Below are 111,565 nucleotides of genomic sequence, written 5' to 3'. Positions count from 1 at the left end.
TCGCCACGCAGGGCCGGGATAGGCAGCGCGTGCTTGTGCACATCGCCCATATGGAACGACCACTGGTTGTCCATGCGCGTAATGCCGAAGTCGCGCCCTACCAGCTTGAGGTCCGCCCCCAGCTGTGCAGCATGGTCCAGCAGGCTTTGCGGCGGGTTAGGGTCGGCGCAGATGGCCACTTTGCCAGCGCGGAAAATGCCGGCCTTTTCGAAACCCACCAGCTCGCGCGTGTCGCCCAGGTAGGCTTGGTGGTCCAGGTCCACACTCACCACCACCGACACCGCCGGCTCGAAAATATTCACGGCGTCCAGGCGGCCGCCCAGCCCTACTTCCAGCACGGCCACGTCAACGCCTTCTGCCATAAAGGTATGCATGGCGGCCAGGGTGCCGAACTCGAAATAGCTTAGCGAGGTGTCGCCACGGGCGTCGTTGATGGCCGCAAAGCTATCCACAATGCGCTGGTCGCTCACCGGCTGCATATCGATGGCAATGCGCTCGTTGTAGCGGATGATGTGCGGCGAGGTATACGTGCCCACCTTGAAGCCGCCACGACTCAGCATGGTAGACAGCATGGCGCACACCGAGCCCTTGCCGTTGGTGCCGCCCACGATAATGACGGGAAAGCCCGGCTGTAGGCCCATGGCATCCCGCACGGCGGCCACGCGGGCCAGGCCCATATCGATTGCCGTTACGTGCAGGCCTTCCTGATACTGCAGCCAGTCTTGCAGGCTGCTGTCGCGATGTGGTGGGGTGTTCGTACTCATTCTCTAATTTTCTTCTGCAAGGTTGGCCGCTGCCGTGCGGCACCACTGCACGTAGACACGCAGCGCCCGGTGCGTCTGGGCCGGCACGGCGTCGCGCCACACCAGCAGGGTCAGGTCTTTTTTATCGGCCGTGCGGCCACGCAGCACCACCAGCCAGGGCAGCGCCACACTGGCGGGCAACACCGCCACCCGCAGCAGCTGCAGATGGCAGGCGCCGCGGGCGTCTACGGTAAAACTGCCCGCGCGCCCTGCCATACCGCTACTGCGCAGCAAGGACACGCTAGCCAGGCCACCGCACAGCAGCAGCACCAACTGCGATTGCGTATCCAGTACGCTGGCCGCAGCCAGCAAAGCCAGCCACATCAGCAATAGCACCCCGCAAGCCAGCCGGCTGGTCGCCAGGTTGGCCGCAAAAGGCGGGATGGCTGTCTGATGCACGGCGGGCTACCAATCAGGCGGGGTCAACCGGCGAGTTGATGATGTCGGCGTCCACGGTATCCAGCAGCGTGGAGTGAATCTCGACATCAAACCATTCCCAGAAGGTTTTCAGCGAGCGGTCTTGCGGCCACAGCGACTCGTCTTCGTACCACGATGCCAGCTCCAGGCGGAATAGCTGCTCGAAAATCTCGTCGATGTGAGCTACTGCCTCTTCCGGCTCGTCGAACTCCGGCAGCAGGATCACGGTACTGTCTGCGCGCAGTGTATCCAGCGTCAGCTCGATCATGTCGTTGTCCGGCACGGCGTTGAGCCACGTCAGAAACGGGGCTTTGGGTTTGATTACGGCTACCGATCGGTCAACAAAATACATGGCGAATCCTTTCACAGATACCCGCCGGCAGGCAGGCTTCGAGTTGGCGCGCATTGTAGCAGCCACAGGGCGGCAGGCGAAGGGCAAACACGCGCTCATGCTACAATCGCCGCCATTGCAATTGCCCCGTACACCCACAATACATTATGGCCCTGATTACCGTAGATAACGCTTGCCTTGCCTTCGGGCACCATGCCCTGCTGGACAAAGTGGACTTTTCGCTGGAAAGCGGCGAGGTCGTCGGCCTGATCGGCCGCAATGGCGCCGGCAAATCCTCTTTACTGAAAGCCATCGCCGGCTCGGTAAAGCTGGACGATGGCCGCATCATCCAGCAAAGCGATATCAAGGTAGCCTACGTACCGCAAGAGCCAGTATTTACCGACGGGCACACCGTCTTCGAAGCCGTTGCCGAAGGCCTGGGCGCGCTTAAAGCCCTGCTGACCGACTACCACCACCTGACACAGCAGCTGGCCGACCCTGCGGCCAACCATGAAGCCGTGCTGGCGCGCATGACCGATATCCAGCACGCACTGGAAGCGCACGACGGCTGGCAGTTCGACGCCCTGATCAGCACCACCCTGTCCCACCTGGGCCTGAATGCAGACACCCTGGTCAGCGAGCTGTCCGGCGGCTGGAAAAAACGCGTTGCCCTGGCGCGCGCACTGGCGTCCCGCCCCGACGTACTGCTGCTGGACGAACCCACCAACCACCTGGATATGAGCGCCATCGAGTGGCTGGAAGGCCTGATCAAGAACTTTGCCGGCAGCGTGCTGCTAATCACCCACGACCGCCGCTTCCTGGACAATATCGCCACCCGCATCATCGAGCTGGACCGCGGCCTGCTGCGCAGCTACCCCGGCAGCTTTGGTGCCTACCAGATCCGCAAAGCCGAAGAACTGGCTGTAGAAGAAGAACAAAACCGCATCTTCGATAAATTCCACGCTCAGGAAGAAGTGTGGATCCGTAAAGGCGTAGAAGCACGCCGCACCCGCAACGAAGGCCGCGTGCGCCGCCTGGAAGAAATCCGCCGCCAGCGCGCCGCCCGCCGCGAGCGCGTAGGCCAGGTCAACTTCCAGCTGGACGCCGGCGAGCGCTCCGGCAAGCTGGTGGCCGAGCTGGAACACGTCAGCAAAGGCTTTGAAGGCCGCACGCTGATCAAGAACTTTACCAGCCGCATTCTGCGCGGCGACAAAATCGGCCTGATCGGCCCCAACGGCGCCGGCAAAACTACCCTGCTGAAACTGATTCTGGGCGAGCTGGAAGCCGACAGCGGCAGCATCAAGCGCGGCAGCAAGCTGGAAGTGGCCTACTTTGACCAGTTCCGCACCCAGCTGGACGAAGAAACCAGCGTGGCCGACATCATCAGCCAGGGTAACGACTTTGTGGAAATCTGCGGCCAGAAAAAGCACGTGATGAGCTACCTGGAAGACTTCCTGTTCTCGCCACAGCGTGCGCGCAGCCCGGTGCGCTCGCTATCCGGTGGCGAGCGCAACCGCCTGCTGCTGGCGCGGCTGTTTACCCGCCCGGCCAACGTACTGGTGCTGGACGAACCCACCAACGACCTGGACATCGACACCCTGGAGCTGCTGGAAGAGCTGATCGAGCAATACAACGGCACCGTCTTTGTGGTCAGCCACGATCGCGCCTTTCTCGATAACGTTGTCACTCAAGTGATTGCATTTGAAGGCGAAGGCCGGCTGGAAGAATACCCTGGCGGCTACCAGGACTGGGTAGACACCAAAGCCCGCATGGCAGCCATGAAGCAGGAAGCCCCGGCGCGCAAAGACAACCATGCGGCCAACGTTGACGCCAAGCCGGAACGCGACCGCAGCGCCCGCACGCAGAAACTCAGCTTTAACGAAAAGCGCGAGCTGGAGCGCCTGCCGCAAGAGATCGCCGACCTGGAAAGCGAACAAGCCCAGCTGAACGAGAAACTGCTGGACCCTAACGCCTACCGCAGCGCCCCGCTGGAAGCACGCGGCTGGCAAGCGCGCATCGAAGAAATCGACCTGCTGCTACTGGAAAAACTGGAGCGCTGGGAAGCACTGGAGGCAAAACAGGCATGACGAAACGCACCACCCTCGCGCAGCTGGCCAGCCGCCAAGGGCTGGTGCTATGGGCCACGGCGCTGGCACTGGCGGGCTGCGCCAGCGCCCCGCCTGCGCCGAAAAAGCCGGCCACCAAACCCGCCAGCCGCCCCGGCATTAGCCTGGCGGGCTTGCAAGCCGAAGGCGCTGGCCGCGAAATCCTGATGTACAGCCTGAGCCTGCTGGATATCGATTACAAATTTGGCGGCAGCAACCCGGAAGCCGGGCTGGACTGCAGCGGCATGGTGGCCTACATCTACCAGAACGCCGCCAAGGTAAAACTGCCGCACAACGCTGCGCAGATCGCCAGCCTGGCCCGCCCCATCGACAATAGCCGCATGCGCGTGGGCGACCTGGTGTTCTTCAACACGCTGGGCAAACCGTTTTCGCACATGGGTATCTATATAGGTGACGGCAAATTCGTGCATGCGCCGCGCAGCAATAGCGTGATTCGCGTCGACCGCCTGGACAACAGCTACTTCGCCGCCCGCTACGAGGGTGCGCGCACCCTGTTCGACTAAGATGGACACGTCACGCTGGCACCGTTGGCAAACCCTGCGCCCGCGCCTGCACCGCGACGGCATCAGCCTGCCCGCCGCGCTCCTGCTCAAACAGCTGAAAAGCTGGCTGGACAATGACGAGCTCACCCTGGAAGACCTGCTACTGGACGAACACGGTGCGGTTTTCTGGCTACACCTGCACCACCCCGCCGCCACCATCCTGCAGCTACACTGCCAGCCCGAGCCCGCCACACCAGCCGACGACAGCCTGCGCCTGCGCTACCACCTGCAAGCCGACGACATGCAGCCCGGCCTGCGTGGCCACCTGCTGGGCAAGGCTGCCAGCCTGGCGGCCAATAGCGGCATGGCCACACGCCTGCTGCAAAGGTTGGCCGCACCCCTGCCCTGGCTGGCCATAGACCAACAACACCTCACCCTGCACTGGCGCGACATACCCGCCGTACAGCGCTGGCTGCACGCCACCGTACTGGGCCACCAGCCACTGCAAGGCTGGCGCATCGCGGCCATGCACACCCGCCACGACAGCCTGCGCCTGCAGCTGACACGCAGCCAGCCCGGCAACCAAGGGTAATCCCCTACCCGCATGTACTTTGCAAGTATCACGCCCTGTGTTTCTATAGCAGCAACCGAAAACGGTAGCAGCCTTGGAGAAGGCTGATAAAAAGCAGCTACAGCTGTAAAAACACTACACAGGAGAAAACCAGTGCATTCACTGCTTGCCTTGTCGCGTCTGATCGACGCGATCAACGCACGCGTGGGCCGGGCTGCGTCATGGCTCGTGCTTGTCGTCGTGCTCATCAGCGCCGGAAACGCTGTCGTGCGCAAAGCGTTCGATATCAGTTCCAACGCCTTCCTTGAAATCCAGTGGTATCTGTTCTCGGCTGTGTTCCTGCTGGCCGCGGCGTACACCCTGCAAAAGAACGAACACATCCGCATCGACCTGCTGGCCAGCAAGCTGTCCAAACGTGGCCAGGCCATCATCGACATCATCGGCACCCTGCTGTTCCTGTCGCCGGTCTGCGTGATCATCATCATGTACGGCTGGCCCATGTTCATGGACGCCTGGGTAAGCGGTGAAATGTCGTCCGACGCTGGCGGCCTGATTCGCTGGCCGGTGTTCCTGCTGATTCCGGTGGGGTTCTCGCTACTGCTGGCGCAGGGCCTGTCCGAAGTCATCAAGCGCGTGGCTTTCCTGCAAGGCCTGGCTGCCGACCCTTCCGAAAAAAACACTGACGTTCACAAGGAGCCGGTATGAGCCTCGACATGCTAGCCCCCATCATGTTCTGTTCGCTGATCGCCTTTTTGCTGATCGGCTATCCGGTAGCCTTTGCCCTGGGTGCCGTCGGCCTGCTGTTCAGCTGGATCGGCATCCACTTTGAACTGCTGCGCCCCGAGCTGCTGCAAGCCCTGCCCAACCAGGTATACGACATCATGCGTAACGATACGCTGCTGGCGATACCGTTCTTTACCTTCATGGGCTTGATACTGGAACGTTCCGGCATGGCAGAAGACATGCTGGATACCATCGGCCAACTGTTTGGCTCGGTGCGCGGCGGCCTGGCCTACGCGGTGATCTTTGTCGGCGCCCTGCTGGCCGCCACCACCGGCGTAGTGGCCGCATCGGTGATTTCGATGGGCCTGATCTCGCTGCCCATCATGCTGCGCTACGGCTACGACACGCGTATTGCTACCGGCGTCATCGCCGCATCCGGCACCCTGGCACAGATCATCCCGCCATCGCTGGTGCTGATTGTGCTGGCCGACCAGCTGGGTACTTCGGTAGGCGATATGTACGCTGGCGCCATGGCACCCGGCCTGCTGCTGTGCCTGTTCTACGCCATGTTCGTCTTCATGATCACAGTGTTCAAGCCACAGTGGGCCCCCGCCCTGCCACCCGAGGCGCGCACCCTGCGCGGCGCACAGCTGGCCAAGCGCGTAGTACTGGTGATGATTCCGCCACTGCTGCTGATCTTCCTGGTACTGGGTACCATCTTCCTGGGTATTGCCACGCCAACCGAAGGCGGCGCCATGGGCGCAGTGGGTGCCATCATCCTGGCGCTGATGAACAAACGCCTCGACATTAAGCTGCTGCAACAAGCCATGGACTCCACCGTGAAGCTGTCCACCTTCGTGGTGTTCATCCTGATCGGCGCCCGCGTGTTCCGCATTGCCTTCCTGGGTGTAAACGGCGACCAGTGGGTAGAGCACCTGCTGACCGGCCTGCCCGGCGGCGCCACCGGCTTCCTGATTGTTGTGAACATCATGGTGTTCTTCCTGGCGTTCTTCCTGGACTTCTTCGAGATCGCCTTCATCCTGGTGCCGTTGCTGGCGCCGGTAGCGCAAAGCCTGGACATCAACCTGATCTGGTTCGGCGTGATTCTGGCCGTGAACATGCAAACCTCGTTCTTGCACCCGCCATTCGGCTTCGCCCTGTTCTACCTGCGCAGCGTGGCACCGAAAGAAGTGAAGAGCACGCAGATCTACTGGGGCGCCGTACCGTACGTGTTGATGCAAATCATCATGGTGGGCCTGTTGATTGCCTTCCCCAAGCTGGTGACCGGCTCGCTGCATGACGAGGTAAAAACCAACGCCGAAGACGCCGCCGCCATCATGCAACAGATGGATAACGCCCCGTCCGCCGAGCTGCCAGCAGAGATTCCGGCAGCCGATGCATCGGGCAGTGAAGCCTCTGCACCGGATAGCAGCCAGTCCGACGACCTGCTCAAAGAGCTGACAGGCAAATAAACCACACAAAACGAGGCGGCAGATGTCATGCCGCCTCTATCGAAACAAGCTGCTGGACATCGCATCCAGCAACAAATAGATTTTCAGGCAAACCACAAAGCCTGAGAGCACAGCAGTAAACAACACAAGGAGATCACTGTGGAAAGACGCTCGTTTCTGAAAAAAGCCGGTGCAGCCGGCCTAGCTACCGCAGCGGTGGCCGCCCCGGCCCTCGCCAATGACGGCCCCACCGTACGCTGGCGCCTGGCATCCAGCTTCCCGAAAAGCCTGGATACCATTTATGGCGCAGCAGAGCAGCTGGGCAAGCGCGTTGCCGAGCTGACCGGCGGCAAGTTCCAGATCCGCTCCTTCCCGGGCGGCGAGATCGTACCGGGCACCCAGGTACTGGACGCCGTACAGAACGGCACCGTGGAATGCGGCCACACCGCCAGCTACTACTACGTGGGCAAGAACAAGGCGTTTGCGTTTGATACCTCGCTGCCGTTCGGCCTGACCTCGCGCCAGCAAAATGCCTGGCTGTACTATGGTGGTGGCATGGCGCTGATGCGCGAGTTCTTTGCCAAGTACAACGTGGTGAACTTCCCAGGCGGCAACACCGGCACCCAGATGGGCGGCTGGTTCCGCAAGGAAGTGAAAACCCTGGCCGACCTGAAAGGCCTGAAAATGCGTATTCCGGGCTTTGGCGGCGAGATCATGGCGGCCCTGGGCGCGGTACCACAAACGCTGGCCGGTGGCGACATCTACCCGGCGCTGGAAAAAGGCACCATCGACGCTACCGAATGGGTAGGCCCGTACGATGACGAGAAGCTGGGCTTCTACAAAGTCGCCAAGCACTACTACTACCCTGGCTTCTGGGAACCGGGCCCGAACCTGTCTTTCTATGTTTCCAAGAAAGAATGGGACAAGCTGCCACCCGCGTACAAGGCTGCGTTTGAAGTGGCCGCCGCCGAGGCCAACATCAGCATGCAGGCCGAGTACGACGCCAAAAACCCGGTAGCACTGGTTAGCCTGCTGCAAAAAGGCACCAAACTGCACCAGTACCCGGCCGACATCATGAAAGCCGCGCAGAAAGCCGCCTTCGCGCTGTACGAAAAAGAAGCCACCACCAACCCGGATTTCAAGAAAATCTATACCGAGTGGAAGAAGTTCCGCACCTTGCAGCACGGCTGGTTCAACCTGGCCGAAAACAAGATGGAAAACTTCATGTATGCCAACAAAGTGAAGTAAGCCTTACAACAAAAGCCGCGCAGTGCGCGGCTTTTGAGATGGATAACAAACCCTGTTCGCAATGCAAACAGGGTTTGTTTTGTACACAGGAAGGCTGCCGATTCAAGTACTTATTTGGCGCGGCCCGGCTTTGCCGGGACCGCTACAAGCTAGACTGGCACTTTGGCAGCAGCCTGAAAAGCCGCGCTCAGCGCGGCTTTTTTCGTTTGCCCTATACTGAATGGCATACTCGGGCAAACAAAGGAGCAACCCATGCGCAAGCTTATCCTGGTTTTATGGCCATCGTTCTTGACCGCACTGCTGGCCACCACCTGCTTTTTCTCGGTATTCGACCCCTACGAGCTGGCACTGCATGGCAAGCAGCTTTTCCGCGACGAGCTCAGCGCTTACTCGGTTTTCTTTCTGCTAGCGTGGTTTTTTGGCGGGCTCAATGGCTTGATATTGCTACAGCTGAACAAACCCGCCAGAGACATCAACGGCTTTGACACCCCGCCCGTGGACCCGGACGCCTACCAGCGCGACTAAACCACAGGCGCCGCCGCCGTTACGATCACGTAGTACTTGCTTACCGGCGCCAGCACGCGAAACTCGCCGCGAAAGCCCGCCGGAATCACCGCCGCCTCACCCGGGCCGAATGTCTCGGCGTGCCCTGCTTCGTCGGTCAGGCACACCTGGCCGCTGATCACGGCAAAAAATTCGTGCTTGTTATCGGCAAAAGCAATACGCCAGGCACCGGTTTCGCACGACCAGATACCGGCAGCACACACGCCATCTGCCGTGTCATAGGCCGGCCAGGTATGCCGCAGCGGGTTACCCGCCACCAGGCGCTGCGGGTTGGGCCGGTCTTGTTGCGGCACGATATTGTGCTGGCTGATACGAACAATCTTCATGACTTCCCCCGGAATAAACAAAAAGGTTGGCCGCACGCTGCGGCCAACCTTGCTTCACTGACAACCCACCTGCGTTACAGCAAGCCCAAACCCTTGAGCATCACCAGCAAGATCAGCAGCGGGGTCACAAATTTCAGCAACACATACAAACCTGCCACCACCTTGCTATTGGCCAGACGGCCTTCGTTACTCAGCGCGGCAGCCATATTGCCCTTGCCCCACACCCAGGACACAAACAGGCAGATGAAAATACCGCCCAGCGGCATCAGGATATACGACGAGATATAGTCAAACAGGTCGAAGAAGGTCATGCCGAACGGTTTCACATCGGCCAGCAGGCTGTTGGACAGCGCGCAGGTCGCACCAATCAGCGCCAACAACAGCAGGTTGATCAGCGTGGCTTTCTTGCGCGACACACCCAGGCGGCCCGCCATCACCGATACCGGCACCTCTAGAATGGACAGCATGGCACCGGTAGCGGCCACCGCTGCCAGCACAAAGAACAGCACCATGAACAGGTGGCCCATGGGCATGCTGGCAAACACCGCTGGAATGGTGATAAACAGCAGCGACGGGCCCGCCTCCGGCTTGAAGCCGAAGCTGAACACCGCCGGGAAGATGGCAATACCCGCCAGCATGGACACAAACAGGTCAGCACTCATCACGCGCAGCGTGGTGGTGGGAATGTTTTGGTCATCACGGAAATAGCTGCCATAAGTCATCATGGTGCCCATACCGATAGACAGCTTGAAGAACGCCAGCCCCATGGCCACCAGTACCACCTCGCCGGTGATCTTGCTCCAGTCCGGGGTAAACAGGAACGACAAGCCATCCATGGCGCCCGGCAGCATCAGGCTACGCGCACAAATCACCAGCAGCAGCAAGAACAGCACCGGCATCAGCTTTTTGGTGACCGCCTCGATACCTTTGGCTACGCCCATCAGCAAAATGCCGCCAATCATCAGCAGCACGGCCCACTGCCACAGCAGCGACTGCACCGGGTCGCTAATCAGTGCGCCAAACGCTGCCGACGTCACCGCCGGGTCGCTGGACAGGATATCGCCACGCAGCGCCTTGAAGACGTAGGCAAATACCCAGGCGGCCACTTCGGAATAAAACGACATGATCAGAAAAGCCGCGATCACCCCAAAGCCACCAATCAGCCACCACGGCTGGCCGGCGGGGGCCAGGGTACGCAAGGTGGTCACCGCATCGGCCTTGGCCTTACGGCCCAGCATGATTTCGGCAATCATCACCGGCAGACCTACTAGTAGCGTAGCCAGTACATACACCACCAGAAAGCTGGCACCACCGTTAGCGCCGGTAACGTAGGGAAACTTCCAGATATTGCCCAGCCCCACGGCTGAGCCCAGCGTTGCGGCCAACACGCCAAAACTGGAGGTAAAGGCGTCCCGGCTATTGCCCGCAGTCTGTTGTGCTGCGGGTCTTGTTTCGTTTTTCATATGCGGTCCAACGTCAAAACCAATAACAAACCCGCCCTGCTTGTGACAGGGCGGGTACTCGGCCCCTTATTCGGGAGCCGCGATTCTGAGGCTGGACGCGTCGGGCGTAAAGTAGTTTACCGCCGCTTTATGCCTGTTTCAGGCGCACAAACAGCTGATCCAGCCAGGCATCGCAGGCCGCCAGCTGCGCCTGGCTAACAAACTCATCCGGGCGGTGAGCCTGCTCGATAGACCCTGGCCCGCATACCACGCAAGGGATGCCGGCCTCGTGAAAACGGCCGGCCTCGGTGGTGTACGCCACAGCATCGTGGCTGCAGCCCTGGCATAAGGCCTCCACATGGCGGGTAATTTCGCTACCCGGCGTGTATTCGAATGGCGGGCAATTCACCAGGGCTTCAAACTGGATATCCGCCTCTGGCGCCACCTGCTGCATCTCGGCCAGCAAGACCTGGGCGTAATCTTTGACGGATGCCACAAAGCGCTCATGCTGATCACCCGGCAACCAGCGCATCTCGAACACAAACTCGCAGTCCTTGGGCACGATGTTGGCCGCATTGCCACCTTTTATCAGCCCGGTTTGCAGCGTGGCAAATGGCACATCGTATAGCGGGTGACGGCTACCGAATGACTGCTCGGTATCGGCCAGTTTGCGGATATGCGTCACCAGCCGTGCCGCGTACTCGATTGCATTCACCCCCTGCGGCGTTAGCGAAGAATGCGCTGCACGGCCACGCACGTGTACGCGGTAGTGAGCGATGCCCTTGTGCGCAATCACCGGGCGCATCATGGTAGGTTCCCCGATAATGCAACCCGCCACCGGCACTTGGCGGGCAGCAAGATCATCAATGAGCCGCCCCACCCCCAGGCAGCCGACCTCTTCATCATACGACAGCGCAATACCCAGGCTGCGCGTCATGCACCCGCCCGCCTGCAGCTGCTGCCAGCGCGGTACGGCGGCCAGCACGCAGGCAATAAAACCCTTCATGTCCGCGCTGCCCCGGCCATATACCTGGCCATCGCGAACTGTCATCTCGAAAGGCGGAAAGTGCCATTGCTGGCCATCTACCGGCACCACGTCGGTATGCCCCGACAGCACCACGGCAGGCAGCGCCGGGTCGCCCAGATGCGCAAACAGGTTAGCCTTGGTTTTTTCATCATTAAATGTGAGCGTACTGGCCACGCCATACTGCTCAAGCCAGCTCGCCACCCACTGGATCAGTGCCAGGTTAGAGTCGCGGCTGGTGGTATCAAAGGATAACAATCGGGACAGGATCGCTTCGGTATGGGGCAGACAGGTCATGGCGGGCGCCTTTCAACAGGTGGTGTGCTATGGGCAGCATACCCAATTGCCAGCAGCATGCAAACCACGGCAAGCTGGCTTTTGCGGCCAAAAAACCCGCGTCAGGCTTGGCAGACGGGCATAAGCCATGTATTATGCGCTCTCTCTATGGCGGGCCCCCCCGCATTGTACGGTAGCCAACCTGGTCAGGTCCGGAAGGAAGCAGCCACAGCTATTTAGTGCAAGTGCCGGGGTTCAGGCTCGCCACCCCTCCCCCCTCGTTTCACCCGTTCCTCTGCTTCACAAATTTTGATTGAACTAAATTTGTTGATCAAAATCTATTGACAATCCCTAGAGCATTTTTCTTTTGATCGCTTAAAAATACTGCTATCATATGCAGTACATAAAGGGACTCGGCAACGACCTTGTTCCATAGTTTCATCTTGAAAACGTCACCCGGATAGCATCCGGATCCCTGAATTGAACAGAAGCGAGGAACGCTATGAAACTGTTTGACAAAATCGCCAATCCACGTGAAATCCGCCGCAAACTGGGCCTGAACCAGCAAGAATTCTGGAGCCGCATCGGCGTTACCCAGTCTGGCGGCAGCCGCTACGAAAGCGGCCGCAACATGCCTAAACCAGTACGCGAACTGCTGCGCCTGGTACATGTTGAACAAATCGACCTGACAAAAGTACGTCGCGAAGATTTCGAAATCGTGGAATACCTGAAAGAAACCCACCCTGACCTGTACAAGAGCCTGCGCAAAGCCGTACGTGCCCGTATGGATGCCCAGACCGAAGGCAGCGCAGATACTGCCGAAGCCTGATCGTCAGCGTGCAAAAACCCCGGCCAGTTGGCCGGGGTTTTTTTATGGCGAACAAGCAAATCTATCAGTCTTCGCCCGGGTTGCGCACCAGCAACACAGGCACATCAGCTTGCTTCAGCACCCCCTCTGCCACACTGCCCATCAGCAAGTGCAGCAAGCCCCCCAGGCCGTGCGTCCCCATCACCATCAGGTCGGCACCCCAGCTATTGGCATCTTCCACAATCACGCTGGCAATACGGTCGCCCCAGCTTTCCAGAATATGCGATTCTGCCGTGAGCCCCTGCGCCAGCACCTTGGCATGGCATGCGGCCAACACCTGCTCGCCAGCCTGCTTGATGGCCCCCTGCAGCTCGGCCGCATCCAGAAACTCGGCACCACCCCAGCCAAATTGCGCCAGATCGACCACGTGCACTAGGCGCACTGCCGCCCCTACCTCTTTCGCCAGCTTGCATGCCTCTGCCAGCGCCAGCGCGGATGTGGTGCTGTCGTCTACCGGAATATAAATTCGCTGATACATATGCCCTCCTGTCTCACGTGTTATTCAAGTCTAGCGCAAGCCATCACACAGGCATTGATAAAGATTAACAGCAAGCGCAGTATTACATCATTGGAATAAGGACAAGCGCATGGCTCGCATCGTAATAGATCTACCGCAAAGCATAGTGTTCCGCACCGAACTGCAAGTCGCCATTGCCGATATCAACTACGGCGGCCACATGGGCAATGACGCTGCGTTGCGCCTGGCACACGAAGTACGCTTGCGCTGGCTCAAATCACTCGATTACACCGAGCTAAATATCGAAGGCTTCGGTATTATCGTTAGTGACGCTGCGGTAATGTACAAGGCAGAAGTGTTTCATGGCGATGTGATGCATTTCGAGCTAGGCTTGGCAGACCACAACCGGTACGGCTTTGATATCGTCTACACCGCCAGCAACACCCGGACTCAACAAGAAACACTACGCATCAAGACAGGTGTGGTGTTTTTTGACTATCAACAACGAAAAGTCGCCCCAGCGCCCATGGCATTCACTGCCCGGCTGGCGGCACACGAAAAAGGAAACGCGCCATGAAAAAATACGCGCCAAACAGCCCGGAAGCCCTGGCACGCATTCTTGCCATGTTCATGATTACCGATGGCAATATGGACCCGCGCGAGATCGAAACCCTGGAAAACCTGCACGTCTACGAGCTGCTGAATCTGGGCCGCAAAGACTTCATCAAAGTGCTGGTAGATTACTGCGACGATATTTCTGATGAGGCCGAAGAAGACGGCACCATCCACCTGCTGGCTTCCGAGCGCACCAATATCATTCTGGACGGCGTGACCGAGCGCAACAAGCGCGTGATCTGCTGCGCACTGGCGCTGGACATTTGCAAATCGGACAATACAATCAGTGATCCGGAAATGCTGCTGTTGCGCCACATGATGCACTACTGGCACATTACCCTGGACGACCTCCAGGCCGAGCTGGCAAAAAACTAAGCCAGCCACCGACAGCAGCCGCCGCCAGGCGGCTGTTTGCATTTATGCATAACAACACACAGGCTAAACCATGAAAACCCGCTTTAACGGCACCGACAACTACATTGCCACCGATGACCTGATGATGGCCGTCAACGCCGCCATCACCCTGCAGCGCCCGCTACTGGTAAAAGGCGAACCCGGCACCGGCAAGACCATGCTGGCCGAGGAAATTGCCCGCGCGCTGGGCAAACAGCTGATCGTGTGGCCGATCAAATCCACCACCAAGGCGCAGCACGGCCTGTACGAGTACGACGCCGTGTCGCGCCTGCGCGACTCGCAGCTGGGCAATGACAAAGTGCACGATATTCGCCACTACATCCGCCAGGGCAAGCTGTGGCAAGCCTTTGCCAGCGACGAGCAGGCCATCTTACTGATCGACGAAATCGACAAAGCCGATATCGAATTCCCCAACGACCTGCTGCGCGAGCTGGACCAGATGGAGTTCTTTGTGCACGAAACACAAGAATTCATCAAAGCACGCCATCGCCCCATCATCATCATTACCTCCAACAATGAAAAAGAGCTGCCGGACGCCTTCCTGCGTCGCTGCTTCTTTCACTACATCCGCTTTCCGGACCGCGACACCTTGCAGCAGATCATCCAGGTGCACTACCCCGATATCCGCCAGCAGCTGGTACGCGAGGCGCTGGAAGTATTCACCGGCATTCGCGACATGAACGGCCTGAAAAAGAAGCCCACCACCTCCGAGTTGCTGGACTGGCTGAAGCTGCTGGACAGCGAAGGCATTAGCGAACAACAGCTGCAACAGCACCGCGACAGCAACACCCCGCCGCCCATGGCCGGTGCATTGCTGAAAAACGAGCAGGACATGCACTTCTTCGAGCGCCTGATGCAGATGGCCAAAATGCGGCGCGGCTAATGGACGCACACTGGCAAGCCCTGATTGACGCCTACGACGACCAGCTCAGGTTGGCCGCACGCAGCGAGCACACGCGCATCGCCTACCGTCGCGACCTCACCAAGCTGGCCGCGCTGCTAGGCAGCAGCCAGCCCGAGCACACAGACGGCCCGGCCATCCAGCGCGCCCTGGGCCAGCTGCGCCGCCACGGCCTGTCGCCGCGCACGCTGGCGCGCATGCTGTCTACCTGGCGCAGCCTGTTTGAATGGATGATCCGCCGCGAATGGCTGGCGGCCAACCCCTGCGCCGGCGTGCGTGCACCACGCGCCGGGCAGCGCCTACCCAAGACGCTGAGTGTGGACAGCGCCATGCAGCTGCTGGACGCCCCCGCCGAGGACGAGCGCGAAATACGTGACGCCGCCATTTTCGAGCTGATGTACTCATCCGGCCTGCGGCTATCCGAAACCGTGTCCATCAACCTGGCCGACATCGACCTGCGCGAAGCCCTGCTGAAAGTACAAGGCAAAGGCAACCGCGAGCGCATCCTGCCCATCGGCAAGCAGGCGGTCGCCGCCCTGCAGCGCTGGCTACCGCTACGCCAGGCCGCCGACGGCGAGGAAGCGCTATTTGTCTCTAGCAAAGGCGTACGCATCAGCAGCCGCCAGCTGGCCCGCCGGCTGGAGCGCTGGGCCCTGCACAGTGGCAGCGAACAGCACGTGCACCCGCACATGCTGCGCCACTCCTTTGCCAGCCACATGCTGCAGTCCTCCGGCGACCTGCGCGCCGTGCAAGAGCTGCTGGGCCACGCCAACCTGGCCACCACGCAGATCTACACCAGCCTGGATTTCCAGCACCTGGCCAAGGTGTACGACACCGCCCACCCGCGCGCCAAGCTGGGCGACAAAGACAAACAGTAAAACCGAACAAGCGCTACCGCTTGGCACAGCGCCCAAAGAAAAACCCCCTGCCAGTGGCAGGGGGTTTTGTCATGGCTTGCGGCCAACTTAGCGTGATTTTACAAACGGTACGCCAATGGCTTTCGGTGCCACGGCACGGCCCATGAAGCCCGCCAGCAATACCACGGTCAGCACGTACGGCAGCGCCTGGATGAAAGCATCCGGAATACTGCCGATCAACGGCAGCTCCACGCCCTGCAGGCGAATCTGGATCGCATCGGTAAAGGCAAAAATCAGGCAGCCCAGCACGGCAGCCCATGGGCGCCATTTACCAAAGATCAGCGCCGCCAGCGCCAGATAGCCTTTACCGGCCGTCATGTCCTGGATAAAGGCGCCGGTTTGCGCCAGCACCAGGTAGGCACCCGCCACACCGCACAAGGCACCGCCAACAGCCTGAGCCATATAACGCACGCCCTTCACGCTGATACCCGCCGCATCCGCCGCATGCGGGTTTTCACCCACGGCACGCAAACGCAGGCCAAAGCGGCTCTTGTACACCACCCAGCTCACCACAAAAATCAGCAGCAGGGCCAGGTACACCAGGATGTTATGGCCAAAGAAGGTTTTCAGCGCCGGGCTGTGGGCAATGGCATCGGCAAACGGCAGGTCGATGGCGGTAAAGCGCGCCTCGTCCGACAGCGTAGGCGTGCGCCCCCCCTGCTGGAACCAGGCCAGCGCCAGCACCGGGGTAACACCCGACACCATCATGTTGATGGCCACGCCGGAAATCAGCTGGTTGCCGTTATAGGTAATCGACACCATGCCGTGCAGCATGGCCACCGCCATACCGGCGGCAATACCGGCACCCAGACCCACCCATGGGGACTGCGCAATATATGCCACGCAGGCGGCAGCAAACGCTGCGGCCAACATCTTGCCTTCCAGCGCCAGGTCCACCACACCGGAGCGCTCGGAAAACAAACCGGCCAGCGCCGCCAGTACCAGCGGGGTACTCACACGCAGCGTGGCATCCAGCACACTAAAAATCATGTCCATGCTGTGCTCCTTACTGGTTCTTCAGCATGCGCTTGAACGCAGCCGATAGCGGGGTCTGGAAGAGGTTTTCCAGCGCACCACAGAACAGGATGATCAAGCCCTGGGTAAAGATGATCATCTCGCGTGTAATGGCCGGCTTCTCGAACGACAAGTCCAGGCCGCCCTGCGTCAGCGCGCCAAACAGCAGCGCCGACAGCAGAATACCTACCGGGTGGTTACGCCCCATCAGCGCCACCGCGATACCGACAAAGCCGATACCGTTGGTAAAGCCCATATTCATGCGGTGGGTAGAGCCCAGCAGCTCGTTGATGGCCGCCAGGCCCGCCAAGGCACCCGATACGCACATCACGGCGATAATCACCTTATCCACCGGAATACCGGCATAACGGGCGGCTTTTTCGTTCAGACCCACGGTGCGGGTCACAAAGCCTTTCGGGCTATGCCACACCACCAGGTAGAACAGCACCAGGGCGATCAGCGCCAGGAAGAAGCTGGCATTCAGCGGGGTATTGGGCAGCTCGACACCCAGCGGCGCAAACCACTCGTGCAGCATGGGCACCCAGGCGTTCTGGGCAAACTCGCGGGTAGCCGGTGTTTGCGAGCCTTCCATGCGCAGCTTGTCCACCAGCAGCCAGGTCATCAGCGAGCTGGCAATAAAGTTGAACATGATGGTGGTGACCACAATGTGGCTGCCACGCTTGGCCTGTAGATAGCCCGGCACCAGCGCCCACGCCCCGCCAAACAGGATGGCGGCCAACATGGCCAGCGGAATCACCACATACGCCGGCAAGTAATCAAACTGCAAGCACACCAGGGTCACGCCCAGGCCGGCCAGATACATCTGGCCTTCGCCGCCGATATTGAACAGGCCGGCATGAAACGCCGCCGCCACGGCCAGGCCGGTAAAGATAAAGCTAGTGGTGTAAAACAGCGTGTAGCCGATGCCTTCGGGGTAACCGAATGCACCGTTAATCATCAGTTTCAGGCACTCCACCGGGTCTTCACCGATCAGTGCAATCACCAGGCCCGATACAAACAGTGCCGCAAACAGGTTCAGCAGCGGCATCAGCCACAGGCTGGCCCAGCGCGGCATATTGGCTGGCTGACTCATTTATGTCCCCCCATCAACAAACCCAGCGAAGTGGCGGTGGCTTCAGCCGCCGGCAGCTCGCCGGAAATGGCACCACCGTTCATCACGATAATGCGGTCACTCAAGGCCATGATCTCGTCCAGCTCTACCGACACCAGCAGCAGGGCCTTGCCCTCGTCACGCAGCTGCATCAGGCGCTTGTGAATGAACTCGATCGCGCCGATATCCACGCCACGCGTAGGCTGGCCGATCAGCAGCAGGTCCGGGTTGGCGTGAATTTCACGCGCCAGAATCACTTTTTGCTGGTTACCACCCGAGAACAGGCCGATACGGCGGTGCGTCAGCGCCGGACGCACGTCGAACTCGTCGATGAAACGACGGCAACGCTCGATGATGGCCTTGCGGTTAAACAGGAAGCCACGGCGCACGCTCGGGTCATCGTGGTAGCCCAGGATGGCGTTTTCGAAGGTCATGAAGTCCTTCACCATGCCCTCGCGCGAACGGTCTTCCGGAATATGGGCAATACCCAGCTTGCGATAGGCAGCCGCCTTCGGCTCGCGGGTTTTCAGCGTCGCCAGCTCCGTGCCTTTGAACTGCACCGAGCCAGACGTGGCCTCGCGCATACCGGACAGCACCTCCAGCAGTTCGGACTGGCCATTACCGGACACACCGGCAATACCCACGATCTCGCCAGCGTGCAGGTCAAAGCCGATATCCTTCAGCAGCGCTACACCACGGCTGTCTACCAGGTTCAGGCCGGAGACACTCAGCACCTTTTTGCCTGGCACGGCGGCGGCCTTGTCCAGGTGCATGTTCACCTTGCGGCCAACCATCAGGTCGGCCAGGTCTTCCTTGGTGACATCCGCAGTACGCACCTGCCCCACGATTTCGCCGGCACGCATTACCGTGACATCGTCGGTAATATCCAGCACCTCGCGCAGCTTGTGCGTAATCAGGATCACCGTCTTGCCCTGGTCGCGCAGCAGACGCAGGATGCGGAACAGGTCGTCCGCCTCTTGCGGTGTCAGCACTGCGGTGGGCTCGTCCAGAATCAGCACGTCGGCACCGCGATACAGCGTTTTCAGGATTTCCACACGCTGCTGCGTGCCCACCCCCAGCTCGCCCACAATCGCATCCGGGTCCACTTGCAGACCGTAGTCCTGGTTCAGCTTTTGCAGATGGGTACGCGCGGCAGCCAGGCTGCCATCCAGCGTTATGCCACCTTCGGCACCCAGCACAATGTTTTCCAGCACGGTAAACGGGTCTACCAGCATGAAATGCTGATGCACCATGCCAATACCCAGGCCAATGGCCGCATGCGACGAACGAATGCGCTCGGCCTTGCCGTTAATCTTGATGGTTCCGGAATCCGCCTGATAGTAGCCATAGATAATGCTCATCAGTGTGGATTTGCCAGCACCGTTCTCGCCAATAATGCCGTGAACGGTACCTTTGCGAACTCCGAAAGTAATGTTCTTATTGGCGTGCACTTCACCGAAGTGTTTGTTCACGCCAATGAGCTCGATGGCTAATTCGGCCATAGTGATCTCGCTCTCGGTTAAAATGCCGTTTCCATATGGCGCCCCGCATACAGCAGGCACAACAAAGCGCGGCAAGCAGGTATTGCTTGCCGCACGCGCCAAACGAAACTCGATAATCAGACGGTAGCCAGCCAGGCCGGCCACCTTTCCCCCTGCGGGCCGCATGGCAAACCTGCCACGCGCCACGCCTGGGGCTACCCCTCCCGTGCCAAGCTGCAGCCGGGCTGTGCAGCAGCAACAGGCTTCACTATACCGCCACTGCAGACACAATAAAGTGCGGCAAGCAGAATGAACTGCTTGCCGCACAAGTCGTCTGGATCAGACAGACGATTACAACATTATTTTACCGGGCAGCTATTGCCAGCGCGGTAGTCAACCACTTTTACCTTGCCAGAAATAATGTCTTTCTTGGCCTGGTTTACTTTGGTTTCGATATCTTTGCTGATCAGCTTGCGGTTGTTCGCATCCAGCGCCCAATCCACACCGCCTTCTTTCAGACCCATGGTCACCACGCCTGGCTTCCAGGTGCCTTTCTGGCCATCCAGCATCAGCTGGTAAACAGCATTGTCTACGCGCTTGAGCATGGAGGTCAGCACAAAGCCCGGGAACAGGTGGTTCTGGTTGGAATCCACACCGATACCCAGCTTGTTTTTGTCTTTGGCCGCTTGCAGCACGCCCATGCCGGTACCGCCAGCAGCGTGGAATACCACGTCTACGCCACGGTCAAACTGGCTACGCGCCAGCTCGCCACCGCGTGCCGGGTCGTTAAACGCTTGCGGGGTGGTGCCGGTCATATTGGATACCACTTCGACCTTGGCATCTGCTGCCTTGGCACCCTGGGTATAGCCGCAGCCGAAAGCACGAATCAGCGGTACATCCATACCACCGATGAAACCCACTTTTTTGGATTTGGACGCCAGGGTAGCCGCCATGCCTACCAGGTAGGAGCCTTCCTGTTCCTTGAAGATCACAGACTGTACGTTTGCGCCCTTGGCCACGTCATCCACGATGGCGAATTTCACTTTAGGGAATTCGGCAGCCACGGTCTGAACAGCCTGGGTAAAGGAGAAACCAACAGCAATGACCAGATCGACATTCTTGCGCGCCAGGTTACGCAGCACTTGCTCTTTTTGCGCTTCGTTGGCGATCTGCGCTTCGCGGTAAGCGATGCCAGTAGACTTCTTGAAGCGCTCGGCGCCGGTATAGGCCGCTTCGTTAAAGCTCTTGTCGAATTTGCCAGCCTGGTCGTAGACCACGGCAGGGGTGAAAGCAAAACTGGATGAAGCCGCAGCCATCAGGGTTGCAGCAGCAACAGCCAGGCTCTTTTTCTTGGTAATTTGCATGAGATGTCTCTCCCAACGTCGTGTCTGTAAAGTGGCTGGCTCATAGTAGCGATAATCTTGCCGCTACACACGGCCAACATATTAGTAAGGCAGGCTTACCGTCGCATTGGCGCCAACAAACCTGCCTCAATTATGCGAGCAGGGGCGTGATTATACGCACAGCCGCACAGTGCGACACCTGCGTTTTTGCATAAATATCACGCAAAATTCACATAAAAGGCATTTTTTATCGCTATTACGCCGCAGCCTGCCCGGAAAGACAGCTCTGCAAAAAGCCCAGTACCCACACCACCGCCTGGGCTCGCACCTGGTCACGGTCGCCCGCAAAATGACAACTGCGCGCCTCTGTGCCAGTGGCATGCGCCACGGCAAAACATACGGTCCCGACAGGCTTTTCTGCCGAGCCGCCACCAGGGCCCGCAATGCCAGTGACAGACATAGCCCAATCAGCCCCGGCCAGCTCACGTGCACCTTCGGCCATGGCAGCAGCCACCGGCAAGCTGACGGCGCCATGCGCCTGCAATATCGCCTGCGGCACGCCAAGCAGGCGCTGCTTGGCTTCGTTGCTGTAGGTCACTACCGAAAGATCGAACCACGCCGAGCTACCGGGAACGGCGGTCAGCGCTGCTGCCACACCACCACCGGTGCAGGATTCGGCTACCGTCACGCGCTGCCCTGCTGCGGCCAACTGTTGGCCCAGCTGCACCGCCAGCTCATGCAGATTCATGGCGGCGCTCCATATAGTGACGCATCAAGCCGCAGGTAGAGGCATCGTGGGCAGCCACCTGCCCCGCTTCCAGCTCGGTCAGCAAGCGGCTGGCCAGCTGTTTGCCATACTCCACGCCCCACTGGTCGAACGAGTTCACCCCCCAGATCACGCCCTGTACAAACACCTTGTGTTCGTACATGGCCAGCAGCATGCCCAGGTTATAAGGCGTTACCTTATCCAGTGCGATGGTATTGCTAGGCTGGTTACCCGGGAACAGCTTTTGCGGCAACAGCATATCCAGCTCGTCACCGCTCATATGGCTCAGCTCCTGCAACACCTCCGCCTCGGTCTTGCCACGCATCAGCGCCTCGGTCTGGGCAAAGCAGTTGGCCACCAGCACGCGGTGCTGCTCACCCACCGGATAATGAGTATTCATGGCAATAATGAAATCGCACGGCACCAGACGCGTGCCTTGGTGCAAGAGCTGGAAGAAGGCATGCTGGCTGTTCACCCCCTCCTCACCCCAGATCACCGGGCCGGTGTCGAAATCCAGCCGCTCGCCATAGCGCCCTACCCGCTTGCCGTTGGACTCCATATCCATCTGCTGGATATGCGCCGGCAAGCGGCGCAGGCCGTGGTCGTAAGGCATGATGGCGTGCGTGTGGGCACCATAAAAGGTGTTGTACCAGATACCAATCAAGCCCAGCAGCACAGGGATGTTGCGCTCGAACGGGGTATTGAAGAAGTGCTCGTCCATCCGCGCGCCGCCGGCCAGAAACTCGGCAAAGCGCTCCGGGCCGATCTGCAGCATCACCGGCAAACCAATCGCCGACCAGACAGAATAGCGCCCGCCCACCCAGTCCCAAAAGCCGAACATATTGTCCGTATCGATACCAAAGGCCTGCACCGCGGGCGCATTGGTGGATACCGCTACAAAATGGCGGGCGATATCCGCCTCGCCCGCATGCTGCAAAAACCAGCGCCGCGCCGCCTGGGCGTTCAGCAGTGTTTCCGGCGTGGCAAACGATTTCGATGCCACGATAAACAGCGTGGTAGCCGCATCGCACTGCTGCAGCACCTGCGCCAGATGCTGCCCGTCCACATTGGACACATAATGAAAAGTCAGCGCCGGGTCGGCATAGGGCTTGAGCGCCTCGGCCACCATCAGCGGGCCCAAGTCGGAGCCGCCGATACCGATGTTAACTACCTGGCGTACACGTTGGCCGCTAAAGCCCAGCCACGCCCCCGCACGCACCCGCTGCGAAAAAGCTGCCATGCGCTGCAGCACCGCATGGACCGGCGGCACGATGTCTTCGCCATCCAGCAGCAAGCTGGCCTGCGCCGGCAAACGCAAGGCGCTATGCAGCACCGCGCGCTTTTCACTGATATTGATGCGCTCACCCGCGCGCATCTTGCGCATCCAGCCTGGCAGGTCTGCCGCCTGGGCCAGCTCCTGCAGCAGCTCCAGCGTGCGGTCGGTAATGCGGTTCTTGGCGTAGTCCAGCATCAGGCCATCAAGCTGCAGGGAATAGCGGTCAAAACGCTGTGCGTCCTGGGCAAACAGCTCTTTCATGTGCAGGTGGCGTGTGGCGCGCTGGTGCTGGTGCAGCCGCGCCCAGACGGGCTGCTCGTTAATGCAGGTACGGTCGGTAGACATGTGCAGGCGTTACACTTTCAGGAAATGTTCGCGGTAGTAGCGCAGCTCTTCGATGGATTCCAGAATATCGGCCAGCGCCTCGTGCTTGCCTTTCTTTACCACGCCCTTGGCCAGCTCTGGCCGCCAGCGCTTGCATAGCTCTTTCAGCGTGGACACATCCAGATTGCGGTAGTGAAAGTAATCTTCCAGCTTTGGCATCCAGCGCGCCATGAAGCGGCGATCCTGACAAATGGAGTTGCCGCACATAGGGGACTTGCCCGCCGGCACGTGCAGCTGCAGGAAATCCAGCAATACCTGCTCGGCCTGCGCCTCGCTAACCGCAGATGCCTTGACGCGGGCTACCAGGCCAGATTTGCCGTGGGTGTTCTTGTTCCAGTCGTCCATGGCATCCAGCACGCTATCGGACTGATGCACGGCAATCACGGGAGACTCGGCTACAACATTCAGCTGGCTATCGGTGATGATCATGGCCACTTCGATAATACGGTCGCCATCCGGGTTCAAGCCGGTCATTTCCATGTCCAGCCAGATGAGGTGTGTCGGTTCTTGCGGCATAATAAGGCTCTTTCAAAATTCAGCTATTTTCTGACATTTACCCCATACAGGGCAAACGCACTTGATGAACGCATTTTCATGGGCCACCCTGCTGGCCCTGCTAAGCAGCCTGGCGGTACAAGCCTGGCTAACACGCCGCCAGATCAAGCACGTGCGCCGCCACCGGCAGCAGGTACCACCCGGCTTTGCCCACAGCATTACGCTGGAAGCCCACCAGAAAGCGGCCGACTACACCTGCGCCCGCAGCAAGCTGCACATGGCCAGCCTGCTGCTAGACACGGTCACCGTACTGCTACTCACCTTTGGCGGCGGCATCAGCCTGGCCGCACAGCTTGGCGCCAGTTGGTTTGACAGTACACTACTGACGGGCATGGCCACCCTGGGTCTGTGCCTGTTTGCCAGCAGCTGCGCCGGGCTGCCGCTATCCCTGTATCGCACTTTTGTGCTGGAGCGGCGTTTTGGCTTCAACCGCACCACGCCCGCGCTGTTTGCGGTCGACCTTCTGCGCGGCGTGCTACTGGGCATCGTGATCGGTGCCCCTGTACTCGCCGCCGTGCTGTGGCTGCTAGCGCACGGCGGCCCGCACTTCTGGCTATGGACATGGCTGGCGTGGTGCAGCTTTATATTACTGCTGAGCTGGGCCTACCCCACGCTGATTGCGCCACGTTTCAACCGCTTTACGCCATTACAAGACACCACACTGCAAAGCCGCATCCAGGCACTGCTGCAGCGCTGCGGTTTTACCAGCAACGGCTTGTTTGTCATGGATGGCTCGCGCCGCTCTGCCCACGGCAATGCCTACTTTACCGGCTTGGGCAAAAACAAACGCATCGTGTTTTTTGACACCCTGCTGGCGCAGCTGGATGCTGACGAGATTGAAGCCGTACTGGCACACGAGCTGGGCCACTTCCACCACGGCCACATCCGCACCCGACTGGCGCTTACCTTTGTCAGCACCCTGGTTTTTCTAGCCGTTTTCGCCATGCTGCTGCACAACAGCGATTTCCATACCGGCCTGAATGTCAGCCAGGGTAACCCGGCCAACTCGCTGCTGTTATTCATGCTGTGCGCGCCCGCCTTTACCTTTTTGCTGGCGCCGCTGGGCAGCCTGCTATCGCGCTATCAGGAATACCAAGCAGACAGCTACGCCGTGGCCCACAGCCCGGCCGGCGCCCTGCAAAGCGCCCTGATAAAACTCTATCGTGACAATGCAAGCACGCTCACGCCAGACCCGCTACACTCCGCGTTTTACGACTCCCACCCACCGGCGAGCCTGCGTATCGCCCACCTGCAAGGAACCACAACATGAATCTGCTCGAGCTTCACTGCGAAGCGCAACACGGCGCCCACCCGCTAAGCCAGCAAACCGTTAGCGAACTGCTGGGCCACCTGCCGCAATGGCAAGTGGAAGGCATCGAACTGGTCAAAACCTTCATGTTTGACGACTACTACAAAACCATGGCGTTCGTGAATGCACTCGCCTGGATAGCCCATGCAGAAGACCACCACCCGGACATGTCGGTACACTACAACCGCGCCGTGGTGCGTTTTAGCACCCACGACGCCGGCGGCCTGACGCTGAACGACTTTATCTGCGCCGCCAAAGCAGAAGCCCTGCTGCCTGCCGCATGAAACAGCAAGGCCAGATTATCCGCAGCTACGGTCGCCGTTTCATTGTAGAAACCGCCGGCCGCACCTATGACTGCACCAGCCGCGGCAAACGCGTGGATTTTGCCTGCGGCGACCACGTCCAGCTCAGCATCATTAACGATGAACAAGCCGTCATCGAATCGGTAGACGAACGCAGCAGCCTGCTATACCGCCAGGACGACTGGCGCACCAAACTGATTGCGGCCAACGTGAGCCGCATCATCTTTGTTACCGCCGCCGTACCCAGCCCCAACGAAGAGCTGCTGAACCGCTGCCTGCTCGCCGCAGAAGCCGCCGATATCGAGCCGGTTATTCTGGTCAACAAGCGCGACCTGCCAGAAACAGCCGCGTGGCTAAGCAAGCTGCAGGCTTATGAAAAGCTGGGTTACAAACTGGCGGTGGTCAGCGCACTGGATGGTGCCGCCGAACTGCGCCCACTGCTACAAGGCCACACCAGTGTACTTGTCGGACAATCCGGCATGGGCAAGTCTACCCTTACCAACGCCCTGCTGCCCGAGGCCGCCGCACGCGTAGGGGATATTTCCGTGGCACTGGACTCCGGCAAGCACACCACCACCCACGCCGCGCTTTACCACCTCGATAGCGAAAGCCACCTGATCGACTCGCCAGGCCTGCAAGAATTTGGCCTGGGTCACATTGGCGCCACCGAGCTGCCAGCGCTATTTCCGGAAATTCGCCCGTTTATTGGCCAGTGCCGCTTTCACAACTGCTCGCACCGCATGGAGCCCTCCTGCGCCATCAAGCAGGCCTGTGATGATGGCCAGATCTCCCCAGCCAGGCTGACCTTACTGCAAAAACTGGTCACGCACGCCCAAAATGCGAAATAAATAATATCTATAAGGGAAAACACCATTTACATTTCATGGCACTGACTCTAATCTGTCACCCAGAAGAAAAATTTCAACGGTAATGTGTGTACCCACATTACATACAGACAAGGAGTCAGCACCATGACAAAACGTATCGCACTGGTTACCGGTGGCATGGGTGGTATCGGTACCGCCATTTGCAAAGCCCTGGCGCAAACCGGCCATACCGTCGTCACCACCTACAGCCGCCCAGGCAAAGAGCAAGCCTGGACCGCCGACATGAAAGGCCTGGGCTTTGAGGTACACGCCGTACAATGCGACGTGAGCGATTTCGACTCCTGCCAGGCAGCCATCGCCAAAATCACGGCCGACATCGGCCCGGTAGACGTACTGGTAAACAACGCCGGCATTACCCGCGACAGCAGCTTCCGCAAACTGGGCAAGGCCGACTGGGATGCGGTGATCAGCACCAACCTGGATTCCCTGTTCAACGTGTGCAAACCGGTAGTGGACAGCATGCTGGAACGTGGCTTTGGCCGCGTGATCAACATCTCGTCCATCAATGGCCAGAAAGGCCAGTTTGGCCAGACCAACTACTCGGCCGCCAAGGCCGGCATGCACGGCTTCAGCATGGCGCTGGCGCAAGAAGTAGCGCGCAAAGGCATTACCGTGAACACCATCAGCCCGGGCTATATCGGCACCGACATGGTGATGGCGGTACCGGAAGACGTACGCAACAAGATCATCGCCCAGATTCCGGTAGGCCGCTTGGGCCAGCCGGAAGAGATTGCCGGCTTGGTAAACTACCTGGCCAGCGATATCGCTGGTTTCATCACAGGTGCCGACTTTGCCATCAACGGCGGCCAACACATGATGTAAGCCTGCACGGGCAAGACATCAAAAAGCCGGAGGCACCGCCCCGGCTTTTTTGCGGGCCGCACACCAGAACAGACACCCTTGGCAGCGGACCCGGCAAAGCTGGGCCGCATCACCAAACCATCCGCATCGGCGGCCCTCCCATTACAAAGCCAGTGCACTTGCGCGCACCGGCCAGTCTCACCACAAAAAAGCCGGGGGCACAGCCGCCGGCTTTTTTGTTATGCTGCCGCCCCGCCCTGCTTTCAACAAGGATTCGCCAAGTGGCTGAAAACCTGATCATCGACGGCCAGACCAAGGCCGAACGCTACGCCACCCTGCTACCGCAGGCCTTCGCCCTGATTGATGGCGAAGACGACCTGATCGCCGCCATGGCCAACACCGCCGCCGCCATACATCACACTTTCGGCTGGCTGTGGACCGGCTTTTATCTGGTGAAAAACGACGAGCTGGTACTCGGCCCCTTCCAGGGCCCCATCGCCTGCACGCGCATTCGCAAAGGCAAAGGCGTGTGCGGTAGCGCCTGGCAGCAAGCCACTACGCTAGTGGTACCGGACGTGGATGCCTTCCCCGGCCACATTGCCTGCTCGTCGCTGTCGCGCTCGGAAATCGTGGTGCCACTGCTGGACCAGGCCGGTATCGTGCGTGCCGTACTGGATGTCGATTCCATCGAGCTGGCGTCATTCGACGACAGTGACCGCGCCGCGCTGGAGCAAATCTGCGCCCGCTTTAGCCGCCTATTCGGCTGACAGGCCCAGCCACCCCGCCAGCTGCGCTGCCGCCTCGTCCGCTGGCAGTGCGGCCAACTGTTCGCGATGCAGCAACAGCCATTGCTGCAACTGCGGCATGCGCTGCTCGCGCACGATCTGCAGCTCGGTGCGCAAAGCCGACGCTTCGCCAGCCAGCGCCATCAGCTGCTGCTGCCGCACCACATCGGCCTGCTGCCACTGCTGGCAAGCTTGCTGCAGCTGCGCTTCGCGCTGCGCGGCCGCCTCTTGCATAGCCGCCGCCTTACCGAGCTCGCGCGCGCTATCGGCTTGCCATTGCTGCTGCTGCTTGCGCTGCGCCTCCAGCTGCTGCTGCGCCGCTGCCAGCTGCTGCTCCAGCAGCTGCGTGCGCTGCTTCATTTGCGTACGCTCTTCTTCTACCTGCTCGTACAAGCGCACGCGCATACCCTCAAAGCGCTCGTACGCCAGCGCCTCGCGCTGCGCCGCCTCCACAGCCAGCTGCTGCACACGCGCCTCCTGGCGCGCCTCTAGCGCCGCCACGCGCTCATCGGCCTCTTTTTGTTGCAGCAATGTTTGCGCACGCGCCTCATCCAGGGACGCCGCCAGGCCGGACACGCTTTCTTCCAGCGCCTGCCGCCGCCTTTGTTCTTCGGCCAATTGCTGCCGGGCCTGCTGGCCCTGCTCGCGCTGCTGCGCTAGCTCGCCGGAAAGGCTGGTCAGCTGATCGGCCCGCGCATCCAGCTCGCGCTGCGCTGCGGCCAACTCTGCCACGACTTGCTCCAGCTTGAGGCTGACTTCTTCACGCAGTGTGGCCAGGTTTTCCTCCGCCACATCGCAAGCCTTTTGCCACAGCTGGCCAAATGCATCAGCCAGTGCTGGCGGCCAGTCCGGCCGGCGCACACTGGTGGCCATGCGCGACAGAAACTCCTGCCGCCACTGCTTTAGCGTGTTGTTGATGGTGGTGTTCGAGCCGGTACCCAGCCGGGCCCGCACTTCTACCACGGTAGGCCACTCCCCCTCAGACACCATATCAAATGCCACCTGGCGGATGCGCGCATAGATATCCATAAATACCTCCTGATTTTTACGCATTATACCCTTTTTTGTTCATTATTTTTATTACGTATTACATGTATTTTTTAATGATTTGCCAATTACTTTTCCGATAATTATACTTATCGGAAGTTTTTACCAAAGAAAGCCGCAAAATTGCTGCCCGCACCCACCCCCACCTCGCAAAACAGCCTGATCAGCGCACACAGCGACACCGAAGCAGTACTGGTCTGGCTGGCGGAATACGCCCAGCGCCCCGCCACCCTGCGCAGCTACCGCAAAGAAGCCGAGCGCTTTTTGCTCTGGCTGAATAGCCGGCAGCAAGGCCTGGCCGAGGTAAAACGGGAGGACGTACACGATTACCGGCGTTTTCTGGCCCACCCCCACCCTGCGGAGCAATGGATAGGCCCCTCCGTACCGCGTAGCCACCCGCAGTGGCGCCCCCTCACCGGCCCGCTCTCCGCCAGCAGTATCGACCACGCCTTTACCATCCTGGGCGGGCTGTACAGCTATCTGAACCATGCTGGCCACCTGAATGGCAACCCGTTCCGGCTACACAAAGCCCCCCGGCAGCGCCGCACCGTGGAAAATGGCCGCTTTTTTGACGCCGACTGCTGGGCGCACATCTGCCACACCCTGCAAGCACTCCCAGCAGACTCGCCGCGCCAGGTCGCTCACCGCGAGCGCGCCATCTGGGCGTTCAGCCTGCTGTACTACAGCGGCGCACGCCGCAGCGAGGCCAGCACAGCACGCATGGGGGATATGCATCAGAAACGCGGCAACTGGTGGTGGCGCGTGCACGGCAAAACCGGCACCGGCGACATTCCCGTCAGCCCGCCCCTGCTGGCCGCACTGCAGCGCTACCGCCTACACCTGGGCCTGAGCCCGCTACCCGCCAGCGGGGAAGACACACCGCTGCTGTGCCGGCTGGGCGATGGCCGCGGCGCGCAGCAAGGCATTAGCGACAAGGCGCTGTATCTATTGATCAAGGAAATCCTGCAACGCGCCGCCGAGCAGGCACCCGACGCCATGCGGCCAACCTTGCAGCAAGCCAGCACGCACTGGCTGCGCCACACCGCCGCCACGCACCAGCTGGATGCCGGCATCAGCCTGCTGATGGTGAGCCAGAACCTGCGCCATGGCAGCATACAAACCACGCGGCGCTACCTGCACAGCGAAGACGATGCCCGCCACGCCGCCATGCAGAGCCTGCCCGCCATCACCACAGATAGCCCGGCAAAGAAAAGCGATTAAGACGCACTGAGCAGCAGTAAAAATGGCAATAAAAAAAGCCAGTCATGGTCGACTGGCTTTTTTGATAACACACGGCTTATTCGGCTTTTTTGCGGCTACGCTTTTTTACCGGCTGCGGTAGCAGGAACTCGGCGTCAAACTCGAACAGCGTACCCGTGCGCCCGGTTTGCGACTGGCAAGCAATCAGCATGGCGCGGTTGATGGCTTCTTTTTTGCTCACCCCCCACCACTCGATCATTTTATCCAGCGCTTTTTGCGCGTCCCGCGACAGCTCTACCGTTACCGATAGCTCCTGCAAACGGTTGCGGCGCAGCTCGCGGCTACGGCGCTTGCGCTCGGCCGGCGTCATGGCGCGCTCGCCCAGCGGCTTGCGCCCGGGCTTGGCGCGGGTGCCGCCAATCAGGTCGATAGTGTAGTGATCGCAGGGGTCTCGCATGTAACGGTGACGGGTCACTGTGCAAAAAAGGGGCGCAAGGATACCACGAAGGCGGCGCATCACCCAGCACCGCACCGGCAAAAAGCGCGCTGGGCGCAAAATAAACCGCTGGCAAGTGCCGATTGACTATCCAAATGATAATACTTATCATCAGTACTACTTTTTACAACCAATAAAGAGACTTACTTTCATGCGCCAAACCCTGCTTGCACTCGCCCTTGGTTCTGCCCTGCTCGCCCCGGCCGCCTTTGCTGCCGACGTAAACCGCGCCAGTGTAGTAGAAACCTATAGCCAGATCGTTTTTGCCAGCTACGAAGATTCGCTGCAGGGCGCGCGTGAATTGAAAACCGCGGTAGATGCCTTTGTCGCTGCCCCCTCCGAAGACACCCTGGCCAAAGCACGCAAAGCCTGGCTGGCAGCACGCGAGCCGTACGGCCAGACCGAAGCCTTCCGCTTTTACGGCGGCCCGATCGACGACGCCAAAGGCCCGGAAGGCCAGATCAACGCCTGGCCACTGGATGAGGCCTATATTGATGGCGTAAAAGGCAAACCAAACGCCGGCATCGTCAATAACCGCAAAGTCGCCATTACCAAAGAAAAGCTGTCGTCGCTGAACGAGCGCGGCGGTGAAGAAAACGTCTCCACCGGCTACCACGCTATCGAATTCTTGCTGTGGGGCCAGGATTTCGACGTAGCCGGCCCGGGCAAACGCAGCTTTACCGACTTTGTCGACGGCAAAGCCCCCAATGCCGACCGCCGCCGCGAATACCTGAAAGTGGCCGCCGAACTGCTGGTAGACGACCTGGCCAGCGTTGCCAGCCAGTGGAAGCCAGGCAGCAACAACTACCGCGCCAAGTTTGCCAAAAACCCGGACGCTATCCGCCAGATCATGGTGGGCATTGGCGTACTGTCGCGTGCCGAGCTGGCTGGCGAGCGCATGGAAGTGGCACTGGATAGCCGCAACCAGGAAGACGAGCACAGCTGCTTCTCCGACAACACCCACCGCGACGTAATCACCAACGCCAAGGGCATCCAGAACGTGTGGCTGGGTGAATACAAACGCGTAGATGGCAGCGTGGTAAAAGGTGCCAGCCTGCGCGACCTGGTTGCCGCCAGCAACAGCAAGGCCGCCGAGCGCGTGACCGCCGACATGGACGCCACCATGAAAGCCGCAGAAGGCATTCAGGCGCCATTCGACCAGGAGATCGTGAAAAAAGAAGGCCGCAGCCGCGTACAAGCCACGGTTGCCGCGCTGAAAAAGCAGGCCGGCAGCCTGGTAGAAGCCGCCAAGGCACTGGGTATCAAGAAACTGAACGTTAACGGCTAAGCCGTACTCACCACCACCCACCACCCCGCCTGCAGCCGCAGGCGGGTATTTGCATTGACCGGAAAACACCATGCAAAAGAAATATCTCTCCCTTGCAGCCACGCTGGGTGGCACGGCTGCAATCCTCGGCACGCTGGGTTTTACTGCCGCACAAGAAGTTGCCCCCTATCAGGACGGTGACGAAAAACTGGGTGGCAACACTACCGTCTACGAAGTTGGCCGCAATGCTTTCTCGCTGCCTGCGGCCAACATGGCCAGCGACCGCCAGACGCAGTTTTTCATCGGTAACTCTTTCTTCAAGAAAGCCTGGGTAGAAGCGCCATCGTCCACCACGGCGCGCGACGGCCTGGGGCCACACTTCATCGCCCGCTCCTGCGGTGCCTGTCATGCACTGGACGGCCGCGGCGCCACCCCCAATTTTGAAAACGGCCTGCAAGCCGAACAACCGCTGGCCTTGCTGTTCCGCCTGTCCATCCCCGGCAAAAACGGCAGCACCCTGCCAGAGCCCAACTACGGCGGCCAGTTCAATAACGACGCCATCCCCGGGGTAAACCCGGAAGGTAAAGTGGCCGTCAGTTACACCGAACAAGCCGGGCGCTTTGCCGATGGCGAAAGCTACAGCCTGCGCCAGCCCACCTACCAGCTCACCGAACTGGGCTATGGCCCGCTGCACCCGCAAGTACAGATCTCGCCGCGCATCGCCCCCCAAATGATCGGCCTGGGCCTACTGGAAGCCATTAGCGAAAAAGACATCCTGGCCAACGCCAAAGCCCAGGCCGCAGCAGGCCAGGGCATCAGCGGCAAGCCAAACTACGTGCACGACGCCTACGCAAACAAAACCCTGCTGGGCCGCTTTGGCTGGAAAGCCAACGTAGCGACCATCGCCCACCAGTCTGCCGGTGCGTTCAATGGCGATATCGGCATTACCTCGCCCAAATTCCCCAAAGAAGAATGCATGCCATCGCAGCGCGACTGCCTGAAAGCCCCACACGGTGGCAAGCCAGAAATCAACGCCAGCAAGATGGACGCCGTCATCTTTTACAGCCGCACGCTGGCCGTACCAGCGCAGCGCGATGCCGATACCCTGGCAGTACGCCGCGGCAAGCTGCTGTTCAACCAGGCACAGTGCACCACCTGCCACACGCCAAGCTACACCACCGGCAAGCTGGCTGGCCTGCCAGAAGTATCCGGCCAGAAAATCAGCCCCTACACCGACCTGCTGCTACACGATATGGGCCCGGGCCTGGCGGATAATCGCCCGGATGGTCTGGCCGACGGCCGCGAATGGAAAACGCCGCCACTATGGGGCATTGGCCAGTTCGTGGATGTCAACGGCCACACCCAGTACCTGCACGATGGCCGCGCACGCAACCTGACCGAAGCCATCATGTGGCACGGCGGTGAAGCCGAAGCCGCCAAACAGCGCTTTGCCAGCTTCAGCAAAGCCGACCGTGACGCCGTGCTGCGCTTCCTGAACTCGTTGTAAGGCAGCCAAGCACCGCACCAGCCGGGCCCCGCGCGCGGGCCCGGCACACACAAAGGAAACCGCATGTCCCGCACCCTGCTGGCCACCCTGCTACTGGCCGCGCCGCTCGCCCACGCCGCCAGTGCCGAGCAAACCTTTATCGACAGCCTGGCCCGCCACACCCTACTACCCCGTTACACCGCCCTCAGCCAGCAAAGCCAGGCGCTAAACCGCAGCCTGACACAGCTGTGCCAGGACAATAGTGCGGCCAACCTGGCCAGCGCCCGCGAGCAATGGCGACAAAGCTACCGCAGCTGGATGGCCGTCGCCCCGCTCAACTGGGGCCCCACCGCCGAGCTGCGCAGCCAGCGCGTGATTGCCTTCAAACCCGCACGCCCCGCGCTGATCGAACAAGCCGTCAGCGAAAACCTGGGCCGTAGCAAAGACAGCTACGAAGAAGCCGGCGCCGCCGCCAAAGGCTTTGCCGCCATCGAATACCAGCTGTTTGCACAGCAGAAAAACCTGGGCGATGCCGCACGCTGCGCCTGGCTACAACAAAACGGCCAGGAAATCGCCAGCCACACCCCACCCCTGGCACAAGCCTGGCAAGACTTTGCGGCCAACCTGAGCCGTAGCGGCCAAGCCGGCGCCCAATACGCCAACGCCAGCCAGCCGCTGGAAGAAGTCATCAACCTGACCCTGGCGGGCGTCAACGAGATGCACAAAGAAATCTCGCGCCTGCCGCAGCAAAAGCCCGAGCTGGTCAACGCACAGCGCAGCGGCGAAGGCCGCGCCCTGCTGAAAGCCCAGTTCAGCCTACTGCAAGCCGTGCTCACCGGCAGCCCGGATCAGCCCGGCATCAACAGCCTGCTGCAAGCCAAAGGCCAGCCTGCCCAAGCCAAAGCCCTGCAAGACGCCACCGTAGCCGTAGCGGCCGCGCTGGACAAGCTGCCGGAAAACCTGGCCAAAAACGGCAATAGCGGCCGCGAAAAGCCTGCTGCACAAGCACTGGAAAAATTGCTGGCCCAGATAGAAGGCCCGGTAGCGCACACCCTGGACATCACCCTCAGCTTTAATGAATCCGATGGCGACTAAGCTAACCCGCCGCCAGCTGCTGCAAGCCGGCGCCCTCACCCTGGCGGCGCTGCCGCTGCGCAGCTGGGCCGGCGAACCCGACCAGCCGGCCATCATCTCGGCCTGCGACGTTGGCCGCAACCAGCACCGCGCAGGCCTGGCCGGTGCCAGCGGCCAGCTCACCCTGCCCGAGCGCGGCCACCACCTGGCGCTGGACCCGGCCCGACCCGGCGAATGCCTGGTATTCGCCCGCCGCCCCGGCTACCAGATCGCCCGCTTCAACTGGCGCAGCGGCCAACAGCTGGCATGGTACGACTACCCGGACAACCGCCACGGCTTTGGCCACGGCATCCTGGCGCACGGCAAGCTGTACACCACCGACAACGACATTGACAGCGGCAACGGCCTGCTGACCGTACGCGATGCGCAAACGCTACAGCCACTGCGCGAAATGCCCAGCGGCGGCATCGGCCCGCACGAGCTCAAGGCGCTGGACGACGGCAGCATTCTGGTCGCCAACGGCGGCATCCTCACCCTGCCGGAAAGCGGCCGCATCAAGCTCAACCGCAACAATATGAAGCCGCAGATCGACATCGTGGACCCGGCACAAGGCCGCAGCATCGCCAGCTACGTGCTGGACGACAAGCGCCTGTCGCTACGCCACCTCGCCCGCATCAACGCACGCGACTTTGCGGTAGCGCTGCAGTACGAAGGCGACGGCGCCGCCCCGCTGGCCGCCATCTGGAATGCCGAACAAGGCCTGCGCCTGCTGGACACACCCGACGCGCTGGCGCTAGCCAGCAACGGCTACGCCGCCAGCGTAGCCGCCGGCGCCAACCGCATCGCCTGCACCGCCACCAAAGGCGACGCCGTGGTGTTCTGGGACGGCAGCGGCAGCTACCTGGGCCACGTAGCGCTCAGCAAGCCGGCCGGCATCGCCCTTAGCCGCGACCAACGCCACTTCATTACCAGCAACGAGCTGGGCGACATCGTGTGGATAGACAGCCAGACCCTGCAAATCGACCCGCGCCGCAGCCAGCGCTTCCCGGTGAAGTGGGACAACCACCTGAGCCTGGCGTACAGCTAGGCCTGCCCGTTATTGCCACGAAAAACCCCAGCCGGCTGGCTGGGGTTTGTTTTGGCTGCCGGCAACACGTATATCATGTGCGTGCCTATTGCTTATGGCACAGCCCTGCGGCCAACTGTTTCCGGGCAAGCGCAGCGCAAATGGGTGAAGCGAAACGCAAGCCATCATCCTTATCACTCGGCCAAGCGATGGGTTATGGCGTAAAAGCCTGCAGTCTGAATCGCCACCATCCTGAAACAACATACCGGTGTGCAAGCTGCCGCTTCAATAGCGTGGCACGCCTTGCGCCCATGATGCCCCCATGCTTTCGGGCTGCACGGGGGCGCACTGCCACTATGGCTTACCAGCTATCGTCCACCTGCAGCCGTGGCAGGCCGTGGCGGGCGCGGGCGCGATTGCAGGCTGCTTCGTAGATGCCGACGCTAGCCAGCGCGCCGAATTCGCGACAGGGTGACGGGCGCTGGTCGTAGATGCTGCAGCTCACCGCTTTACCTACGGTGCCGCATAGCGCCACGCAGCGCGGTGGCTGGCCGTCGGCGGCGCTGTCGTCGGTGCCTACCATGCGCCAGGTATTGCCTACCTCGTGTACGGCCATGTCGGCGGGTACGCCGGGGCGGCCATCTGCGGCCAACTCGCTGCGGTGGAAAGACACACGAAACGCCGAACAACAGGCGCCGCACTCGGTACAGCTCACACGCAAATCACTCATGATGCTTACAAAACCTGCCAGACAAGGTAAAACCCACACTATAAACACATGCACGAAAGCACAACAGTGAGCCCCTTGCCCGACAGCCTGCTGGCGCAGTGCCAGCTACCCGATTACCAGCACAGCCTGGCCAACCTGGCTGCGCGCCTGCATGGCCATGCCGGCTGCCCGCCGCTGCAGCACCCTGCCCTGAACGATCTGGATGACTGCAATACGGTCATCCTGCTGCTGATAGACGGCATGGGCTGCGCCCAGCTGAACGCCCTGGCACCCGGCGGCTGGCTGCAACAGCAGCAGTGCGCCACGCTGTCGTCGGTCTTCCCCAGCACCACCACGGCGGCCATTACCACGCTGATGACCGGCCTGCCGCCCAGCCAGCACAGCCTGCTGGCGTGGCACGTCTGGGCACCGGAGGCCGGCTGCATTGCCACCCCGCTGCCGCTGCGCAGCCACTGGGCCCGCGGCGAGGTGCCCGATAGCGACACCCTGGCCGCGCGGCTGTACAGCCAGCCATCCGCGCTGCAGTGCCGTGGCCGGCAGCAGTATGTACTGCAGCCGCAGTACATTGCCGACTCGCACTACAGCCGCCACCACGGCGGGCAGGCGCAGCACCTGCCGTGGCGCAGTTACGCCGAGCTGTTTGCCAGCCTGGCCACCCTGGCGGCCACGCCGCAGCGCAAATTTGTCTACGCCTACATCCCGGACCTGGATTCGCTGATGCACGGCAAAGGCACCACCCACCCCAAAGCCCAGGCGCTGCTGGCACGCCTGCAGCAGCACTGCGCCGAGCTGGCCGCCACGCTGCCGGCCAGCTGCAAACTGGTCATTACCGCCGACCATGGCCAGATGGATATTCCGCCAGAGCGCCTGCTGTTTCTGAACGACTACCCCGCGCTGGCAGCGCTGCTGCGCCAGCCACTCAGCGGCGAGCCGCGGGCGGCGATCTGCCATGTCAAACCCGGCATGGCGCAGGCCTTTCGCACCGCGTTCGAACACACGCTGGGCCATATTGCGTGGTGCCTGCCCGCCGCCGATGTCATCGCACACGGCTGGTTTGGCCCAGCGCCGCACCACCCGCTGCTAGCCGAGCGCGCCGGTGATTTTGTCTTGCTGATGAAGGACAACTGGGGGCTGCTGCACATGGTAAACAACGATGAAAAACGCCCGCCGTTGCTGGGCAACCATGGCGGGCTGTCGGCGGCAGAGATGCAGGTGCCGCTGATTGTGTGCGGTAGCTAGCACCGCGTGCGCTGTCAGTTTTCCAGCGCGGGCCAGCGCTGCTGCCATTCGCGCAGGTCGCTACGGCTAAGGTTGGCCGCAAATACCACGCGGCGGCGCTTCTGCAGATAGCCCATGTCGATATTGGCATAGTCCAGCTGCTGCCCACCCTCGGCGGGCGACAGCACCACGCCCATGCGGTCTACCCAGGCGGTTTGCAGGCTGGCGTGTACAAAATCATCCGGCGACTCGATCACCTGCCGTATCAGCTTGAGCTTGCCCTGCAACGACGCCACCAGCTGCGATGCCGCCAGCGCCTGCTCCACCTGCGCCAGGCGTTCTGCCATTTGCGCCGGGGTCATGCTGCCGTGCAGGTTTAGCGCCTCGGCGTTCAGCACATTGGTTTTATGCTGCAGCTGCAATTGCAAGGCACGGCGCTCTACTTCCAGCAGGCGGCGCTCGCTTTCAGCCTGGTTTATGCCATACCCCAGGTTGCGGCACAGCAGGCTATACGCTTGCTGGCGTGATACGCGCAGCAGCTCGTCGTGCTGGGCGCTGGCGGCAATAAAACGGTGCCGCTCAAAGCTCAGCACACGCTGCGGTACGTCGCTACGCACGCTGCCATCCGGCAACAGCTGGCTGCCCAGCCGCGTTTCTTCGTTCAGCTGCATCACCAGCATCACCTGCAGCTGCTCGGGCGACTGCGGGCTGGCCAGGTGTGCACGGATGGCATCGCTAGCACGCAGGCTGTCGCACAGGCTTTGCGGCGAGGCAAACAGCAAACCCACACGCCGGTCGCTGCTATAGCCTGCGGGGCTCAGGTCCAGCGGCACGGGCAGTAAGCGGCCAACCTCTTGCAGCTGCGCCAGCAGGTGCCGCACACCGCGGCGCAACTGGCGCTGACCGCCGGGCAGCAGTTTTACCTTGGGCTCTACTTCGGCGATGAGCAGGTCTACTGCCTCTTGCACTTCACGGCTGGCAAAGCGGTCGCCCACCCCGCGCATCATCCAGTGAAAAAACTTCTGCATTATTAAAATTCCTGCTGAATTGCTTTCAAAACCCTACATGTACAGGGGTATACTTTGCGCATAGTCACGTGTCACATTCGTCAAACAGTGTTGCCTTACACTGGCAGTACAACTATGGCATCAGCCATACCGAGAAGAACATGAAAGCTACGCTGATTCGTCTGATTGCTCCCGCACTTATCCCGCTGCTCCTGATTCCTGCACTCTGTCTGCTGTTACCGGAAACCGGCATGGCCGGCCTGCTGGGTGGCCTGCTTACCGGGCTGGCCGTGATGGCCACGCTGGCATGGCGCATCCAGAAGCACTTTATCCAGCCTGCCCGCACGTTCCGCCGGCACCTGCAGTCACTTAAACAAGAACCTATCGACTTTAGCAAGACACTGGACCTGGCCACCAGCCCGGACTGGGAAGGCTGCAGCCGCCACTTCAACCAGCTACTAGAAGAGCTGGACGATATCTTTACCCAGGTGCTGAGCTCCAGCGCGCGGCTGATACCCATGTCGCAAGAGCTTACCGACACCTACAGCGCCATCTTGCAAAAAAACCTGCTGCAATCCAGCCATGGCCAAGTGTTGATTGGCGCCATTTCCCGCATGATAGAGCAAGCAGAACGCCTGCGCGTGGACCTGGAGCAAATTACCGCTGCGGCGCAGCATGCCGAACAGGATATGGGCGAAAGCCGCGAGGCCACGCTGATCGTGATCAATGGCGTGACCGACGTCGCCAGCATGCTGGAGGAGGCCACCCGCGATGTACGCGCCCTGGCACAGGCGTCCGGCAATATCGGCGGCATTCTCTCCTCCATCAAGGACATTGCCGACCAGACCAACCTGCTGGCGCTGAATGCTGCGATTGAAGCCGCGCGCGCCGGCGAATCCGGCCGTGGTTTTGCCGTGGTGGCCGACGAGGTACGCAAACTGGCGCACCGCACGCAGGAGGCCACCCAGCAGGTACAGCACATCATGGGCGATGTGCAGCGCGGCACCGAAAAGGTTGTGGGCGCCATGACCACCTCGCTGGAGCGTGCCGGTTTTGCCGCCACCCACGCCGATACCTCGCGCGAAAAGCTGAACAACATCACCCGCTCCATCAGCGAGATCAATGCCTCTGCCAGCGAAATCGGCAACGCGGTCAGCATGCAGGCACAAGCGGTGCACGATTCCAAATCGTCTGGCGACATCCTGATCCAGCTGAACCAGGATGCGCTGGACTGCAGCCGCATTCACGCGGTATCGCCGGACGACCTGCGCAACCTGGCGGCCAAGCTGCGCAGCTCGCTGGCACGGCTGCACATGCATGAAAAACAATGGAACGACCAGCGCCGCACCCGCGCACGCCCCAGCGAAATGCAGCTGGCCGGTGGTAGCAGCAGCGGCAGCGACACCGGTGATATCGAGCTGTTCTAAGCGCCACGTCACCCGGGCCCGCTACGGCGGGCTTTTTTCATGCAACAAGGCCTGTCTGCGTTGGCAGACAGGCCTTGTTGCATGCTGAGCTGTGTAACGCAGGCGCTTAATGAGCCTCGCCCACCTGCGGGCCGGCTGCCAGCTGCTGCGGCGGCACGGCCAGTGCGGCCACCCGGGCTGCAGCAGCGGCAAAGCCGGCACTGGCCACAACATGTTCCCATGCTGCCTGCTCGCCCTGCCCGGCCATGCCTTGCAGGCGCTGCGCCAGCTGCGGCTGCGCCGGTGCTGCCAACCTGGCCAGCAGATCGTCCACCAGGTCTGGCCGGTTGCACACCAGGGCCATGTCGCAGCCAGCAGCAAACGCACGCTCGCTACGCGCCACGATATCACCCGCGCCGGCGGCGCCTTCCATGGTCAGATCATCACTGAAAATGGTGCCGTCAAAGCCCAGCTCGCCGCGCAAAATGTCTTGTAGCCAGATGCGTGAAAAACCGGCCGAGGTATTGTCTACCTGCGGGTAGATCACATGCGCCGGCATCACCGCCTTCATGCCGCTGGCTGCCAGGGCAGCAAATGGCTGCAGGTCGGCGGCGCGAATCTCGTCCAGGCTGCGGCTATCCTGCGGCATGGCCACGTGGGTATCGCCCTCGACAAAGCCGTGGCCGGGAAAGTGCTTGCCACAGCTGCCCATGCCGCCACGCGCCAGGCCGCGCTGCAGCGCGCTGGCCAGCGCGGTCACCACTGCCGGGTCGCCGTGAAAGCTGCGGTTGCCGATCACGGCGCACTGCTGCCAGTCCAGGTCCAGCACAGGGGTAAAGCTCAGGTCGACGCCGCAGGCGCGCAGCTCGGCGGCCAGCACGTAGCCGGTTTCCTCGGCAGCGGTTTCTGCCACCGTCTGGCCCTGCGCATCCCACAGCTCGCCCAATACACGCATGGGCGGCAGGCGGGTAAAGCCGGCCAGAAAACGCTGTACGCGGCCGCCTTCGTGGTCCACGGCAATCAGTAGCTCGGGCTGGCGCAGCGCGCGGATCTCGGCAGTCAGCGCTTTGAGCTGCGCCACGCTGTCGAAATTGCGGCGGAACAGGATAACGCCGCCCACCAGCGGGTGGCACAGGCGCTGCTTTTCGGCGTCGCTCAGGCTAAAACCGGCAACGTCGGCCATTACCGGGCCGCGCCGCAGAGTAAGTGTGCTCATGTTCAAGCTCAAAGGTTGGCCGCAAGGCCGGTTTCACACACCACAAAGGCCAGCGCGTGCTCGGCCTCGTCGGTGATGGACAAATGCACGCGGGCAATGCCGCGCTCGGCCAGAAAGGCGTGCAAGGCGTCGTCGTAGGCAAACATCGGCTTGCCCAGCGTATCGTGCGTAATGGCGATGGCGGTAAGCAGCACCGGGGCGCGCACGCCGGTGCCCAGCGCCTTGGCCAGCGCCTCTTTGGCGGCAAAGCGTTTGGCCAGCAGCCGCGCCGGGTTGGCCGCGGCGGCCAGCTCATCCTGCTCCACCGGGGCCAGCAGGCGGCGGCCCGCCTTCAGCCCCCAGCGGTCCAGCAGCGCTTGAAAGCGGTCGATGCGCGCCATATCGGTGCCGATGCCGTAGATCATTACAGCCCCTGACGGCCTTCGATCATCAGCGCCTTCATTTCACGCACCGCAGCCGCAAAGCCCACCATCAGCGCGTGGCTCACCAGCGCGTGGCCGATATTGAGCTCGGCAATTTCCTGAATGGCGGCGATCGGCTTCACATTGTGATAGTTCAGGCCGTGGCCGGCGTTCACCACCATGCCCAGATGGTCGCCAAATACGGCGGCTTCGCGGATGCGTGCCAGCTCGGCCTGCTGGGCGTCGTGCTGGAAATCGGCGTGGGCGTAGGCGCCCGTATGCAGCTCGATCACGCGGGCGCCAGCGTCCCAGGCGGCCTGGATTTGTTTCACGTCCGGGTCGATGAAGATGGACACGCGGATGCCGGCCTCGGTGAGCTGGCGGGTGAACTCGCGCACTTCGTCAAAGTAGCGGATCACGTCCAAGCCGCCTTCAGTGGTGACTTCCTCGCGCTTTTCCGGCACCAGGCACACGTCTTCCGGCTTCACGCGCAGCGCGTTGGCCAGCATTTCGTCGGTCAGCGCCATTTCCAGGTTCATGCGTGTCTTGATGGTGGCGCGCATGGCGTCCACGTCGTGATCCTGGATATGGCGGCGGTCTTCGCGCAGGTGCAGGGTAATCAGGTCGGCACCGCTGGTTTCGGCCACCAGCGCGGCTTCGATCGGGCTGGGGAAACGGGTACCACGCGCCTGGCGCAGGGTGGCAACGTGGTCGATATTGACGCCTAGCAGAATCATGATGGTCTCCGGCTGGGGGCGCTGTCTTCTTGCAGCGCGTAAAGCGTGGTTAACAGTTCGCGGGTGGCCAGCGGTTCCGGCCCCAGCAGTTCATCCAGATACAGGCGCAGCAGGCCGCGTACGTCGCGGCGGCTGTGCGGCTGCGTAAAATCGGCGCTGGCCAGCGCCAGCAGGCTGTCGCCACCCACCACCAGCTGGCGCGGGCTGGCATCTGGCGCGGCCACGCGTTGCGGCAGCTCGCCAAAGCGGCACAGGTAGTAGCTGCCCGCCTGCACCGGCTGGCCGGCAGCGTCTTCGCTGCACGGTGGCGCGTAGCCCAGCACGGCCAGCAGGTTCAGCTCGAAACGGCGCAAGATATCGGCCAGGTTATCGGCGCGCGCCATGCTGCGCACGGTGCGGTCGTATAGCTGGAACAGCTCGGGGGACGGGTCGTCGCGCGGCGACAGGCGCAGCAGCAGCTCGTTGAGGTAAAAGCCGCATACCAGGCGCTGGCCGGCAAACTGCGGCACGCCGCCGCGCCAGTCTACCGTGTGCAGGGTGCGCAGCTCGCCTTTGCCAAACCAGGCCAGCTGCAAGGGCTGGAATGGCAGCAGTTGGCCGCGCAGGTCGGAGCGCGGGCGGCGTGCCCCGCGCGCCACCAGGGTGAAGCGGCCATGGTCGCGGCTGAGCACCTCTACCAGCAGGCTGGTTTCGCGATAGGGCTGGGTGTGCAGCACGTAGGCCGGCTGGCGATCAACCTTGACCTGGCGCATCGGCTTGTGGCTTGTCCCACAGGTGGTCGCGGCCAACGTAGGCTACGCGGGTGGCAAAGCAGGTGTACCAGCGGTCGAAACCGGCGGCGATGGCCACACGGTGTTCGGCGTGGGCACGCCAGGCGGCAATATCGGCCTCGCTCTGCCAGTACGATACGGTAATGCCGAAGCCATCGGCACCGCGTGCGCTCTCTGCCCCCAGAAAGCCGGGCTGGTCGGCCGCCAGCGCCACCATCTGCTCGGCGGTGACACCGTAGCCGGCCGCGTCGGCGGCGCTGCGCTGGTTGCTGAAGACTACCGCCCAGTACGGCGGTGCGGGGGTGCGTGCTAGCATGCGGCCAACCTTTGGCGAGGGGTTAGTTCAGGCCGAAATCGCGCAGGAAGCGCACGTCGTCGGCCCAGCCGGATTTCACTTTCACCCAGACTTCCAGGTACACCTTGCAGTCGAACAGCTGCTCCATGTCCAGGCGCGCTTCGGTAGAGATCTTTTTCAGTTTCTCGCCGCCACGGCCAATCACGATGGGCTTCTGCCCTTCTTTGTCTACCAGCACGGCCACGTGGATGCGGAACATGCTGCCGTCCACTTCGAACGATTCCACTTCGACGTTCATTTCGTACGGCAGCTCTTCGCCCAGGTAGCGGAACAGCTTTTCGCGCACGATTTCGCCGGCCAGGAAGCGCTGGCTCTTGTCGGTGACCATTTCTTCCGGGTACAGCGGTACCGAGTCAGGCAGGTGCGGGCGCACTTTGTCCAGCAGCTCGGCCAGGCGTTGGCCGTGCTTGGCGCTAACCACTTCCACGTCGGCAAATTCAAACTCGGCGCGCACTTCTTCGATGAACGCCGACAGCAGCAGGCGGTCTTTGGCTTTATCCAGCTTGTTGATGACCAGCATCACCGGGGTATTTTTGGGCAGCAGCGCCATCACTTCGCGGTCGGCACCGGTAAAGCGCATGGCTTCCAGTACAAACAGCACGCAGTCCACGCTACCGAGCGTGTCTTTCACGCTCTTGTTCAGCGTTTCGTTGAGCGCGCCTTTGTGAAAGGTCTGGAAACCGGGGGTGTCGACAAACACAAACTGCGCCGCCGGCTCGGTGTAGATACCGTTTACGCGGTGGCGGGTGGTTTGCGCTTTTTTGGAGGTGATGCTGATCTTCTGGCCAATCAGGTGGTTCATCAGGGTGGATTTGCCCACGTTCGGGCGCCCTACGATGGCCACAAAGCCGCAGCGGTGTGTGATATCGGTCATGGTTTATTTCTTGCCAGCGGCAAAATGTTGTTCAAGCAGCAGCAAGGCCGCCTCGGCCGCCTGCTGTTCTGCACCGCGGCGGCTGTTGCCGTCGCCGGTGGTCATGATGGACAGCTCGGCCAGGTCGCACTGCACGCGAAAGCTCTGCTCGTGCGCCTCGCCGCTTTGCTGCAGGATGGTATAGCGCGGCAAGGTGTGGCGGCGTGCTTGCAGGGCTTCTTGCAGGCGGGTTTTGGCGTCTTTGGCGTGTTTGGTGGGGTCGATGGCGGCCACGCGGCTGGCGTACAGCTGGCGCACCACTTGCTCGGCCCGCATGAAGTCGGCGTCGAAGCTGATGGCGGCAAAGGTGGCTTCCAGCGCGTCGGCCAGGATGGACGGGCGGTTGTAACCGCCGCTTTTCAGCTCGCCCTCGCCCAGGTACAGGTAGTCGCCCAGCTTCAGCTCGTGTGCCAGCTCGGCCAGGGTGTTCTGGTTGACCAGGTTGGCACGCAGGCGCGACAGCTCGCCTTCGCTCAGCTGCGGAAAGCGGTCGAACAGCATGCGCGCTACGGTGTAGTTCAGGATGCTGTCACCGATAAACTCGAAACGCTCGTTATTGGGCGTGCCGAAGCTGCGGTGCGTCAGCGCCTGGCGCAAAAGCGCAGGCTGCGTAAAAAAATAATCCAGCGCCTGGGTCAGGCGCCGGAAACGGTTGTCTTGGTTGCTCACAGTTTATTTTGCGTCTTTCAGTACAGGTGCCCCTGCCTGGTATTCAAAATCAAAGACCAGTTTCACATGGTCGCGTAACGGTACTTCGCGGCTATAGCGGGCACCCACGCCAATAATGGTGGGGCTGCTGACGATAACCAGGTCGCCGGCGCGCAGCGATACGATGTCTTGCACCGCCGCACGGTTGGCAAAATCGCGGCGCAGCTCGTCGTCTGTCTTGCCCGGGGTTTGTGCCATGGTGTCCAGCGTTTCCTTGACGGCATAGTATTCGGAATACACCGGCACGATCTTGAGAAACATCAGTACCACGGTGGCGGCCACGATGCCCATGGCCATCACCACCAGTAAAGAAAACCCCTGCTGCTTGCGCATAGTGCCTCGCTTAATGAATGCGGCTGCCGATACGGCTGAGGTCGCCAAAGTTCATCCACACCAGGAAGGCCTTGCCTACCAGCAGGCGGTCTTCCACAAACCCCCAGTAGCGGCTGTCTTCGCTATTATCGCGGTTGTCGCCCATCATGAAATACTGGCCGGCGGGTACCTTGCAGGTAAAGCCGTTTTCCACATACTCGCAGTTTTCGCGGCCGGCAAACTGGCGCACGGCTTGCGGCATGTAGGACGGCGCCTCCGGCACCACCAGGGTACGGAAGGTTTTACCCTCGATGCTTTCCTGGTACTGCTGGGTTTGCACCATCATCAGGCCTTTTTCAAGGTACTGGTGCTCGCCCTGGCTGACATGCTCAACCGGTTTGCCATTGAGGGTGAGCTGCTTGTCGCGGTAGCTCACCACGTCACCCGGCAGGCCGATAACGCGCTTGATGAAGTTCACTTTTTCGTCTTCGGGGTAGTTGAACACCACCACGTCGCCGTGCGCTACCTTGCCTACTGGCACCAGTACGTTGTTCAGTACCGGTACGCGCAGGCCGTAGCTGAATTTGTTCACCAGGATGAAGTCGCCCACGATCAGGCCGGGGCGCATGGAGCTGGAAGGAATCTGGAATGGCTCTACCAGGAAGGAGCGCAATACAAACACCACCGCGATGATGGGGAAAAACCCGCGCGGAAAATCGATGTAGTGCGGCACCATGGCGCCCGGCTCGCGGCGGCGTGCCAGCATGAACTTGTCCAGTGCCCAGATGCTACCGGTCACCAGCACAATGATCAGCATCACGGCGGAAAAGGTCATGTAGCCGGACAGCAAGCCAAAGCAGCCACCCAGCACGGCCAGGTAGCCCCACTCGGTAGACGCAGACTTGCCGTCGGCATCCTTGCCGGAAAACAGGATCAGCATCACGCCGACAATGGCCAGCACCGACCAGATCCACACCAGATTCGAACCCATTATTTGTCCCCGACTTGCAGAATGGCCAGGAAGGCTTCTTGTGGAATCTCCACATTACCCACCTGTTTCATACGCTTCTTACCGGCTTTCTGTTTTTCCAGCAGCTTTTTCTTACGCGTGATGTCACCACCGTAGCACTTGGCCAGTACGTTTTTGCGCAAGGCCTTGACGGTTTCGCGGGCGATGATGTGGCCACCGATGGCCGCCTGCACTGCGATATCGAACATCTGGCGCGGAATCAGCTCGCGCATTTTGGACACCAGCTCGCGGCCACGGTACACGCTGGAGGCACGGTGCACGATGAGGCTCAGCGCATCCACTTTTTCGCCGTTTACCAGCACGTCCAGTTTGACCAGGTCGGCGCTCTGGAACTCTTTGAACTCGTAGTCCAGCGAGGCATAGCCACGGCTGGTGGACTTGAGCTTGTCAAAGAAGTCCATCACCACTTCGTTCATCGGCAGATCGTATGTCAGCATGACCTGGCGGCCCATGTACTGCATATTGCGCTGTACGCCACGCTTGTTATTGCACAGCGTCATCACCGAGCCCACGTAGTCTTGCGGCACCAGAATGGTGGCGGTGATGATGGGTTCGCGCAGGTCTTCGTACTTGCCGGCATCCGGCATGCGCGACGGGTTGGATACCACCTCCACGATGCCGTCTTTCATCACCACTTCGTAGTTCACCGTTGGGGCGGTGGTGATGAGGTCCATGTCGAACTCGCGCTCCAGGCGCTCTTGCACGATTTCCAGGTGCAACAAGCCCAGGAAGCCGCAGCGGAAGCCAAAGCCCAGCGCCTGCGACACTTCTGGTTCGTATTTCAGCGACGCATCATTCAGCTGCAGTTTTTCCAGCGCATCGCGCAGGGCTTCGTAGTCATGGCTTTCCACCGGGTACAAGCCGGCAAACACCTGCGACTGCACCTCTTTAAAGCCTGGCAGTGCCTCGCTGGCCGGTTTGGCGGCCAAGGTGATGGTGTCACCCACCTTGGCGGATTTCAGCTCCTTGATGCCGGCAATGACAAAACCTACTTCGCCCGCATTCAGGGTTGGCCGCTGTACCGATTTCGGCGTAAACACACCGACCTGTTCGCACAGATGCTCGGCCTGCGTGGCCATGAACTTGATCTTGTCTTTGGGCTTGAGCTTGCCGTCGATCACGCGCACCAGCATCACTACGCCAACGTAGTTATCAAACCACGAGTCGATGATCAAGGCTTTCAGCGGTGCTTCCGGGTCGCCTTCCGGTGCCGGAATCTTGCTGACCACGGTTTCCAGGATGTCTTCGATGCCAATGCCGGACTTGGCCGAGGCGCGCACGGCGTCGATGGCTTCAATACCGATGATGTCTTCGATTTCCTGGCTCACGCGCTCCGGGTCGGCCGCAGGCAGGTCGATCTTGTTCAGCACCGGCACCACTTCTACGCCCAGCTCGATGGCGGTGTAGCAGTTGGCCACGGTTTGCGCTTCTACGCCCTGGGAGGCATCCACCACCAGCAGTGCGCCTTCGCAGGCAGACAGCGAGCGCGATACTTCGTAGGAGAAATCCACGTGACCCGGGGTGTCGATCAGGTTCAGGTTGTACACCTGGCCATCGCGCGCTTTGTATTGCAAGGCGGCGGTTTGCGCCTTGATGGTAATGCCGCGTTCTTTCTCGATATCCATCGAGTCGAGTACCTGGGCACTCATTTCACGCATTTCCAGACCGCCGCAATACTGGATAAAACGGTCTGCAAGGGTCGATTTGCCATGGTCAATATGGGCAATAATCGAAAAATTTCGGATATGTTTCATCGGAATCCAGCAAAAATTAAGGGCACCGAGATGTGCCCTTGCTAACTCAACACTGGCGCGGATTTTAGCCGATTTCGCCCGTGTGTGCAGCCAAACGTGCGGCCAACCTGGCCTCGTCCAGGTGCCAATGGCAGATTTCGGTGTCGCCATCTACCAGAACCGGCACCAGCTCGTTGTAGCGCTCTTCCAGCACCGGGTCGGCATCCACATCGACCACATCAATGTCAAAGCCGTACTGCGCGCGTAGCGGCTGCAGCTGCGCCAGCATCTGGTGGCACAGGCTGCAGTACTCGCGAAAATATAAGGTCAGCGTTTTCAACGGGTTTTCTTCTCGGGTTTCAGGGCAACAAACAGCGGTGCGCCATCACGCAGTACACGCAAGGCCAAGGCGTCGCCAGCGGGTACCGCCTGGATAGCCTGCACCAGCTGGCGCGCATTTTGCAGCTCTTCGCCGCCCACGCCAACAATCACGTCACCTTGCTGCAGACCGGCCTTCAATGCCGGGCCGGTGGCACTGCGTACCGCCAGGCCGAACTTCACACCCAGCTTTTGCAGCAATGCTGGTGCTACCGCCTGCAGTGCCAGGCCAGTAGTGGTGCCAACTTCGTCCTGGGCACCTTCCTGCTTGCCTTTGTAGGCACGCTCGGCGGTGCGCGGGTCTTCGTCCTGCATTTCAGCGGTGATCACAGTGGCTTTGACCAACGCACGGCCACGCCACACGCCCAGCTCTACCTTGCTGCCGGGCTGTACGCTGCCCAGCAGGCGTGGCAGGTCTTCGCTGCTTTCCACTGTTTTGCCCGCCACCTGCAGCACCACATCACCGGCGCGCACACCGGCCTTGGCCGCAGGCCCGTCTTTCTCTACCAGGGTAATCAGCGCGCCCTGCGCACCTTGCAGGCCAAAGGATGCGGCCAACTCCTGGGATACATCCTGAATGGAAACACCAATACGGCTACGATTCACCTTGCCGTGTTTCTTGAGCTGCTCGGCCACGTCCAGCGCCACATCTACCGGGATGGCAAACGAGATGCCCATGAACCCGCCAGAACGGCTGTAAATTTGCGAGTTGATCCCGACTACCTCGCCCTTCAGGTTGAACAGCGGGCCGCCCGAGTTACCCGGGTTCACGGCGGCGTCGGTCTGGATGAACGGCACGTAGGATTCGTCCGGCAGGTGGCGGCCCTTGGCCGACACGATGCCGGAGGTAACGGTATTGTCAAAACCGAACGGCGAGCCGATAGCCAGCACCCACTCGCCTACCTTCAGCTGGTCTACCTTGCCCAGCTTCACAAAGGGCAGGCCGGTGGCGTCGATTTTCAGCAAGGCCACGTCGGTGCGGGCGTCCGAGCCCACGACTTTGGCCTTGTACTCACGCTTGTCGTTTAGCGTGACGATCATTTCGTCGGCATCGGCAATGACGTGCGCATTGGTCAGCACGTAACCATCGGCAGACAGGATAAAGCCGGAGCCCATACCACCGGTGCGGTATTCGCGCAGCTGCGGCGGGGCAAAGCGGCGGAAGAATTCGGCAAACGGGTCGTTTTCCATGCCTTCCGGCACATTACGTACTACTTCGCGCACGGTTTGCACGGTGCGGATATTGACCACGGCGCGGCCCTGGTTTTCCACCAGCTGGGTGAAATCCGGCAAGGCCAGCTGCGGGGCGGCCATGAGTGGTGCGGAGCCACCCAGCAGGCCGGCTACCATCATGGAAGAGACAATCAGCTTCTTGATCGGCATGTTTTGACAAACTCCATGGAAACAGTCTGAACATCGACAAGGCTGGCAATATGCGGCTGATAGCGGGCATCCCCCGCCAATCGCCGTGCATACACATGCACACAGCCCAAAGTGAACAACAGGCAAGCCAGCGCCAGCAGCGCGGCAATGGCATCACCATAACGGCTACCCAGCATGGCACCGGCTATCAGCGCCAGCACCGGCAGGCCATACAATAAGCCGGCACTGCGCAACATGCCGGATTCCGGTACGGCAATATTGACCTGCTGGCCAGGCGATACGCCCAGCGGGTCCAGCACACGAAAGCGCGGCTCGCGCAGGGCAAACAGGCGCGCCATCTGCAAAGAGCGGCAGCCATGTACCGGGTGGCACTGCCCACAGGGGGAGTGCGGGCGCGGTGCAACCCAGGCAAAACCAGGCTCCACAGATAGCACGCGCGCTTCGGTTTCTATCATTTACTTGGCAGTCAGGCGGATATTTTTCAGCACAGCCTGCAAGCCAGCCTCGGGCAAATCACCTACCACGGTCAGCAGCATGTCGCCACTCTGGCGCGAGGCCACGCCAATACCGTTGGCCGCAGTGGCAGCCGTCTGGTTCACGCCATCACCGCTGGCCGCCTCGACAAACAGCGATACTTTGGCAAAGCCATCGGAGAACACGTAGTGCTGCACGGCTTTTTCATGGCCCGGCAGCGGGCGATTCACAAAGCGCACCATGCGAAAGCCACTGGGCAGGCCTTTAATATCGTGCATGGGTTGCATACCTTGCTGCACGCCACCCACCTTGCCCAGCACCAAGCTTTGCTTGTAGCGCGGCTTGAGCTGGGTTTTGTCCTTGGGTGGCTGCAGCTGCAGCTCGGTAAAGGCAAACTGCTCTACCACCTCGCCCTTGGCTGTGGCCGTAACGACTTTCAGTGGCAGCGCACTTTGCGGGTCGATGCAGAAGCGCTGGGTATAGCGCGATGCGGCATCTCGCGGCTTGAGCGTAAACCACTGGCAGTCTTTCTGCGCCACGCGATCCATACCGCCACGCACCAGCTGGTAGCCTTGCGTCAGCTCTTCAGTCTGATCCGGCAGCAAGGCAGGAAACAGCTTGATGGCACTGAGCTTGGCCGCATTGAGCGCCTTGGCATCGGGCGCATAACAGGCAAGCTCGTTGCCTACCCGCACAATCTCGCGCGGCATGCCATCCAGCGATTCGCGCCGCTCGCGCACCACGCCACCTTCCATCGCCCGCTGCAGGCGGAAGGTTTCCAGCTCGCCACCCAGCTGATGCATATACGTGGCACTTAGCGGCAGGTTAACTGCCGCCTCGGCGGCTTTGTCCAGCAAGGCCCAGTCGTCATCCGCCAGGGAGACCAAGGGCAAGGCTGCTACAACACAGGCTGCTATTACACGCATCAATGCAGACCTTTCGCCGCAGGTTCCACCAGGCTGGCGCGGGCCAGGCCATCGCTCAGGCTGATATCCTGATGTGCATCCAGGTAAGACTGGTTGGCCACATTGACCGTATTCGCCACCTGCACCTGGGCACCAGGCGTCGGTACGGCTTGCGCCATCAGTGCGGGGTCGCTGGCTTGCTGGCCTTGCCAGCCATACCAGCCCACCACCCCGGCCATGGCCACCGACGCCGCCAACGCAAAGCGCGCCACCGGGCGGCTGCGTTTTTGCGCCAGGTTACGCGGGGCCAGTACCGTAGGCTCGGCCTGCAGTGCCTGCGACACCTGTTCGCGCACGTCCACCTGCAACAAGGCATTGCCGCGCAGGGCGTCGCCGATCAGGTGGTATTCCTGCCAGGCGGCTTTCAGCTGGTCATCGTTACCCAGCATTTGCATGGCCTGAGCGGCGTCCTTGTCGCTCAGCTCGCCATCCATCAGGGAAGAAAGGGTTTCTTTCATAATCTGCTCACCATCTTTTGTTCTTGGCTGTATCCAGCAAAGGACGCAACTCGGTCGCGATTGCTTCACGCGCACGGAAAATCCGTGAACGCACCGTGCCTATCGGGCAATTCATTGCGCTGGCAATTTCCTCATAGCTCAGCCCTTCCATTTCACGCAGGCTGATGGCCGTGCGCAGCTCCTCAGGCAAACGCTCTACCGCCGCATTCACGGCAGAGAGTATCTGCTGATTCATCATCTCGGCTTCCGGGGTGTGGTGGTCCGGTATCTGGCTTGCCATGTCCAGACTCTCGCCATCCTCATCCTCGAATTCCGCACTAACCACTGGCCGGCGGCCAGCAGAGGTCAGGAAATTCTTGGCCGTATTGATGCCAATACGGTAAAGCCATGTATAAAAAGCACTCTCGCCACGAAACGAAGGCAGTGCGCGGTAAGCTTTGACAAAAGCTTCTTGCGTTACGTCTTCGATATCGGCCGAGTCACGAATAAAGCGCGACAACAGGCGCGACAATCGCCGCTGATACTTCGACACCAGCAAGTCGAAAGCACGCTTTTCACCACGCTGCGCCCTCTCCACCAGCTGCTGGTCGAGCTCACGATCACTCATCGTTATCAAATTCTCCCTGATTCGCCCTGCTTGATTTTGTTTAGTACCGGCTCACGCCGATGCAAGGCACTGCTATGACCGGCCCACGTCAAAATAAGTTCACCCGCCAGTAAACAGGCACACGCAAGCAGCAGGCCTTATAGCAGATGCGCCCTGTCTGCCGTGTTTCAAGATGTGGCAGGCAAAGGTGCCACACTATCGATGCCGCTGCACTTGCCGGATAAAAAACGCTTATCAAAAAACCAAGCACTTGCTAGAATGCCACGCAAGTACACCAGAACACAGGCAGGAGACGCCAGATGACGACACCCGGTCAACGCTTCCGCGACGCGGTAGCCCAAGAAAAACCCCTGCAAGTAGTCGGCGCGGTTAACGCCTACGCCGCACGCCTGGCCGAACATAGCGGCTTCAAGGCACTGTACCTGTCCGGCGGCGGCGTGGCCGCCTGCTCCTGCGGCATTCCTGACCTGGGCATTACCACACTGGAAGACGTGCTGATCGACGTGCGCCGCATTACCGACGCCACCGAGCTGCCGCTGCTGGTCGATATCGACACCGGCTGGGGCGGCGCTTTCAACATCGCCCGCGCCGTGCGCCACCTGGAAAAAGCCGGCGCCGCCGCTGTGCACATCGAAGACCAGGTACAGCAAAAGCGCTGCGGCCACCGCCCTAACAAAGCCATCGTCAGCCAGGAAGAAATGGTCGACCGCATCAAGGCCGCTACCGACGCCCGCAAAAACGGCATGGTGATCATGGCCCGTACCGACGCGCTGGCGGTAGAAGGCCTGGAGGCCGCCATCGAACGCGCCGTAGCCTGCGTAGAAGCCGGCGCCGACATGATCTTCCCCGAAGCCATTACCGACCTGGCCATGTACAAACAGTTTGCCGAGGCGGTGAAGGTGCCCATTCTGGCCAACATCACCGAGTTTGGCGCCACCCCGCTCTACACCACCGAAGAACTGGGCGCCAATGGCGTAGGCCTGGTGCTGTACCCGCTGTCGGCCTTCCGCGCCATGAGCCAGGCAGCGCTAAACGTCTACGGCGCCATCCGCCGCGACGGTAGCCAGAAAAACGTGGTGGACACCATGCAGACCCGCATGGACCTGTACGAGCACCTGGGCTACCACAGCTACGAACAAAAGCTGGACGCGCTGTTTGCCGAAGGCAAAAACAAGTAAATCACGTTTTGCAGGGTTGGCCGCACGCCACACATAGCACAGAGAGCCTGGCCAGCCCCACCCCCTATTCACGTTCGCGGCCGCGCCGCAATGACACAGCAGGCCCCCCGCACGCGGGTACGGCAGCACAAAGGAGAAGTGGCATGAGTGAAGTAGTGATTGGCAAACCGAAAAAATCCGTCGCCCTGTCCGGCGTAGCGGCCGGCAATACCGCCCTGTGCACCGTTGGCCGCAGCGGCAACGACCTGCACTACCGTGGCTACGACATTCTGGACCTGGCCGCCCAGGCCGAATTCGAAGAGGTCGCCTACCTGCTGGTGCACGGCAAGCTGCCCAACCGTGCCGAGCTGGCCGGCTACAAGAAAAAGCTCAAAAGCCTGCGCGGCCTGCCTGCTTCGGTCAAAGCCGTGCTGGAAGCCCTGCCCGCCAACGCCCACCCCATGGACGTAATGCGCAGTGGCGTATCGGCCCTGGGCTGCGCCCTGCCGGAAAAAGACGACCACAACATCGCCGGCGCACGCGACATTGCCGACCGTCTGATGGCCAGCCTGGGTTCCATGCTGCTGTACTGGTACCAGTTCAGCCACAACGGCAAGCGTATCGAGGTGGAAACCGACGACGACAGCATCGGCGGCCACTTCCTGCACCTGCTGCACGGTGAAAAGCCGTCCGAGCAATGGGTACGCGCCATGCATACCTCGCTGAACCTGTACGCCGAACACGAATTCAACGCCTCCACCTTTACCGCCCGTGTCATCGCCGGCACCGGCTCCGACATGCACAGCGCCATTACCGGTGCCATCGGCGCGCTGCGCGGCCCGAAACACGGCGGCGCCAATGAAGTGGCGTTCGAAGTACAAAAGCGCTACGAAAGCCCGGACGAAGCCGAGGCCGACATTCGTGCCCGCGTGGAGCGCAAAGAAGTAGTAATCGGCTTTGGCCACCCGGTATACACCATCAGCGACCCGCGCAACAAAGTCATCAAGGAAGTGGCGCACGAGCTGTCCAAAGCTGCCGGCGACACCAAGATGTACGATATTGCCGAGCGCCTGGAGTCGGTAATGTGGGACATCAAGAAAATGTTCCCCAACCTGGACTGGTTTTCGGCCGTGAGCTACCACATGATGGGCGTGCCTACCGCCATGTTCACGCCGCTATTCGTCATCGCCCGCACCAGCGGCTGGAGCGCCCACGTGATCGAGCAGCGCATCGACGGCAAGATCATCCGCCCGTCGGCCAACTACAACGGCCCGGAAGACCAGGCCTTCGTACCGCTGGCCCAGCGTTAACGACTGCCCGCCACGGAAACCACGGAAAATCTGGCCACGAAAGCCACTAAACAACACGAAACGAAGCCTGAATATCTGGCGGTCAGCACCTCTATTCTCGTCTCGGCCATCTGGATATTTGGGCATGACGCTTCTGTGTTTTTGCGTGGGGTTCGTGGCCAGAAGTAGCATGCATCACCACCAAACGGATAAGCACCCAACGTTAGTTTTTGTTTTCGTGCTTTTCGTGGTTTTCGTGGTTTTCGTGGCAAAAAAGCTTTTGAATTTTCGTGGCTGCGGTAAATGCTGCAGCCACGAAACACACCCTCCAAAACATTGCCGGTAAACACCGCCATGAATAGCCAATACCGCAAACCACTGCCCGGCAGCCCGGCCGACTACTTCGACACCCGTGCTGCCGTAGACGCCATCGCCCCCGGCGCCTACGCCACCCTGCCCTATGTTTCCCGCGTACTGGCCGAACAGCTGGTGCGCCGCTGCGAACCCGCCCTGCTGACCGACGCCCTTACCCAATTGATCGAACGCCGCCAGGACCTGGACTTCCCCTGGTACCCGGCGCGCGTGGTGTGCCACGACATCCTGGGCCAGACCGCGCTGGTAGACCTGGCCGGCCTGCGCGACGCCATCGCTGACCAAGGCGGCGACCCGTCACAGGTGAACCCGGTGGTACCCACCCAGCTCATCGTGGACCATTCGCTGGCGGTGGAATGCGGCGGCTTTGACCCGCAGGCCTTCGAGAAAAACCGCGCTATCGAAGAGCGCCGTAACGAAGACCGCTTCCACTTTATCAACTGGACGCGCACCGCCTTCAAGAACGTGGACGTGATCCCGGCCGGCAACGGCATCATGCACCAGATCAACCTGGAAAAAATGTCGCCGGTGATTCAGCTGCGCGACGGCGTGGCCTTCCCCGATACCTGTGTCGGCACCGACAGCCACACCCCGCATGTGGACGCGCTGGGCGTAATCGCCATCGGCGTCGGCGGCCTGGAAGCCGAAACCGTGATGCTGGGCCACCCGTCCATGATGCGCCTGCCCGATATCGTGGGCGTAGAGCTCACCGGCCAGCGCCAGCCTGGCATTACCGCCACCGACATCGTACTGGCGCTCACCGAGTTCCTGCGCAAAGAGCGCGTGGTGGGTGCCTGGGTAGAGTTCTTTGGCGAAGGCGCCGACAGCCTGTCCATTGGCGACCGCGCCACCATCTCCAATATGTGCCCGGAGTACGGCGCCACCGCCGCCATGTTCTACATCGACGAGCAGACCCTCACCTACCTGAAGCTCACCGGCCGCGAGCCGGAGCAAGTAGCGCTGGTAGAAAACTACGCCCGCCACACCGGGCTATGGGCGGACGACCTGAAAACCGCGCAATACCCGCGCGTGCTGCGCTTTGACCTGTCCAGCGTAGTGCGCAATATGGCCGGCCCGTCCAACCCGCACAAACGCCTGCCTACCTCGGCACTGGCCGAGCGCGGCATCGCCGACGCTGCCAAGCTGGCCACCGCGCGCGACGAAGAAGCCCGCGGCCAACTGCCGGACGGCGCGGTGATCATTGCCGCCATCACCAGCTGTACCAACACCAGCAACCCGCGCAACGTGGTCGCCGCCGCCCTGCTGGCCAAGAAAGCCAACGCGCTGGGCATTACGCGCAAACCGTGGGTGAAAACCTCGTTTGCGCCAGGCTCCAAGGTAGCCAAGCTGTACCTGGAAGACGCCGGCCTGCTGCCGGAGCTGGAACAGCTGGGCTTCGGCATTGTGGCTTACGCCTGCACCACCTGTAACGGCATGTCCGGCGCGCTGGACCCGGCCATCCAGCAAGAGATTATCGACCGCGACCTGTACGCCACCGCCGTGCTGTCCGGCAACCGCAATTTCGACGGCCGCATCCACCCCTACGCCAAGCAAGCCTTCCTGGCCTCGCCGCCGCTGGTGGTGGCCTACGCGCTAGCCGGCACCGTGCGCTTTGATATCGAGCAGGACGTGCTGGCCGTAGTAGATGGCCGCGAGATCCGCCTGCAAGACCTGTGGCCATCGGACGAGGAAATCGACGCCATCGTGGCCGCCAGCGTGAAGCCCGAGCAGTTCAAACAGGTGTACATACCGATGTTCGACCTGGGCGAAGCACAGCAAGCCGACAGCCCGCTGTACCAGTGGCGCCCGATGTCCACCTATATCCGCCGCCCGCCGTACTGGGATACCGAAGGCATGGGCGCACTGGCGGCCAACCCGCGCACGCTCAAGGGCATGCGCCCGCTGGCCGTGCTGCCGGACAACATCACCACCGACCACCTGTCGCCGTCCAACGCCATTCTGGCCAGCTCTGCCGCCGGCGAATACCTGACCAAAATGGGCCTGCCGGAAGAAGACTTCAACAGCTACGCCACCCACCGCGGCGACCACCTCACCGCCATGCGCGCCACCTTTGCCAACCCGCAACTGGTGAACGAAATGGCCGTGGTAGACGGCGCAGTGAAAAAAGGCTCGCTGGCCCGCGTCGAGCCAGACGGCCAGGTAATGCGCATGTGGGAAGCCATCGAAACCTATATGGCACGCAAACAGCCGCTGATCATCGTGGCCGGTGCCGACTACGGCCAGGGTAGCTCGCGCGACTGGGCGGCCAAGGGCGTACGCCTGGCAGGGGTAGAAGTGATCGTGGCCGAAGGCTTCGAGCGCATCCACCGCACCAACCTGATCGGCATGGGCGTGTTGCCGGTAGAGTTCAAACCCGGCACCACGCGGCTGACACTGGGCCTGGACGGCACGGAAACCTACGACATCCAGGGCGAGCTGGCACCACGCTGCGACCTGACGCTGGTGGTACACCGCCGTGACGGTAGCTGCGTAGAGGTACCCGTCACCTGCCGCCTCGACACCGCCGCCGAAGTGCGCGTCTACCAGGCAGGCGGCGTGCTGCAGCGCTTTGCCCAGGACTTCCTGGCGGGCGCGGCCTAGCGCACCCTCACCCCCGGCCCCTCTCCCGCCCGCGGGCGAGGGGTGACCGGGCGAAAGGTTGGCCGCAGTAGCAGCAGGCAGCACCGCTACCTGCTACCTGCTACCAACAAGGTACCGATGTCGCTAAGCCCCTCATCCCATTGGAACGGGGAATCGGAACGAACAAGGCATCTTTGGTCAAGCAGGCCAATGGCAAAGCGTGGCCTGAACCATACCCCAGCCCCGCGGGCGAGGGGTGACAGGATGCAAGGTTGGCCGCAGCCGCACAAAATGCCCCGGCAGGTGGCGCACAAGATTAGAAACGGGAATCCAGCTGCTACAACAAAGGAAACAACCGTACCACCTGCCTGCGGCCAACATCGCACCAGCACCAAAAAACCCCGCGCCACACCGGGGAGTGGGCTGAGTGCGCGGCGGGAGGGCGGCAGCAGAAACGGGAAACAAGCAGCCACAACAAAGGAAACAAGCGCACCACTTGCCTGCGGCCAACTCCGAACCCACGCCACAAAAGCCCCTCGCCCCGCTGGGGAGAGGGGTTGGGGTGAGGGGCAAGCAGCACAAGGTAACAAACGAAGGGAGCAGCGCATGCCGGCCAGCCAACACGCAAGGCAACTTCGCCAGCGCATGACCGATGCCGAGCTACTGCTGTGGCGCCACCTGCGTAGCCGGCGGCTGGATGGCCACAAGTTTCGCCGCCAGCACCCTATCGGCCCCTACATTGTGGACTTCGTCCACCTGCAGGCCCGGCTAATTATCGAAGCAGACGGCAGCCAGCACCTGGGCAACGCGCACGACCGCCAGCGCGACGCCTGGCTGCAAGCACAGGGCTACCGTGTGCTGCGCTTCTGGAATAACGACATACTGCAGCACCCCGATACCGTACTGGCCGCCATCTGGCAGGCGCTGCCAGACCAGACCAGAAAGGACGCATCCTCATGAGCCACCCGGCACAAATCCGCATCCCCGCCACCTATATCCGTGGCGGCACCAGTAAAGGCGTGTTTTTCCGCCTGCAAGACCTGCCAGCAGCCTGCCAGCAGCCTGGCGCGGCGCGTGATGCGCTGTTCATGCGCGTAATAGGTAGTCCTGACCCGTACAGCGCCCACATCGACGGCATGGGTGGCGCCACCTCCAGCACCAGCAAGTGCGTGATCCTGAGCAAAAGCAGCGTGCCCGGCCACGACGTGGACTACTTGTACGGCCAGGTCTCCATCGACAAACCGTTTGTGGACTGGAGCGGCAACTGCGGCAACCTGTCCACCGCCGCCGGTGCCTTTGCCATCCACGCCGGCCTGGTGGCACCAGAGCGCGTGCCGCAGGACGGCATGTGCACGGTGCGCATCTGGCAAGCCAATATCCGTAAAACCATTATTGCCCACGTGCCGGTCAGCCACGGCCAGGTGCAGGAAACCGGCGATTTCGAGCTGGATGGCGTTACCTTCCCTGCCGCCGAAATCGTGCTGGAGTTCCTCGAGCCGTCCGACGATGGCGACGACGGCGGCGCGATGTTCCCCACTGGCAACCTTATCGACCAGCTGGACGTACCCGGCATCGGCACCCTGCCCGCCACCATGATCAGCGCTGGCATCCCCACCGTGTTCGTCAACGCGGCCGATATCGGCTACAGCGGCACCGAGCTGCGCGAGCACATTAATAGCGACGCCGCAGCACTGCAGCGCTTCGAGGCTATCCGCGTGGCCGGCGCGCTGCGCATGGGGCTGATCAAGACGCCAGAAGAAGCCGCTACCCGCCAGCACACGCCCAAGATTGCCTTTGTGGCACCGCCGCGCGACTACACCGCGTCCAGCGGCAAAACCATTGCCGCCGGCGATGTGGACCTGCTGGTGCGGGCGCTGTCCATGGGCAAGCTGCACCACGCCATGATGGGTACCTGCGCGGTAGCTATCGGCACGGCCGCGGCCATCCCCGGTACGCTGGTGAACCAGGCGGCCGGTGGCGGCGCGCGCGAGGCGGTGCGCTTTGGCCACCCGTCCGGCACGCTGCGCGTGGGCGCGGAAGCGGTGCAGGAAAACGGCCAATGGAAAGTGACCAAGGCCATCATGAGCCGCAGTGCACGCATCCTGATGGAAGGCTGGGTACGCGTACCGGGCGATACGTTCTAAAACTGCTTGCCTGCAATGTGATGCGGCCAACCTTGTGTGACAAGGTTGGCCGCATCATTTATCTGTAATCACTATCTGCCAACAGACCTTACTGCCCGGCCACCTCGGCCAGCAGCGCCTGCGCGGCCAGCTTGCCCAGGTTGTTCGCCGCCAGCGGGCTGTCGCCGGTAATCAGCTTGCGGTCCTGGTAGCACTGGCCGCTGATGCCCTCGTTCAGCACCTCCACACCCAGATCCCCCAAGCGCGCCGCCAATGGCCAGCGCAGCTGGCCAGGCATATAGCCGATATCCACGTTGGCGCCCTGGTCCAGCGCGTCGGGGAATACGCAGATCTTGTAGCCTTTATAGATATAGTTGTCGGCGCTTTCGCCCAGCGCTGGTGCCAGCAGGCAGGCGGGGCCATGGCACAGCGTAATGACGTACTTGTCTTTGGCCATCGCCCACTGCAGCAGTGCTTTTACTTCCAGGCTGTCCGGAATGCCCACCAGCGCACCGTGCCCGCCCGGCACAAACACTGCGATATAAGGCGAATCGTCGTGCAGGTTTTCTGCCATCACATCAGACAGTTTGCGCGGCTGTTTGAACTGGGCGCGGTACTTCTGGTACGTGGCTTGCACCGTCTCGTCTTCTGCCGGCATGGCCCACATCTCGAATTTCACCGGGTTGCCGGACAAGGTGGCCACCTCGATATCGAAACCGGCGCTATCCAGGTGGTACATCGGCAGCAGGGTTTCTACCGGGTGGTTGCCGGTAGAAAACATGGTGCCGTTTTGCATCAGCACGTAGCGCTCGTCGGTAGCCACCATCAGCACTTTCCACTTTTTGCCAGTGTAGGGCTGCGGGTAAACCGTGCCGTCAAAGTCGGTCTTGGGGGCGGTATACAGGCTGAGCGAGTACGGTGACGGAAAGAAGGCGTTTTCCTCGGCACGGTCGGGTGCGGGTGCTTTGCTCAGTTCATTGACTACGGTTGTCATGTCAGGCCCTTTGTGTTGGATTGATCTGCGCCATGCCGCTCGCAGCTGCAATCGTGGCAAGCCAGATGCCCCGTCCGGCTGCTTGGCGGCATAGAGAAGCTACACCGCACACTGCTTGCAATAATAGTTAAAAATTGCAATGTAGCGTTTCACTGGTGCAACAGCGGCAGCACCTGACACCAGGCTAGCGGATACGGTAAGTTAAGGTCCTGTTTCCGATACTTCGCTACCCACACCATGCTGGATCTGAATGCGCTTTATTACTTTGTGCAGGTTGTCGACCATGGCGGCTACCACGCCGCCAGCCGTGCCACCGGGGTGCCCACCTCTCGGCTTAGCCGCAGTATTCGCCAGCTGGAAACCCACCTGTCCGCCCGCCTGCTCAACCGCAGCCCGCGCCACTTTGCACTGACCGAGGCCGGGCAGGCGTTTTACACGCACTGCCAGCAAGTCGTGCTCGCCAGCGATGCGGCACAGGCTGCCATTGCCCAGCAGCACATCGAGCCGCAAGGCACGATACGGCTCAGCTGCCCCACCGCCCTGCTCAATTTTGTGGTGGGCGGCATGATCTCGCGCTACATGGCGCGCTACCCGCTGGTAAAGGTGCAGATAGACAGCACCAACCGCGAGGTAGATGTGGTGCGCGAGGGGCTGGACATCGCACTGGTGGCCAAAACCCCGCCAATAGAAGACAGCAACCTGGTGATGAAGCGGCTATCGCGCAGCCCGCAGGAGCTGGTAGCCAGCCCGGCGTTGCTGGCGCGCTACGGCCACCCGGGCCACATGGACAACGTGGCAGGCTTGCCCAGCCTGCACTGGGGGCCACAGGCACGCAGCTATCAGTGGCAGCTACAAGGGCCTGCAGGGCAAAGCGCCACGGTCTGCCATCAGCCGCGGCTGGTCACCGACGATGTCATTACCATCCGCCGCTGCGCACTGGAACACGGCGGCATCGCCCAGCTGCCTTTGCTGGTGTGCTTCAAAGACCTGCAGCAAGGCTTGCTAGTGCCCGTGCTGGACGGCTGGCAGCCACCGGAGGCAGTGGTGTTTGCGCTCTTCCCCTCGCGCCAGGGCATGCCACTTTCGGTACGCAGCCTGCTGGACTTCCTCACTGACAGCTTTGGCGACATGGATTTTTCCAATCTGCAAGCAGGCTACGCGGCAAGGGGCGACGAAGACGCCTGTTTCATGCGCTAAGGTTGGCCGCAAGGCGGTTCAGGCCTGCCCCAGCAGCAGCGCCTGCTCCGGTGCAGCAAACCACTGCTGCAGAAAGGCCACCAGCGCCCGTACCCGCGCCGGCTGCGGCAGGCGTTGCGGGTAGACCAGATACAGGCTCTGGCCACGGCCGTGCCACTGCGGCAGCAGGCGCTGCAGCCGCCCGGCGGCCACGTCTGGCGCCACCAGATAGCTGGGCAGGCGGGCAATACCGGCGCCCTGCAGTGCGAAGTTGCGCAGCAGGTTGTAATCGTTGGCCAGTAGCGGCGCACTTACTGCCACGCTGGCCAGCTCGCCATCGCGGTGAAACGCCCAATCGCTGCTGTGGCTGATATGGCTGTTGCACAGGCAGATGTGGGCCGCCAGGTCGGCCGGCACGTGCGGCAGCGCCCTACCCGCCAGGTAGGCTGGCGCCGCCACCAGCCAGTCGGCCACCTCGGCCAGCGGGCGCGCAATCAGCCGCTCTGGCGGCGTGATATTGCTGCGTATGGCCAGATCAAAGCCTTCGGCTTCCAGGTCGTGCGGTCGCGCCGACAGGTCCAGCTCCACCTCCAGCGCCGGGTACTGCTGGCGCAAAGCCAGCATGGCCTGTGCCATGAACACGCCGCCAAAGCTGGTGGGCACGGTAAGCCGCAGGCGGCCGGCCACCTCCTCGCGCAGCTCGGCCAGCGCCTGCCGCGCCGACTGCACCCGCAGCAGCCAGTCGCGGCAATGGCCCAGGTATAGCTCGCCCGCATCAGTAAGCAGCAAGCGCCGCGTAGTGCGGTATAGCAGCTGCGCGTCCAGCGCCTGCTCCAGCTGACGCACCTGGCGGCTCAGCAGCGCCTTACTCACCCCCATGCGCTGCGCCGCGGCGGTAAAGCTGCCCTCTTCCACCACCGCGGTAAACGCCATAGCCCATTGCAGCTGCTGCGCCTCGCTGACCAGGTCGATTGTTTTCTTAAGGTTGACAGTCATTCTACTTTTACCCTGCTTATCGCCATGCAAAAGCAAGATAACATGCTGATACGTAAACAAACACAAGGAAATGACCATGCGTATCCTGCTGATTGGTGCCCACGGCACCCTGGGCCAGGCGGTAGCTGCCGAGCTGAGCCAACGCCATGAAATCATCACCGCCGGCCGCAACAGCGGCACCCTGCGCGTGAACCTGGCCGACATGGCCAGCGTAGAGGCGATGTACGATGCCGCCGGCCCGCTGGACGCGGTGGTCAGCGCCGCCGGTAATGTGCACTTTGCCCCGTTGGCCGATTTCAGCGCCGCGCACTACCGCATCGGCCTGGACGACAAGCTGATGGGCCAGGTGAACCTGGTGCTGGCCGGCCAAGGCCGGCTGAATGACGGTGGCAGCTTTACCCTTACCAGCGGCGTGCTGGCCGACGAGCCCATCGTGGCCGGCAGCAGTGCCAGCATGGTGAATGCCGCGCTGGAAGGCTTTGCCCGCGCTGCCGCCATCGAGCTGCCACGCGGCCTGCGCATCAATGTGGTAAGCCCCGGCGTGCTGCTGGAAGCCATGGCGGTATACGGGCCGTTTTTCCGCGGTTTCGAGCCGGTACCCGCCGCCCGCGCCGCGCTGGCTTTCAGCAAAAGCGTGGAAGGCGCGCACAGCGGCCAGGTGTACCGCGTTAAATAAGCACCAAAGCACAGCCCGCCAGGCCGGATAGCGGGCAAGGCGGGCTGTATCCACAGACAGGGCTGGCTTATACCGCGTACTGCAGCAGCGTGCCGTAGTGCTCTACGCGGCGGTCGCGGAATACCCCCCAGGCGCGGCGCTTGGCCGCCAGCGCATCCAGATCAAAGGTGGCGGTAAGGATGGTGCCGTCTTCGTTACCTGCCTCGGCGCGCAGCTCGCCGTCTTCTGCAGCAATGAACGAGCCGCCATAGAAGGTGATATGCGTACCGGCCTCGCCGTGTTCTACCCCCACGCGGTTACTGGCCAGTAGCGGCATCACGTTGGCCGCAGCGTGGCCGCGCTGGGTGTTTTGCCAGTGGCGTAGCGACTGTATGCCCGGGTCGTGCGGCTCACTACCGATGGCGGTGGGAAACAGCAACAGCTCGGCGCCCATCAGTGCCATGCTGCGCGCGGTTTCGGGGAACCACTGGTCCCAGCAGATACCCACGCCCAGCCGCCCGTAGCGAGTGTCCCACACCTTGAAACCCATATCGCCGGGCGCAAAGTAGAACTTCTCGCTGTAACCCGGGCCGTCCGGTATGTGCATCTTGCGGTAGTGGCCCAGCACGCTGCCGTCGGCGTCGATCATGGCCAGGCTGTTGAACTGGGTGTTACCCGCCTGCTCGAAAAAGCTTACCGGCAGCACCACCTGCAGCTCGCGCGCCAGCGCGGCAAAGCGCCCCAGCCACGGGTGGCCGTCGAACGGTGCCGCCAGCGCGTTGTGGTGATGGCGCTGGTCGATGCAGAAATACGGCGTTTCGAACAGCTCTTGCAGCAGGATCACCTGCGCCCCTTGCGCCGCCGCAGCGCGCACCAGGGCTTCGGCACGGTCCAGGTTGGCCGCACGGTCCCAGCTGCAGGCCATCTGGGTGGTGGCCACCGTCACGTTACGCATCTTGCTCTCCTTGCAGTGCCCAGTGCTGAGCCTGGGCGTCTCGGGCGCGGGCGACGGCAGCTGCCTCGCCACTGCTCAGTGGCCGGTCCGGCACCCAGTGCGGATCGTCAAAATCCACCTGTTGGCCGCTGAGGCCCTCAATCACACCTAGGGTGGCGATCGGCAGGTACGGCAGGCTGTAGCCGCCTTCCTGCAGCATCACGATGCGGCCCTGGCACAGCTCACCCGCCGCAGCGGTGAGGCTGGCCGCCAGCGCGCGGTAGCCAGGGCGGGTCAGGCGCATGCGGCCCAGCGGGTCGTAGGCGTTGGCGTCCTGCCCGGCCGATACCAGAATCAGCTCGGGGGCAAAACGGCGCAGCACCGGCAACAGCACTTGCTCGAACGCCAGCGCGTAGGCGGCGTAGCCACTGCCGGCTGGCAGCGGAATGTTCAGCGTGTAGCCGGTGCCCGCTCCCTGGCCTTGGTCCCGCTCGCTACCGCCTTCCAGCGGGTAGTTGCCTTCCTCATGCAGCGAGCAGAACAGTACCTGCGCGTCGGCCTCGAACACGTGCTGGGTACCGTTGCCGTGGTGTACGTCCCAGTCGATGATGGCGATGCGCTGCAGGCCGTACTGTGCCTGAGCGTGGCGCGCGGCGACGGCCACGTTGTTGTAGTAGCAGTAGCCCATGGCGTAGTCGGGCCCGGCGTGGTGGCCGGAGGGGCGGATCAGCGCGTAGACGCGGCCAACCTGGCCCTGCAGTACCGCGTCTACCGCGGCACAAGCCGCACCGGCAGCAGCGCGGGCGATGCGCTCGGTGGCCGGGCCGCCGCGTGCATCGGGGCCAAGCTCGACACCATCGCCATCTGCAGCGGCACAGTTGGCCGCCAGCTGCGCCAGGTAGGCCGGGGTGTGCACCCGCAGCAGTGCCGCGTCGTCGGCTGGCTGGTAGGCCAGCGGCTGCAGGCGCGCCGTCATGCCGGTGGCGTCCAGCAGCGCCTTGGTATAGGCCAGGCGCTCGGAGCAGTCGAACTCGGCGCCGGCGTCGGCTGCGCCATGTACACCGTGGTAGGTCTGGCGGCCGGCGTTATGTTGCAGAAACAGCTCGTCGTACAGAAAACCGGTGGGGGTGGTCATGGTGTGCTCCTAGCGGCCGGTCTTGAATTTTTGCCACAGCCGGGTCTGGATGCGCTGCACGGCGGGCTCTAGCGGGCGCTGTACCCAGAAGGTTTTCATGCGGGCGGCGTCGGGGTAGATCATGGGGTCGCCTGTCAGGTCTTTGCTCATCAGCTTGGCGGCCTGGGCATTGGGGCTGGGGTACATCACCGCGTTGCTGATATTGGCGATCACGTCCGGGCGTAGCAGGTAGTTGATGAACAGGTGGGCGTTATCAACGTTCTTGGCGTCTTTGGGGATCACCATACTGTCAAACCACATGGGCGCGCCCTGCTGCGGAATGGTGTAGGCGATGTTCTGGCCGTTTTTGTTCTGCTTGGCGCGCAGCTTGGCCACCAATACCGCGCCGGAGTAACCGGTGCTGACGCACACCTCGCCATTAGCCAGGTCGTTCATCACCGGGGTGGCGATCAGGCGCTTCACGTAGGGGCGGGCTTTGGCCAGCACGGCGTAGGCGGCGTCGTAGTCCTTGGCGCTGGTGCTGTTGGGGTCCAGCCCCAGGTAGCGCATGGCCATGGGCAGCATCACGCTGCCGGCGTCGTTATAGGCCACATTGCAGCCTTGCAGCTTGGCCAGCACCTCGGGCTTGAACAGCAGGTCGTAGCTATTGGCCGGCAGCTGGCCGCCCAGCGCTTTCTTCACTTTGTCCACGTTGTAGCCAATGGCCGTGGTGCCCCACATATACGGCACGCTGTACTGCATGCCGGGGTCCACGCTGCTGACTTTGGGCACAAAGGCCGGGTCCAGGTTTTTCAGGTTGGGCAGCTTGCGCTTGTCCAGCTTCTGGTACACCCCGCTCTGGATCTGGCGCGTCAGGAAATCGTTGGACGGAAACACCAGGTCGTAGCCACTGCCGCCGGCCAGCAGTTTGGTCTGGAGCACTTCGTTGCTGTCGTACACATCCAGCCGCACTTTGATGCCGGTTTCTTTTTCGAATCCGGCAACAGTGTCGGGGGCAAAGTATTCGCCCCAGTTGTAGATGTTCAAGGTACCGGCTGCCTGGGCCAACGGTGGCACACAAGCAGCCGCAATACAGATGGCAAGGGCTTTCACGGTGATTTTCATGGCACTCTCCCTGGTGTGGTAAGCACAAATGCGTGCGTCGGTGAAAACATCATGAGCGCAAGTGCGCGGCAGGATAAAGTACGTGGCAGGCAGTTCTTTTTTTCCCGAATGGAAAAACTGATGGATACATTTCAGGCGATACAAGCCTTTATCGCGGTGGCAGAAACCGGCAGCCTGTCACGCGCCGCACTAAAACTGGGCAAAAGCCCGTCGGCCATGACCAAAGCGCTCAACGCGCTGGAGGCGTCGCTGGGCACCCGGCTGCTGACGCGCAGCACGCGCCAGGTGGCGCTGACCGAAGCTGGCCGCATTTATCTGGAAACCGCCAGCGAAGCCATGCAGCAGCTGGGGCGGGTGGGCCAGCGCCTGCGCGAGCTGGATGGCGAGCCACGCGGCGTGCTGCGCATTACCGCGCCGCTATCGTTTGGCCGCGCCGTGCTATCGGGCTTTTGCCCTGCATTCATGCAGCGCTACCCCGAGGTGGAGCTGGATATCAGCCTGGCAGACCGCTACGTAGACCTGGTGGCCGAAAACTACGACCTGGCACTACGCCTGGGCCACCACGACCTGCCAGGCCAGATTGCCAAGGTCATCGGCGACAACCGCGTGATGGTGTGCGCCTCGCCGGCCTACCTGGCCAGCGCGCCACCCCTGCACAGCCCGGCCGACCTGGCAGCACACCGCTGCCTGGTGTACCGCCACCCGCTGCTGAACCCGGCATGGTTTTTTGCCCGCGATGGCCACAGCCTGCGGGTGGAACCACAGGGGCGTATCCGTTCGGATAACTTCGATCTGCTGCTGGACGCGGCCTGCGCCGGCCAGGGTATCTTGCCCTGCCCGCGCTGGAGCGCTTTGCACCACATCAGGGCCGGAAAACTGCTGCAGGTTTTTGCCGATTACCACTGCACGGGCGAGAGCTTCGGGCGCGACCACGTGTACGCGGTGTACCCGGCGGCACGGCGCAACGCGCTGAAGGTGAGGCTGTTTGTGGAAGAGATACAACAATGGATGGCGTGTCATTTTAGCGACAGCGCCAGCCCGGCCGCATAAAGCGCCTGGCGGCGGCAGCCGGCACCCAGGCAGGCTGACAGGCGCTGACACGCCTAGGGCAGCAAGGCCTGAAAACTGAAACGGTAACGCTGGATAGCGGGATTCTTCACCTTGCTGTAGCTGGCAAAATCCACCCGGCTGAAATCGGCATCGCTGTACGCCTTCAGGTAGCGCTGCGCCATGGCGGCGTCAAAGCGGACAAACAGCGGCCGCTGCAGCTCCAGCCCCTCGTTGGCAAAATCCTTGCCGTGCTCGTAGTCGTACAGCATCACCAGCGCCCACGCACCGGTCACAAAATGGCCGCCGGCCAGTGTGGCCAGGCTGCCATCGCTCAGGTTTTGCAGTGCCTCTGGCGAGGTATTGATGCCGCTGAAAAACGCGTCCCGGCCTGGCTGGCCACCGCGGGCGCGCCACTGGGCCATCGCCCCCATGGCCATCTGGTCGCTACCGGCCCACACCATGCGGGCTTGCGGGTGGCGGCGGTACAGCCAGCTGGCCTGGCGCGCTGCACGCTGGCGGTCCCATGCGGCCATCACTTCCTGCACCACCACCACATCGCCCGCGTCGCGCACCGCCTGGTACAAACCCTGCAAACGGAAAACCGACGTAGGCGTACTGCGGTCGCCGCCAATTACCAGCATGGGCATTTTGCCGCCTATGCGTGGCACCTGTGCCTGGCGTGCCTGGGCAATCAAGGCCTGGCCGGTAAGGTAGCCCGCATCTTGCGCACGCGGCTCCAGCGAGCCCAGCCATAGGGGGTACTTTTGCCGTGGCTTGCCCAGCTCGGCACCCGCCGCCCCCGTGCCACGGCCACTAAAGGCCAGAAAAGTCTTGATGCCGGCGGCACTCAGCGTGCGAACCATCTCCGCCGCCGTGCCAAATTCATTACTCAGCACTACATAATCCGGCCGCTGCCCTGCAGGCAGGCTAGCCAGCGTACGGGTGTGCTCTAGCGCCAGCTTGTAGTTGCGCGCGGCGTACTCTACGCGCAGCGAAATACCCAGGTCCTCTGCCGCAGCCTGCATGCAGCGGCTAGCGGTGAACCAATAGGTTTCATTAGCATGCCCAGGGTTGATAAACACCACAGACATGGCCCATGCGGGGTGAGCAACGCACAGGCAGCACCAGAGCAATACAGCGCGCAGCATAGGGGCCATTCCTACGAATCGATAAATAACATTGTAGGTACTAACATAAAAAGCTCATGGTTAATATCGAATAGCAGCGATCGCTGCGGTAGCAAGCCACCCGCCATGCACAAAGCATGCATATCTGTGTCTATAAAACACACACATGCCCGATGGCATGAGAAAATTCCACACAAGCCCATACTGCTCTGCCTACCAACGCCAAGCCCGCCATGCCCAACACACCCGAACAACACGCGCCCAAGCTGTGGCACTTTTTTTCCAGCCTGCTGGGGCAAGGCAGCAAGGAAATTCTGGGCCAGCAAGAGCGCCGGGATAACGTACTGACCATCGCCCCCATCGGCTTTGTGGTAGCGATTCTCTTTGCGCTGTTCAATACCCTGCTAGCCCCCTACCCGCTACTGGGCGCCATAGAAGCAGCCAGCGCCGTGCTGCTGTTGCTGCCTGCCATCCGCCTGGCGCGGCGCGGCCAACATTTGCGCTGGGCAGAAAACCTGCTGATGCTGTGCGGCATCGTGGTATTTGGCGCACTGGTGGTGGTAGGCGGCGTGGGCGGCACCGGCCTGTTCTGGGCGTACAGCTTTCCTTTCATGGCATTTTTCATCAAAGGCCAGCGCAAGGGCTGGCTATGGAGCAGCCTGTTTTTGCTGGAGGTCGGCGTGCTGCTGCTGGCGCTGCGTGGCACCGCGCTGGCCTACCCCTACGACCCGGTGCAGATACCGCACTATCTGTCGTCGCTGCTGTTTGTATCGGTGATTGCCGCCTGCTTCAACCTGCTGCGCAGCCGTTTTCAGGAAAAACTGCACGAAGGCGTACTGGCCAATACCGCCACCGCCCAGCACTACCTGGACCAGCTGCAGTTTCTGGCGCTGCATGACCCGGTTACCAAGCTGCCCAACCGCACCCGCATCCTGCCGGTACTGCAAGAAGAAATCGGCCAGGCCCAGGCCCGCCAGGGTGGCTTGCTGGTGATTGCCATGCGGCTGTCCCGCCTGCCCGAGATCAGCAACATCATCGGCAACGATGCCACCAACGAGCTGATGCAGGCCATCAGCGCCACCTTGCAACAGCTACTCGGTGAAGGCGGCAAGCTGGGGCGCATCGCCCGCGAGGAAATGCTGCTGGTTTTCCCCATGCGCAAACCGCAATTCAACCTGGACAACACCACGCGCATGGTAGGCAGCTACAACCTGGATTTTGAAATACGCGGCTTCCCGGTACACATCGACTACACCGCCGGCATTGCCACCTACCCGCACCACGGCAGCAGCGCCGAAGTGCTGCTGCACAAAGCCGAGCAGTCCATGCTGCAAGCCCTGCAACATGGCGTACCGGCCACCATGTACGACGCCAGCCAGGACGAAGCCTTTGTACGCTACCACTACCGCTTTGGCCGCCTGCGCGACGCCATGGCGCAAAACCAGCTGACCCAGCACTTTCAGCCGCTGATCAATATCCGTACCGGCAAACTGGTGGCAGCCGAAGCGCTGGCACGCTGGTTCGACCCGGAAGAAGGCTTTATCTCGCCGCTGGAATTCATCCCCATTGCCGAAAGCTCCGGCCTGATCAAGCCGCTGACCCGCTGGACCATCCGCGAAGCGCTGCGCCAGTGCGCCTTATGGCAGGCAGACTTCCCCGGCGTGGCGGTATCGGTAAACCTGTCGGTACGCAGCCTGTTCGACCCCGAGCTGCTGCCCATGCTGCGCCAGCTGCTGCAGGAAACCGGCATCAACCCGGCACTGGTACGGCTGGAGGTCACCGAAAGCCTGATGCTGACGGCGCCGGAAAAAGGCCTGGCCATCCTGCGCGACATCGTGGCGCTGGGCATACGGCTGGCCATAGACGACTACGGCACCGGTTTCTCCTCGCTGGGCTACCTGAAGCTGCTGCCGGTGCAAGAGCTGAAAATCGACCAGCGCTTTATCCGCCACCTGGTAGAAGACCGCGGCGACATGGCCATTGTGGAATCCACCATCGACCTGGCGCACCACCTGGGCCTGAGCGTGGTGGCAGAAGGCATAGAAGACCAGGAAACCATGCAGCAGCTGTGGCTGCTGGGCTGCGATATCGGCCAGGGCTACTACTACAGCAAACCCATGCCGATAGACGACTACCTGAGCTGGTGTGACCACTACCAGCGCCGCCAGGCGGCCAACCCGCAGCTGCTGGACAGCGAGCCGGACAACACCCCGCTGCTGTAAGCCTGCTGCTGCGCTGTTGTCGGAGGGCTAGTACGGATAAAGCGCGTTTGGATCTGCGTAAATAGCGGGGCCGCTAGCCTCGCTGGTTTTTTGGCCAAGGCAGGTGTGGGGTGGCGGGAAAGAGGCATTGCTGCTGGCCTTGCTTGGCCAACACGTAGCTTGAGTTGAGCGCAGCGACGCCCAACATTTACCATGTATCTCGCTGCAAGCCCTGTCACTTGCCTGGAGAACGCGGTAAGCGTTGGGTTTCATTTCATTCAGCACACAGGGTGGGCAAAGCGCAGCGTGCCCACCCTACTTGCTGTCGTACCAATTCAATCGATGTTCTGGCCAATCCGCCAAAGAACACCGGATGGGTCGTAAAGACAGAAATCACGCATCTGCCAAGGCTGATCTTCCAGCTCGGTAAGCTTGACCCCGTACTTTTCAAGGACACCACTTTCGTGGACCTGCTGCCACCAGGCACCCACATCTTCTACCAGGATGTGCATCATGAAGTTTTCAGCGAACGATTCAGCACAGAAATCCTGCAGTAAAAAGCTCACGCCCCCAAAGTGGAAATAAGCCACACCGCCCCCCTCGGAAGCCATCGTAAAACCAAGGTCCTGGTAGAACTGTTTGGAAAGGGCAAAGTCCTTCGACGGGACGAATGCCTTGATTTCCGAGATCTTGAGATTTGACATGGTGTGTTAGCCCTATGACGCCAGACGTTTGACAAGAGAAGCTGGGCCGGCTTGCCAGCGCGTAAGTTGGGCTGAGCGCAGCGAAGCCCAATGTTTACTAAGTATCTCACTAGAAACCATACGGATTCTCTTGAAGCGCGATACTTGACGAATAAGACAGCATCCACTTGCTACCGATGAAAGTTAGCATCTTTGAAATTATTCTCTGTATCAAAAGTAACGCCTTGCCGAATGAGACCAAAAAGCTCTTCACCCAATCGAGTTTTCTCTCGAGATGGCACTACATGGCACTTCTCATCAGGAACGGCCTTAACCAAAATCTCAACAGGGACATTTAAAAAAATTGGACTCTCACTTAAGCAAGCAACATCCACATGCAAATCAACATCAGAAGTTAGTGCGTGCTTCAACAAACACGCCTGAAAATATGGACATAGCAATTTCGAAAATAACACATCCAATTTCTCGTAGAAAAAAGAATTCTCTTTACTTATGACAACTTGCGGCATCAGATCAACCCTTGGAATAACATATCTAAAGGAATTGAATACCTGCATAGCTATAACTACAGCTTGCATTACATCGACTTGATTGGCAAAAAATGGATTGCCACTAAACGATGTTTTGTGAAATACGAGTGATTTATCGTTCGTCCGATCGTGAAACAATTCGTTTCTATACATTTTAAAATCTGCCAACATCTGCAGAGGACCGGAATAAAATGGAATTTTATCAACACCCAGCATGTCAAATAAGATTTTTATACGCGCATCCAATTCTTTCTTTTTTATTTCATCAAACGACACATCTTTAACTAAGCAGGATATCCTTAAAATAGAATTAATATAAGACTCAATTGCCATAAACCACAACCCAACAGTCGCCTGCACAGCATTACCCTGATTTATCTGGTCGATTGACATTTCAAGCTGTTCCAGCTGTTGCGCACTGTAATAGAATGCAAGCTGAGAGAACTGCATATATGTCAAGCAAGTCATGGCATTAGGACCTAACGAAGGTATCCAAGCCACAGTATTACCAATATCGTTCTCCCTAAGCTGCTCAAGTAGCATAAAAATCCCAATCGTAAAACGATAAAATTTGTCGAATCATATTTTATTTTTATCATGATGTGATAAAAAATGTTACTGCTTTAACATGCCATTAACGCTGCGAATGTTTGAAAGTGCGCACACAGCCAGGACTGCCGCCCCAGACTAGCTTAATGCGCTACCCCAACACGTAGGATGGGCACGGCCTATTGGCCTTAACTCACCCCACTTGCATATCCCAGCAAGTCACCCGCATCCACAACCGCCGCCCCCTAAACCAGCCCCCGCAGCGACCTGCTTTGCCATACCGTCTGCAGCCGCGTCTCGGTAAAGTCGTCCGGCGTGACCGTTAGCCGGCGTGGCCACAGGCCCAGAAAGCCGTGCCGGCGCGGGTGCATGTCCAGCCACTGCGCCACGCCGCGGTAGCAATAGAACACCAGCTCGGCGCAGCTAAAGCTCTGGAAGGCTTTCACGTCGTTGCAGGCAAAGTCGTACTCGGCGCCCAGTTTGCCCAGTGCGGCGGCGCAGGCCAGCCGGGTGGCTTCGTGGCGCTGCAGGGTGTGGTCGGCCAGTAGCTGGCTGGCCAGGCGCTGCTCGGCGCTGCCTGGCTGCAGCGCAAAAACCGGTGCGACATCGGTGTGCGGTACGCCCTGAAAGGTATCGGGCAGGCGCAGCACCTGCAGGTAGTCGCAGCGGCAAAAGCTGAGGATGTCTTCCATCTGTACGCCTTCCGCCATGGCGTGAATCACCATGGCGTTATCGGGCCAGCTGCCATCGCTGTGCGGCTGCAGCACGCTATCAAAAAAGCGTTCCCGCATGGCCTCGCGGTGTGCCGGCAGTGCGGCGGCGGGGATGCGGCGGTCCTGGTCCCAGGCGTAGCCGCTGATATCGGCGGCGGCGTGCTGGCGGTCTGGCTGCGCGATGCGGCCAACGTACAGCGCGGCATGGGTAAAGCGCCCTTTGCGGCGCTGGCCGGTGCCTAGCGGCCAGCTGCTACGGATAAACCAGCTGTCCAGGTAGCCATCGTAGGCGCGCAGCAGGATATCGCCCGGCTGCAGCACGCCCAGCAGCTCGCGCACGTCGGCACCTTTGACACGGTAGGTAGACGGGTCGAACACGATGACTGGCGGGGCGCGAAAGTATTTCAGGCGCCCCAGCAGGGTCATGGCGGCTTTTTGCAGTGGGCGGAACATATCAAATACCATAAGCATTCAATATGTCCACTATGACAATTGAACACCATGGCGGCAAGCGCCTGCCACCGTTGCCTGGCTGTATGGCCAGCAAGCTGTGTTGCTTACGACACGCCCTGCCCCAGCGCCAGCAGCGCGCCCACATTACCCGCCACGCGCGCCAGGTTGGCCGCAGCGTTGCCCAGCGCGGCATCCAGCGTGGTGATGCGGTCCACGCAGGCAAACACGGCGCGGATGTGGTGCTGCTGCAGCGCCTCTACACCGTCGCCCAGCGCGCCACCAATGGCAATAGTGGGTACGCCATGGCGTGCTGCCAGCGTGGCCACGCCCACCGGCGTTTTGCCAAAGGCGCTCTGCCCGTCCAGCCGGCCTTCGCCGGTAATGACCAGGTCGGCGCCCTGCAGCGCAGCGGCCAGCCCTGCCGCCTCCAGCACCAGCTCGATGCCCGCCTGCATGCGCCCGCCCAGCACCGCCAGCGCGGCCGCGCCCATGCCGCCGGCGGCACCGCTGCCGGGCAAGTTAGCCGCATCGCAGCCGGTGGTGGCGTGCAGCACGGTGGCGTAGCGCGCCAGCGCGGCGTCCAGCTGCGCCACCATGGCAGGCGTGGCGCCTTTTTGCGGGCCGAATACCGCGCTGGCGCCGTGCTCGCCCAGCAAGGGGTTGCGCACGTCGCAGGCAATATCGATGCGGCACTGCGCCAGCCGTGGGTCCTGCGCGGACAGGTCTAGCGTGGCCAGCTTGGCCAGCGCCGCGCCGCCCGGCGGCAGCGCTTGCCCCGCGGCGTCTAGCAGCCGCGCGCCCAATGCGGCCAACATGCCGGCGCCGCCGTCGTTGGTGGCCGAGCCGCCTATGGCCAGGATCAGCCGCCGCGCGCCGTGGTCCAGCGCGGCGCGGATGAGCTGGCCGGTACCGTAGCTGCAAGCGCGTAGCGGGTCGCGCTGCTCGCGCGGCACCAGCGCAATGCCGCTGGCGGCGGCCATCTCTACCACGGCGGTTTCGCCGTCGCCCAGCATGCCCCAGGCGGCCTGTACCGGCGCACCCAGCGGGCCGCTCGCTTGCAGATAGTGATAGCGGCCACCCGTGGCGGCCAGCAGGGCATCCAGCGTGCCTTCGCCGCCGTCGGCCACCGGCACTGTGTGCAGCTGGGTATGCGGCAGGTGCGGCGCCAGCGCGGCGGCGATGATGTCGGCCACCTGCTGCGCGCTAAGGGTCTCTTTGAACGAATCGGGGGCGATGACGATCTTGCGCATGGTGTCTCCCGCTGGCGGCACGCAGCCGCCGCATGATAAGGGTTGGCCGCTACTGTGCGGCCAAGCTGATATGGATGGCAAAGCCTGCTGGCCACGCAAACGGGCTTTGCCTTGCAAACAGAAACTTTGCTGATGCAAAGGCTTACGTGGCGCAACCCGGCCTGGCCGGGTACCGCACACCTTGATGCGTACGGTGTCAGCCGCCTGCGGCCCGCCGCTACAGTGCGGCCAACCTTTGCTGCAGGCTGGCAGCCTCTTGCTGCAGCAGGTCGATAAAGGTATCGGTCAGCGGCGCTGGCGGGCGGTACAGCGGCTGCACCAGGCTCACACGGTACGGCACCGACACCGCAAAGCGGCGCAGCTGCAGGCCGCTACCGGCCATGGCCAGCGCGGTAAGCGGGTTGACAATGGCCACGCCCAACCCTTCGCGCACCAGCGCGCACACCGACACCGCGCTGTGCGTTTCCCACAGTAGCTGGCGGCCCACGCCGGCCTGCTCGAATACCGCATCCAGCAGCCGGCGGTAGCGGTCGTCCGGCGACAGGCTGACAAAGGGCTGGCCGGCAAAATGCTGCGGGCTGAGCACGCTGTGCGCCAATAAGGGGTGACCCTCGGGCAGCACGCACAGCTCGTCGGCCTCCAGCACTGCCTGCAGGCGGGTGCCGGGCGGCGCTTCGCTGTGCTCGGTCAGGCCGATATCAAAGCGCTGCGCGCTGAGCCATTCTTCCAGCAGCGGCGATTCCTGCGGCGTAATGGCTACCCGCGCCTGCCCGGCTACGGCGTGCAGGCGGCGGCACACCGCCGGCAACAGCGCATGGGCAAAGGCTGGCAGGCACACCAGCGCCAGCTGTGCCTGGTCCAGCCGCGCCAGGTTGGCCGCGGTTTCGCTTACCCTGGCCAGGCCGACATAGGCGCGCTGCACCTCGTCGTACAGTGCCAGCGCCCGCGCCGTGGCCTGCAGGCGGCCTTTGTCGCGCTGGAACAGCGCATAGCCCAGCAGCTGCTCCAACCGCGCCAGCTCGCGGCTGACGGTGGGCTGCGAGGTGCGCAGCAGCGTGGCGGCACCGGTAACGCTGCCGCTGAGCATGATGGCGCGGAATACCTCGATGTGACGGTGACTGATTTCCAAGCCCCACCTCATATCAAAAATGAATCGATTAGCAAAATAATAGCATTTTACCGCATACACGGCAGCGGGCATGATGCAGGGCAACACGCCGCACCACGGCACACATAACAGGACAAAGCGATGCAAACACCCGACACTTCCCGCCTGGCCGGCCTGGCCGCCCGCTACGGCACCCCGCTGTGGACGTACGACGCCGCCACCATCCGCCAGCGCATTGCCGAGCTGGCCGCGTTTGACACCATCCGCTTTGCGCAAAAAGCCTGCAGCAACACCCACATCCTGCGCCTGATGCGCGAACAGGGCGTGAAGGTAGACGCGGTATCGCGTGGCGAGATCCTGCGTGCGCTGGCCGCCGGCTACGACGCCCAGGGCGAGCCGTCCGGCATCGTGTTTACTGCCGACCTGCTGGACCGCGACACGCTGGCGCTGGTGGTGGAACACAATATTCCGGTGAACGCCGGCTCCATCGACATGCTGCAGCAGCTGGGCGCCGCCCACCCCGGCCACCGCGTATGGCTGCGCATCAACCCCGGCTTTGGCCACGGCCACAGCAACAAGACCAATACCGGCGGCGAGCACAGCAAGCACGGCATCTGGCATAGCGACCTGCCGGCAGCGCTAGCGGTGATTCGCCAGCACCGCCTGCAGCTGGTGGGCCTGCACATGCACATTGGCTCTGGCGTGGATTACGGCCACCTGCAAGAAGTCTGCGGCGCCATGGTGAACCTGGTGCGCCAGGTAAAAGACGCCGGCCACGACCTGCACGCCATTTCCGCCGGCGGCGGCTTGTCCATCCCCTACCGTGATGGCGACGCCACCGTGGATACCGCGCACTACTTTGGCCTATGGGACGCCGCCCGCCACGAAGCCGCCGCGCTGCTGGGCCACCCGCTGGCACTGGAAATCGAGCCAGGCCGCTACCTGGTGGCCGAGTCCGGCAACCTGCTGGCCGAAGTGCGCGCCACCAAGGACGCTGGCCGCAACCACTTTGTGCTGGTAGACGCGGGCTTTAACGAGCTGATGCGCCCGTCCATGTACGGCAGCTATCACCACATCACCGTGGTGCCGCAAGACGGCGTAGCGCGTAGCGAAAAACCCAGCGTGGTAGCCGGGCCGCTGTGCGAATCGGGCGACGTGTTCACCCAGGGCGACGGCGGCGTGGTACTGCCGCGCAGCCTGCCTGCGGCCAACGTGGGCGACTTGCTGGTGTTCCACGACACCGGGGCCTACGGCGCGTCGATGTCCAGCAACTACAACAGCCGCCCGCTGATTGCCGAAGTGCTGGTAGATGGCGATAGCGACCGCCTGATCCGCCGCCGCCAGACGGTAGAAGAACTGCTGGCACTGGAAGCGCTGTAAAACACAGCACCCGCAAGATTAACGCCCTGCCGGCAGCCGCTAGCAGGGCGTTGTTGCGCCAATAGCCGCCAAAACAGCGTGTTCCGCCCCGTTTGATGTATGGCCAGGGCGATAGCTGCTACAGTGTTTCGTCATACCCGCACACGGCCACACCCATGCTGCCCACCCTGCCGCGCCACCTGCTGACCCCGCTGATTATTGCTACCGCGCTGTTCATGGAAAACCTGGACGCCACGGTGATTTCCACCTCGCTACCGGCCATTGCGCAAGACTTGGGGGTGAACCCGATTGCGCTGAAGCTGGCGCTAACGTCTTATCTGGTGAGCCTGGCGGTGTTTATCCCCATCAGCGGCTGGATGGCCGAGCGCTTTGGCACGCGGCGTGTATTTCGCGCGGCGATCGTGGTGTTTGCCACCGGCTCGCTGCTGTGTGCCTTGAGCAGCAGCCTGGTGGGCTTTGTGGCGGCGCGCTTTATTCAGGGTATGGGCGGGGCGATGATGGTGCCGGTGGGCAAACTGGTGATCCTGCGCAGCACGGCCAAAGCAGACCTGGTGCGCGCCATGGGCTATGTCACCATGCCGGCGCTGGTGGGCCCGGTGCTGGGGCCGCTACTGGGTGGTTTTATCAGCACTTATTTTCACTGGCGCTGGATTTTCCTGATTAACCTGCCCATTGCCGCGCTGGGGCTGATACTGGCGGGCCGCTATATTGCCAACCTGCGCGACGAACACGTGCCGCCGCTAGACTGGGCAGGCTTTGCCCTCACGGGCCTGGGGCTGTCTTTGGCCATGCTGGGGCTGGCTACCGAGGGCAAGCATATGCTGTCGGTAGCGTGGTCTACCGCACTGGTGCTGACCGGCGCGCTGCTGCTGGCCATCTACCCCGCCTACGCGCGCCGCCACAGCCACCCGGTGCTGAAACTGAGCCTGCTGCGCATCCCCACCTTTAACGCCAGCGTGCTGGGGGGCTTTCTGTTTCGTGCCGGCATGGGTTCTACGCCGTTTTTGCTGCCGCTGATGTTGCAGCTGGGCTTCGGGCTCACCCCGTTCCAGTCCGGCATGCTGACCTGCAGCACCGCCATTGGCGCCATTTTCATGAAGACCATGGTGAGCCGGGTGCTGGCACGCTTTGGTTTTCGCCGCGTGCTACTGATCAACAGCGTGCTATGCGGTGCATCGTTTGCCGCTTACGGCCTGTTTGACGCCCACAGCCCGCACTGGCTGATGCTGCTCACCTTTCTGCTGGGTGGCTGCTTGCGCTCGCTGCAGTTCACCAGCCTTAACACGCTGGCCTTTGCCGATATCCGCCAACAGGACATGAGCCACGCGTCCACGCTATCCAGCGTGGGCATGCAGCTAGCCTCTGGCCTGGGCGTGACACTGGCGGCGTTTGCCCTGCAAGGCATCGCCAGCTGGCAGGGGCATAGCGTGCTGCAAAGCAGTGATTTCTCGTGGGCTTTTCTGGTCATGGGCGTGCTGGCCATGCTGTCCACGCTGCAATTCCGCCGCCTGTCACCGCAGGCCGGCGCCGCGCTGGCGCAAACAGCTGGCTAGGGCTTGGCCGCCCCAGCGTACCTAGGTGCTCTGGGCAACTGCAGTGGCGCGCCGCCGTGCGCTGCGCTGCGCCGTAGCAGCCTGTGCGGGTGCCGGGCGCATCAGCGCCGGGTTTTCGGCCAGTAGCCGCTCCATCAGCCGCCCGCGGGCATCGATATGGTGCTGGCCATGCCAGTCGGCCAGCAGCTGCTGGGCCAGCTGAAAGTGGCTGGCATCCAGCTGCGCCAACGCGGCCAACTCGAATGGCAGCTTTAATTCCAGCGCCAGGGCCAGCTGCTTCAATACCGCCAACTGCCTGCACTGGCCAGACTCGTCCATCATTTTCTTGATACGCTTGGCTGCGTTCATGCTTGTTCCCTAGCTGGCGCGTCATGCGGGGCTTGTATGACACGTCATCAAATCATCAAGTTCTATAAGAACACAGCCACAATGAAAAGTTAAATACCTTTTTATAAAATAAACAGCCAACTATTGGCATAAACAAGGCACAAGCCACCTGAAAGATTGTCACCATGAAAGCACTACGCTGTTTGATCCTGCTCCCCCTGCTCCCCCTGCCAGCGCTGGCGGCTACCACATCACCCTCTTTCCCCTGCCACCAGGCCGCCAGCAGTGCGGCAAAACAGGTATGCAGCACCCCCGCGCTGGCAGCGCTGGATCGCCAGCTGGCCCAGGTTTATCGCCAGGCACGGGGCAAGGCGGGCAAAACGCTGCAAGCCACGCTGAAAGCCGAACAGCGCGGCTGGGTGAAAGGGCGTGACGATTGCTGGAAAGCCAGCGATCTGGCCGCCTGCGTGCACGATAGCTACACGCTGCGCATTGCCGAGCTGCAAGCGCGCTACCAGCTGCTACCGATACAGGCCAGCGCACGCTACCAGTGCGGCGCCCAAGCGGCCAACGATATGCAGGTACGCTTTTACGCCACGCAGCCAGCCACGCTCATTGCCGAGCGCGGCGACCGCAGCGAGCTGATGTACCAGCAAGCCGCCGCCAGCGGCACGCGCTACGCCGGCCGCAATAGCTGGCTATGGGAACACCAGGGCGAAGCCACCGTGGTGTGGGAATGGCAAGGCGCCGAAGAGGTATGCCGTGTACAGCCCTGAGCCCGCAGGCCGCCTGCTGCGGCCAACCCTGCAGCATCTAGCCGGCAAAGCTGCGCCGCCAGTCGCCTGGCGACACGCCAAAGCGGCGGCGAAAGTGCTGCCGTAGCGACAGCGCGCTGCCAAAGCCGGCCTGCTGCGCGATGGCCTCTACCGTAAGCGGCGTGGTTTCCAGCAGCTGCTGCGCCCGCGCCAGGCGCTCGGCCAGCAGCCATTGCTGCACCGTACTGCCGGTGAGCTGGCGAAAATGGCGGGTAAAGGTACGGCGGCTCATCAGCGCCCGCTCAGCCAGGCTGTCCAGTGTATGCGGCTGCTGCAGGCTGGCGCGCACCGCGTCCAGCAGGCCAGCCAGCCGGCTATCGCGGGCATTATCCGGCAGCGGCTGGGCAATATACTGCGCCTGCCCGCCCTGGCGGTGCGGTGGGGTCACCAGATAACGCGCCACCTGCCCTGCTGCCACAGCACCGCACTGCTGGCGCAGCAAGTGCAGGCAGCAATCCAGCGCCGCCGCCGTACCTGCCGAGGTCAGCACCCTGCCATCGTCCAGATACAGGCTATCCGGCGCCACCTGCACCGCGGGGAAGCGCGCGGCAAAGTCATCGGCAAAGGCCCAGTGCGTGGTGGCCGCCAGGCCATCCAGCAGCCCGGCCTGCGCCAGCACGTAGGCGCCCAGGCACAAGCCCATCACCACCGCACCGCGGGCGTGGGCGTCGCGCAGCGCCTGCAGCAGCGCGGGTGCGGCCAACTCGTCCACGTTGCGCCAGCTGGGCACGATCACCACATCGGCCTGTGCCAGCCCATCCAGCCCCGCCAGGCCCAGCAGCTGGAAACCTACGCTACTGGCCAGCGGCCCGGCTTCCCAGCTGCACACCTGCAGCCGGTAGCCCAGCGCCGCACCGTGGGCCTCGCCAAACACCGCACACGGCACCGCCAGATGAAACGGGCTGATACCGTCAAACGCCACCACTGCCACCTGCCTGCTCATGCCGCGCCTCCGCCATACCATATGGCCCGATATTAACGCATATTGTCATACGGGCCACTCACGCTACAGCAGGCAAAGCGGCACACTAGCGCCATCCCCACCCCGCTACGGAACCCGCCATGAGCACCCCACAACGCGCCCTGATCGTTATCGATGTACAAAACGAATATTTCGACGGCCAGCTGCCCATCAGCTACCCGCCACGCGAACACACCCTGCCACGCATCCTGCAGGCCATGGATGCGGCCAACCTGACCGGCATACCGGTGGTGCTGGTACGCCACATTGCCCCAGCCGGCAGCCCCATCTTTGCCGACGGCAGCCACGGTGCCGCGCTACACCCCGAAGTCGCCGCCCGCCCGCACCAGCTGCTGCTGGATAAACAGCACGCCAGCTGCTTTACCGGCACCGGGCTGGATGCCTGGCTGCGCGAACGCGGCATCGACACGCTCACCATCTGCGGCTACATGACCCACAACTGCGACGCCAGCACCATCATCCACGCCAGCCACGACGGCTACCAGGTAGAGCTGCTGCACGACGCTAGCGGCGCCCTGCCCTACCGCAACGCCGCCGGCAGCGCCAGCGCCGAGGAAATCCACCGCGTGTACTGCACCGTGATGCACACCGGCTTCGCCGCCGTAGCCGCTACCGGGGACTGGCTGGCGGCGGTAGCCAGCGGCAGCGCGCTGGTGGCAGATAATGTCTACACCTCGCACCTGCGCGCTACGGGCAAGCTGGATTAAGGGAAAATGGTGAAACGTTGCCGTGCTTGCATAAAAAGTGCATTCGTCATTAGAATTGCGCCGCCATGTCATCTGGCATGACATGGACAAACAACAACAAGCACTCCATAGGCCTAAACATGAAATTTGCTATTCCTTGCATGCTGATCGCCGTTGCAACCCTGAGTGGCTGCGCTTCCATCCTGAACGACAAGACCCAACAAGTTAACGTTAGCACCAGCAGCGGCAGCGCCATCAAGGGCACCGTAAACGGCGTACCGTTCACTGCACCGGGCGTTGTAACCGTGACTCGCGAAAACAAAAACAAGATTTTTGTCACCGACACCGAAGGCTGCGCCCGCGAAACCGTGGCTGAAAAGTCGCCGGATCCTAAATTCTTCATCAACATCCTCAGCGGTGGCGCTTTCGGCTCTACCACCGACTACTCCACCGAAAAAATGTGGAAGTACAACGAAAACATCGTAATCAGCTGCAAGAAGTAACCCTCGCCAGGCATGCCTTGGCATGACGGCCAGTTATCGTGCGCAAATATCGCCGGTAACTGGCCGTGTCGCTTTTTGCATCAGCGCCCCGGCCTGTAACGGCTATGGCAGCACAGCAAAATACTGTGCAAGCAGCCGGCATGCCGCGTATAGAAATGGTGTTTCTTTAAATCATATGATTGCCTTACTTAAAATCATTTGATTAATATGATTTGTCATGTCAGCGGCCCCGACATGACATGCAAGCCATAAGGGCTATCACTCTACAAAGGAAAATCATGAAATACGCTATTCCATGCATGCTACTGGCCATCACCACCCTAAGTGGCTGTGCTTCGATCCTGAATGAAAAAACCCAGCAGGTGAACGTTAGCAGCAGTAGCGGCAGCACCATCAAGGGCTCCGTTAACGGTACGCCGTTTACCGCACCGGGCGTGGTTTCCATTACCCGCGAAAACAAGAACAAGATCTTTGTTACCGATACCGAGGGCTGCGCCCGCGAAACCGTGGCCGAAAAATCGGTTGATCCGAAGTTTTTCGTCAACATCCTGAGTGGCGGGCCATTCGGCTCCACCACTGACTACTCCACCGAAAAAATGTGGAAATACAACGAGAACGTTGTGGTTAGCTGCAAAAAATAATGAATTTTCTACAAGCAATCGCTAAAAGCGGCGTTTTCGCCGCTTTTTTCATCCACACCGCCCTGGCCAGCCCCACACCTGACACACAGGCATGGATGCAGGCCGCACTGGCGCAACAGCTGCCGGCCAACCCCGTTTGGCAAGCACTGCTGCATAGCCAACACCAGCACGCCAATATCACCGACCCCACTTTTCTGCTGAGCCACGACCGCTTTTCCACTGCAGCCGAAATGGCCCTGACGCTGGAAGCGCTGTACAGCCAGCCCGGCGTGGTATGCCGCTTTCCCGCACGCTACTGGTGGCTGAAGCAAAAACTGGCGCTGCCTGACCTGCCACTGGATAGCTGCCCGGACGTGCAAGACTTCCGCAGCAAAGCGCCCATGGATACGCTGAGCCTGATATTTGTCAGCGAGACACTCACCCAGCCTTCCAGCATGATGGGGCACGCATTTCTCAAGCTGTCAGGGCAGAATGCACAGGGCCAAGCCCTGACACACGCCGTGTCTTTCTATACCGATGCCGACACGTTCAACCTGCCCAAATTACTTTTCGATAGCCTGGTTACCGGCAAGCAGGGCTATTTTGCGCTGACCCCCTACCAGGAACAGCAAAGCCGCTATACCGATGAAGAAGAACGCAATGTGTGGGAATACGACCTCAAACTGGATAGCTGGCAGCGCGAGCTGGTGCGCCTGCACCTGCTAGAGCTCAAGCAAAGCGATCTGCGGTATTTCTTTCAGGACTACAACTGTGCCACCGTCGTACGCTTCATCATGGCCCTGTCAGGCCGGCTGCCGGAGCAAGGCAAAGGCTGGGTAACGCCCAAAGACCTGGTACGTGTGGCAAACGAGGCGGCGCTGATAGACGAGCAGCGCACCATTACGCCCAGCCGCTGGATGACGCGCAACCTGGGCAAACAACTGTCCGCAGGGCAACTAGCGGCCAACCAGGCGGCGCTGCACAGCAATAGCATCAACCCTGCCCTGTTTACCCCTGCCGACGAACAGCACTATATGCAGCTGGAGCATGCAGCTGCCCTGAACCAGTACAGCTATCTGCAAGGCCAGCTAACGCGCAGCCAATGGCTGCAAAACGACCGCCAGCTGGCAAACATCCGTCAGCAGCAATTTGCCGGCCAGCAGCTCTCCGCCGATGCACGCCTGGACCCGGCCTACGCCCCAGACGACAGCCAGATATCAATCAACTGGCAACAGCGCAATGGCCAGCACGGCATGCTGCTAAGCTACCTGCCCGTGTCACACTGGCTGGCAGACGACAATCGCAGCTACCAGCGGGAAAATGGCCTGCAGCTACTCAGCCCTAGCCTGCTGATACCGCAGCACGGCCAGCGCGCCAGGCTGGATAGTTTTGTGCTGTACGGCATGGAAAGCCTGCTACCTTACGACCCCACCACCGGCGGCCTGTCGGGCAAATTCCGCCTGGCCTACCAGCCACAGTACGGCAAGCAGCTGCAGCTGGCGCGTGCCACATCGGCTATTGCCATGGGCGGGCTTACCCGCCGCCTGCACGACGATATCGACCTGTACCTGCTGGCCGGTGGCGGGCCCGGCATGCGTAGCGGCCAGGTTTACCTGCAAGCACAGGCGGAGGCCGGGCTGATTCTGCGTGGTGTGTTCAACAGCAAAACGCAGCTACAGCACAGCTGGCACCGCAACGAGCTGAACAGCCATGAAGGCTATCGCCAGCTAGCCATCCGGCAGTCGCTGTATCTGAACCGCCAGCACACCGTATGGCTGGGCGCGCAGTGGCGCCGCCAGGGCGACACCACACAGCACGACACCACCCTGGGTTACAAGTACCTGTTCTAGCCCCTGCGGCCAACCCTGCCGCCCTCACAACGGCAGGCGGCTGCCAGCCTTGATTTCGCGCAGCGCCAGGCTGGAATGAATGGACACCACGCCTGGCGTCTGGCGCAGTACGGTTTCCACAAACACGCTGTAGTCGTCCAGCGTGCGCGCCACCACCTGCAGCAGATAATCCGCGTCCCCGGTGATCTTGTGGCAGCTCAGCACCTGCGGGTGCTGGCACATGGCGGCCTCAAAGGCATTGGGCAGCTCGCCACCGTGTACGCCAAAGCGCACCTGCACAAAGGCCAGCACGTCCAGCCCCAGGCGGCGACGGTCCAGGTTGGCCTGATAGTCCCGCACATAGCCTTCCTGCTGCAGCCGTTTCAGCCGGCGCCAGCACGGCGTGACGCTGAGTGACAGCGCCTCGGCCAGCGCGGTGGCCGACAACGCGCCGTCCGCCTGCACCAGGCGCAATAGCGACAAATCGGTTTCATCCAATGCCTTGTCGGCAAATTTTTCGCTCATATGCACGCCAGATAGAAAAGAGTTTGCCCATTATGCAAAACGGCGCAGGCAGATAGCAAAGCATTTTCAGCCACCGCGCCGGATACTGGGCTTTTGCCCTGCGGAGCCCGCCATGCTGACCTTTTACAGTGACACCCACCGCCTGCACCACGGCAGCGAGCTGAAAGACGGCCACCTGATGCCCTGTTTCGAGGAGCCAGGCCGCGCCGACACCATCTTGCAGCGCGTATTGCAAAGCCAGCTGGGCACCGTGCTGCCCGGCCAGGCGTTTGATGCCAGCTGCTACGCCCGCGTACACAGCGCGCGCTATGTACGCTTTTTGCAGCAAGCCTGGGACGAGTGGCAAGCACTGGGCCACCAGCACCACGCCCTGCCGCTGGTGTGGCCGGTACGCGACCTGCGCCACGATATCGAGCCGCAGCATATCGATGGCAAGCTGGGCTTTTATGCCATGGATGCCGGCGTGGCCATTACCCCCGGTACCTGGGCGGCGGTCAGCGCCAGCGCCAACCTGGCACTGAGCGGCATGCAGGCCGTGCTGGGCGGCGAGCAGGCGGCGTTTGCGCTGTGCCGCCCGCCTGGCCACCACGCGGCGGCCGAATACATGGGCGGCTATTGCTACCTGAACAATGCCGCCATCGCCGCGCAGTACGCACGCGACCACGGCGCGGCGCGGGTGGCGGTGCTGGATATCGACTTCCACCACGGCAACGGCACGCAGAGCATCTTTTACCAGCGCAGCGATGTGCAGTTCATCTCGCTGCACGGCGACCCGCTGGTGAGCTACCCCTACTTCAGCGGCCACGCAGACGAAACCGGCAGCGGCGATGGCGCGGGCTACAACCTGAACCTGCCGCTAGCACACGGCACGGCGTGGGATGGCTACCAGGTGGCGCTAGCGCACGCCTGCCAGCGCTTGCAAGCCTATCGCCCGGACGTGCTGGTGGTGTCGCTGGGGGTGGATACCTTCAAGGACGACCCGATCAGCCATTTCCTGCTGGATAGCGAGCACTACAGCCGCATCGGCGCCATGCTGGGCGCACTGGGCCTGCCGACGCTGTTTGTGATGGAAGGCGGCTATATGGTGGATGCCATCGGTAGCAATACCGTAAATGTGCTGGCCGGTTTTAGCGGCCAGTAAGAGTGCTGGGCATACCCCATAAAAAAACACCCCGCCAGCCCAATGCCAGCCAGTTAGGTGAGTATGCTTCGCTATCAGGTGAAAGCACGTGAATGAAGCACCCCATCCCGTTGGCGCGAGCCGGTCAAAATGGTGCGCCCCAGGTTTTAAGACGCCGATTTGTTTGAGCCCCGAGCCGTTAGCGAGGGGCGAGTTCGGCGGCGCCTGGGGTGTGCCATTTTGCACGGGGTTTCGAGCAGCCCCGGGTTGCGGGGGAATGAAAAGGGGGCGGCAACCCGCCCCCTTTCCCGTTTGCCGGGCGGAACCGGCATTTAAGCATCGTCCGCATAGCGGACACACTAGCACTGGTCAACGAAACAAACCCCTAACCAAAAAAATGCCAGCCAGGCTGACGGGGTGTTGTACTAGTTGGCCGCAGGCTTAGTGGCAGCCTTCCGGCGTGCAGAACGCGCCATCGGCGGCCTGCTCTGCGGTGGCACCGCCCAGCAGCGTTTGCAAGTGGCCGGCAAACGCGCTGGGCTTGCCCAGCCACGGCGAGATGTCCAGCCGCTGCAGCTGGCCGTTGACCTCCAGCAGTAGCGAGGGGAAACCACGCAAGCCGTTGGCGGCCATATCACGGTGGCTGCGGCCAACGTGGGCATCAAACTCGCCCGCTTGGCGCTGGTATTCGGCGGCAAAGGCCGCGTCGTCCAGCTCCAGCTCTGCAGCCAGTGCCTGCAGCACGGCGGCATCGGCAATGCGGCGGCCTTCGGCGTAATGCGCCTGCTGGATGCGGTGCAGCATGGCCAGGCCCTGGCCAGCCAGTGCCTCGGCCGCCAGAATCGCCAGCGTGGGCGGCGTGCTGTCGAACACCGCGCTGCCATCCAGCAGCAGGCCGTTAAAGTAAGCATCGCCAAACGGCTGGCCGGTCAGCGCGTGGATGCGCTGGTCGTGCGGCATGACATAGTTGCGCAGCTGGGGCGACACCGGCTGGCGATTGGCACCGCTCATCATGCCACCTGCATGCAGCACCACACGCAGGCCGGGGATGGCGGCCGCGGCGGCGGTGAGCGGCGCGGCGCCGTAGCACCAGCCGCACAGCGGGTCGTAGTAGTAATGCAGGGTGGCGCTTACCATTTCATTTCGCCTTTGTTCACTTTGGCGCCGATATCCAGCGCAATGCCTAGGCCGGCTTCGGGGTAGGCACGTTTCATGGCGTCGATCAGCTCGGCACCGGTTTTGGCCTTGGCCGCTTCGCTGTCAAAGCGCAGCAGGTACTGGCGGGTGTAGTCGATGGCGCTGGTATCCAGCGCGGTGCCCGGCTGCATGTGGCCAGGTACCACTACGGCCGGTTTCAGGGCTTTCATTTCGTCCAGCTGGGCAACCCAGGCCTGGCGCTCGGCCGGCTGTTGGGTGTCGGCAGTCCACACGTGCAGCTTGCCGAACACGGCCACGTTACCGGCGATGGCGCGGATGGACGGAATCCACACATAAGGGCGGTGCGCCAGCACGCCATGGGTGCCACGGATGGCAATTTCTTCGCCGTCTACGGTCAGCTTGTCAGCCGCCAGTGCGGTAGGCAGTACCGGTTTTACCGGGGCGTTGGCACCCATTTTCGGGCCCCAGAACGCTACCTTGCCCGCCAGCTTGGCGCTGATTTTCTCGCGCACGGCGGCGGTGGTTACCACTTCGGCCTGCGGGAAGATCTGCTTCAGCACTTCGGCGCCAAAGTAGTAGTCGGGGTCGGCGTTGCTGATGAAGATGGTTTTCAGGGTTTTGCCGCTGTCCAGCACGTTGGCCGCAATGCGGTAGGCGTCGGCGCGGGTAAAGCCGGTGTCGATGACCACCGCCTCGCTCTTGCCGCTGACTACCACGGCGTTGGCGTGGAAGCTGTTGCCGTCGGCGTTGTACACCTTCAGGTTCAGCGGCTCGGCAGCGTGGGCGGCGCCGAAGGCCAGGGCAAAAGAGGCAGCAAGCAGGGTTTGGCGAATCATGGTCAGTCCTTTCAATGAGGCGGCAAACACTGCCGCGGTGTGCATCGGGTATGGACGTCACTATAATTTCTAAATCCGCGCAGATAAACGCGATAAACTGCGCATATTTGTTGCACTAATCGAGCAAATCATGGACAGACTCACCGCCATGCAGGTGTTTGCCGACGTAGCCGCCAGCGGCAGCTTTACCACCAGTGCCGAGCGGCTGGGCATGTCGCGCGCCATGGTCACGCGCTATGTGGCCGAAATGGAGCAATGGCTGGGCGCCCGCCTATTACAACGCACCACCCGCAGCGTGACGCTGACCGATGCGGGCGAGCAGGCGCTGCGCCGCTGCCTGCAAATGCTAGCACTGGCCGAAGAAACGGCAGACGAGGTGGCCCCGCCGGACGGCACGCTGCGCGGCCAACTACGGCTGACCAGCAGCATGTCGTTTGGCCACGCCCACCTGGCTGCCGCCATCAGCGACTTTCTGGCGCTGCACCCGCAGCTGAAGATAGACCTGAACGTAGGCGACGCGGCGCTGAACCTGGTAGAAGCACGCATCGACCTGGCCATCCGCATCAGCAGCGAGCCGGACCCGGCGCTGATCGCCCGCCCGCTGGCCAGCTGCCAGTCGCTGCTGGTGGCCAGCCCGGCCTACCTGGCAGCAGAGGGTTGGCCGCAAAGCCCCGCCGAGCTGGCGCAGCACCGCTGCCTGGGCTACGCCAATTTTGGCCGCAGCACCTGGCGCTTTGGCCGGGATGGCGAATGGCAAACCGTAAGCGTACCGACGCGCTTTACCGCTAATGAAGCCACCGTGCTGCTGCACGCGGCACTGGCCGGCGGCGGCATCGCGCTGCAGCCCACCTATCTGGCGGCGCCGCTATTGGCCAGCGGCCAACTACAGCAGTTATTGCCAGGCTGGGACGTACCGCAGATGACCATCTACGCGCTGTACGCGTCGCGCCGCCACCTGTCGCCGGCGGTACGGGCGCTGCTGGATTTTCTGCTGGCGCGCTTTGCCGGCGCACCGTGGGATTAGCCGCCGTAACGGCGCTGCAGTGCCGCCAGGCGGCCGTCGGCCTTGATACGGTCCAGCGCCTGCTGCAGGCTACGCAGCACAGCGGGATCGGTATTTTTATTGAAGGCAAACCAGTACTGGTAGCGCTGATCCAGCGTCCACAGCGGGCGGATGCGCGCCGGGTCTAGCTGCTGTTGCTGGCGTTGCCACTGCATGGCCCAGTCCAGCATCACTACCGTATCAGCGCGCCCCAGCAACAGCTTTTTCAGGTTCACCTCGTCACTTTGGCCATATTCCAGCTGCGCCGCAGGCACACCCAGCTGCTGCAAGCTGCTGGCAGCACTGGATGCGGCCAACACGCCATGGCGGTAACGCAGCAGGTCGGCGGGTTTGCGTACCACCACCTCCGGACGCGTGGCCAAGGTGTACACCATGATACGGCGCGGGGCGATGGGGCCTACCCAGCGGAACAGCTGCTCGCGCTCGGGGTTGCGCACAATGCTGTACAGCGCGCTGCCTGGCTGCTGCTTGACCGTACGGTAGGCGCGCACCCACGGCATTAGCTCCAGCTGTACCGTGTGGCCTGCGTCTGCCGCCATCATCCGCAACAGCTCGCTGGCAAAGCCGCCGACGCGGCCGTTTTCGTCAAAGTTAAGCGGGGGCAATACCTCGGCATACGCCTTGAAGGTGGCCGCCACGGTAACAGCAGGAAACAACAGCGCCGCCAGTGCAGCGGCCAACAAGGCTTTTTTCATTATTCCGGGCCAAAATTTCTATCATCCTGAGCCTAGGACAGGGCCGCGCCCTGCACAAGGCCCAGACAGGCATGCCGGCTAGCAGGCCTGGCAAAAAAACACCCCCGGCTTGCCGTGGCAAACAGGGGGTATTGGCCGTAGCCAGCCAGCTTAGTGGCAGCCACCGCCCTTGCAGCTGCCGCAGCGCCCGCAGCCATCCTGCTTGGGCGCAACACCCGGCAGCGGCTTGCGGCGGCGCGGCAGATACTGGCGCAGCAGGTACAGCACGGCTGCGGCGACGATCAGGCCAACCACGGCCCCCTGCATGCTTTCACTCATGGTGTGCTCCTTATGCCCAGAGGGCAGCAATGTGGCGCACCAGCAGCGCGCCAAGGTACGCCAGACCAAACAGGTAGGTAGTAAATATGGCCGTAGCCTGGCGCGAGTTGGTTTCGCGGCGCACCACGGCAATGGTCGCCAGGCACTGCGGCGCATATACAAACCATGCCAGGTAGGCCAGCGCCACCGGCAGCCCCCAGTCGTGCGCCAGTGCACCACCCAGCGCGTCCTCGCCGCCTACCGCGTACACGGTAGCCAGTGCGCTCACGGCTACCTCGCGCGCGGCCATGGCGGGGATCAGCGCAATGCACATTTGCCAGTTAAAGCCCAGCGGGTCGAACAGCGGCTGCATCAGCTTGCCCAGCATGCCGGCAAAGCTGTACTCGATCGCCGGCAGCGTGGCACCCACCGGCGCATGCGGGAAGGTGGCCAGAAACCACAGCACGATAGACAGCGCCAGGATGATGGTGCCCACGCGGCGCAGGAAAATCCACGCGCGCTCTTTCAGCCCCAGCGCAAAGTGGTACGCATTGGGCCAGCGGTAGTTGGGCAACTCCAGCAGCAGTGGAAAGCCCTGGCTCGCCACCTGGCGGCCACGCATGACCCAGGCCACCAGCGCGGCGCTGACAATACCGGCCACATATAAGGCAAACAGCGTCAGCCCCTGCAGGTTAAACACGCCCCACACGGTGTGCTGCGGCACAAAAGCACCGATCACCAGCGCGTACACCGGCAGGCGCGCCGAGCAGGTCATCAGCGGCGCGGTAAGGATGGTCAGCAGGCGCTCTTTCGGGTCGGCAATGCTACGCGTAGACATAATGCCGGGCACGGCGCAGGCAAAGCTGGACAGCATGGGGATGAACGAGCGGCCGGACAGCCCCACGCCACGCATCAGGCGGTCCAGCAAAAACGCGGCACGCGGCAGGTAGCCGGAATCTTCCAGCGCCAGGATAAAGGCGAACAGGATGATGATCTGCGGCAAGAACACCAGCACGCCGCCTACGCCGGCAATCAGGCCATCCACCACAAAGTCGTGCAGGATGCCGGCCGGCAGCAAGCTGCCCACGGTTTCACCCAGCCACGCCATGCTGCCGTCGATGGCGTCCATCACCGGCGCGGCCCAGGCAAACACCGCCTGGAACATCAGCAGCAAAATGGTGGCCAGCAGCACCAGGCCCAGCACCGGGTGCATCACCAGCGCGTCTAGCCGGTCTTGCCACGCCGGGGCGTGCGACGGCGCCGACACACTGCTGGCCAGCAGCGTATCGATACGGGCGTACAGGTGCTCCACCGCCTCGGCGCGCTCGGGCAGGGCCAGGCGGCCGCTGCGGCTGCCGGCGCTGCGGGCACACTGTGCCAGTGCGGCGTGCAGGTCGGCCACGCCGTTTTTGCGCACGGCCACGGTTTCTACCACCGGCATGCCCAGCTGTTGCGACAGCATGGCGGTATCGATGGTAATGCCGCGGCTGCGGGCCGTATCGGCCAGGTTCAGCGCCAGAATCATGGGCAGGCCCAGCGCCTGCAGCTCCAGCACCAGGCGCAGGCCCAGCTTGATATTGGTGGCGTCCACTACCGCTACCAGCACATCGGGCGCGGCCTCGCCGGCCATTTCGCCCAGGATCACGCGGCGCGCTACTTGCTCGTCGGGCGAGGCCACGTACAGGCTATAGGTACCGGGCAGGTCGATCAGCTCGGCCGGGCGGCCCAGGCCAGCCAGGCTGCCCAGGCGTTTTTCGACGGTCACACCGGCATAGTTGGCCACCTTGGCCCGCGCACCGGTCAGGCTGTTAAACAGCGCGGTCTTGCCGCAATTGGGGTTACCCACCAGGGCAAAACGCAATAGAGATGAAGACATGGCGGAATCAGGCGGGGTGAACAGTGGTCAGGATCTTGGCGGCTTCGCTGCGGCGCAGGCCAAACTTGGTGCCGTTAATGCGCACGGCTACCGGGTCGGCACCAAACAGGCCAAAACCGATCACCTGCAGCACCGCACCGGGCAAGAAGCCCAGCTCCTTCAGGCGCTGGGTAACTTGCGCGTCCAGCTCGCCAAAATGGCTGTGGCTGGCGATATCGACAATGGTGGCACGTGCGCCCTTGGGCAGCTGGTGCAGCGGGGTGGCAGTATGTGGCAAAGCGCGCTCCTTGCTGGTAAGAAAACCGCATCAGCAAATGCGATTAATTCTTTTTATCGTAGCAATAAGCGCCACCTATGTACACCCGCCAAACCTGATACAGATCAAGCAAAACGTATCCATCTGTAGTGATATGCCATAGGCAAATGCAATCACCCCCGTGATGACCTGCCCCTCAATACATGGCATCCAGCACCAGCATTACCCGTGGCGGCTGGCCACCCACGGCGGGCGAACGGTGGATGGCACCGCCATCGCCATTACCCTGCCACTGGCTACCTTTCAGCAGCACCACGTCGCCCGCCACGCTACGGCCAACCTTTGCCGTGCGCATCAGGCCGGAGGTTTCGTCGGGCAAGCCGCCACTGCCACGCCCCAGAAAGCGGCGGTCGGCCGCTGCTGCGGCCAGCCATTCGGTACCCGGCCCGCGCCAGGTGCACACCAGGCGGATGCCGGTGCGGTCCACATGAAAACGCGGGCACATGCTGCCATCCAGCACCTCTACCCGCCAGCCCACCTGCGCACAGCCCAGCAAGGTGGCGTACATATCGGCCAGCAGGGCAATGTCGTCTTGCAGCGCCTGCCGCCCCGCGCCCGCCGGCCAGGCGGCCAGCACGGGCGCTTCGCCAGCCGATAGCACGCCGCGATAGCCCAGCCGCAAGCTGCCACTGGCGGCCAGGCTGTCCAGGTAGCCGGCCACCCCGGCGGGCAAGGGGCGCTGCCAGCACAGCAGCTGCACCTGGGGCTGAAAGATCTGCGGCCAATCCGCCAGATGCGGTGTGATAACGATATCGCGCATCAGCCCCCCACCCTGCCGGCGAACTGCAGCGCCCGCCCCTGCACGCCAGGCTGCAAGCGGCCCTGATACCAGCCCAGCTGGCCGGATACCACGGTAGCGCGCACGTGGTGGCGTAGCGGGTGGTGCTCGAACGGCGACCAGCCACAGCGCGACATCACCGGCAGCACCGGGCCGGCGCCAGGCGCCACAAGCGCCAGGTCGGCCCAGCAGCCTTCATCCAGATAGCCGCGATCGCGTATACCAAACAGCTCGGCCACGTTATGGCTGGTTTTCTGCACCAGCTGCGGCAGCGTCAGCACGCCGTTGTCCACCAGGCCCATCAGCGCCGGCAGCGCGTGCTGCACCAGCGGCAGGCCACTGGGCGCCTGCCAGTACGGGCGGGCTTTTTCTTCGGTGGTATGCGGCGCGTGGTCGGTACCGATCACATCGATACGCCCATCGGCCACGGCCTGCAGCAAGGCGGCGCGGTCGGCGGCGGTTTTCACTGCGGGGTTGCACTTCAGGCGGTTGCCCAGCATGGCGTAATCGGCCTCGTCAAACAGCAGGTGGTGCACGCAGGCCTCGGCGGTAATGCGCTTACCCGCCAGCGGGCCGGCATCGAACAGCCCCAGCTCGCGGGCGGTGGTGAGGTGCAGCACATGCAAGCGGGTGTCAAACTGCCGCGCCAGGCTTACCGCCAGGCTGCTGCTCTGCCAGCAGGCTTCGGCGCTGCGTGCCTGCGGGTGCAGCGCTGCCGTTGCCTCGTCGCCGTATTGTGCCTGCAGCCGCGCGGTGTCGGCCGCTACCGTGGGGGTATGCTCGCAGTGCGCCAGCAATATGGTGGGCACGCTGGCAAACAGGCGCTCCAGCAGTGCTGGGTCGTCCAGCAGCATATTGCCGGTGCTGGCGCCCATGAACACTTTCACCCCCGCCACGCGGCCAGGCGGCAGCGCGGCCACCAGGTCCAGGTTGTCGCTGGCGGCACCAAAATGAAAGCCATAGTTGGCCGCACTGTGCTGTGCGGCCAACCATTCCTTGTGCGCCAGCGCGTCCAGCGTGGTGGTGGTGGGCGTGGTGTTCGGCATGTCCATAAAGCTGGTAATGCCGCCGGCCAGCGCCGCGCGCGACTCGGTGGCGATGCAGCCTTTATGCGTAAGCCCCGGCTCGCGAAAATGCACTTGGTCGTCGATCATGCCGGGCAGCAGCCAGCCGCCTGCTGCGTCGATAGTGTGCCGGGCGTCGGCATCGATAGCGGGGGCAATGCGCTCGATACGCCCTGCGTACACCAGCAGGTCGCCTTCGGCCACGTCGCCACGGTTTACCAGCCGCGCGTTGCGAATCAGGATGTCCGCTTTCATGCTGGCAGCGCCTCGCTGTCTTCTTCTACCTCGCCCCACTGTGGAAACGGGTCTGGCAGGCTGGCCCAGGCGGCCGGGCCGGCGGCCAGCTCGGCGTCGGTCAGCAAACAGGCGTCAAATGCCGCGGTCAGCGCAGCCTGGTCCATGCCCATGCCGATGATCACCAGCTCTTGCTGGCGGTCGCCCCAGGGCTCGGCCCAGCGGCTGGTGATGATGGCGCGGCTTTCGTCGTCTTGCGGCCAGTCGGCGCGGTCTACCGCGTCCCACCACAGCCCGCCCAGCCCATGGCGTGACATGGCACCCGCCTGCGACCAGCTGCCCACCAGCATGGGGCGGGTAGCCAGCCAGAAATAGCCCTTGGAGCGCACCACGCCAGGCCATTCTTGCTGTACCCATTGGTAAAAACGCTGCGGGTGGAAGGGCTGGCGCGCACGGTAAACAAAGCTGGTAATGCCGTACTCTTCGGTTTCCGGCACGTGCTCGCCGCGCAGTTCTTGCAGCCAGCCGGGGGCGTCCGCCGCCGCGTCAAAATCAAACAGGCCGGTATCCAGCACGCTAGCCAGCGGCACACGGCCAAAGTGGCTTTTCACGATGCGCGCACGCGGGTTGAGCGTGGCCAGAATGGCTTCCAGCCGCAGGATGCCGCCGGCCGACATCAGGTCGGTCTTGTTCAGCACAATCACGTCGCAAAACTCCACCTGCTCGATCAGCAGGTCTACCACGGTGCGCTCGTCTTCTTCGCCGGCCGCTTCGCCACGCTGGTGCAGGAAGTCTTGCGAGCCGTAATCGCGCAGAAAATTAAAGCCGTCCACCACGGTGACCATGGTGTCCAGCCGCGCGATATCGGACAGGCTGTGGCCGTCGTCGTCGCGGAAGGTAAAGGTTTCTGCCACCGGCAGCGGCTCGGCAATGCCGGTAGATTCGATCAGCAGATAATCAAAACGGCCGGCTGCGGCCAACTGCCGTATCTCCACCAGCAGGTCTTCGCGCAAGGTGCAGCAGATGCAGCCATTGCTCATTTCCACCAGCTTTTCTTCGGCGCGGCTCAGCGCGGCGCCGCCTTCGCGCACCAGCTGCGCGTCGATGTTGACCTCGGACATATCGTTCACGATCACCGCTACGCGGCGGCCCTCGCGGTTATTCAGGATATGGTTCAGCAAGGTGGTTTTACCGGCACCCAGAAAACCGGACAACACGGTAACGGGCAGGCGGGGGTCTTGTTTGGCTGGCATGGCTCACTCCGGCGTTATAACGTAACATTAGCTTATGTTATGTTGTAACACACCTGTCAAGCCCCCCGCGTCATCGCAGCGCAACCAGTTTGTCATCAAGCTGCCATGCCAAGCCCGCACTATTCGATGAAACATCATCAGGAGGCCGCATGAGCACGCACAAGCTAGTTAGCCAGGCAGTGAGCAACTCCACCACCACCGGCCTGAAAGCCATTGGCGACCGCCTGTTTGCCAGCTGGTTCAGCCGCCTGGTATACGCCCAGATCTGGGAAGACCCGGAAGTAGACATCGCCGCGCTGCAGCTGCGCCCCGGCATGCGCCTGCTCACCATCTCGTCCGGTGGCTGCAACGCCCTGGCCTACCTCAGCCGCCAGCCGGCCGAGGTGCACGCGGTAGACCTCAACGACACCCACCTGGCCATGCTGGCGCTCAAGAAAACCGCGTTTGCCGAGCTGCCAGACTACGCCACCCTGCTGGATTTTCTGGGCGATGCCAGCCAGCGCCAGAACGCACAGCGCTACCGCCGCTACATTGCTGCCGCCCTGCCGGTAAGTGCCCGCCAATACTGGGAACACAACAATATCTGGGGTACGCCGCGCTACGCACTGTTTACCCGTCACGCCTACCGCCACGGCCTGCTGGGGCGCTTTATCGGCCTGGGCCATGTGCTGGCCCGGCTGATGGGTGGCAACCTGGGCAAACTGGCCAAAGCCACTAGCATCGAAGAACAAAAAGCCCTGTTCGACCGCCACCTGGCACCTGTATTCCGCCACCCGCTACTGCGCTTTCTGTGCCACCGCGAAAGCCTGCTGTACAGCATGGGCATTCCACCGGCCCAGTTTGCCGAGCTGCGTGCCGACGCGGGCGGCAACCTGCCCGCCCTGTTTGAAAGCCGTATGCGCCGCCTGGCCTGCGACTTCCCGCTGAGCGAAAACCCCTACGCGCAGCAAGCCTTTGCCCGCCGCTACGACACCGACAACCAGCGCAGCCTGCCGCTCTACCTGCAGCAAGCGCATTACCACACCATCCGCCAGCAGCTGGGCAAGCTGCAGCTGCACCACCACTCGCTTACCGACTTTCTGGACGAGCGCGCACCGCAAAGCCTGGACGCCTACGTGTTCCTGGATGCACAAGACTGGATGGACGACACCCAGCTTAATGCGCTGTGGCGCCAGGTTACCCGCACCGCCGCCCCCGGCGCCCGCGTAGTGTTCCGCACCGGCGGCAGCGCCTCGCCACTGGAACGCCGCCTGGCACCGCAGCTGCTGGCCTGCTGGGAAACCGACCCCAACTACAACCGCCAGCTGCACCAGCGCGACCGCGCCGCCATCTACGGCGGCGTACACGTGTACATCAAGCGCACATGAGCCGCCTGGAAAACCCGCTACTGCTAGACGGCCACGCCCACTGGCTAAGCCAGGCACGCCAGCTGGGCGGCCAGCACTGGGTGGCCAACGCCCCCTGCCAGGTCTGCTGTAGCGATGCCGGCACGCCTGCCATCCCGGTCACCCGGCTCACCCGCCAGGCCAGCGGCGATAGCTACGTTGCCAGCCCGCGTGCCGCCTGGCTGCACTACCCGCAGGCCGAGGCCGCTCGCCACGGGCGCACTACCCGCCTGCTGGCCGCCGCCGCCAGCGGGCCGCTGGCCGGGCTGGTTAGCGCCGCCCGGCTGGACAGCGCCTGGCACGTCAATAACTGGCTGCTGTCCACCAACCTGCACCCGCAATGGGGCGAAGACGAGCTGACCCTGCTCACCGATACCCTGCTGGCGCGCCAGCCAGACGCCCCGCTGCTGCTGCGCAATGTGTGCGATGCGGCCAACCCCGGCCTGCCCGCCCTGCTGCAAGCCCAGGGCTGGCTGCTCATCCCCGCGCGCCAGGTGTACCTGTGCCAGCCCGCCGACCCTGCCGTGTGGCGCAGCGCCAATGTCAAACGCGACCAAAAGCTGCTGCAAGCCAGCCAGCTCACCGTACTGGGCCCGGATCAGCTCGGCGAAGCCGACATCCCCGCCCTGCAGCGCTGCTTTCGCCAGCTGTTTATCGATAAGCACTCCGCGCTGAACCCGGACTTCACCCCGGCGTTTTTCCGCCTGTGCCTGCAGCAGCGCTTTCTGGCGCTGCACGCGCTGGCACTGGATGGCCAGATAGTCGGCTGCATCGGCCTGTATGAGCGCTACGGCTGGCTCACCACCCCGCTACTGGGTTACGACACCAGCCTACCGGCCGAGCTGGGCCTGTACCGCCAGCTGATGGCCCTGCTGCTGGCCAAGGCGCACGAGCGCCAGCTAGCGCTGCACTACAGCAGCGGCGCCGGCGAATTCAAACGCCACCGTGGCGGCGTGCCACACCTGGAATACACCGCCGTGTTTGCCCACCACCTGCACGGCCGCCATCGCCTGGCGCTGTCTACCTTGGCCAGCCTGCTGCAACGCACCGCCACCCCGCTACTGCAACGCTACGGCTAGGCGCCCAGACCAGCCCAAGGTTGGCCGCAGTGCGGCCTAAGCGCCTACGCGGCAGCTTTGTGCAAATCGGGAAAATGCTTAGCGTAAATAATGCTTGGCATAGCAATACATGCTTTCGGTATGCTGTTGTCCATTATTGCCCGGCGGGCACTTTGCACCGCCGCCGACCCATAAGGACACGCCATGACTGCCCGCCTTACCGCTCTCGCCGCCCTGCTGGCCCTCTCGCTGCCTGCACTGGCCAAACCGCTGACCGTCTGCACCGAAGCCAGCCCGGAAGGCTTCGACGTGGTGCGCTACAACTCGCTGACCACCACCAACGCCAGCGCCGACGTCCTGTTCAACCGCCTGGTGGATTACGACGCCCGCCAGGGCAAAGTGGTACCCAGCCTGGCCAGCGCCTGGCAGGTAGCGCCGGATGGCCTGTCGGTCACCTTCACCCTGCGTGACAAGGTCGCCTTCCACAAAACCGCCTGGTTTACCCCCAGCCGCGCGCTGAACGCCGACGACGTGGTGTTCAGCTTCCAGCGCATGACCGACCCCGCGCACCCGTGGTTCAAAAGCGCCCCCAATGGCTACCCGCACGCCAAATCGTTCCAGCTGGACAAGCTGATCAAAGCCGTGGTGAAAGTAGACGCCCGTACCGTGCGCTTTGAGCTGAACCAGCCCGACGCCACCCTGGTGCCGCTGCTCACCATGGGCTTTGCCAGCATTTACTCCGCCGAATACGCCGCCCAGCTGGCCAAAACCGGCAACTTTGAGCAGCTGAACGCGCAGCCGGTCGGCACCGGCCCCTTCGTGTTCCAGAGCTCGGCCAAAGACAGCGCCGTGCGCTATGCGGCCAACCCTGCCTACTTCGGCGGCAAGCCGGCAGTCGAGCGCCTGGTGTACGCCATTGCGCCCGATAGCGCAGTACGCCTGCAAAAAGTCAAAACCGGCGAATGCCAGATTGCACTTGGCCCCAAGCCGCAAGACATCAGCGATGCCGCCAGCGACGCCCGCATCAAGGTGCTGACCGTGCCGATGTTCTCCACCGCCTTCATCGCGCTGAACAGCCAGCACAAACCGTTTGACGACAAGCGCGTACGCCAGGCCGTGAACCTGGCCTTCGACAAGGCCAACTACCTGAAAGTGGTATTTGCCGGCAGCGCCACCGCCGCCGTCAACCCGTTCCCGCCGTCCACCTTTGGCTACAACAAAGCCATCAAGGACTACAGCCTGGACATCCCCCGCGCCAAGAAACTGCTGGCCGACGCCGGCCTGCCCAATGGCTTTGACACCACCATCTGGATTCGCCCCACCGGCAGCACGCTAAACCCCAACCCGAGAGCCGGCGCCGAAGTATTGCAGGCCGACCTAGCCAAGATCGGCGTGAAGGCCGAGATCAAGGTCATCGAATGGGGCGAGCTGATCAAGCGCGCCAAAGCGGGCGAGCATGACGTGCTGTTCATGGGCTGGGCCGGCGACAACGGCGACGCCGACAACTTCCTTACCCCGCAATTCAGCTGCGCAGCGGTACAGAGCGGCACCAACTTTGCCCGCTTCTGCGACCCCACGCTGGACAAGCTGATCACCGACGCCCGCCGCGACGCCAGCCCGAAACTGCGTGCGGCCAACTACGCCCGCGCCCAGCAGATCATCAAGGAGCAGGCACTGTGGGTACCGCTGGCCCACCCCACTGCCGCAGCGCTAACAAGCACCAACGTCAGCGGCTATAACGTCAGCCCCTTCGGCCGTGTGGATTTTGGCAAAACCGTCGTCAAGTAAAGCGATCAAGCTATCAGCTACGCAAAGCGGCCAACCTGGCAAAAGGTTGGCCGCTTTTTTATCCCCCCGCCTCGCCGTCGCTAGCCGGGCACCGCCTTGCGCCGGCCAAACTGCCACTCGGTCAGCAGCATCGCCAGCACAATCAGCAGCGCGCCGCACCAGTTGAACAGCGTCAGGCGGTCGCCTGCCAGCAGGTAGCCAAACAGGCCACCGAATACCGGCTCCATCACGATGATCAGCGCAATCTTGTTGGGCGACGACCCCACCTGCGCCCGTGTCTGCACAAAGAAACCCAGAGCGGTACCCAGCAGTGCAATCGGCAGCACGCTGTGCAGCAGCGTGGGCAGGTTCGGCCACAGCAGCGAGCGATCCAGCCCGGCCTGCACGGCAGACAAGCCGGCCACCACCAGCAGCTGCACCAGCGTGATGTTCAGCGTATCGGCCAGCTTGCTGGCGCGCGACAGCACGATCACATGTACGGCAAAGAAAAACGCGCTGCCCAGCACCAGCACGTCGCCCAGGCGCAGCTGCATGTCCGATAGCGTGAGCATGCCCAGGCCGATGGCTGCCAGTAGCGCGCCGGCCAGCTGCTGGCGGCCAAGGGTAATACCCAGCCAGCGCCACGCCAGCAAAGGCGTGATGATGACCGCCAGCCCGGTAATAAAGCTGGCATTGGACGCCGTGGTGTAGCGCAAGCCCTTGGTTTGCAACAGAAACGCAGCAAACAACGCCAGCCCAGCCAGGCCGCCGCCCACCACATCGTGCCGCGACAGCGGTGTGCGCCGTAGCAGCCAGATAGGCAGCAGGCACAGCGCGGCAAGGGCAAAGCGCCAGGTGTTGAACGCGGCGTCGCTAAGGCTTTGCAGCGCAAAGTGGATGGCCGAGAACGACCAGCCCCAAAAAGCGGTAATGGCGACAAAGGCCCATTCCCACGCCACACGGTTAACGGTTTTTGCCATGGCATTCCCCCGGCGGTAAGCAACCATGGCCACAACAGCCAGGTAACACGGGCCACGGTTTTGCGCCCTATGCGCCATTGTTACGCCGTAAAAATGCCAACAGCAATGCTTCTATATGACAAGTTCACCAGGATGCCCATGCCGCGCGCTGCGCTGGCTGCGCATGACCAGCAGCCGCACATAGCAGATTCGCGCTTATTCGCCCATCACCACCCCTTCACGGCGCGGGTCGGCGCCGCCGAAGAAGCCGCCAGGCGTGCGGCCGATGGCTTGCAGGCCGCTGGTCATCTCGGTTTCACGCACCTCGTGCTGATGCGCTTTCAGCCAATCGACCGTCGCCGCGGGAAAGCGTTTTTCTTCCAGCATGGTGGGGGCGCCGGTGGCGCCGAAGTTGGGCAGGTTAATGGCCTGCTGCGCGTTCATGCCCCAGTTGAGCATGCCGTACAGCGTTTTGGCGGTGTAGTGGATGATCAGCGCACCGCCCGGGCTACCACCGCTGATCAGCACCTGGCCACTGGCTTTGTCGAACACCAGCGTGGGGCTCATCGAGCTGCGCGGGCGCTTGCCCGGCTCTACGCGGTTGGCAGTGGGCAGGCCACTGCTGTCGTTGGGCACAAAGTTGAAATCGGTCAGCTCGTTATTAAGCAGAAAACCACCCGCGCCCTGGCCCGTCGGGTTCACCATCTGGCGGGCGCCAAACTGCGCCTCGATGGTGGTGGTCATGCTGAGCGCGTGGCCATAGCGGTCGATGATGCTGATGTGGCTGGTGCCGTATTCTGGCTGCGCCGCCGCCACGCCCAGCGCGGTACTGAGCGCGCCGGGCTGGCCAGGCTGGGCCGTTTTCATGCTGTTATCGCCGATCAGCTTGGCACGGCTGGCCAGGTAAGCCGGCGCCAGCATGGTGTGCCAGCTGCCACCCGGTGGTGATACAAAGTCCGGGTCGCCTACGTATTTGGCGCGGTCGGCAAAAGCCAGGCGCGAGGCTTCGGTGTACAGGTGCAGCCATTGCGGCGACGGCAGCGGCTTGCCGTCCGCCCCCTGCTCTAGCGGCAGGCTGGCCGCCGGGGTGTTGGCCAGCATGCCCAGAATCTGCCCCACCGCGATCATGCCGCTGCTGGGCGGCGGAAAGCCGCACAAGCGGTAATCGCGGCTGGCGGCGCGGTAGTCACTGCACAGCGCGTCACGCTTTTTGGGCTGATAAGCGGCCAGGTCGGCTAGCGTCAGCTTGCCGGGGTTGGCCGCATGGCCCTGCACCTTGGCGACGATGGCTTGCGCAATGCTGCCTTGCTGCAAAGCGCGGTTGCCCTGGCGGGCAATGGCTTTCAGCACCTCGGCGTAGGGCTGGTTTTTCAGGATGTGCCCCACCGGCCACGGCTGGCCGTCGGGCTGGTAGAAGTAAGCTGCGGCTACCGGATCCTGCTTCAGGAATGGGTCGGCCTTCAGCAGCGTGTACAGCCGCGGGCTAACGGCAAAACCCTGCTCCGCCAGGCTAATGGCCGGGGCAAACAGCGCAGCCCATGGCAGCTTGCCTTGCTCGCGGTGCGCCATTTCCAGCATGGCCACTGCGCCGGGCACACCAACAGAGCGGCCACCCACCACGGCATCGTTAAAGGCCATCGGCTTGCCATTGCTCCCGATGAACAATTTGTCGTCCACCGCTGCGGGTGCCGTTTCGCGGCCATCGTAGGCGCTTACCGCCTGGCCATCAAAATACAGCAGGAAGGCGCCGCCGCCGATACCGCTACTCTGCGGCTCTACCAGGCCCAGCACCATTTGCACCGCGACCGCAGCGTCCATGGCACTGCCACCGGCGGCCAGCACCTGACGCCCGGCGTCGGTGGCCAAGGGGTTGGCCGCCGCCACCGCGTACTGGCGGGTAGCCCAGCCGGCTTTTTCCTGGTAGCCACTGGCGGCTTCCGGCTGTTGCGGCAGCGGGCTGTAGTTGAATGCGTTCGGCGCGCTGGCGCAGGCTGCCAGCAGCAGGGACAAGGTAATGGTGCGCAGGGGTAGCATGGGTCATCCTCGGTGGGGTGGTGCCTGACGGGGCGCAGGCATTTTGTCAGTATCATGTCATGTTAATGTCAGCAATCCGTATGCCATAGCCCATATCAGCGTTTTGCCACTAGCTAGCGCCAAACCGTGGCCTGCTGGCATTTTCTGGCGCCAAGATGTGGCATCGCCAAGCTCACCCCGCACTGCTACACTGCGCGCCTTCCCTTTTGCGGCCAACCTTCATGCTGACCATCCTGTACCGCGACGCGCACCTGATTGCCATCGACAAACCCAGCGGCCTGCTGGTGCACCGCAGCGAGATCGACCGCCGCGAGACGCAGTTTGCCGTGCAGATGCTGCGCGACCAGATTGGCCAGCAGGTGTTTCCGGTGCACCGGCTGGACCGCGGCACCAGCGGCGTGCTGCTGTTTGCGCTGGACAGCGCCACCGCGCGCCTGCTGAACGACGCCTTTGCCAGCCGTGCGCCAGCCAAGACCTATCTGGCAATAGTGCGCGGCCACCCGGCCGATAGCGGCGATATCGACCACGCCATTACCCGCCAGCCGGACGAGCGCGAATACGTGCACGGCAACGCCCAGCTGAACGCCCAGCCGGCGTTTACCCGCTACCGCACGCTGGCGCGCTGCACGCTGCCCTTTGCCGTGGACCGCTACCCGCAAAGCCGCTACGCGCTGGTGCAGCTGCACCCGGAAACCGGCCGCCGCCACCAGCTGCGCCGCCACCTGAAGCACATCGCCCACCCGATTATTGGCGACGCCACCCATGGCAAAGGCGTGCATAACCGCTTCTTCCAGACGCAGTACCAGGTTGGCCGCATGCTGCTGCACGCCGCCGAGCTACAGATCACCCACCCGCACAGCGGCCAGCCGCTGACGCTGACGGCACCACTCAGCGGCGACTTTGCCCGCCTGCTGGGCACGCTTGGCTGGGCAGATGCCTTGCCAGCCAGCTGGCTGGGCGAGGCCTGAGCCGCCGCCGACCGCAAGCGGCCAACAAGCAAAAAGCCCCTGCCTGCTATTGCAGACAGAGGCTTTCATCGTCAGAGGGCTCAGAAGCGGTAATGGATACCCAGCATGCCGGTAACGGTGACGTTGCGCTCCACCAGCGGGCTGCCGGTGCGCGCGGCAGCGTCCCACTTTAGCGACGCCGGCAGGTGGCTCACCGACACACGGGTCATGACCGCCAGATTGCGGTTGAAGACGTGGCGCCAGCTAGCACCCAGCTGGTAGCGGGTAGCCGAGTCGGCCTGGTAGGCCGGCAAACCGCTGCGGGCGGCTTCGCTGGCGCTCACGCCGGTGTAGTACTGCTGATAGGCCTTCGGCAGGTAGCTGGCCCCGGCCGATACCACGAAAGCGTCCTGTTGCGTGCTGAACGGCAACACGTTCTCTACCGCCACCGTGGTCAGCGTGGCCTGATGGCGGCTACCGGCATCGTGCATGGCTTGCAGCGACAGCGTGGTGCGCGGGTCCAGCGCCCAGCTCAGCTCGCCGCCCACCAATACGCCCTGCTTGCGCTTGTCCAGCTGGCGCAGCGCAGCGATGTCGTTATCCTTGGGGTCGAACTCGTCAAACTCCCACTGTGCTTTGGCAGTGGCCGTCAGATTGCTGCCCAGTGGCTGCTTCCAGCCCAGCTCCGGGCCCTGTATGTAAAACTGCTCACCCCGGTAGCCCAGCAGCGGTATGGCCACGACCCTGCTATCGTCACCACGGTAAATGGTGCTGCCGACACCGGCGCCGATGCCAGCCTGCCAGTCACCGGCCTGCACCGCCATGGCGGCCAACAACAGGCCCACGCCCGCCATCCCCTGTTTCATGTCTGCTCCTTGCTGGTTGATAGCTACAAAAACCGCTATCAATCCTATATGAATCGGTTTGCAAAAAAAGCATTATGCGGCCAAAGACCCGCCAGCGCGACTAACGGTTCCCGGCTTTCGCCAGCAATAAAAACAAAACAGCCCGGCAGGTTTCCCGTGCCGGGCTGCTGCATGGCAAAGCGCCTTTTCGAAAACAGGGCTTCCGCGCATGACAGCTCCTTGTCTGAGACATGCACCAGCACATGTGCCACCAGATGGGCAAGCCGAGACCCATTTTTTAAAAACCATCGGTTGCGGGAAGAAGCCAGCATCACATCTGGCTAAATTGTATCGCGTGGCGGCGCGGTAGCTGCGGTAGCTGCAGCTGGCTAGCGGCCTTGAGTATCCCTTGCTGGCGGCACCGCAAATCGGGCTTGATGCGGCCAAGCTGCGGCAGGCGCACAACGGTAGCTCTAGGCAAAGCGCTGCGGGGCCAGCCCTGCCCGTACCGGCCACAAGGCTTGCAGGTGCCGGCTACTCTACCGCCGTCACGCTGTGGCTCATGTAGCCTCAGCGGGTAGCGGCAGCGTTATCTCGGCAATCATGCCATGCGGGTTATTGGCGTACAGTGACAGCCGGGCAGCATCACCATAGAGCGTAGCCAGCCGCTGCCGCACGTTGGCCAGGGCTACGCCATCGCCACTTTGCGCGCGCAGGCCTAAGCCGGTATCGGCTACGCGCAGCAGCAGGGTTTTGCCGCTGGCACTGGCGCTGACATTCAGGGTGCCACCGGCTACCGATGGCTCCAGGCCGTGCTGCAGGGCATTTTCTACCAGCGGCTGTAGCAGTAATGGCGGCAAGGGGGTGCCCAACAACTGGGGCGGGATGGCCAGCTGGTAATGCAGGCGCTGCCCCATGCGCAGGCAGGCAATATCCAGCAGCGGGGTCACCAGCGCCAGCTCGTCGGCGAGTGTTACCGTGCTGCGGCGGGCACGGCCAAGGCTGGCGCGCAGGTAGTCGTTTAGCAGGTCCAGCGTGCGCTGTGCCAGCGCGGCATCCTGCCCTATCAGGCTGCGTACAGTAGCCAGGGTATTAAACAGGAAATGCGGCTCGATCTGCGCTTGCAGTAGCGCCAGCCTGGCGGCAGCTTCTGCCTGCTGCAAATCGGCCTGGCGGCCGGCTGCCTCGGCCAGCAGCGCCAGATTGTGCTGGTACTGGTAACGGAAATAAAACAGCCCGGCTGCCGACATGGTCACCAGTGCCATCATGCCGAATTGGCGTAGCTGTAGCGCCAGCCCACCCGTACCGCTCATGCGCTGCAGCATCTCCCCGGGCCAGAGGCCTGCGACCAGGCTCATACCTAGCAATAGCGCAGGCGGCATGCAGAGCAATAGTTGCCAGAAGGCAAGGCGCTCTACCTTGAGCGCAGAGCACAGCAGCCAGGCACTGCCCCACATCAGCAGCGCAATGCAGCTGGATACCAGCAGGGTGAACATGACACGCTCGTTCTCCCCTGACAGGCTTAGCAACGTGGCGATGACGGCACTCAGCAGCAGCAAAAACGGTAACTCGCGGCGGATATTCAACGCGATATGGGTTCGGCTCATGCACCCTCCCGGCCAGATTCAGCAATACCGGCTCGCGGCCAACTGCCAGCAAGCGGGGGTCGTAAAGTGGCCCAATGGCCGGCCACGGCCGCACTCATGGCTGAGAGCCAGCGCACTACGGTCGCCCTGCTGGCGCAAAGACAAGCAGATAAAATGGCCATGGTTTGCCAGATCATGCCGCAGCCGCGCCATGGCGGCCAGCTGCGGGTGTAAAAAACGCTGCCAATCCGCATAAATGACCAGCTATTGTCGCGTAGCCGGCCAGTAGACATGGGCGATTTTGATGGCTGACATCATTTAGGCCTCACGGTTAATGCAAAAAGGCTAAACCGTGCGGCATGGTTACCTGCAGGCTTATGGCCCAGATTGCCATACCTCGATAAACGGCTGCATGCCGGGATGAATGGCCAGCGACCGATGGCGCTTTTATCTTCCAAGGAAGTGACTTCCGGGGAAGTTTTGTCTACACTACGCAGCATGGACCAGATAGACCGCATTATTGCCGAGTGGCAACACAGCCAACCCAGCCTCGACACCACCCCGCTGGCGGTGCTGGGGCGCATTGCGCGCCTGATGGGCTACTTCGAACAAGTTCGCGATGGCGTACTGGCACAGCATCAGCTGAAGTATGGCGAATTCGATGTACTGCTTACCCTGCGCCGCCAGGGCGAGCCTTACACCCTGAGCCCGTCGCAGTTATCACAATCGCTGCTACTGACCAGCGGCGGCATCAGCAAACGCATCGACAAGCTGGAAAACGCCGGCCTGGTAGAGCGCCTGCCAGACGACGCCGACCGGCGCGGCGTGATGATCCGCCTGTCCGCCAGCGGCCTGGCGAAAGTCAACCAGGCACTGATACCCCACACAGACGCCCAGCTCGACCTGCTATCCCACCTGCCCGCCAGCGACCAACAAGCCCTGGCCACGCTGCTGCAACGCTGGCTGGTAGCACTGGAAAACACCTGACCTCTTCTTTTGATTGATACCGTCAGGCTGCGCGCGGCCTGCCGCCGTGTGCCGCCGATGGGGAACACCATGCCATCACACACACGTACCCTGTTAACACTCCTGATCATCCTGTGCGGGCTCAACCTGCGCCCCATTCTGGCCGGCACCGGCCCGCTACTGGAGCCCATACGCGCCGCCACCGGCCTGAGCTTTGGCGGCGCTGCCCTGCTTACCACCCTGCCCGTCGCCATGATCGGCCTGTGCGCCTTCGCCCTGCCGCTGTTCAAACGCTGGCTGGGCAGCAAAGGCGGCATCCTGGCCGGGGTGCTGCTCATCGCCGCCGCCTGCCTGCTCCGCCTCAGCGAAACCACCAGTGCGCTCATGTTGTCTGCCGGCATTGCCGGCCTGGGCATTGCGATTGTGCAGGCACTGGTACCGGCACTGATCAAACAACACGGTGGCAGCCGGGTATCGCTGATGATGGGCCTGTACGTTACCTCCATCATGGGTGGCGCCACCCTGGCCGCAGGCAGTACCCCGTGGCTAGCAGGCCATCTGGGCTGGAGCCCGGCGCTGGCCGTATGGGCCATCCCCGCCATCCTGGCCGCCCTGCTATGGCACAGCCAAGCCCCAGCCGAAGTCAGCCACGCCAGCGGCAGCGCATCGCATATCGGCCGCATGTTCGGCAAAGCCCGCGCCTGGTCGCTGGCGCTGTACTTTGGCATTGGCACCGGCGTGTACGTGTGCACCCTGGCCTGGCTGGCACCCTTCTTTGTTTTTATGGGCTACAGCGCGCAGCAGTCCGGCCTGATGCTCAGCTATATGACAGCTTTTGAAGTCGCCACCGGCCTGCTGCTACCCATCATTGCCGCCCGCCACCACGACCTGCGCCCCTGGCTGCTGCTTACCCTGGCGGCCAACCTTATCGGACTGGCCGGGTTGGCATGGCTACCCGGCCAGCACAGCCTGCTCTTTGTGGCATTGCTGGGCGCGGGCATTGGCGGCCTGTTCCCGCTCACCATGATCCTGACACTGCAACACGCAGACGATGCACAAACCGCCGGCGACCTGACTGCCTTTGTACAAGGCATAGGCTACCTGCTGGCTGCCATCGCCCCGTTTGCGGCCGGCTGGCTGCGCGACCTTACCGCCAGCTATACACTTTCCTGGCAAATGCTGGCTGGCACGGTACTGATCCTGCTGATCATGACCCTGCGCTTTCACCCTGCACGTTACCAAAGCGCACTCGGCCACTAATCACCCAGATTGCCCAGTACTTGCTGCACCAGCTGCAACGCTTGCTGCAAGGCTGGCAGCCCAGGAGAACCCAGCGCCAGACGCACAGCCTGCGGCACATGCACGGTGCTGGCAAAAGGCGCGGCTGGCGACACGGCCACCCCCTGCTGACGCAGCGCAGCCACCAGCGGGTCTGCGCGCACTGCCGGCGGCAAGGGCAGCCATAGAAAATAAGAAGCGGGGTGGCTGACATAAGCAATACCCGTCAGCACCTCAGCCGCCATGGCCTGACGCCGTGCAGCATCCTGCCGCTTCTCGGCCTGCAGCCGTGCCACGGTGCCGTCAGCGATCCAGCCGCAAGCCAGCGCACTCATCACCGCCGGGGTATTCCACACCGTGGCACGAATCACGCGCTCCATTGCCGCCCGCCAATCTGGCGGGGCCACCACATAGCCTACTCGCAGCCCGGTGGCCACACTCTTGGAAAAACCGGACACATAAACAGTCAGCTCGGGCGCTATGGCAGCCAACGGTGGTGGCGCACCATCCGCCAAAAAGGCATACGCCGCATCCTCGATCAACAGTAGCCCGTACTGGCGTGCAAGCGCCACCAGTTGCTGGCGCTGCGTGGCAGGCATCACCCAGCCCAGCGGGTTATGCAAAGTCGGCATGGTGTATACCGCGCGCACCTTGCGCTGGCGACATAGCTGCGCCAGCGCATCCAGATCAGTCCACCCTGCAGCCTGCGGCACAGGCAGCAGGGTCAGATGAAGAGTATCGGCCAACACCTTGAAGCCGGGATAAGTCAGCGCATCCACAGCCACGGCATCACCCGGCTGCAGCATAGCCATCATCGCCACCGCCAAACCATGCTGCGCGCCATTCACGATCAAGACCTGCTCGGCCACTACCTGTAAACCATGATCTGCCAGATAGCCAGCCACCATCGCCCGCTCGCGCAGCCGCCCGCCATGCGGCTGGTAGCACAGCAGGCTATCCAACTCACCCACCAAGGCCAGCTGGCGTAGTGCATCACGCAGCATGTGCCCCTGCCCTGACAGATTAGGATTATTGAAATTAAGGTCGATCAGATCCTGGCCCAGCAGGGGCTGGTCTATACCCAAGCCAACAGGCAGCGCAGCATTGCGCACATACGTCCCCCGCCCAGATTCGCCAGAGACCAGCCCCATCGCGGCCAGCTCGGCGTAAACACGCGTGGCGGTCGCCAGCGCCAACCCTTCCTGTGCTGCCAACGCCCGGTGAGTAGGCAGGCGGGTGCCAGACGGGCAGCGCCCGCTACGAATATCCGCAGCCAGCTTCTCAACCAACTGCTTATAACGCGGCAAGCCCATGGCAATGTATCCAGTACAATTTTTTGAATGTACTGATTTTTCACCTTACGCTGCCCATTCGCAAGCCAATTACCCAAGTGGAACAGCCATATGCATATCGCCATACTGACTTTCGACGGTTTCAACGAGTTGGACTCGCTTATCGCCTACGGCGTACTGAACCGCATCAAGCAGCCCGACTGGCAAGTTTCCATCGCCAGCCCCAGCCTACAAGTCAGCTCCATGAATGGGCTGACACTAACGTCGCACATACCATTACACGCAGCAAGCCAAGCTGACGCAGTCATAATTGGCAGCGGCGTACAGACACGCCAGGTAGTAGCGAATGCCGAGCTGATGGCCCAGCTACAGCTAGACCCAAGCAGGCAGCTACTGGCCGCACAATGCTCGGGCACACTGATCCTCGCCAAGCTCGGCCTGCTGCAAGCCATCCCCGCCTGTACAGACCTCACCAGCAAGCCCTGGGTGCAAGAGGCAGGCATTCACATCCTGAATCAACCATTTTTTGCCAAAGGCAACATCGCCACCGCAGGCGGGTGTCTCGCATCTGCCTACCTGGCAGCCTGGGTCATCAGCAAGCTGGCAGGGGCTGCTGCTGCAGAAAGCGCCTTGCATTACCTGGCGCCTGTTGGTGAAAAAGACAGCTACGTAGCACACGCCATGCAGTGCATCACCCCTTATCTGGCCGAAGAGTAGCCTCAGCCAGGCCACAGGCGTATCAAGCGGGTGCTGCCTAGAGAAAATAGCGCGTGGCACGTAGCTAGGGTTGGCGGCGGAGGTAGCGCCGCTCAAGATGGGGTGGGCGTCGGGGTCATTACAATGAAGCAGCCACGTCGCGGCCAACGTTGGCCGCAGACAGCGCCAGCAATACAACTGGTCTGGCACGGGAAGAAACGAGGTTGGCCGCAGA

Annotated in this window: 112 protein-coding genes and 1 other RNA gene (1 of these 113 cut by a window edge); 50 read left to right on the top strand and 63 right to left on the bottom strand. The window is 62.1% G+C overall.

From position 1 onward, the window contains the following. The 3 genes in view from folC to FLQ44_RS02680 are tightly spaced (at most 13 nt apart) and all read right to left on the bottom strand, a layout consistent with a single transcriptional unit that may run on beyond the window. Positions 1-764: the 5' portion of a bifunctional tetrahydrofolate synthase/dihydrofolate synthase gene (gene folC, locus FLQ44_RS02690; RefSeq protein WP_147692936.1), read on the bottom strand. It extends 526 nt beyond the left edge of the window; the window shows 764 of its 1,290 coding nt (coding positions 1-764); it begins with the start codon at positions 762-764; the stop codon falls past the left edge of the window. A 3-nt stretch (positions 765-767) separates the two neighbouring features. Beyond that, positions 768-1,202, bottom strand: a complete 435-nt coding sequence (locus tag FLQ44_RS02685) for a protein YgfX (protein WP_147692935.1) — start codon at positions 1,200-1,202, stop codon at positions 768-770. 13 nt (positions 1,203-1,215) lie between these two features. Next, on the bottom strand, positions 1,216-1,572 hold the full coding sequence (locus FLQ44_RS02680; RefSeq protein ID WP_147692934.1) for a hypothetical protein: 357 nt from the start codon (positions 1,570-1,572) through the stop codon (positions 1,216-1,218). A 146-nt stretch (positions 1,573-1,718) separates the two neighbouring features. Between FLQ44_RS02680 and FLQ44_RS02675 the strand changes: the two genes are divergently transcribed. The 7 genes from FLQ44_RS02675 to FLQ44_RS02645 all read left to right on the top strand — a co-directional run bounded on the left by FLQ44_RS02675 (position 1,719) and on the right by FLQ44_RS02645 (position 8,677). Then, positions 1,719-3,638 (top strand): ATP-binding cassette domain-containing protein, encoded by a 1,920-nt coding sequence (locus FLQ44_RS02675; RefSeq protein WP_147692933.1) that lies wholly within the window; start codon positions 1,719-1,721, stop codon positions 3,636-3,638. After that, positions 3,635-4,180, top strand: a complete 546-nt coding sequence (locus tag FLQ44_RS02670; protein ID WP_240801166.1) for a C40 family peptidase — start codon at positions 3,635-3,637, stop codon at positions 4,178-4,180. Before FLQ44_RS02675 ends, FLQ44_RS02670 begins: the two co-directional genes overlap by 4 nt. A 1-nt stretch (position 4,181) precedes the next feature. Then, positions 4,182-4,751: a hypothetical protein gene (locus tag FLQ44_RS02665; protein ID WP_147692932.1), complete on the top strand. Its 570-nt coding sequence runs from the start codon at positions 4,182-4,184 to the stop codon at positions 4,749-4,751. A gap of 132 nt (positions 4,752-4,883) precedes the next feature. Then, on the top strand, positions 4,884-5,435 hold the full coding sequence (locus tag FLQ44_RS02660) for a TRAP transporter small permease subunit (protein ID WP_147692931.1): 552 nt from the start codon (positions 4,884-4,886) through the stop codon (positions 5,433-5,435). Next, positions 5,432-6,925, top strand: a complete 1,494-nt coding sequence (locus tag FLQ44_RS02655) for a TRAP transporter large permease (protein WP_147692930.1) — start codon at positions 5,432-5,434, stop codon at positions 6,923-6,925. The genes FLQ44_RS02660 and FLQ44_RS02655 overlap by 4 nt, the downstream gene beginning before the upstream one ends. A 138-nt stretch (positions 6,926-7,063) precedes the next feature. Further along, positions 7,064-8,152, top strand: a complete 1,089-nt coding sequence (locus FLQ44_RS02650) for a TRAP transporter substrate-binding protein (RefSeq protein ID WP_147692929.1) — start codon at positions 7,064-7,066, stop codon at positions 8,150-8,152. 252 nt (positions 8,153-8,404) lie between these two features. Then, a complete protein-coding gene (locus FLQ44_RS02645; RefSeq protein WP_147692928.1) occupies positions 8,405-8,677 on the top strand; it encodes a hypothetical protein in 273 nt (90 codons plus the stop codon). Here FLQ44_RS02645 and FLQ44_RS02640 read toward each other — a convergent pair. From FLQ44_RS02640 to argE, 3 genes are all read right to left on the bottom strand, one after another. Continuing rightward, positions 8,674-9,042, bottom strand: a complete 369-nt coding sequence (locus FLQ44_RS02640; RefSeq protein WP_147692927.1) for a cupin domain-containing protein — start codon at positions 9,040-9,042, stop codon at positions 8,674-8,676. The genes FLQ44_RS02645 and FLQ44_RS02640 overlap by 4 nt on opposite strands. Before the next feature lie 74 nt (positions 9,043-9,116). Next, complete coding sequence (locus FLQ44_RS02635) at positions 9,117-10,505, bottom strand: sodium-dependent transporter (RefSeq protein ID WP_147692926.1); 1,389 nt, start codon at positions 10,503-10,505, stop codon at positions 9,117-9,119. A 127-nt stretch (positions 10,506-10,632) separates the two neighbouring features. Continuing rightward, entirely contained in the window at positions 10,633-11,805 is a 1,173-nt protein-coding gene (gene argE / locus FLQ44_RS02630) for an acetylornithine deacetylase (RefSeq protein WP_147692925.1), read from the bottom strand. A 149-nt stretch (positions 11,806-11,954) separates the two neighbouring features. Between argE and ffs the strand changes: the two genes are divergently transcribed. Together ffs and FLQ44_RS02620 are read left to right on the top strand one after the other, a co-directional pair. Continuing rightward, positions 11,955-12,053, top strand: an RNA gene (ffs, locus tag FLQ44_RS02625) — signal recognition particle sRNA small type. Between the two features lie 233 nt (positions 12,054-12,286). Then, positions 12,287-12,613: a helix-turn-helix domain-containing protein gene (locus FLQ44_RS02620; protein ID WP_017509137.1), complete on the top strand. Its 327-nt coding sequence runs from the start codon at positions 12,287-12,289 to the stop codon at positions 12,611-12,613. A 64-nt stretch (positions 12,614-12,677) separates the two neighbouring features. Here the strand turns inward: FLQ44_RS02620 and FLQ44_RS02615 are convergent, their stop codons facing one another. Continuing rightward, positions 12,678-13,130, bottom strand: coding sequence for a universal stress protein (locus FLQ44_RS02615; RefSeq protein WP_147692924.1), 453 nt, complete (start codon positions 13,128-13,130; stop codon positions 12,678-12,680). A gap of 109 nt (positions 13,131-13,239) precedes the next feature. Between FLQ44_RS02615 and FLQ44_RS02610 the strand changes: the two genes are divergently transcribed. From FLQ44_RS02610 to FLQ44_RS02595, 4 genes are all read left to right on the top strand, one after another. After that, positions 13,240-13,686: a thioesterase family protein gene (locus tag FLQ44_RS02610; protein WP_147692923.1), complete on the top strand. Its 447-nt coding sequence runs from the start codon at positions 13,240-13,242 to the stop codon at positions 13,684-13,686. After that, a complete protein-coding gene (locus FLQ44_RS02605; RefSeq protein ID WP_147692922.1) occupies positions 13,683-14,099 on the top strand; it encodes a hypothetical protein in 417 nt (138 codons plus the stop codon). Before FLQ44_RS02610 ends, FLQ44_RS02605 begins: the two co-directional genes overlap by 4 nt. Before the next feature lie 70 nt (positions 14,100-14,169). Next, on the top strand, positions 14,170-15,021 hold the full coding sequence (locus tag FLQ44_RS02600; protein WP_147692921.1) for an AAA family ATPase: 852 nt from the start codon (positions 14,170-14,172) through the stop codon (positions 15,019-15,021). Next, complete coding sequence (locus FLQ44_RS02595; RefSeq protein WP_147692920.1) at positions 15,021-15,917, top strand: tyrosine recombinase XerC; 897 nt, start codon at positions 15,021-15,023, stop codon at positions 15,915-15,917. Before FLQ44_RS02600 ends, FLQ44_RS02595 begins: the two co-directional genes overlap by 1 nt. Before the next feature lie 87 nt (positions 15,918-16,004). Here FLQ44_RS02595 and FLQ44_RS02590 read toward each other — a convergent pair whose 3' ends face one another. From FLQ44_RS02590 to orn, 7 genes are all read right to left on the bottom strand, one after another. Beyond that, positions 16,005-16,952, bottom strand: coding sequence for an ABC transporter permease (locus FLQ44_RS02590; protein ID WP_147692919.1), 948 nt, complete (start codon positions 16,950-16,952; stop codon positions 16,005-16,007). 10 nt (positions 16,953-16,962) lie between these two features. Continuing rightward, positions 16,963-18,063, bottom strand: a complete 1,101-nt coding sequence (locus tag FLQ44_RS02585; RefSeq protein ID WP_206208630.1) for an ABC transporter permease — start codon at positions 18,061-18,063, stop codon at positions 16,963-16,965. Next, a complete protein-coding gene (locus FLQ44_RS02580; protein WP_147692918.1) occupies positions 18,060-19,583 on the bottom strand; it encodes an ABC transporter ATP-binding protein in 1,524 nt (507 codons plus the stop codon). The genes FLQ44_RS02585 and FLQ44_RS02580 overlap by 4 nt, the downstream gene beginning before the upstream one ends. A gap of 338 nt (positions 19,584-19,921) precedes the next feature. Further along, positions 19,922-20,926, bottom strand: coding sequence for a BMP family lipoprotein (locus FLQ44_RS02575; RefSeq protein WP_147692917.1), 1,005 nt, complete (start codon positions 20,924-20,926; stop codon positions 19,922-19,924). A gap of 235 nt (positions 20,927-21,161) precedes the next feature. Further along, positions 21,162-21,653 carry a CinA family protein gene (locus tag FLQ44_RS02570; RefSeq protein ID WP_147692916.1) on the bottom strand — a complete coding sequence of 164 codons (492 nt, stop codon included), beginning with the start codon at positions 21,651-21,653 and terminating at the stop codon, positions 21,162-21,164. Then, on the bottom strand, positions 21,640-23,292 hold the full coding sequence (gene pgi / locus FLQ44_RS02565; RefSeq protein WP_147692915.1) for a glucose-6-phosphate isomerase: 1,653 nt from the start codon (positions 23,290-23,292) through the stop codon (positions 21,640-21,642). Before pgi ends, FLQ44_RS02570 begins: the two co-directional genes overlap by 14 nt. 9 nt (positions 23,293-23,301) lie before the next feature. Further along, entirely contained in the window at positions 23,302-23,847 is a 546-nt protein-coding gene (orn, locus tag FLQ44_RS02560; RefSeq protein ID WP_147692914.1) for an oligoribonuclease, read from the bottom strand. A gap of 64 nt (positions 23,848-23,911) precedes the next feature. Between orn and FLQ44_RS02555 the strand changes: the two genes are divergently transcribed. The 5 genes from FLQ44_RS02555 to FLQ44_RS02535 all read left to right on the top strand — a co-directional run bounded on the left by FLQ44_RS02555 (position 23,912) and on the right by FLQ44_RS02535 (position 27,952). After that, entirely contained in the window at positions 23,912-25,156 is a 1,245-nt protein-coding gene (locus FLQ44_RS02555; protein ID WP_206208629.1) for a M48 family metallopeptidase, read from the top strand. After that, entirely contained in the window at positions 25,153-25,479 is a 327-nt protein-coding gene (locus FLQ44_RS02550; RefSeq protein ID WP_147692912.1) for a 4a-hydroxytetrahydrobiopterin dehydratase, read from the top strand. The genes FLQ44_RS02555 and FLQ44_RS02550 overlap by 4 nt, the downstream gene beginning before the upstream one ends. Continuing rightward, a complete protein-coding gene (gene rsgA, locus FLQ44_RS02545) occupies positions 25,476-26,345 on the top strand; it encodes a ribosome small subunit-dependent GTPase A (protein ID WP_147692911.1) in 870 nt (289 codons plus the stop codon). Before FLQ44_RS02550 ends, rsgA begins: the two co-directional genes overlap by 4 nt. A gap of 123 nt (positions 26,346-26,468) precedes the next feature. After that, complete coding sequence (locus FLQ44_RS02540; protein ID WP_147692910.1) at positions 26,469-27,206, top strand: beta-ketoacyl-ACP reductase; 738 nt, start codon at positions 26,469-26,471, stop codon at positions 27,204-27,206. A gap of 260 nt (positions 27,207-27,466) precedes the next feature. Then, positions 27,467-27,952, top strand: a complete 486-nt coding sequence (locus tag FLQ44_RS02535; protein WP_147692909.1) for a free L-methionine (R)-S-oxide reductase MsrC — start codon at positions 27,467-27,469, stop codon at positions 27,950-27,952. Here FLQ44_RS02535 and FLQ44_RS02530 read toward each other — a convergent pair. Further along, positions 27,941-28,999 carry a DNA-binding protein gene (locus FLQ44_RS02530; protein WP_170252731.1) on the bottom strand — a complete coding sequence of 353 codons (1,059 nt, stop codon included), beginning with the start codon at positions 28,997-28,999 and terminating at the stop codon, positions 27,941-27,943. The genes FLQ44_RS02535 and FLQ44_RS02530 overlap by 12 nt on opposite strands. Positions 29,000-29,140: 141 nt before the next feature. Between FLQ44_RS02530 and FLQ44_RS02525 the strand changes: the two genes are divergently transcribed. After that, positions 29,141-30,238, top strand: a complete 1,098-nt coding sequence (locus tag FLQ44_RS02525; RefSeq protein ID WP_147692907.1) for a tyrosine-type recombinase/integrase — start codon at positions 29,141-29,143, stop codon at positions 30,236-30,238. A gap of 76 nt (positions 30,239-30,314) precedes the next feature. On the opposite strand, the gene FLQ44_RS02520 is transcribed toward FLQ44_RS02525, so the two are convergent. Next, entirely contained in the window at positions 30,315-30,674 is a 360-nt protein-coding gene (locus tag FLQ44_RS02520; protein WP_017509117.1) for a hypothetical protein, read from the bottom strand. A 190-nt stretch (positions 30,675-30,864) separates the two neighbouring features. Between FLQ44_RS02520 and FLQ44_RS02515 the strand changes: the two genes are divergently transcribed. The 4 genes from FLQ44_RS02515 (at position 30,865) to FLQ44_RS02500 (ending at position 35,627) form a co-directional block, all read left to right on the top strand. Continuing rightward, positions 30,865-32,001: an imelysin family protein gene (locus FLQ44_RS02515; protein ID WP_147692906.1), complete on the top strand. Its 1,137-nt coding sequence runs from the start codon at positions 30,865-30,867 to the stop codon at positions 31,999-32,001. Between the two features lie 70 nt (positions 32,002-32,071). After that, positions 32,072-33,487, top strand: a complete 1,416-nt coding sequence (locus FLQ44_RS02510; protein ID WP_147692905.1) for a di-heme oxidoreductase family protein — start codon at positions 32,072-32,074, stop codon at positions 33,485-33,487. Positions 33,488-33,550: 63 nt separating this feature from the next. After that, positions 33,551-34,561, top strand: a complete 1,011-nt coding sequence (locus FLQ44_RS02505; RefSeq protein WP_147692904.1) for an imelysin family protein — start codon at positions 33,551-33,553, stop codon at positions 34,559-34,561. Next, entirely contained in the window at positions 34,551-35,627 is a 1,077-nt protein-coding gene (locus FLQ44_RS02500; RefSeq protein WP_170252729.1) for a DUF1513 domain-containing protein, read from the top strand. The genes FLQ44_RS02505 and FLQ44_RS02500 overlap by 11 nt, the downstream gene beginning before the upstream one ends. Positions 35,628-35,967: 340 nt before the next feature. Here the strand turns inward: FLQ44_RS02500 and FLQ44_RS02495 are convergent, their stop codons facing one another. Then, positions 35,968-36,336: a YkgJ family cysteine cluster protein gene (locus tag FLQ44_RS02495; protein WP_147692902.1), complete on the bottom strand. Its 369-nt coding sequence runs from the start codon at positions 36,334-36,336 to the stop codon at positions 35,968-35,970. Between the two features lie 66 nt (positions 36,337-36,402). On the opposite strand from FLQ44_RS02495, the gene FLQ44_RS02490 reads away from it, so the two are divergent. Then, positions 36,403-37,575: an alkaline phosphatase family protein gene (locus FLQ44_RS02490; RefSeq protein ID WP_170252727.1), complete on the top strand. Its 1,173-nt coding sequence runs from the start codon at positions 36,403-36,405 to the stop codon at positions 37,573-37,575. A gap of 14 nt (positions 37,576-37,589) precedes the next feature. On the opposite strand, the gene FLQ44_RS02485 is transcribed toward FLQ44_RS02490, so the two are convergent. Beyond that, positions 37,590-38,582 carry a hypothetical protein gene (locus FLQ44_RS02485; RefSeq protein ID WP_147692900.1) on the bottom strand — a complete coding sequence of 331 codons (993 nt, stop codon included), beginning with the start codon at positions 38,580-38,582 and terminating at the stop codon, positions 37,590-37,592. A gap of 140 nt (positions 38,583-38,722) precedes the next feature. Here FLQ44_RS02485 and FLQ44_RS24010 point away from each other — a divergent pair, with 140 nt between their 5' ends. Then, the gene (locus FLQ44_RS24010) at positions 38,723-39,988 is read left to right on the top strand and encodes a methyl-accepting chemotaxis protein (protein ID WP_206208628.1); all 1,266 of its coding nucleotides are present in this window, start codon (positions 38,723-38,725) and stop codon (positions 39,986-39,988) included. Between the two features lie 106 nt (positions 39,989-40,094). On the opposite strand, the gene nagZ is transcribed toward FLQ44_RS24010, so the two are convergent. The 16 genes from nagZ to rpoE form a co-directional block, all read right to left on the bottom strand. Beyond that, a complete protein-coding gene (gene nagZ / locus FLQ44_RS02475) occupies positions 40,095-41,183 on the bottom strand; it encodes a beta-N-acetylhexosaminidase (protein WP_147692899.1) in 1,089 nt (362 codons plus the stop codon). An 8-nt stretch (positions 41,184-41,191) separates the two neighbouring features. Continuing rightward, the gene (gene acpS / locus FLQ44_RS02470; RefSeq protein WP_147692898.1) at positions 41,192-41,587 is read right to left on the bottom strand and encodes a holo-ACP synthase; all 396 of its coding nucleotides are present in this window, start codon (positions 41,585-41,587) and stop codon (positions 41,192-41,194) included. Then, positions 41,587-42,318: a pyridoxine 5'-phosphate synthase gene (gene pdxJ, locus FLQ44_RS02465; RefSeq protein WP_206208634.1), complete on the bottom strand. Its 732-nt coding sequence runs from the start codon at positions 42,316-42,318 to the stop codon at positions 41,587-41,589. The genes acpS and pdxJ overlap by 1 nt, the downstream gene beginning before the upstream one ends. Then, complete coding sequence (gene recO / locus FLQ44_RS02460) at positions 42,318-43,073, bottom strand: DNA repair protein RecO (RefSeq protein ID WP_147692896.1); 756 nt, start codon at positions 43,071-43,073, stop codon at positions 42,318-42,320. The genes pdxJ and recO overlap by 1 nt, the downstream gene beginning before the upstream one ends. After that, the gene (locus FLQ44_RS02455) at positions 43,054-43,407 is read right to left on the bottom strand and encodes an antibiotic biosynthesis monooxygenase family protein (protein ID WP_147692895.1); all 354 of its coding nucleotides are present in this window, start codon (positions 43,405-43,407) and stop codon (positions 43,054-43,056) included. Before FLQ44_RS02455 ends, recO begins: the two co-directional genes overlap by 20 nt. 22 nt (positions 43,408-43,429) lie before the next feature. Continuing rightward, a complete protein-coding gene (gene era / locus FLQ44_RS02450) occupies positions 43,430-44,320 on the bottom strand; it encodes a GTPase Era (protein ID WP_147692894.1) in 891 nt (296 codons plus the stop codon). Positions 44,321-44,323: 3 nt separating this feature from the next. After that, positions 44,324-45,028: a ribonuclease III gene (gene rnc, locus FLQ44_RS02445; RefSeq protein ID WP_147692893.1), complete on the bottom strand. Its 705-nt coding sequence runs from the start codon at positions 45,026-45,028 to the stop codon at positions 44,324-44,326. Between the two features lie 3 nt (positions 45,029-45,031). Next, the gene (locus FLQ44_RS02440; protein WP_147692892.1) at positions 45,032-45,400 is read right to left on the bottom strand and encodes a DUF4845 domain-containing protein; all 369 of its coding nucleotides are present in this window, start codon (positions 45,398-45,400) and stop codon (positions 45,032-45,034) included. A 10-nt stretch (positions 45,401-45,410) separates the two neighbouring features. After that, entirely contained in the window at positions 45,411-46,370 is a 960-nt protein-coding gene (lepB, locus tag FLQ44_RS02435; RefSeq protein ID WP_147692891.1) for a signal peptidase I, read from the bottom strand. Beyond that, positions 46,370-48,163 (bottom strand): translation elongation factor 4, encoded by a 1,794-nt coding sequence (lepA, locus tag FLQ44_RS02430; RefSeq protein WP_147692890.1) that lies wholly within the window; start codon positions 48,161-48,163, stop codon positions 46,370-46,372. The genes lepB and lepA overlap by 1 nt, the downstream gene beginning before the upstream one ends. Positions 48,164-48,227: 64 nt before the next feature. Continuing rightward, on the bottom strand, positions 48,228-48,482 hold the full coding sequence (locus tag FLQ44_RS02425; RefSeq protein WP_147692889.1) for a glutaredoxin family protein: 255 nt from the start codon (positions 48,480-48,482) through the stop codon (positions 48,228-48,230). Beyond that, a complete protein-coding gene (locus tag FLQ44_RS02420) occupies positions 48,479-49,903 on the bottom strand; it encodes a DegQ family serine endoprotease (RefSeq protein ID WP_147692888.1) in 1,425 nt (474 codons plus the stop codon). The genes FLQ44_RS02425 and FLQ44_RS02420 overlap by 4 nt, the downstream gene beginning before the upstream one ends. Further along, positions 49,885-50,358, bottom strand: a complete 474-nt coding sequence (locus FLQ44_RS02415; protein WP_147692887.1) for a SoxR reducing system RseC family protein — start codon at positions 50,356-50,358, stop codon at positions 49,885-49,887. Before FLQ44_RS02415 ends, FLQ44_RS02420 begins: the two co-directional genes overlap by 19 nt. Next, on the bottom strand, positions 50,359-51,264 hold the full coding sequence (locus FLQ44_RS02410) for a MucB/RseB C-terminal domain-containing protein (protein WP_170252725.1): 906 nt from the start codon (positions 51,262-51,264) through the stop codon (positions 50,359-50,361). A gap of 38 nt (positions 51,265-51,302) precedes the next feature. Further along, a complete protein-coding gene (locus FLQ44_RS02405; protein WP_147692885.1) occupies positions 51,303-51,800 on the bottom strand; it encodes a sigma-E factor negative regulatory protein in 498 nt (165 codons plus the stop codon). Between the two features lie 7 nt (positions 51,801-51,807). Next, entirely contained in the window at positions 51,808-52,407 is a 600-nt protein-coding gene (gene rpoE / locus FLQ44_RS02400) for an RNA polymerase sigma factor RpoE (RefSeq protein ID WP_147682240.1), read from the bottom strand. A gap of 299 nt (positions 52,408-52,706) precedes the next feature. Here rpoE and prpB point away from each other — a divergent pair, with 299 nt between their 5' ends. From prpB to prpF, 5 genes are all read left to right on the top strand, one after another. Further along, positions 52,707-53,585, top strand: a complete 879-nt coding sequence (gene prpB, locus FLQ44_RS02395; protein WP_147692884.1) for a methylisocitrate lyase — start codon at positions 52,707-52,709, stop codon at positions 53,583-53,585. Positions 53,586-53,728: 143 nt separating this feature from the next. Next, entirely contained in the window at positions 53,729-54,874 is a 1,146-nt protein-coding gene (prpC, locus tag FLQ44_RS02390; RefSeq protein ID WP_147692883.1) for a bifunctional 2-methylcitrate synthase/citrate synthase, read from the top strand. Between the two features lie 333 nt (positions 54,875-55,207). Beyond that, positions 55,208-57,826, top strand: a complete 2,619-nt coding sequence (gene acnD / locus FLQ44_RS02380; protein ID WP_147692881.1) for a Fe/S-dependent 2-methylisocitrate dehydratase AcnD — start codon at positions 55,208-55,210, stop codon at positions 57,824-57,826. A 585-nt stretch (positions 57,827-58,411) separates the two neighbouring features. Further along, positions 58,412-58,765 carry an endonuclease domain-containing protein gene (locus FLQ44_RS02375; protein WP_147692880.1) on the top strand — a complete coding sequence of 118 codons (354 nt, stop codon included), beginning with the start codon at positions 58,412-58,414 and terminating at the stop codon, positions 58,763-58,765. Continuing rightward, positions 58,762-59,949, top strand: coding sequence for a 2-methylaconitate cis-trans isomerase PrpF (prpF, locus tag FLQ44_RS02370; protein WP_147692879.1), 1,188 nt, complete (start codon positions 58,762-58,764; stop codon positions 59,947-59,949). Before FLQ44_RS02375 ends, prpF begins: the two co-directional genes overlap by 4 nt. Before the next feature lie 88 nt (positions 59,950-60,037). On the opposite strand, the gene hchA is transcribed toward prpF, so the two are convergent. After that, positions 60,038-60,922 carry a glyoxalase III HchA gene (gene hchA, locus FLQ44_RS02365; protein ID WP_147692878.1) on the bottom strand — a complete coding sequence of 295 codons (885 nt, stop codon included), beginning with the start codon at positions 60,920-60,922 and terminating at the stop codon, positions 60,038-60,040. A 237-nt stretch (positions 60,923-61,159) separates the two neighbouring features. Here hchA and FLQ44_RS02360 point away from each other — a divergent pair, with 237 nt between their 5' ends. Continuing rightward, on the top strand, positions 61,160-62,119 hold the full coding sequence (locus FLQ44_RS02360) for a LysR substrate-binding domain-containing protein (RefSeq protein WP_147692877.1): 960 nt from the start codon (positions 61,160-61,162) through the stop codon (positions 62,117-62,119). A gap of 18 nt (positions 62,120-62,137) precedes the next feature. On the opposite strand, the gene FLQ44_RS02355 is transcribed toward FLQ44_RS02360, so the two are convergent. Continuing rightward, entirely contained in the window at positions 62,138-63,094 is a 957-nt protein-coding gene (locus tag FLQ44_RS02355) for a LysR family transcriptional regulator (protein WP_147692876.1), read from the bottom strand. A 76-nt stretch (positions 63,095-63,170) separates the two neighbouring features. On the opposite strand from FLQ44_RS02355, the gene FLQ44_RS02350 reads away from it, so the two are divergent. Then, positions 63,171-63,770, top strand: a complete 600-nt coding sequence (locus FLQ44_RS02350) for a short chain dehydrogenase (RefSeq protein WP_147692875.1) — start codon at positions 63,171-63,173, stop codon at positions 63,768-63,770. Between the two features lie 67 nt (positions 63,771-63,837). Here FLQ44_RS02350 and aguB read toward each other — a convergent pair whose 3' ends face one another. The 3 genes from aguB to FLQ44_RS02335 are packed head-to-tail and all read right to left on the bottom strand — an operon-like array spanning position 63,838 to position 66,922. Further along, complete coding sequence (gene aguB / locus FLQ44_RS02345) at positions 63,838-64,704, bottom strand: N-carbamoylputrescine amidase (protein WP_147692874.1); 867 nt, start codon at positions 64,702-64,704, stop codon at positions 63,838-63,840. After that, positions 64,697-65,818, bottom strand: coding sequence for an arginase family protein (locus FLQ44_RS02340; protein WP_147692873.1), 1,122 nt, complete (start codon positions 65,816-65,818; stop codon positions 64,697-64,699). The genes aguB and FLQ44_RS02340 overlap by 8 nt, the downstream gene beginning before the upstream one ends. Before the next feature lie 9 nt (positions 65,819-65,827). Further along, entirely contained in the window at positions 65,828-66,922 is a 1,095-nt protein-coding gene (locus FLQ44_RS02335; RefSeq protein WP_170252724.1) for a polyamine ABC transporter substrate-binding protein, read from the bottom strand. A gap of 120 nt (positions 66,923-67,042) precedes the next feature. Here FLQ44_RS02335 and FLQ44_RS02330 point away from each other — a divergent pair, with 120 nt between their 5' ends. Further along, positions 67,043-67,972, top strand: coding sequence for a LysR family transcriptional regulator (locus FLQ44_RS02330; RefSeq protein ID WP_170252723.1), 930 nt, complete (start codon positions 67,043-67,045; stop codon positions 67,970-67,972). A 53-nt stretch (positions 67,973-68,025) separates the two neighbouring features. On the opposite strand, the gene FLQ44_RS02325 is transcribed toward FLQ44_RS02330, so the two are convergent. Next, complete coding sequence (locus tag FLQ44_RS02325; protein ID WP_206208627.1) at positions 68,026-69,063, bottom strand: ABC transporter substrate-binding protein; 1,038 nt, start codon at positions 69,061-69,063, stop codon at positions 68,026-68,028. Between the two features lie 269 nt (positions 69,064-69,332). Here FLQ44_RS02325 and FLQ44_RS02320 point away from each other — a divergent pair, with 269 nt between their 5' ends. Next, positions 69,333-71,321, top strand: a complete 1,989-nt coding sequence (locus FLQ44_RS02320; protein WP_147692870.1) for a putative bifunctional diguanylate cyclase/phosphodiesterase — start codon at positions 69,333-69,335, stop codon at positions 71,319-71,321. 314 nt (positions 71,322-71,635) lie between these two features. Here the strand turns inward: FLQ44_RS02320 and FLQ44_RS02315 are convergent, their stop codons facing one another. From FLQ44_RS02315 to FLQ44_RS02295, 5 genes are all read right to left on the bottom strand, one after another. After that, entirely contained in the window at positions 71,636-72,004 is a 369-nt protein-coding gene (locus tag FLQ44_RS02315; protein ID WP_147692869.1) for a VOC family protein, read from the bottom strand. A 170-nt stretch (positions 72,005-72,174) separates the two neighbouring features. After that, positions 72,175-73,077, bottom strand: coding sequence for a hypothetical protein (locus tag FLQ44_RS02310; protein WP_147692868.1), 903 nt, complete (start codon positions 73,075-73,077; stop codon positions 72,175-72,177). Between the two features lie 251 nt (positions 73,078-73,328). Continuing rightward, on the bottom strand, positions 73,329-74,267 hold the full coding sequence (locus FLQ44_RS02305) for a hypothetical protein (protein WP_147692867.1): 939 nt from the start codon (positions 74,265-74,267) through the stop codon (positions 73,329-73,331). Positions 74,268-74,353: 86 nt separating this feature from the next. Continuing rightward, the gene (locus FLQ44_RS02300; RefSeq protein WP_147692866.1) at positions 74,354-75,499 is read right to left on the bottom strand and encodes a glycerate kinase; all 1,146 of its coding nucleotides are present in this window, start codon (positions 75,497-75,499) and stop codon (positions 74,354-74,356) included. A gap of 217 nt (positions 75,500-75,716) precedes the next feature. Then, positions 75,717-76,628 carry a LysR family transcriptional regulator gene (locus FLQ44_RS02295; protein ID WP_170252722.1) on the bottom strand — a complete coding sequence of 304 codons (912 nt, stop codon included), beginning with the start codon at positions 76,626-76,628 and terminating at the stop codon, positions 75,717-75,719. Positions 76,629-76,748: 120 nt separating this feature from the next. Here FLQ44_RS02295 and lysA point away from each other — a divergent pair, with 120 nt between their 5' ends. Continuing rightward, a complete protein-coding gene (gene lysA, locus FLQ44_RS02290) occupies positions 76,749-77,987 on the top strand; it encodes a diaminopimelate decarboxylase (protein WP_147692864.1) in 1,239 nt (412 codons plus the stop codon). A gap of 155 nt (positions 77,988-78,142) precedes the next feature. Further along, the gene (locus FLQ44_RS02285; protein ID WP_147692863.1) at positions 78,143-79,540 is read left to right on the top strand and encodes an MFS transporter; all 1,398 of its coding nucleotides are present in this window, start codon (positions 78,143-78,145) and stop codon (positions 79,538-79,540) included. A 21-nt stretch (positions 79,541-79,561) separates the two neighbouring features. Here the strand turns inward: FLQ44_RS02285 and FLQ44_RS02280 are convergent, their stop codons facing one another. After that, positions 79,562-79,888, bottom strand: coding sequence for a hypothetical protein (locus FLQ44_RS02280; protein ID WP_147692862.1), 327 nt, complete (start codon positions 79,886-79,888; stop codon positions 79,562-79,564). A gap of 164 nt (positions 79,889-80,052) precedes the next feature. On the opposite strand from FLQ44_RS02280, the gene FLQ44_RS02275 reads away from it, so the two are divergent. Continuing rightward, positions 80,053-80,643 carry an MliC family protein gene (locus FLQ44_RS02275; protein ID WP_147692861.1) on the top strand — a complete coding sequence of 197 codons (591 nt, stop codon included), beginning with the start codon at positions 80,053-80,055 and terminating at the stop codon, positions 80,641-80,643. 37 nt (positions 80,644-80,680) lie between these two features. Here FLQ44_RS02275 and FLQ44_RS02270 read toward each other — a convergent pair whose 3' ends face one another. Next, positions 80,681-81,625 carry a GlxA family transcriptional regulator gene (locus tag FLQ44_RS02270; RefSeq protein ID WP_147692860.1) on the bottom strand — a complete coding sequence of 315 codons (945 nt, stop codon included), beginning with the start codon at positions 81,623-81,625 and terminating at the stop codon, positions 80,681-80,683. A gap of 119 nt (positions 81,626-81,744) precedes the next feature. Here FLQ44_RS02270 and FLQ44_RS02265 point away from each other — a divergent pair, with 119 nt between their 5' ends. From FLQ44_RS02265 to FLQ44_RS02250, 4 genes are all read left to right on the top strand, one after another. Further along, positions 81,745-82,371, top strand: coding sequence for a cysteine hydrolase family protein (locus FLQ44_RS02265; RefSeq protein ID WP_147692859.1), 627 nt, complete (start codon positions 81,745-81,747; stop codon positions 82,369-82,371). Positions 82,372-82,436: 65 nt separating this feature from the next. Continuing rightward, positions 82,437-82,853, top strand: coding sequence for a hypothetical protein (locus FLQ44_RS02260; RefSeq protein WP_206208626.1), 417 nt, complete (start codon positions 82,437-82,439; stop codon positions 82,851-82,853). A 278-nt stretch (positions 82,854-83,131) separates the two neighbouring features. After that, positions 83,132-83,494: an adenosine deaminase gene (locus FLQ44_RS02255; RefSeq protein ID WP_147692857.1), complete on the top strand. Its 363-nt coding sequence runs from the start codon at positions 83,132-83,134 to the stop codon at positions 83,492-83,494. Continuing rightward, positions 83,494-85,323: a lipoprotein N-acyltransferase Lnb domain-containing protein gene (locus FLQ44_RS02250; protein ID WP_147692856.1), complete on the top strand. Its 1,830-nt coding sequence runs from the start codon at positions 83,494-83,496 to the stop codon at positions 85,321-85,323. Before FLQ44_RS02255 ends, FLQ44_RS02250 begins: the two co-directional genes overlap by 1 nt. Before the next feature lie 24 nt (positions 85,324-85,347). Here FLQ44_RS02250 and FLQ44_RS02245 read toward each other — a convergent pair whose 3' ends face one another. After that, positions 85,348-85,827: an Lrp/AsnC family transcriptional regulator gene (locus FLQ44_RS02245; RefSeq protein WP_147692855.1), complete on the bottom strand. Its 480-nt coding sequence runs from the start codon at positions 85,825-85,827 to the stop codon at positions 85,348-85,350. A gap of 112 nt (positions 85,828-85,939) precedes the next feature. Here FLQ44_RS02245 and FLQ44_RS02240 point away from each other — a divergent pair, with 112 nt between their 5' ends. Further along, a complete protein-coding gene (locus FLQ44_RS02240; protein WP_147692854.1) occupies positions 85,940-86,968 on the top strand; it encodes a histone deacetylase family protein in 1,029 nt (342 codons plus the stop codon). Between the two features lie 420 nt (positions 86,969-87,388). Here the strand turns inward: FLQ44_RS02240 and FLQ44_RS02235 are convergent, their stop codons facing one another. Next, complete coding sequence (locus tag FLQ44_RS02235) at positions 87,389-88,084, bottom strand: DsbA family protein (RefSeq protein ID WP_147692853.1); 696 nt, start codon at positions 88,082-88,084, stop codon at positions 87,389-87,391. After that, the gene (locus FLQ44_RS02230) at positions 88,078-88,941 is read right to left on the bottom strand and encodes an MBL fold metallo-hydrolase (protein WP_147692852.1); all 864 of its coding nucleotides are present in this window, start codon (positions 88,939-88,941) and stop codon (positions 88,078-88,080) included. The genes FLQ44_RS02235 and FLQ44_RS02230 overlap by 7 nt, the downstream gene beginning before the upstream one ends. A 130-nt stretch (positions 88,942-89,071) precedes the next feature. Here FLQ44_RS02230 and FLQ44_RS02225 point away from each other — a divergent pair, with 130 nt between their 5' ends. After that, on the top strand, positions 89,072-89,965 hold the full coding sequence (locus FLQ44_RS02225) for a LysR family transcriptional regulator (RefSeq protein WP_147692851.1): 894 nt from the start codon (positions 89,072-89,074) through the stop codon (positions 89,963-89,965). Here FLQ44_RS02225 and FLQ44_RS02220 read toward each other — a convergent pair. From FLQ44_RS02220 to zigA, 7 genes are all read right to left on the bottom strand, one after another. After that, positions 89,962-90,699: a substrate-binding periplasmic protein gene (locus FLQ44_RS02220; protein WP_206208625.1), complete on the bottom strand. Its 738-nt coding sequence runs from the start codon at positions 90,697-90,699 to the stop codon at positions 89,962-89,964. The two genes, FLQ44_RS02225 and FLQ44_RS02220, sit on opposite strands and share 4 nt — an antisense overlap. 150 nt (positions 90,700-90,849) lie before the next feature. After that, positions 90,850-91,017: a FeoB-associated Cys-rich membrane protein gene (locus FLQ44_RS02215; protein WP_147692850.1), complete on the bottom strand. Its 168-nt coding sequence runs from the start codon at positions 91,015-91,017 to the stop codon at positions 90,850-90,852. Positions 91,018-91,027: 10 nt separating this feature from the next. Next, positions 91,028-92,872, bottom strand: a complete 1,845-nt coding sequence (gene feoB / locus FLQ44_RS02210; protein WP_147692849.1) for a ferrous iron transporter B — start codon at positions 92,870-92,872, stop codon at positions 91,028-91,030. A gap of 7 nt (positions 92,873-92,879) precedes the next feature. Next, positions 92,880-93,149: a FeoA family protein gene (locus FLQ44_RS02205; RefSeq protein ID WP_147682210.1), complete on the bottom strand. Its 270-nt coding sequence runs from the start codon at positions 93,147-93,149 to the stop codon at positions 92,880-92,882. Positions 93,150-93,324: 175 nt separating this feature from the next. Continuing rightward, complete coding sequence (locus tag FLQ44_RS02200; protein WP_147692848.1) at positions 93,325-93,948, bottom strand: DUF1826 domain-containing protein; 624 nt, start codon at positions 93,946-93,948, stop codon at positions 93,325-93,327. Further along, complete coding sequence (locus FLQ44_RS02195; RefSeq protein WP_147692847.1) at positions 93,948-95,285, bottom strand: dihydroorotase; 1,338 nt, start codon at positions 95,283-95,285, stop codon at positions 93,948-93,950. The genes FLQ44_RS02200 and FLQ44_RS02195 overlap by 1 nt, the downstream gene beginning before the upstream one ends. Next, positions 95,282-96,517, bottom strand: coding sequence for a zinc metallochaperone GTPase ZigA (gene zigA / locus FLQ44_RS02190; protein WP_147692846.1), 1,236 nt, complete (start codon positions 96,515-96,517; stop codon positions 95,282-95,284). Before zigA ends, FLQ44_RS02195 begins: the two co-directional genes overlap by 4 nt. A 149-nt stretch (positions 96,518-96,666) precedes the next feature. On the opposite strand from zigA, the gene FLQ44_RS02185 reads away from it, so the two are divergent. The 3 genes from FLQ44_RS02185 to FLQ44_RS02175 all read left to right on the top strand — a co-directional run bounded on the left by FLQ44_RS02185 (position 96,667) and on the right by FLQ44_RS02175 (position 100,748). Next, positions 96,667-97,884, top strand: coding sequence for a BtaA family protein (locus FLQ44_RS02185; protein ID WP_147692845.1), 1,218 nt, complete (start codon positions 96,667-96,669; stop codon positions 97,882-97,884). After that, positions 97,881-98,981: a GNAT family N-acetyltransferase gene (locus FLQ44_RS02180; protein ID WP_147692844.1), complete on the top strand. Its 1,101-nt coding sequence runs from the start codon at positions 97,881-97,883 to the stop codon at positions 98,979-98,981. Before FLQ44_RS02185 ends, FLQ44_RS02180 begins: the two co-directional genes overlap by 4 nt. Before the next feature lie 183 nt (positions 98,982-99,164). Then, positions 99,165-100,748 carry an ABC transporter substrate-binding protein gene (locus tag FLQ44_RS02175; RefSeq protein ID WP_147692843.1) on the top strand — a complete coding sequence of 528 codons (1,584 nt, stop codon included), beginning with the start codon at positions 99,165-99,167 and terminating at the stop codon, positions 100,746-100,748. Positions 100,749-100,828: 80 nt separating this feature from the next. Here the strand turns inward: FLQ44_RS02175 and FLQ44_RS02170 are convergent, their stop codons facing one another. Beyond that, the gene (locus FLQ44_RS02170; RefSeq protein ID WP_147692842.1) at positions 100,829-101,707 is read right to left on the bottom strand and encodes a DMT family transporter; all 879 of its coding nucleotides are present in this window, start codon (positions 101,705-101,707) and stop codon (positions 100,829-100,831) included. 195 nt (positions 101,708-101,902) lie between these two features. Beyond that, entirely contained in the window at positions 101,903-103,720 is a 1,818-nt protein-coding gene (locus tag FLQ44_RS02165) for a gamma-glutamyltransferase family protein (RefSeq protein WP_170252721.1), read from the bottom strand. 221 nt (positions 103,721-103,941) lie between these two features. Between FLQ44_RS02165 and FLQ44_RS02160 the strand changes: the two genes are divergently transcribed. Continuing rightward, complete coding sequence (locus FLQ44_RS02160) at positions 103,942-104,688, top strand: pseudouridine synthase (RefSeq protein ID WP_147692841.1); 747 nt, start codon at positions 103,942-103,944, stop codon at positions 104,686-104,688. Between the two features lie 80 nt (positions 104,689-104,768). On the opposite strand, the gene FLQ44_RS02155 is transcribed toward FLQ44_RS02160, so the two are convergent. The 3 genes from FLQ44_RS02155 to FLQ44_RS02145 all read right to left on the bottom strand — a co-directional run bounded on the left by FLQ44_RS02155 (position 104,769) and on the right by FLQ44_RS02145 (position 107,119). Then, positions 104,769-105,533, bottom strand: a complete 765-nt coding sequence (locus FLQ44_RS02155; RefSeq protein WP_147692840.1) for a MipA/OmpV family protein — start codon at positions 105,531-105,533, stop codon at positions 104,769-104,771. 44 nt (positions 105,534-105,577) lie between these two features. Next, complete coding sequence (locus FLQ44_RS02150; protein WP_147692839.1) at positions 105,578-105,844, bottom strand: hypothetical protein; 267 nt, start codon at positions 105,842-105,844, stop codon at positions 105,578-105,580. A 228-nt stretch (positions 105,845-106,072) separates the two neighbouring features. Further along, positions 106,073-107,119: a sensor histidine kinase gene (locus tag FLQ44_RS02145; RefSeq protein ID WP_147692838.1), complete on the bottom strand. Its 1,047-nt coding sequence runs from the start codon at positions 107,117-107,119 to the stop codon at positions 106,073-106,075. Between the two features lie 459 nt (positions 107,120-107,578). On the opposite strand from FLQ44_RS02145, the gene FLQ44_RS02140 reads away from it, so the two are divergent. Beyond that, positions 107,579-108,085, top strand: coding sequence for a MarR family winged helix-turn-helix transcriptional regulator (locus FLQ44_RS02140; protein ID WP_170252720.1), 507 nt, complete (start codon positions 107,579-107,581; stop codon positions 108,083-108,085). A gap of 69 nt (positions 108,086-108,154) precedes the next feature. Next, entirely contained in the window at positions 108,155-109,324 is a 1,170-nt protein-coding gene (locus FLQ44_RS02135) for a cyanate transporter (RefSeq protein ID WP_170252719.1), read from the top strand. Here the strand turns inward: FLQ44_RS02135 and FLQ44_RS02130 are convergent. Then, positions 109,321-110,655, bottom strand: a complete 1,335-nt coding sequence (locus FLQ44_RS02130; protein ID WP_147692835.1) for an aminotransferase-like domain-containing protein — start codon at positions 110,653-110,655, stop codon at positions 109,321-109,323. The two genes, FLQ44_RS02135 and FLQ44_RS02130, sit on opposite strands and share 4 nt — an antisense overlap. A gap of 90 nt (positions 110,656-110,745) precedes the next feature. Here FLQ44_RS02130 and FLQ44_RS02125 point away from each other — a divergent pair, with 90 nt between their 5' ends. After that, entirely contained in the window at positions 110,746-111,351 is a 606-nt protein-coding gene (locus FLQ44_RS02125; RefSeq protein WP_147692834.1) for a DJ-1/PfpI family protein, read from the top strand. Positions 111,352-111,565 lie beyond the last annotated feature (214 nt).

The organism is Vogesella mureinivorans, from assembly GCF_007644035.1.
Classification (GTDB): domain Bacteria; phylum Pseudomonadota; class Gammaproteobacteria; order Burkholderiales; family Chromobacteriaceae; genus Vogesella; species Vogesella mureinivorans.
This window is presented reverse-complemented; position numbering and strand designations above follow the sequence as displayed.

What these genes read in the sequence shown, in the direction of transcription:
- aguB (WP_147692874.1), bottom strand. Translation starts at nt 64,704, where the DNA reads ATGCGTAACGTGACGGTGGCCACCACCCAGATGGCCTGCAGCTGGGAC.
- FLQ44_RS02505 (WP_147692904.1), top strand. Translation starts at nt 33,551, where the DNA reads ATGTCCCGCACCCTGCTGGCCACCCTGCTACTGGCCGCGCCGCTCGCC.
- FLQ44_RS02250 (WP_147692856.1), top strand. Translation starts at nt 83,494, where the DNA reads ATGAATTTTCTACAAGCAATCGCTAAAAGCGGCGTTTTCGCCGCTTTT.
- FLQ44_RS02360 (WP_147692877.1), top strand. Translation starts at nt 61,160, where the DNA reads ATGCTGGATCTGAATGCGCTTTATTACTTTGTGCAGGTTGTCGACCAT.
- FLQ44_RS02330 (WP_170252723.1), top strand. Translation starts at nt 67,043, where the DNA reads ATGGATACATTTCAGGCGATACAAGCCTTTATCGCGGTGGCAGAAACC.
- FLQ44_RS02350 (WP_147692875.1), top strand. Translation starts at nt 63,171, where the DNA reads ATGCGTATCCTGCTGATTGGTGCCCACGGCACCCTGGGCCAGGCGGTA.
- FLQ44_RS02440 (WP_147692892.1), bottom strand. Translation starts at nt 45,400, where the DNA reads ATGCGCAAGCAGCAGGGGTTTTCTTTACTGGTGGTGATGGCCATGGGC.
- FLQ44_RS02495 (WP_147692902.1), bottom strand. Translation starts at nt 36,336, where the DNA reads ATGAGTGATTTGCGTGTGAGCTGTACCGAGTGCGGCGCCTGTTGTTCG.
- FLQ44_RS02540 (WP_147692910.1), top strand. Translation starts at nt 26,469, where the DNA reads ATGACAAAACGTATCGCACTGGTTACCGGTGGCATGGGTGGTATCGGT.
- FLQ44_RS02355 (WP_147692876.1), bottom strand. Translation starts at nt 63,094, where the DNA reads ATGACTGTCAACCTTAAGAAAACAATCGACCTGGTCAGCGAGGCGCAG.
- FLQ44_RS24010 (WP_206208628.1), top strand. Translation starts at nt 38,723, where the DNA reads ATGAAAGCTACGCTGATTCGTCTGATTGCTCCCGCACTTATCCCGCTG.
- FLQ44_RS02180 (WP_147692844.1), top strand. Translation starts at nt 97,881, where the DNA reads ATGAGCCGCCTGGAAAACCCGCTACTGCTAGACGGCCACGCCCACTGG.
- FLQ44_RS02520 (WP_017509117.1), bottom strand. Translation starts at nt 30,674, where the DNA reads ATGCGAGACCCCTGCGATCACTACACTATCGACCTGATTGGCGGCACC.
- acnD (WP_147692881.1), top strand. Translation starts at nt 55,208, where the DNA reads ATGAATAGCCAATACCGCAAACCACTGCCCGGCAGCCCGGCCGACTAC.
- FLQ44_RS02420 (WP_147692888.1), bottom strand. Translation starts at nt 49,903, where the DNA reads ATGCCGATCAAGAAGCTGATTGTCTCTTCCATGATGGTAGCCGGCCTG.
- FLQ44_RS02585 (WP_206208630.1), bottom strand. Translation starts at nt 18,063, where the DNA reads ATGAGTCAGCCAGCCAATATGCCGCGCTGGGCCAGCCTGTGGCTGATG.
- prpC (WP_147692883.1), top strand. Translation starts at nt 53,729, where the DNA reads ATGAGTGAAGTAGTGATTGGCAAACCGAAAAAATCCGTCGCCCTGTCC.
- FLQ44_RS02670 (WP_240801166.1), top strand. Translation starts at nt 3,635, where the DNA reads ATGACGAAACGCACCACCCTCGCGCAGCTGGCCAGCCGCCAAGGGCTG.
- FLQ44_RS02570 (WP_147692916.1), bottom strand. Translation starts at nt 21,653, where the DNA reads ATGAATCTGCATGAGCTGGCGGTGCAGCTGGGCCAACAGTTGGCCGCA.
- FLQ44_RS02335 (WP_170252724.1), bottom strand. Translation starts at nt 66,922, where the DNA reads ATGAAAATCACCGTGAAAGCCCTTGCCATCTGTATTGCGGCTGCTTGT.
- FLQ44_RS02610 (WP_147692923.1), top strand. Translation starts at nt 13,240, where the DNA reads ATGGCTCGCATCGTAATAGATCTACCGCAAAGCATAGTGTTCCGCACC.
- FLQ44_RS02485 (WP_147692900.1), bottom strand. Translation starts at nt 38,582, where the DNA reads ATGCAGAAGTTTTTTCACTGGATGATGCGCGGGGTGGGCGACCGCTTT.
- acpS (WP_147692898.1), bottom strand. Translation starts at nt 41,587, where the DNA reads ATGATCTACGGCATCGGCACCGATATGGCGCGCATCGACCGCTTTCAA.
- FLQ44_RS02590 (WP_147692919.1), bottom strand. Translation starts at nt 16,952, where the DNA reads ATGGACATGATTTTTAGTGTGCTGGATGCCACGCTGCGTGTGAGTACC.
- rsgA (WP_147692911.1), top strand. Translation starts at nt 25,476, where the DNA reads ATGAAACAGCAAGGCCAGATTATCCGCAGCTACGGTCGCCGTTTCATT.
- FLQ44_RS02635 (WP_147692926.1), bottom strand. Translation starts at nt 10,505, where the DNA reads ATGAAAAACGAAACAAGACCCGCAGCACAACAGACTGCGGGCAATAGC.
- FLQ44_RS02130 (WP_147692835.1), bottom strand. Translation starts at nt 110,655, where the DNA reads ATGGGCTTGCCGCGTTATAAGCAGTTGGTTGAGAAGCTGGCTGCGGAT.
- FLQ44_RS02600 (WP_147692921.1), top strand. Translation starts at nt 14,170, where the DNA reads ATGAAAACCCGCTTTAACGGCACCGACAACTACATTGCCACCGATGAC.
- rpoE (WP_147682240.1), bottom strand. Translation starts at nt 52,407, where the DNA reads ATGAGTGATCGTGAGCTCGACCAGCAGCTGGTGGAGAGGGCGCAGCGT.
- FLQ44_RS02555 (WP_206208629.1), top strand. Translation starts at nt 23,912, where the DNA reads ATGAACGCATTTTCATGGGCCACCCTGCTGGCCCTGCTAAGCAGCCTG.
- FLQ44_RS02230 (WP_147692852.1), bottom strand. Translation starts at nt 88,941, where the DNA reads ATGATTCGCCAAACCCTGCTTGCTGCCTCTTTTGCCCTGGCCTTCGGC.
- FLQ44_RS02170 (WP_147692842.1), bottom strand. Translation starts at nt 101,707, where the DNA reads ATGGCAAAAACCGTTAACCGTGTGGCGTGGGAATGGGCCTTTGTCGCC.
- FLQ44_RS02640 (WP_147692927.1), bottom strand. Translation starts at nt 9,042, where the DNA reads ATGAAGATTGTTCGTATCAGCCAGCACAATATCGTGCCGCAACAAGAC.
- FLQ44_RS02515 (WP_147692906.1), top strand. Translation starts at nt 30,865, where the DNA reads ATGCGCCAAACCCTGCTTGCACTCGCCCTTGGTTCTGCCCTGCTCGCC.
- FLQ44_RS02305 (WP_147692867.1), bottom strand. Translation starts at nt 74,267, where the DNA reads ATGCTTATGGTATTTGATATGTTCCGCCCACTGCAAAAAGCCGCCATG.
- FLQ44_RS02405 (WP_147692885.1), bottom strand. Translation starts at nt 51,800, where the DNA reads ATGAAAGAAACCCTTTCTTCCCTGATGGATGGCGAGCTGAGCGACAAG.
- FLQ44_RS02260 (WP_206208626.1), top strand. Translation starts at nt 82,437, where the DNA reads ATGTCATCTGGCATGACATGGACAAACAACAACAAGCACTCCATAGGC.
- FLQ44_RS02185 (WP_147692845.1), top strand. Translation starts at nt 96,667, where the DNA reads ATGAGCACGCACAAGCTAGTTAGCCAGGCAGTGAGCAACTCCACCACC.
- FLQ44_RS02165 (WP_170252721.1), bottom strand. Translation starts at nt 103,720, where the DNA reads ATGCTACCCCTGCGCACCATTACCTTGTCCCTGCTGCTGGCAGCCTGC.
- FLQ44_RS02155 (WP_147692840.1), bottom strand. Translation starts at nt 105,533, where the DNA reads ATGAAACAGGGGATGGCGGGCGTGGGCCTGTTGTTGGCCGCCATGGCG.
- FLQ44_RS02375 (WP_147692880.1), top strand. Translation starts at nt 58,412, where the DNA reads ATGCCGGCCAGCCAACACGCAAGGCAACTTCGCCAGCGCATGACCGAT.
- FLQ44_RS02220 (WP_206208625.1), bottom strand. Translation starts at nt 90,699, where the DNA reads ATGAAAAAAGCCTTGTTGGCCGCTGCACTGGCGGCGCTGTTGTTTCCT.
- FLQ44_RS02620 (WP_017509137.1), top strand. Translation starts at nt 12,287, where the DNA reads ATGAAACTGTTTGACAAAATCGCCAATCCACGTGAAATCCGCCGCAAA.
- FLQ44_RS02195 (WP_147692847.1), bottom strand. Translation starts at nt 95,285, where the DNA reads ATGAAAGCGGACATCCTGATTCGCAACGCGCGGCTGGTAAACCGTGGC.
- FLQ44_RS02615 (WP_147692924.1), bottom strand. Translation starts at nt 13,130, where the DNA reads ATGTATCAGCGAATTTATATTCCGGTAGACGACAGCACCACATCCGCG.
- FLQ44_RS02315 (WP_147692869.1), bottom strand. Translation starts at nt 72,004, where the DNA reads ATGTCAAATCTCAAGATCTCGGAAATCAAGGCATTCGTCCCGTCGAAG.
- FLQ44_RS02135 (WP_170252719.1), top strand. Translation starts at nt 108,155, where the DNA reads ATGCCATCACACACACGTACCCTGTTAACACTCCTGATCATCCTGTGC.
- hchA (WP_147692878.1), bottom strand. Translation starts at nt 60,922, where the DNA reads ATGACAACCGTAGTCAATGAACTGAGCAAAGCACCCGCACCCGACCGT.
- FLQ44_RS02245 (WP_147692855.1), bottom strand. Translation starts at nt 85,827, where the DNA reads ATGAGCGAAAAATTTGCCGACAAGGCATTGGATGAAACCGATTTGTCG.
- FLQ44_RS02675 (WP_147692933.1), top strand. Translation starts at nt 1,719, where the DNA reads ATGGCCCTGATTACCGTAGATAACGCTTGCCTTGCCTTCGGGCACCAT.
- FLQ44_RS02300 (WP_147692866.1), bottom strand. Translation starts at nt 75,499, where the DNA reads ATGCGCAAGATCGTCATCGCCCCCGATTCGTTCAAAGAGACCCTTAGC.
- FLQ44_RS02580 (WP_147692918.1), bottom strand. Translation starts at nt 19,583, where the DNA reads ATGGCCGAATTAGCCATCGAGCTCATTGGCGTGAACAAACACTTCGGT.
- FLQ44_RS02150 (WP_147692839.1), bottom strand. Translation starts at nt 105,844, where the DNA reads ATGCTGGCTTCTTCCCGCAACCGATGGTTTTTAAAAAATGGGTCTCGG.
- prpF (WP_147692879.1), top strand. Translation starts at nt 58,762, where the DNA reads ATGAGCCACCCGGCACAAATCCGCATCCCCGCCACCTATATCCGTGGC.
- FLQ44_RS02310 (WP_147692868.1), bottom strand. Translation starts at nt 73,077, where the DNA reads ATGCTACTTGAGCAGCTTAGGGAGAACGATATTGGTAATACTGTGGCT.
- FLQ44_RS02215 (WP_147692850.1), bottom strand. Translation starts at nt 91,017, where the DNA reads ATGAGTGAAAGCATGCAGGGGGCCGTGGTTGGCCTGATCGTCGCCGCA.
- FLQ44_RS02285 (WP_147692863.1), top strand. Translation starts at nt 78,143, where the DNA reads ATGCTGCCCACCCTGCCGCGCCACCTGCTGACCCCGCTGATTATTGCT.
- FLQ44_RS02200 (WP_147692848.1), bottom strand. Translation starts at nt 93,948, where the DNA reads ATGCGCGATATCGTTATCACACCGCATCTGGCGGATTGGCCGCAGATC.
- feoB (WP_147692849.1), bottom strand. Translation starts at nt 92,872, where the DNA reads ATGTCTTCATCTCTATTGCGTTTTGCCCTGGTGGGTAACCCCAATTGC.
- FLQ44_RS02325 (WP_206208627.1), bottom strand. Translation starts at nt 69,063, where the DNA reads ATGTCTGTGGTGTTTATCAACCCTGGGCATGCTAATGAAACCTATTGG.
- FLQ44_RS02280 (WP_147692862.1), bottom strand. Translation starts at nt 79,888, where the DNA reads ATGAACGCAGCCAAGCGTATCAAGAAAATGATGGACGAGTCTGGCCAG.
- FLQ44_RS02265 (WP_147692859.1), top strand. Translation starts at nt 81,745, where the DNA reads ATGAGCACCCCACAACGCGCCCTGATCGTTATCGATGTACAAAACGAA.
- FLQ44_RS02225 (WP_147692851.1), top strand. Translation starts at nt 89,072, where the DNA reads ATGGACAGACTCACCGCCATGCAGGTGTTTGCCGACGTAGCCGCCAGC.
- FLQ44_RS02270 (WP_147692860.1), bottom strand. Translation starts at nt 81,625, where the DNA reads ATGAGCAGGCAGGTGGCAGTGGTGGCGTTTGACGGTATCAGCCCGTTT.
- FLQ44_RS02255 (WP_147692857.1), top strand. Translation starts at nt 83,132, where the DNA reads ATGAAATACGCTATTCCATGCATGCTACTGGCCATCACCACCCTAAGT.
- FLQ44_RS02235 (WP_147692853.1), bottom strand. Translation starts at nt 88,084, where the DNA reads ATGGTAAGCGCCACCCTGCATTACTACTACGACCCGCTGTGCGGCTGG.
- FLQ44_RS02340 (WP_147692873.1), bottom strand. Translation starts at nt 65,818, where the DNA reads ATGACCACCCCCACCGGTTTTCTGTACGACGAGCTGTTTCTGCAACAT.
- prpB (WP_147692884.1), top strand. Translation starts at nt 52,707, where the DNA reads ATGACGACACCCGGTCAACGCTTCCGCGACGCGGTAGCCCAAGAAAAA.
- lysA (WP_147692864.1), top strand. Translation starts at nt 76,749, where the DNA reads ATGCAAACACCCGACACTTCCCGCCTGGCCGGCCTGGCCGCCCGCTAC.
- recO (WP_147692896.1), bottom strand. Translation starts at nt 43,073, where the DNA reads ATGCGCCAGGTCAAGGTTGATCGCCAGCCGGCCTACGTGCTGCACACC.
- FLQ44_RS02510 (WP_147692905.1), top strand. Translation starts at nt 32,072, where the DNA reads ATGCAAAAGAAATATCTCTCCCTTGCAGCCACGCTGGGTGGCACGGCT.
- FLQ44_RS02320 (WP_147692870.1), top strand. Translation starts at nt 69,333, where the DNA reads ATGCCCAACACACCCGAACAACACGCGCCCAAGCTGTGGCACTTTTTT.
- nagZ (WP_147692899.1), bottom strand. Translation starts at nt 41,183, where the DNA reads ATGAGCACACTTACTCTGCGGCGCGGCCCGGTAATGGCCGACGTTGCC.
- zigA (WP_147692846.1), bottom strand. Translation starts at nt 96,517, where the DNA reads ATGCCAGCCAAACAAGACCCCCGCCTGCCCGTTACCGTGTTGTCCGGT.
- FLQ44_RS02125 (WP_147692834.1), top strand. Translation starts at nt 110,746, where the DNA reads ATGCATATCGCCATACTGACTTTCGACGGTTTCAACGAGTTGGACTCG.
- FLQ44_RS02665 (WP_147692932.1), top strand. Translation starts at nt 4,182, where the DNA reads ATGGACACGTCACGCTGGCACCGTTGGCAAACCCTGCGCCCGCGCCTG.
- FLQ44_RS02160 (WP_147692841.1), top strand. Translation starts at nt 103,942, where the DNA reads ATGCTGACCATCCTGTACCGCGACGCGCACCTGATTGCCATCGACAAA.
- argE (WP_147692925.1), bottom strand. Translation starts at nt 11,805, where the DNA reads ATGACCTGTCTGCCCCATACCGAAGCGATCCTGTCCCGATTGTTATCC.
- FLQ44_RS02500 (WP_170252729.1), top strand. Translation starts at nt 34,551, where the DNA reads ATGGCGACTAAGCTAACCCGCCGCCAGCTGCTGCAAGCCGGCGCCCTC.
- FLQ44_RS02655 (WP_147692930.1), top strand. Translation starts at nt 5,432, where the DNA reads ATGAGCCTCGACATGCTAGCCCCCATCATGTTCTGTTCGCTGATCGCC.
- lepA (WP_147692890.1), bottom strand. Translation starts at nt 48,163, where the DNA reads ATGAAACATATCCGAAATTTTTCGATTATTGCCCATATTGACCATGGC.
- FLQ44_RS02550 (WP_147692912.1), top strand. Translation starts at nt 25,153, where the DNA reads ATGAATCTGCTCGAGCTTCACTGCGAAGCGCAACACGGCGCCCACCCG.
- orn (WP_147692914.1), bottom strand. Translation starts at nt 23,847, where the DNA reads ATGCCGCAAGAACCGACACACCTCATCTGGCTGGACATGGAAATGACC.
- lepB (WP_147692891.1), bottom strand. Translation starts at nt 46,370, where the DNA reads ATGGGTTCGAATCTGGTGTGGATCTGGTCGGTGCTGGCCATTGTCGGC.
- FLQ44_RS02605 (WP_147692922.1), top strand. Translation starts at nt 13,683, where the DNA reads ATGAAAAAATACGCGCCAAACAGCCCGGAAGCCCTGGCACGCATTCTT.
- FLQ44_RS02575 (WP_147692917.1), bottom strand. Translation starts at nt 20,926, where the DNA reads ATGCAAATTACCAAGAAAAAGAGCCTGGCTGTTGCTGCTGCAACCCTG.
- pgi (WP_147692915.1), bottom strand. Translation starts at nt 23,292, where the DNA reads ATGTCTACCGACCGTACCTGCATTAACGAGCAGCCCGTCTGGGCGCGG.
- FLQ44_RS02275 (WP_147692861.1), top strand. Translation starts at nt 80,053, where the DNA reads ATGAAAGCACTACGCTGTTTGATCCTGCTCCCCCTGCTCCCCCTGCCA.
- FLQ44_RS02680 (WP_147692934.1), bottom strand. Translation starts at nt 1,572, where the DNA reads ATGTATTTTGTTGACCGATCGGTAGCCGTAATCAAACCCAAAGCCCCG.
- FLQ44_RS02455 (WP_147692895.1), bottom strand. Translation starts at nt 43,407, where the DNA reads ATGCTAGCACGCACCCCCGCACCGCCGTACTGGGCGGTAGTCTTCAGC.
- FLQ44_RS02415 (WP_147692887.1), bottom strand. Translation starts at nt 50,358, where the DNA reads ATGATAGAAACCGAAGCGCGCGTGCTATCTGTGGAGCCTGGTTTTGCC.
- FLQ44_RS02240 (WP_147692854.1), top strand. Translation starts at nt 85,940, where the DNA reads ATGCTGACCTTTTACAGTGACACCCACCGCCTGCACCACGGCAGCGAG.
- FLQ44_RS02595 (WP_147692920.1), top strand. Translation starts at nt 15,021, where the DNA reads ATGGACGCACACTGGCAAGCCCTGATTGACGCCTACGACGACCAGCTC.
- era (WP_147692894.1), bottom strand. Translation starts at nt 44,320, where the DNA reads ATGACCGATATCACACACCGCTGCGGCTTTGTGGCCATCGTAGGGCGC.
- FLQ44_RS02530 (WP_170252731.1), bottom strand. Translation starts at nt 28,999, where the DNA reads ATGGATATCTATGCGCGCATCCGCCAGGTGGCATTTGATATGGTGTCT.
- FLQ44_RS02645 (WP_147692928.1), top strand. Translation starts at nt 8,405, where the DNA reads ATGCGCAAGCTTATCCTGGTTTTATGGCCATCGTTCTTGACCGCACTG.
- FLQ44_RS02175 (WP_147692843.1), top strand. Translation starts at nt 99,165, where the DNA reads ATGACTGCCCGCCTTACCGCTCTCGCCGCCCTGCTGGCCCTCTCGCTG.
- FLQ44_RS02145 (WP_147692838.1), bottom strand. Translation starts at nt 107,119, where the DNA reads ATGAGCCGAACCCATATCGCGTTGAATATCCGCCGCGAGTTACCGTTT.